At 35.8% G+C, this 90288-nt stretch carries 76 protein-coding genes (1 of these 76 cut by a window edge); 51 read left to right on the top strand and 25 right to left on the bottom strand.

Going from position 1 to position 90288, the window contains the following annotated elements:
- Together MYP_RS23115 and MYP_RS23110 are read right to left on the bottom strand one after the other, a co-directional pair.
- Positions 1–2255 (bottom strand): SprB repeat-containing protein (locus tag MYP_RS23115; protein WP_197060173.1); only part of this gene is annotated, 2255 nt, incomplete at its 3' end.
- 8 nt (positions 2256–2263) lie between these two features.
- The gene (locus MYP_RS23110) at positions 2264–2611 is read right to left on the bottom strand and encodes a hypothetical protein (RefSeq protein WP_156140804.1); all 348 of its coding nucleotides are present in this window, start codon (positions 2609–2611) and stop codon (positions 2264–2266) included.
- 375 nt (positions 2612–2986) lie between these two features.
- Between MYP_RS23110 and MYP_RS23105 the strand changes: the two genes are divergently transcribed.
- Positions 2987–5758: a bifunctional aconitate hydratase 2/2-methylisocitrate dehydratase gene (locus MYP_RS23105; RefSeq protein WP_045469172.1), complete on the top strand. Its 2772-nt coding sequence runs from the start codon at positions 2987–2989 to the stop codon at positions 5756–5758.
- A 184-nt stretch (positions 5759–5942) separates the two neighbouring features.
- Complete coding sequence (locus MYP_RS23100) at positions 5943–8216, top strand: aconitate hydratase (protein ID WP_045469104.1); 2274 nt, start codon at positions 5943–5945, stop codon at positions 8214–8216.
- Between the two features lie 94 nt (positions 8217–8310).
- Here the strand turns inward: MYP_RS23100 and MYP_RS23095 are convergent, their stop codons facing one another.
- Positions 8311–9216, bottom strand: coding sequence for a DUF58 domain-containing protein (locus MYP_RS23095; RefSeq protein ID WP_045469101.1), 906 nt, complete (start codon positions 9214–9216; stop codon positions 8311–8313).
- Positions 9217–9219: 3 nt separating this feature from the next.
- Entirely contained in the window at positions 9220–9924 is a 705-nt protein-coding gene (locus MYP_RS23090) for a septal ring lytic transglycosylase RlpA family protein (protein ID WP_045469098.1), read from the bottom strand.
- Between the two features lie 143 nt (positions 9925–10067).
- On the opposite strand from MYP_RS23090, the gene MYP_RS23085 reads away from it, so the two are divergent.
- The 3 genes from MYP_RS23085 to cas6 all read left to right on the top strand — a co-directional run bounded on the left by MYP_RS23085 (position 10068) and on the right by cas6 (position 12514).
- Positions 10068–10418: a DUF3276 family protein gene (locus tag MYP_RS23085; RefSeq protein WP_045469169.1), complete on the top strand. Its 351-nt coding sequence runs from the start codon at positions 10068–10070 to the stop codon at positions 10416–10418.
- A 117-nt stretch (positions 10419–10535) separates the two neighbouring features.
- Positions 10536–11636 carry a redox-regulated ATPase YchF gene (gene ychF / locus MYP_RS23080; protein ID WP_045469095.1) on the top strand — a complete coding sequence of 367 codons (1101 nt, stop codon included), beginning with the start codon at positions 10536–10538 and terminating at the stop codon, positions 11634–11636.
- Between the two features lie 80 nt (positions 11637–11716).
- Positions 11717–12514, top strand: a complete 798-nt coding sequence (gene cas6 / locus MYP_RS23075) for a CRISPR-associated endoribonuclease Cas6 (protein ID WP_045469092.1) — start codon at positions 11717–11719, stop codon at positions 12512–12514.
- Between the two features lie 20 nt (positions 12515–12534).
- Here the strand turns inward: cas6 and MYP_RS23070 are convergent, their stop codons facing one another.
- Positions 12535–13848: a DUF5103 domain-containing protein gene (locus MYP_RS23070; protein WP_197060172.1), complete on the bottom strand. Its 1314-nt coding sequence runs from the start codon at positions 13846–13848 to the stop codon at positions 12535–12537.
- 1 nt (position 13849) lies between these two features.
- Positions 13850–15778, bottom strand: coding sequence for an ATP-binding cassette domain-containing protein (locus MYP_RS23065; protein WP_045469089.1), 1929 nt, complete (start codon positions 15776–15778; stop codon positions 13850–13852).
- A gap of 248 nt (positions 15779–16026) precedes the next feature.
- Here MYP_RS23065 and MYP_RS23060 point away from each other — a divergent pair, with 248 nt between their 5' ends.
- On the top strand, positions 16027–16521 hold the full coding sequence (locus tag MYP_RS23060; protein ID WP_045469086.1) for a deoxycytidylate deaminase: 495 nt from the start codon (positions 16027–16029) through the stop codon (positions 16519–16521).
- A gap of 2 nt (positions 16522–16523) precedes the next feature.
- On the opposite strand, the gene murB is transcribed toward MYP_RS23060, so the two are convergent.
- The gene (gene murB / locus MYP_RS23055; protein ID WP_045469083.1) at positions 16524–17540 is read right to left on the bottom strand and encodes a UDP-N-acetylmuramate dehydrogenase; all 1017 of its coding nucleotides are present in this window, start codon (positions 17538–17540) and stop codon (positions 16524–16526) included.
- A gap of 519 nt (positions 17541–18059) precedes the next feature.
- On the opposite strand from murB, the gene MYP_RS23050 reads away from it, so the two are divergent.
- The 18 genes from MYP_RS23050 (at position 18060) to MYP_RS22965 (ending at position 42015) form a co-directional block, all read left to right on the top strand.
- Complete coding sequence (locus tag MYP_RS23050) at positions 18060–19316, top strand: c-type cytochrome (protein WP_045469080.1); 1257 nt, start codon at positions 18060–18062, stop codon at positions 19314–19316.
- A 37-nt stretch (positions 19317–19353) separates the two neighbouring features.
- Positions 19354–22440, top strand: coding sequence for a TAT-variant-translocated molybdopterin oxidoreductase (locus tag MYP_RS23045; protein ID WP_045469077.1), 3087 nt, complete (start codon positions 19354–19356; stop codon positions 22438–22440).
- 35 nt (positions 22441–22475) lie between these two features.
- Positions 22476–23843, top strand: coding sequence for an NrfD/PsrC family molybdoenzyme membrane anchor subunit (gene nrfD / locus MYP_RS23040; RefSeq protein WP_045469074.1), 1368 nt, complete (start codon positions 22476–22478; stop codon positions 23841–23843).
- Positions 23844–23848: 5 nt separating this feature from the next.
- Complete coding sequence (locus MYP_RS23035; RefSeq protein ID WP_045469071.1) at positions 23849–24385, top strand: DUF3341 domain-containing protein; 537 nt, start codon at positions 23849–23851, stop codon at positions 24383–24385.
- A gap of 14 nt (positions 24386–24399) precedes the next feature.
- Complete coding sequence (locus MYP_RS23030; RefSeq protein ID WP_081990645.1) at positions 24400–25062, top strand: c-type cytochrome; 663 nt, start codon at positions 24400–24402, stop codon at positions 25060–25062.
- A 21-nt stretch (positions 25063–25083) separates the two neighbouring features.
- A complete protein-coding gene (locus MYP_RS23025; RefSeq protein ID WP_045469069.1) occupies positions 25084–26487 on the top strand; it encodes a hypothetical protein in 1404 nt (467 codons plus the stop codon).
- A 36-nt stretch (positions 26488–26523) separates the two neighbouring features.
- Positions 26524–27639 carry a cytochrome c oxidase subunit II gene (locus MYP_RS23020; protein ID WP_045469066.1) on the top strand — a complete coding sequence of 372 codons (1116 nt, stop codon included), beginning with the start codon at positions 26524–26526 and terminating at the stop codon, positions 27637–27639.
- A 24-nt stretch (positions 27640–27663) separates the two neighbouring features.
- Positions 27664–29511, top strand: a complete 1848-nt coding sequence (locus MYP_RS23015; protein ID WP_045469063.1) for a cytochrome c oxidase subunit I — start codon at positions 27664–27666, stop codon at positions 29509–29511.
- Positions 29501–30487, top strand: coding sequence for a COX15/CtaA family protein (locus MYP_RS23010; protein ID WP_045469060.1), 987 nt, complete (start codon positions 29501–29503; stop codon positions 30485–30487). The genes MYP_RS23015 and MYP_RS23010 overlap by 11 nt, the downstream gene beginning before the upstream one ends.
- A gap of 2 nt (positions 30488–30489) precedes the next feature.
- On the top strand, positions 30490–31383 hold the full coding sequence (cyoE, locus tag MYP_RS23005) for a heme o synthase (RefSeq protein ID WP_045469056.1): 894 nt from the start codon (positions 30490–30492) through the stop codon (positions 31381–31383).
- 8 nt (positions 31384–31391) lie between these two features.
- The gene (locus tag MYP_RS23000; protein WP_045469053.1) at positions 31392–31988 is read left to right on the top strand and encodes a cytochrome c oxidase subunit 3; all 597 of its coding nucleotides are present in this window, start codon (positions 31392–31394) and stop codon (positions 31986–31988) included.
- Between the two features lie 20 nt (positions 31989–32008).
- Positions 32009–32752, top strand: a complete 744-nt coding sequence (locus MYP_RS22995) for a cytochrome c oxidase subunit 3 (RefSeq protein ID WP_045469050.1) — start codon at positions 32009–32011, stop codon at positions 32750–32752.
- Positions 32753–32778: 26 nt separating this feature from the next.
- On the top strand, positions 32779–33144 hold the full coding sequence (locus MYP_RS22990) for a cytochrome C oxidase subunit IV family protein (protein WP_045469047.1): 366 nt from the start codon (positions 32779–32781) through the stop codon (positions 33142–33144).
- A gap of 7 nt (positions 33145–33151) precedes the next feature.
- The gene (locus MYP_RS22985; RefSeq protein WP_045469044.1) at positions 33152–33814 is read left to right on the top strand and encodes an SCO family protein; all 663 of its coding nucleotides are present in this window, start codon (positions 33152–33154) and stop codon (positions 33812–33814) included.
- Entirely contained in the window at positions 33798–34400 is a 603-nt protein-coding gene (locus MYP_RS22980; RefSeq protein ID WP_045469041.1) for a DUF420 domain-containing protein, read from the top strand. Before MYP_RS22985 ends, MYP_RS22980 begins: the two co-directional genes overlap by 17 nt.
- 13 nt (positions 34401–34413) lie before the next feature.
- Positions 34414–34692: a hypothetical protein gene (locus MYP_RS22975; protein ID WP_045469160.1), complete on the top strand. Its 279-nt coding sequence runs from the start codon at positions 34414–34416 to the stop codon at positions 34690–34692.
- A gap of 40 nt (positions 34693–34732) precedes the next feature.
- Complete coding sequence (locus tag MYP_RS22970; RefSeq protein WP_045469038.1) at positions 34733–38449, top strand: sensor histidine kinase; 3717 nt, start codon at positions 34733–34735, stop codon at positions 38447–38449.
- Between the two features lie 110 nt (positions 38450–38559).
- Positions 38560–42015 carry a hypothetical protein gene (locus MYP_RS22965; protein WP_045469035.1) on the top strand — a complete coding sequence of 1152 codons (3456 nt, stop codon included), beginning with the start codon at positions 38560–38562 and terminating at the stop codon, positions 42013–42015.
- 7 nt (positions 42016–42022) lie between these two features.
- Here the strand turns inward: MYP_RS22965 and MYP_RS22960 are convergent, their stop codons facing one another.
- A complete protein-coding gene (locus MYP_RS22960) occupies positions 42023–42781 on the bottom strand; it encodes an ABC transporter ATP-binding protein (RefSeq protein WP_045469032.1) in 759 nt (252 codons plus the stop codon).
- 3 nt (positions 42782–42784) lie between these two features.
- Positions 42785–43513, bottom strand: coding sequence for an MlaE family ABC transporter permease (locus MYP_RS22955; RefSeq protein ID WP_045469029.1), 729 nt, complete (start codon positions 43511–43513; stop codon positions 42785–42787).
- An 82-nt stretch (positions 43514–43595) separates the two neighbouring features.
- Between MYP_RS22955 and MYP_RS22950 the strand changes: the two genes are divergently transcribed.
- The 6 genes from MYP_RS22950 to MYP_RS22925 all read left to right on the top strand — a co-directional run bounded on the left by MYP_RS22950 (position 43596) and on the right by MYP_RS22925 (position 49712).
- Positions 43596–44306 carry an SDR family oxidoreductase gene (locus MYP_RS22950; protein ID WP_045469027.1) on the top strand — a complete coding sequence of 237 codons (711 nt, stop codon included), beginning with the start codon at positions 43596–43598 and terminating at the stop codon, positions 44304–44306.
- A gap of 1019 nt (positions 44307–45325) precedes the next feature.
- A complete protein-coding gene (ispG, locus tag MYP_RS22940) occupies positions 45326–47335 on the top strand; it encodes a (E)-4-hydroxy-3-methylbut-2-enyl-diphosphate synthase (RefSeq protein ID WP_045469021.1) in 2010 nt (669 codons plus the stop codon).
- Positions 47336–47339: 4 nt separating this feature from the next.
- Positions 47340–47516 (top strand): DUF6728 family protein, encoded by a 177-nt coding sequence (locus tag MYP_RS26475; RefSeq protein WP_197060171.1) that lies wholly within the window; start codon positions 47340–47342, stop codon positions 47514–47516.
- A 4-nt stretch (positions 47517–47520) separates the two neighbouring features.
- Positions 47521–47874 carry an MmcQ/YjbR family DNA-binding protein gene (locus MYP_RS22935; RefSeq protein ID WP_045469017.1) on the top strand — a complete coding sequence of 118 codons (354 nt, stop codon included), beginning with the start codon at positions 47521–47523 and terminating at the stop codon, positions 47872–47874.
- A gap of 14 nt (positions 47875–47888) precedes the next feature.
- Entirely contained in the window at positions 47889–49049 is a 1161-nt protein-coding gene (locus MYP_RS22930) for a WG repeat-containing protein (RefSeq protein ID WP_045469015.1), read from the top strand.
- A 213-nt stretch (positions 49050–49262) separates the two neighbouring features.
- Positions 49263–49712, top strand: coding sequence for an REP-associated tyrosine transposase (locus tag MYP_RS22925; RefSeq protein ID WP_081990644.1), 450 nt, complete (start codon positions 49263–49265; stop codon positions 49710–49712).
- A gap of 1157 nt (positions 49713–50869) precedes the next feature.
- Here the strand turns inward: MYP_RS22925 and MYP_RS22915 are convergent.
- Positions 50870–51262 carry a hypothetical protein gene (locus tag MYP_RS22915; protein WP_045469006.1) on the bottom strand — a complete coding sequence of 131 codons (393 nt, stop codon included), beginning with the start codon at positions 51260–51262 and terminating at the stop codon, positions 50870–50872.
- 225 nt (positions 51263–51487) lie between these two features.
- On the opposite strand from MYP_RS22915, the gene MYP_RS22910 reads away from it, so the two are divergent.
- The 6 genes from MYP_RS22910 (at position 51488) to MYP_RS22880 (ending at position 57754) form a co-directional block, all read left to right on the top strand.
- On the top strand, positions 51488–51880 hold the full coding sequence (locus MYP_RS22910; protein WP_045469004.1) for an Imm7 family immunity protein: 393 nt from the start codon (positions 51488–51490) through the stop codon (positions 51878–51880).
- A 520-nt stretch (positions 51881–52400) separates the two neighbouring features.
- Positions 52401–52706: a hypothetical protein gene (locus MYP_RS22900; protein ID WP_045468998.1), complete on the top strand. Its 306-nt coding sequence runs from the start codon at positions 52401–52403 to the stop codon at positions 52704–52706.
- 242 nt (positions 52707–52948) lie between these two features.
- Positions 52949–53812 carry a HEPN domain-containing protein gene (locus tag MYP_RS22895; protein ID WP_052430452.1) on the top strand — a complete coding sequence of 288 codons (864 nt, stop codon included), beginning with the start codon at positions 52949–52951 and terminating at the stop codon, positions 53810–53812.
- A gap of 271 nt (positions 53813–54083) precedes the next feature.
- Complete coding sequence (locus MYP_RS25885) at positions 54084–55976, top strand: eCIS core domain-containing protein (RefSeq protein ID WP_081990643.1); 1893 nt, start codon at positions 54084–54086, stop codon at positions 55974–55976.
- A gap of 288 nt (positions 55977–56264) precedes the next feature.
- Positions 56265–56828: a cupin domain-containing protein gene (locus tag MYP_RS22885; RefSeq protein WP_197060170.1), complete on the top strand. Its 564-nt coding sequence runs from the start codon at positions 56265–56267 to the stop codon at positions 56826–56828.
- 224 nt (positions 56829–57052) lie between these two features.
- Complete coding sequence (locus MYP_RS22880) at positions 57053–57754, top strand: hypothetical protein (RefSeq protein ID WP_052430451.1); 702 nt, start codon at positions 57053–57055, stop codon at positions 57752–57754.
- Positions 57755–57827: 73 nt separating this feature from the next.
- Here the strand turns inward: MYP_RS22880 and MYP_RS22875 are convergent, their stop codons facing one another.
- Positions 57828–59579: a hypothetical protein gene (locus tag MYP_RS22875; protein WP_045468996.1), complete on the bottom strand. Its 1752-nt coding sequence runs from the start codon at positions 59577–59579 to the stop codon at positions 57828–57830.
- 581 nt (positions 59580–60160) lie between these two features.
- Between MYP_RS22875 and MYP_RS22870 the strand changes: the two genes are divergently transcribed.
- From MYP_RS22870 to MYP_RS22855, 4 genes are all read left to right on the top strand, one after another.
- Positions 60161–60700 (top strand): hypothetical protein, encoded by a 540-nt coding sequence (locus MYP_RS22870; protein WP_045468992.1) that lies wholly within the window; start codon positions 60161–60163, stop codon positions 60698–60700.
- Positions 60684–61025, top strand: a complete 342-nt coding sequence (locus tag MYP_RS22865; protein ID WP_197060169.1) for a T9SS type A sorting domain-containing protein — start codon at positions 60684–60686, stop codon at positions 61023–61025. The genes MYP_RS22870 and MYP_RS22865 overlap by 17 nt, the downstream gene beginning before the upstream one ends.
- A gap of 256 nt (positions 61026–61281) precedes the next feature.
- The gene (locus tag MYP_RS22860; protein ID WP_045468986.1) at positions 61282–61626 is read left to right on the top strand and encodes an MmcQ/YjbR family DNA-binding protein; all 345 of its coding nucleotides are present in this window, start codon (positions 61282–61284) and stop codon (positions 61624–61626) included.
- 262 nt (positions 61627–61888) lie between these two features.
- On the top strand, positions 61889–63424 hold the full coding sequence (locus MYP_RS22855) for a hypothetical protein (protein WP_045468983.1): 1536 nt from the start codon (positions 61889–61891) through the stop codon (positions 63422–63424).
- Between the two features lie 248 nt (positions 63425–63672).
- On the opposite strand, the gene MYP_RS22850 is transcribed toward MYP_RS22855, so the two are convergent.
- Positions 63673–63954 carry a hypothetical protein gene (locus tag MYP_RS22850; protein WP_045468981.1) on the bottom strand — a complete coding sequence of 94 codons (282 nt, stop codon included), beginning with the start codon at positions 63952–63954 and terminating at the stop codon, positions 63673–63675.
- 289 nt (positions 63955–64243) lie between these two features.
- Here MYP_RS22850 and MYP_RS22845 point away from each other — a divergent pair, with 289 nt between their 5' ends.
- The 3 genes from MYP_RS22845 to MYP_RS22835 all read left to right on the top strand — a co-directional run bounded on the left by MYP_RS22845 (position 64244) and on the right by MYP_RS22835 (position 68798).
- On the top strand, positions 64244–65173 hold the full coding sequence (locus tag MYP_RS22845) for an RluA family pseudouridine synthase (protein WP_045468979.1): 930 nt from the start codon (positions 64244–64246) through the stop codon (positions 65171–65173).
- A 381-nt stretch (positions 65174–65554) separates the two neighbouring features.
- The gene (locus MYP_RS22840) at positions 65555–66652 is read left to right on the top strand and encodes a fatty acid desaturase family protein (RefSeq protein WP_081990642.1); all 1098 of its coding nucleotides are present in this window, start codon (positions 65555–65557) and stop codon (positions 66650–66652) included.
- Between the two features lie 268 nt (positions 66653–66920).
- A complete protein-coding gene (locus MYP_RS22835; protein ID WP_197060168.1) occupies positions 66921–68798 on the top strand; it encodes a T9SS type A sorting domain-containing protein in 1878 nt (625 codons plus the stop codon).
- A 177-nt stretch (positions 68799–68975) separates the two neighbouring features.
- On the opposite strand, the gene MYP_RS22830 is transcribed toward MYP_RS22835, so the two are convergent.
- Positions 68976–69602 (bottom strand): DUF4272 domain-containing protein, encoded by a 627-nt coding sequence (locus MYP_RS22830; RefSeq protein ID WP_045468976.1) that lies wholly within the window; start codon positions 69600–69602, stop codon positions 68976–68978.
- Between the two features lie 139 nt (positions 69603–69741).
- Between MYP_RS22830 and MYP_RS22825 the strand changes: the two genes are divergently transcribed.
- On the top strand, positions 69742–70398 hold the full coding sequence (locus MYP_RS22825) for a DUF4291 domain-containing protein (RefSeq protein ID WP_045468974.1): 657 nt from the start codon (positions 69742–69744) through the stop codon (positions 70396–70398).
- A 52-nt stretch (positions 70399–70450) separates the two neighbouring features.
- Positions 70451–70801 carry a TfoX/Sxy family protein gene (locus tag MYP_RS22820; protein ID WP_045468971.1) on the top strand — a complete coding sequence of 117 codons (351 nt, stop codon included), beginning with the start codon at positions 70451–70453 and terminating at the stop codon, positions 70799–70801.
- Positions 70802–70881: 80 nt separating this feature from the next.
- On the opposite strand, the gene MYP_RS22815 is transcribed toward MYP_RS22820, so the two are convergent.
- Genes MYP_RS22815 through MYP_RS22805 form a run of 3 tightly spaced genes read right to left on the bottom strand, consistent with a single transcriptional unit; the run spans position 70882 to position 74536 of the window.
- Positions 70882–71514, bottom strand: a complete 633-nt coding sequence (locus MYP_RS22815) for a hypothetical protein (RefSeq protein WP_045468969.1) — start codon at positions 71512–71514, stop codon at positions 70882–70884.
- 58 nt (positions 71515–71572) lie between these two features.
- On the bottom strand, positions 71573–72166 hold the full coding sequence (locus MYP_RS22810; protein WP_045468967.1) for a Crp/Fnr family transcriptional regulator: 594 nt from the start codon (positions 72164–72166) through the stop codon (positions 71573–71575).
- 60 nt (positions 72167–72226) lie between these two features.
- On the bottom strand, positions 72227–74536 hold the full coding sequence (locus tag MYP_RS22805) for a choice-of-anchor Q domain-containing protein (RefSeq protein WP_081990641.1): 2310 nt from the start codon (positions 74534–74536) through the stop codon (positions 72227–72229).
- A 599-nt stretch (positions 74537–75135) separates the two neighbouring features.
- Here MYP_RS22805 and MYP_RS25540 point away from each other — a divergent pair.
- Entirely contained in the window at positions 75136–75813 is a 678-nt protein-coding gene (locus MYP_RS25540) for a porin family protein (protein WP_197060167.1), read from the top strand.
- 72 nt (positions 75814–75885) lie between these two features.
- Here the strand turns inward: MYP_RS25540 and leuS are convergent, their stop codons facing one another.
- Positions 75886–78654: a leucine--tRNA ligase gene (gene leuS / locus MYP_RS22790; RefSeq protein ID WP_045468961.1), complete on the bottom strand. Its 2769-nt coding sequence runs from the start codon at positions 78652–78654 to the stop codon at positions 75886–75888.
- Positions 78655–78935: 281 nt separating this feature from the next.
- On the opposite strand from leuS, the gene MYP_RS22785 reads away from it, so the two are divergent.
- Both MYP_RS22785 and MYP_RS22780 read left to right on the top strand, forming a co-directional pair.
- Positions 78936–79175: a hypothetical protein gene (locus tag MYP_RS22785; protein ID WP_045468958.1), complete on the top strand. Its 240-nt coding sequence runs from the start codon at positions 78936–78938 to the stop codon at positions 79173–79175.
- A gap of 87 nt (positions 79176–79262) precedes the next feature.
- Entirely contained in the window at positions 79263–80057 is a 795-nt protein-coding gene (locus MYP_RS22780) for a thymidylate synthase (protein WP_045468955.1), read from the top strand.
- Positions 80058–80136: 79 nt separating this feature from the next.
- Here the strand turns inward: MYP_RS22780 and MYP_RS22775 are convergent, their stop codons facing one another.
- Positions 80137–80973, bottom strand: a complete 837-nt coding sequence (locus MYP_RS22775) for an aminotransferase class IV (protein ID WP_052430449.1) — start codon at positions 80971–80973, stop codon at positions 80137–80139.
- A 69-nt stretch (positions 80974–81042) separates the two neighbouring features.
- On the opposite strand from MYP_RS22775, the gene MYP_RS22770 reads away from it, so the two are divergent.
- Positions 81043–82044 (top strand): NAD(P)H-dependent glycerol-3-phosphate dehydrogenase, encoded by a 1002-nt coding sequence (locus MYP_RS22770; RefSeq protein ID WP_045468952.1) that lies wholly within the window; start codon positions 81043–81045, stop codon positions 82042–82044.
- On the opposite strand, the gene MYP_RS22765 is transcribed toward MYP_RS22770, so the two are convergent.
- From MYP_RS22765 to accC, 4 genes are read right to left on the bottom strand one after another with little or no spacing between them, the layout of a single operon-like run.
- The gene (locus MYP_RS22765; RefSeq protein WP_045468950.1) at positions 82037–82609 is read right to left on the bottom strand and encodes a Maf family nucleotide pyrophosphatase; all 573 of its coding nucleotides are present in this window, start codon (positions 82607–82609) and stop codon (positions 82037–82039) included. The two genes, MYP_RS22770 and MYP_RS22765, sit on opposite strands and share 8 nt — an antisense overlap.
- A 16-nt stretch (positions 82610–82625) precedes the next feature.
- Positions 82626–83792 (bottom strand): tetratricopeptide repeat protein, encoded by a 1167-nt coding sequence (locus tag MYP_RS22760; RefSeq protein WP_197060166.1) that lies wholly within the window; start codon positions 83790–83792, stop codon positions 82626–82628.
- A 37-nt stretch (positions 83793–83829) separates the two neighbouring features.
- A complete protein-coding gene (locus tag MYP_RS22755; protein WP_045468948.1) occupies positions 83830–85050 on the bottom strand; it encodes a DUF1015 family protein in 1221 nt (406 codons plus the stop codon).
- A 6-nt stretch (positions 85051–85056) separates the two neighbouring features.
- Positions 85057–86553: an acetyl-CoA carboxylase biotin carboxylase subunit gene (gene accC / locus MYP_RS22750; RefSeq protein ID WP_045468946.1), complete on the bottom strand. Its 1497-nt coding sequence runs from the start codon at positions 86551–86553 to the stop codon at positions 85057–85059.
- A gap of 194 nt (positions 86554–86747) precedes the next feature.
- Between accC and MYP_RS22745 the strand changes: the two genes are divergently transcribed.
- The gene (locus MYP_RS22745; protein ID WP_045468944.1) at positions 86748–87992 is read left to right on the top strand and encodes an aminotransferase class I/II-fold pyridoxal phosphate-dependent enzyme; all 1245 of its coding nucleotides are present in this window, start codon (positions 86748–86750) and stop codon (positions 87990–87992) included.
- 120 nt (positions 87993–88112) lie between these two features.
- A complete protein-coding gene (locus tag MYP_RS22740) occupies positions 88113–88295 on the top strand; it encodes a hypothetical protein (protein ID WP_045468942.1) in 183 nt (60 codons plus the stop codon).
- Positions 88296–88331: 36 nt separating this feature from the next.
- On the opposite strand, the gene dapA is transcribed toward MYP_RS22740, so the two are convergent.
- The 3 genes in view from dapA to ligA are tightly spaced (at most 6 nt apart) and all read right to left on the bottom strand, a layout consistent with a single transcriptional unit that may run on beyond the window.
- The gene (gene dapA, locus MYP_RS22735) at positions 88332–89207 is read right to left on the bottom strand and encodes a 4-hydroxy-tetrahydrodipicolinate synthase (protein ID WP_045468940.1); all 876 of its coding nucleotides are present in this window, start codon (positions 89205–89207) and stop codon (positions 88332–88334) included.
- Between the two features lie 3 nt (positions 89208–89210).
- Entirely contained in the window at positions 89211–89729 is a 519-nt protein-coding gene (locus MYP_RS22730) for a DUF6913 domain-containing protein (RefSeq protein ID WP_045468938.1), read from the bottom strand.
- 6 nt (positions 89730–89735) lie between these two features.
- Positions 89736–90288 carry the end of an NAD-dependent DNA ligase LigA gene (gene ligA / locus MYP_RS22725; protein ID WP_045468936.1) on the bottom strand. 1454 nt of this gene lie beyond the right edge of the window, so the window shows 553 of its 2007 coding nt (coding positions 1455–2007); its start codon lies beyond the right edge, outside the window; the stop codon is at positions 89736–89738.

Here is a 90288-nt window from a genome sequence, read left to right as displayed (position 1 = left end):
CCGCCAGTAACAGAAGTAATGTTGATCGCTCCGTTCGCAGCCCCATTACAGTTCGGATTAGTTACTGCAGCGGTCAGCACCATTGGAGCCGGCTGAGTAAGAGTAAATGCAGAGTCTTTAAAGCATCCGTTTGTATCAGTTACTCTGATGGTATAAGTGCCAGCAGCAAGGTTAATATTGTTCTGAGCAGCAGGAGCGCCGTTTCTTGTATAAGTATAAGGAGCAGTTCCACCAGTAACAGCAGTAATGTTGATAGCTCCGTTCGCAGCCCCATTACAGTTCGGATTAGTTACTGCAGCAGTCATTGACATTGGAGCAGGGATAATGATATTGAAAGATGTATCTTTTTCACATCCGCTAGCATCAGTAATTTTTACCAGATAACTTCCTCCTCCAAGTGCTGTTCTGTTCTGAGAAGTTGATCCATTGTCAGACCATAAGAAGTTATAGGGAGTGGTTCCTCCGCTAACATTCAAATTAATGGATCCATCGTTGGTCGAACAAATTGGATTTGTAACTATTCCGGTAACAGAAAAAGGAATTGGCTTAATAATAGTGAAAACTGTATCTTTTTCACATCCACTTGCATCCTTAATTTTAACTGAATATGTACCAGCTGCCAAACCTGTACGGTTTTGAGTAGTGTTCAAATCATTCCAAAGAAAAGTATATGGAGTTGTGCCACCTGAAATATTTAGGGTTATAGCGCCATTGTTAACAGTACAGGATGTATTGGTTATAATAGCGGAAACTGAATATGCAGCGGGATTGGTGATATTAAATGAAGTATCTATTTCGCATCCATTAATATCTGTTATTTTAAGGCTATAATTTCCTGTTGCCAAATCAGTACGGTTTTGAGTAGTGATTCCGTCGCCCCATACAAATGTATAAGGAGCAGTGCCACCGGAAACGGTATTAATATTAATTACACCGTTAGCTAAACCACAGCTTGCATTGGTTAAAGTGGCTGCCAATGACATAGCAACAGGAGAAGATATCGTGAAGCTGGAATCTATGAGACATCCATTGGCATCTGTTATTTCCAAAGTATAGGTTCCGGCTGTCAGTCCGGTACGATCTTGAGTGTTGGGACCGCTTACCCATGAATAGGAGTAAGGAGCTGTACCACCGGTTACTGAGGTGATATCTATGCTTCCATTCGGCATTCCACAGGTTGAATTTGTAACAACAGCAGTTAATGCTAAAGGTGTTGGTTGTGTTAGGGTAAAGAAAGTATCTAGTTCACAACTGTTATTGTCATTGATTTTAACATTGTAGATTCCTGGGCCAAGGTTAGTTCTATTTTGACTTGTTGATCCATTATCTGCCCAATTGAATGCATATGGCCCCGTTCCTCCCGAAACTGATAAATCAACAGAACCGTCTGATCCTCCGTTACAATTGGCATTGTTTAAAACAGCTGTAACCGACAACGGTGTCGGTTCAGTTATATTAAATGTAGTGTCTTTGTTACAACTATTTGCGTCTGTAATATGGACCGTGTATGTGCCGGCTTTTAAATTTGTCCGATTGGAACTCGTTATAGAACCATCATCGTCCCAATGAAAGCTATATGGTGGTGTGGCTCCTGAAACTGAGAGGTTTATGTTGCCACTATTGCCTCCGTTACAAGTAGGATTTGTGGAAGATCCAGTTAGTGCAAAATTACTTGGCTCCGTAACAGTAAATGAGGCTGATTGTTCGCAATTTTTGCTATCGGTAACTTTTACATTGTAAGTACCGATGCCAACGCCAGTAAGGTTTTGTGATGTAGATCCATTATTCCATAAATAGGAATATGGAGGTGTACCTCCTGTTATGTTTAAATTGATACCACCGTCATTTCCACCTGAACATTTCGGGGGTAAGTGAGTGCCAGATAAAGTTAGAGGTTGTGGTTGTGTAATTGTTATTGGAGGAGCCATACAAAATGCAAATCCCGCTGGGTCAACACCTGCCTGTATTGTAATATTATAAGTCCCAGGTGGCAAATCGGAAAAAGTGTGTGTATTTGAAAAGGACGATATAGCTTGTGGAGCTGCAACATCACTAACATATATATATGTATATGGTATTTTTGCTCCATTAACGGTAATTGTAATACTTCCGTTATTATTCCCGTTACAATCCACATTTGTTTGGGTTGTAATAAGTGATACTGCAGGGTTAAAGCATTGAGAAAATACTTCAATGTTTAAAAAAAGAAGTAAAAGAAATGTACAGCGCCCGGTTATTTTTAAAAATAGCTCCATAGTTGTTCTCAATTTTCAGAAGAAATTGTAACTGATTGCTGTAGGATTTTTTTATTATTATCCTGAATAATGATCCCGAAATGTCCCGGAGGCAAGTTTTCTAGATTTAAATTTTTTTTTCCTTCAATTCTTTGATGATTAATTACAGTACTCACTATGAATATTGAATATGGTTCTACTCCTCCCGTTATATCTAATCGGATGTAACCATCTTTTGATTCTTTGCTGGAAGCGTCCTTTGTTTTTACCGAGACAGAAAGCTCTGTTGTGCTTTTAGAAACATCCTGTGCATTAGCCTGATTTTGGCAGACGGCAAATGTTAATAAAGTGAGCATGTAAAAATAAAAGCGTAACATGTTTTCAGTATGTCTTAGATTTAATGTGTTTATTTCTTGCTTTTACGCTTTCGATTAATATAGGGTTTGCCTTTTTTGCACTTTTGCCGGGATTGTTTGTAACTTTTAATTTTAAGGAGAGAATATAAAACTGGATAATAACTCGTTAATGGGAGGTTAAAATTTAAAGGATTTTTCAATAATTAATTACTCTATAAATTTATATATGAGTTTTTTGGTATTATTCTTTTTGTAAATTTGTCTTAACAGGGTGGTATGCAAGGAGCATCTTCCTAAAATAAATTAATTATAATTCATACAGGCTGGTAAAGAATTAAGGTGGTTTACCAGCAACTGTTTTATAAATCTGCCTTAAATATTGAAAATACTTCTGTTATGAACACTTATAAGGATTATCTCAAGGAGATCGAAGAACGAAAAGGTCAGGGACTTCATCCTAAGCCGATTGATGGTGCTGAATTACTTAGCGAAATCATTGCACAGATTAAAGATTCAGAAAATGAATATCGAGAAGATTCTCTTAAGTTCTTTATTTACAATGTTTTGCCTGGAACTACGAGTGCTGCCGGTGTGAAAGCTAAGTTTTTAAAGGAGATTATTCTGGGTGAATCCGTAGTAAAAGAAATCACTCCTGCTTTTGCTTTTGAGTTGTTGTCTCACATGAAGGGTGGACCTTCAATTAAGGTTCTGCTTGATCTTGCCTTGAGTAATGAGGCCGCTATAGCAAAAGAAGCTGCAAATGTTCTTAAGACACAGGTATTTCTTTATGAGGCGGACACAGACCGTCTAAAGGAGGCATTCAAAAATGGTAACAAAATCGCTAAAGAGATTATTGAAAGTTATGCTAAGGCTGAATTCTTCACTAAATTACCCGAAGTACCTGAAGAAATTAAGGTAGTTACTTATATTGCTGGAGAAGGTGATATTTCGACTGATTTACTTTCTCCTGGTAACCAGGCGCACTCACGCTCAGACCGTGAACTTCATGGTAAATGTATGATTTCTCCTCAGGCACAAGAGGAAATCAAGGCGTTGCAAGCAAAGCATCCGGATAAAAGTGTGATGTTGATTGCTGAAAAGGGTACCATGGGAGTAGGTTCATCTAGAATGTCAGGTGTAAACAACGTGGCTCTCTGGACTGGTAAACAAGCAAGTCCATATGTTCCGTTTGTTAATATTGCTCCAATTGTTGGAGGTACAAACGGTATTTCTCCGATTTTCCTTACAACTGTTGACGTTACCGGTGGTATTGGAATTGACCTCAAGAATTGGGTGAAAAAGCTGGATGCAAACGGTAAACCTGTTCTCAATGAAAATGGTGAACCTGTTCTCGAGCAGGCATACTCAGTTGCTACTGGTACTGTTCTGACGATCAACACTAAGAAAAAGAAGCTTTACAATGGCGAAAAAGAGTTGATAGATATCTCTAAGGCATTCACTCCTCAGAAAGTAGAATTCATCAAAGCCGGAGGGTCTTATGCAATTGTTTTCGGTAAAAAACTTCAGACATTCGCTTCTAAGGTTTTAGGTATAGATATTTTACCTGTTTTTGCTCCATCCAAGGAAATATCCAATGAAGGGCAAGGTCTTACAGCTGTTGAGAAAATATTCAATAGAAACGCTGTTGGGACGACTCCGGGGAAAGTGTTGCATGCCGGATCTGATGTTCGTGTAACTGTCAATATCGTAGGTTCGCAAGACACGACAGGTCTTATGACTGCTCAGGAATTGGAGTCTATGGCTGCTACGGTGATTTCGCCAGTCGTTGATGGTGCTTACCAGTCAGGATGCCACACAGCTTCAGTTTGGGATAAAAAAGCTCAGGCAAACATTCCAAAACTTATGAAATTCATGAATGACTTCGGTCTTATTACTGCTCGTGATCCGAAAGGCGTTTATCACTCAATGACTGATGTAATTCATAAGGTTCTAAATGATATTACTGTAGACGACTGGGCAATCATTATTGGTGGTGACTCTCATACAAGAATGTCTAAAGGTGTTGCTTTTGGTGCTGACTCAGGAACGGTTGCTCTTGCACTTGCTACTGGTGAAGCTTCAATGCCAATTCCTGAATCAGTGAAGGTAACATTCAAAGGCAACATGAAGGGGTACATGGATTTCCGTGATGTGGTACATGCTACTCAAGCGCAGATGCTTCAGAAGTTTTCCGGAGAGAACGTATTCCAAGGTAGAGTAATTGAGGTTCATATCGGAACTCTTACTGCTGACCAGGCATTTACGTTTACCGATTGGACCGCAGAGATGAAAGCAAAAGCTTCTATCTGTATTTCTGAGGATGCTACCTTGATTGAATCTCTTGAGATTGCAAAGAGTAGAATTCAAATTATGATCGACAAGGGCATGGATAATAAAAACCAGGTTCTGCAGGGATTGATTGATAAAGCTAATAAGAGAATTGCTGAAATTAAATCTGGAGAGAAACCAGCTTTGGCTCCGGATGCAACTGCTAAGTATTACGCTGAAGTTGTTGTTGATCTTGATCTGATCTCTGAGCCTATGATTGCTGACCCGGATGTTAACAATGCTGATGTTTCTAAGCGATATACTCATGACACTATCAGACCATTATCTTTCTATGGGGGAGATAAAAAAGTGGACCTTGGGTTTATTGGTTCTTGCATGGTTCATAAGGGTGATATGAAAATCCTTGCTCAAATGCTTAAGAACATTGAAGCTCAAAAAGGAAAAGTTGAGTTCCAGGCACCACTGGTAGTAGCCCCACCTACTTATAATATTGTGGATGAATTGAAAGCTGAAGGTGATTGGGAAGTATTACAGAAATATTCAGGCTTTGAATTTGATGATAATGCCCCTAAATCTGCCGCACGTACTAAATATGAGAATATGTTGTATCTGGAGCGGCCAGGATGTAACCTTTGTATGGGTAACCAGGAAAAAGCAGAAAAAGGAGATACGGTGATGGCAACTTCTACTCGTCTTTTCCAAGGAAGAGTTGTAGAAGATGCTGAAGGTAAAAAAGGAGAGTCCTTGCTTTCATCAACTCCGGTTGTAGTGCTATCAACAGTCCTTGGAAGAACTCCTACAATCGATGAATATAAAGCTGCAGTGCAGGGTATAAATCTTACTAAGTTTGCGCCTTCTAATAAGCAGTTAGTAAAGTAGTCCTTAGTAAATAAACTATAATAAATAATTGAGACCCATCCTGCAAAACAGGATGGGTTTTTGTTTATATACCTATCCTGGTTTCAAAAAAATGGGATAAGAATGTTGTTTTTAATTACCCTATTTTACTATTTTAACTTTTAGTGTGTTCAATTGTTAACCCTTTAGAAATACTGAAGTAATTATGGCTTTCGATTTAGAAATGATTAAAGCTGTCTACGCTCGTTTTGAAGAACGTATTGAAGCTGCAAAAAAGGTTGTCGGCAGACCACTCACATTAACAGAGAAAATTCTTTATTCTCATCTTTTTGATGGTAAAGCAAGTCAACCTTATGAAAGAGGAAAATCTTACGTAGATTTTGCTCCGGATCGCGTAGCAATGCAGGATGCTACAGCTCAGATGGCTTTGCTTCAATTTATGTCTGCGGGTAAAAAGAAAGTTGCAGTTCCTTCAACTGTTCATTGTGATCACTTAATTCAGGCTGAAATAGGAGCTAAGAAAGATCTTGAAACTGCTAATAAAGTAAATAAGGAAGTTTATGATTTCCTCGCATCTGTTTCTAATAAATACGGTATCGGATTTTGGAAACCAGGCGCTGGTATCATTCATCAGGTGGTGATTGAAAATTACGCTTTCCCAGGTGGAATGATGATAGGTACAGACTCTCATACTCCAAATGCAGGTGGTCTAGGTATGATAGCTATCGGAGTTGGTGGAGCAGATGCTGTGGATGTGATGGCTGGTATGCCATGGGAACTGAAATTTCCTAAATTAATAGGAGTGAAGCTTACGGGAAAACTTAACGGTTGGACTTCTGCAAAAGATGTAATTCTTAAAGTTGCCGGTATTCTTACTGTAAGTGGTGGAACAGGTGCAATTCTTGAATATTTTGGAGAAGGTGCTGAAAGTTTAAGCTGTACAGGGAAAGGTACTATCTGTAATATGGGGGCTGAAATAGGAGCTACAACTTCTCTTTTTGCTTATGATCAAAAAATGAAGGCTTATTTGGAAGCAACCGGAAGAAAAGATATTGCATCAGAAGCTGATAAAGTTGCAAAGCATTTAAGATCGGATGAAGAAGTTTATCAAAATCCTTCAAAATTCTTTGACCAGTTAATTGAAATAAATTTATCAGAGTTGGAACCCCATGTAAACGGTCCATTCACTCCGGATTTGGCATGGCCAATTTCTAAATTTGCTGAAGCTGTTAAAGAGAAAGGATGGCCTGCTAAATTGGAGGTGGGTTTAATCGGTAGCTGCACAAACTCCTCTTATGAAGATATTACAAGAGCAGCTTCTATTGCAAAACAGGCTGTTACTAAAAAATTAAAAACTAAATCTGAGTATACTGTGACCCCTGGTTCTGAGTTGGTCAGATTTACCACTGAAAGAGACGGCCTGCTTAAAGTATTTGAAGATATTGGAGGTGTTGTGCTTGCAAATGCTTGCGGTCCTTGCATTGGACAATGGGCAAGACATACCAATGATCCAAATAAGAAAAACTCTATTATAACTTCTTTCAACAGAAACTTTGCAAAGAGAAATGACGGAAACCCCAATACTCATGCATTTGTAGCTTCTCCAGAAATCGTTACCGCATTTGCAATAGCTGGTGATCTTACCTTTAATCCTATAAAAGATAAGTTGAAGAATGAAAATGGTGAGGATGTTATGCTTGATGAGCCACAGGGTATTGAACTTCCAATTAAAGGTTTTGCAGTTGAAGATGCGGGTTACATTGCTCCTGCAATTGATGGTGATAAAGTTCAGGTAATTGTTGATCCAAAATCCGACCGTTTACAACTACTGGAACCATTCCCGGCATGGGAAGGAACTGATCTTAAAGGTTTGAAACTTCTGATAAAAGCAAAAGGGAAATGTACCACTGACCATATCTCAATGGCAGGTCCCTGGCTGAAATACAGAGGTCACTTGGATAATATTTCCAATAATATGCTTATTGGAGCAGTTAACTTTTACAATGAGGCAACCAATAAAGTTAAAAACCAATTAACAGGAGCATTTGGCGAAGTTCCTGCAACTGCAAGAGCTTACAAAGCTAAAGGGATCGGGTCCATTGTAATTGGAGATAATAATTATGGAGAAGGTTCTTCCAGAGAGCACGCTGCAATGGAGCCTCGTTTCCTAGGCGTTCGTGCAATCCTTGTAAAATCATTTGCAAGAATTCACGAAACAAACCTTAAAAAACAAGGAATGCTGGCTTTGACTTTTGTAAATCCTGCCGATTATGATAAAGTTAGAGAGGATGATAGTGTAGATATTCTTGGTTTACAATCCTTCACTCCAGGAGTGCCATTAACAGTCGTATTGAATCACTCTGACGGTTCAAAAGACGAATTTAAAGTGAACCATACTTATAATGAGCCTCAAATTGAATGGTTTAAAGCTGGTTCAGCTTTAAATTTAATTGGTTTGAAAGAAAAAAGCAGTAAATAATTCTGAATGAACATAAATGAAAAGAGGCCCTTCTGAATGAATGGCCTCTTTTTTTATTAGATTAAATATCTTAGTCGGGTATCTGGAAAAACTATCATTTCATTTTATTTCGCTTGATCAGGTAGTTCAGTAAGATCTGATCAAATCCATTATTTATATCCGCTTTTATAAAATCAATTTTATACTGCCCTGCTTTTAATTTGATATCTTCAAAATATTGCCTTGTCGCAGAGAGGTAAGCATCCTTAACTTGTGAAGGATTGATTTTTACCTTTTGTCCTTTTTCAATGTCAATAAACTCATAAGGTCTTTCTTCAAAATTGAATTCCTCTTCTGTTTTTGAATCGATTACATGAAAAAGTAAAACCTCATGGTTGTTATGTTTTAAATGTTGCAGAGCAGGGAAGATGCTATCTTTATCACCTCTGTTTTCAAGCATATCGCTGAATATAATTACTAAAGACCTTTTGTTAATTTTATCCGCGATCTGATGAATTACACTAGCCACTCCTGATTTTTTTTCGTTGTGCTTTTCCTTCAAAAGGTTTTCCAATTGAAGAAAAACAGAATGAAGATGACTAGGGGTTGATTTTATTGGGGTAAGAATCTCAATATCTTCAGAAAAAGTACAAAGTCCTACAGCATCCCTTTGATTTTGAAGTAAGTATGCAAGAGAGGCAGCCGCCATTGTACCAAAAGTAATTTTGCCCAGGTTTTTTTCAGGGTAAAACATAGATGAAGATGTATCAATCAATAGAAGACATCTTAGGTTAGTCTCCTCCTCATATCTTTTAGTATATAAGCGATCTGTTTTTCCATAGACTTTCCAGTCTATATGTCGGGTGCTTTCTCCTGTATTGTATAATCTGTGCTCGGCAAATTCAACTGAAAAACCATGATATGGAGATTTGTGCAAGCCAGTAATAAAACCTTCCACCATTTGTTTGGCCAGGAACTCAATATTCCCAAATTGCCTTATCGCATTTAAATCTAAATTCATTAATTAATAGCTTTTTAAAAATCCGGAAATTCCTTTTTTCTGAAGCACTGCTATTTCGGCATCTCCGTTCTTTTTTTCGAAAGGACCTACAAGTAGTCTGTTTATAATAGTGTTCTTGATTTTGATCACTTCAATATAAATATTATTTGAATCAATTTTTTTCTGAAGCCTGTTAATTTCTTCCGATAAAATATCGGAATCTTTGTAAGCTCCTGTTTGAATATAATACCCACTTAATTCAGTTTCTTTGAAGTTAAAATCATATGTTCCAGGATAAGAAGGGATAGGAGGTTCAGTTTTTTTCTCATTTGCTGAACTAGCTATGGAAATTGTATCGTTGGTATTTAAACTGTCGCTTAATATTTCAATTCTAACCTTAGTTATACCTTTTTTGATAAAATTCAGCTCCTTAGCAGCGTAATAAGAAAGGTCAATTATTTTCCCTTTTGCAAAAGGGCCTCTGTCATTGATTGTCACAATTACAGAACTGTCATTGGATAGGTTTGTTACTTTAACTTTGGTATCGAAGGGAAGAGTTTTATGAGCTGCTGTAAGTTTATTTTTATGGTATCTGTTTCCGGAAGCTGTTCTTCGTCCATGAAATTTGTCAGCATAGTAGCTGGCAAATCCTTCTTCCGAAGCATTAGTTTGGGCAAACAACACTATATTCCAAGTGAAAAACAGAAAAAAGAAGATTCGTTTTTTCATACAGCGATTATAACGATCTGTTAAGTTAAAAATATACAAAAAAATAATAATGTAATTTTTTTTGTATATTTTCACTTTTTTTTTTGAAAGAAAAGGAAAGTTTTATATTTTTACTTGTAAGTAAACAAAATTATCCAAGGACTGTGGAAGAGAATAAGGATCAAGAAAAAGTAGAAATTTACTCTCAGAGAGTAAGAGCAGGGAAAAGAACGTATTTCTTTGACATTAAGTCAACACGTTCAAACGATTATTATCTTACGATCACTGAGAGTAAGAGGAGGTTTAAAGATGATGGGTATTTTTATGAGAAGCACAAAATTTTCCTTTATAAAGAGGATTTTGACAAGTTTCTCGAAGCCTTAAAAGGTACCATTGACCATGTAAAAACGGAATTAATGCCTGATGTTGATTTTTCTAAATTTGAAGATAACGGAGAAAGAGACAGGGATGAGGAAGGTAATGCTTCATCAAGTGATGAATTAACCTGGGATTAGTTTTAAAAGCTAAAACAATATTTTAGCTCCTTAATTATAAATTAAGGAGCTTTTTTTGTTTTTGAAACCTTCAAAAATGCATTTTGTTTATATATTTGCAATAAAATAAAATTAAAGATGGGACTTCAGTGTGGTATTGTAGGATTACCCAATGTAGGGAAATCAACTTTGTTCAATGCACTTTCGAATGCTAAAGCAGAAGCGGCTAATTATCCTTTTTGTACAATAGAACCAAATGTAGGGGTGATTACTGTTCCTGACGAACGTTTAATTACGCTAGAACAGTTAGTCAATCCCGAAAAGGTATTGCCAACGGTAATAGAATTTGTTGATATTGCAGGCCTTGTAAAAGGCGCAAGTAAAGGAGAGGGGTTGGGAAATAAATTTCTTGCTAATATCAGAGAGGTGGATGCTATAATTCATGTCGTTAGATGTTTTGAAGATGAAAACATAGTTCACGTGGGTGGTAAAGTGGATCCAATTTCTGATAAGGAAATTATTGATACGGAACTTCAACTTAAAGATCTTGAATCTGTAGATAAAAAAATTCTTAAGGTTGAAAAAATAGCCAAAGCAGGTGATGCTAAAGCTAAAAAGGAGTTAGCTATTCTAAACCAGTTTAAGCAAACTCTGGAGAGTGGAAAAAATGCAAGAAGTCTGCAGTTGAATAGTGAAGATGAACTGGAAGCTGTAGCGGACTTACATTTATTAACTATTAAGCCCGTTATTTATGTTGCAAATGTAGATGAGGCTTCGGTGATTAAAGGAAATAAATTTGTAGATACATTGAAAAATGCTGTAGCGGAGGAAAATGCTCAGGTAATTATCGTATGTGCTGCAATTGAATCTCAAATCGCTGAATTACAGGAAGCTGAAGAAAAACAGATGTTTCTTCAGGAATATGGCCTTGATGAGTCTGGTTTGAATAAACTAATTAAAGCTTCTTATAAATTACTTAATTTGATTACTTATTTTACAGCTGGTGTGAAAGAAGTGAGGGCTTGGACAATAAAAAGCGGATGGAAGGCTCCTCAGGCAGCCGGTGTTATCCATTCTGATTTTGAAAAAGGATTTATTAAAGCTGAAGTAATTAAAATATCTGATTACGAGAAGTTTAAAACGGAGTTGGCATGTAAAGAAGCAGGTAAAATTTCAATTGAAGGAAAAGAATATGTAGTCGAAGATGGTGATATTATGCACTTCCGATTTAATGTTTAAAACAATTTTCCTTAACTTAGTGTTGTATCCAGGTAAAATAAAAAGTTTTTTATTAAACGATTTTTTAAAATTATTAAGATTTGAGAGTAAGAATAGTTTTCGGCTTAACAAACAAAGGGGCTTCGGTACCCTTTCACCATCAGTTTTTACTATCCGGGTTAGTAAATTCTGTTATGGACAGACACAGGATTGAGTTTCCTGATTTTGACTTATATAATTTCTCGGGTTTAAAAGGACAGACCAAAGTTGGAAAAGAAGGCTTGCACTTCTATTCTAATAAGGTAACTCTAGTCTTTTCAAGTCCAAATGAACATTATATAGAAGTTTTCGTCAGGGCATTATTTAAAATGCCTCAGGTTGAAATCGGTAAGTTATTACTCGTTCCTCTCACGGTAGAAAGAGAAGCAGAACCTCAACTTGGAAACGAGGTGAAGTTTATCTGTATTTCTCCTTTGGTGATTATAAATCCAGAGGAAAAGGGAAGCGATCCTAAGAAGTTCATTAGTCCTTCTACAGATATGTTTTCGGATATGCTTTATGAAAGTACGATGAGCAGAATGGAAAAATCAAAAAGATTTACCCCTGAGGAAATTGCGTCTTTCTATAAATTCCAGATTGTTCCGGATAAAGACTATCTGACTAAAATTAGAGAGGAAGAAAAGAAATTTGCACGAATTTTCCCTGTTTTTCATAAAGCTGAAAAATACGAGGTAAGAGGATATACTTTCCCTTTTACATTATATGCGGATCCTAAAGTTCAGCAATTTGTATTTGATTGCGGTCTTGGATTTTACGCCTTTAAGGGCTTTGGAATGTTGGATATTGCAAATGCAGATCCAAACCAAAGAACTACTCCATTTATTGTTAACAATGATTAGGAATATGTAAACGGAAGAATTTAGTTTCTTCCGTTTATATTTATTGACTTGTAGCCTACCACAATATCTGATCTCGCTCCCGGAGGTCTGTAATAAACAATAAAATCGTATAAATTCTGGGTTGCAAAGTGAGAACCTTCAAAAAATACTTCATCACTGACTCTGCTTCCTTTCGGTACGAAAGCATATCTGTAATTATAGTAACCTTGTTTTAATAAGGTTTTCAATTGATATGTATTTGTTTCACTATTGAATAACAATTCCGATCCTGGCCCTAATTCATAATTGTTGAATGATCCAATTACAAATACCTTTCCAGGCACAGGTCCTTTAGTGTCAAGAGAAAAATTGGTAAATACATAATCTGGCTCAATCTCTTTTGTCTTAGTTTCATATAACTCTACAACAAATCGGCCATCAATATCTGGATAGAGAGCATAGGCTTGATTATTGGTACTCAAATCTCTCTTTAAAAACGCTTCTGCAAAATCCGGTTGAATAAATATTTTATCAACATTAATATCATTAAACTTAACACTCCTGGTACTAAAGGTCCTGAATTCATTACCTCCCGGAAAATTGTTCTCAAGATTAAAATAGTTATATTCCAGTTTACGGAGATCTTCCTGTACATACAAAGGCTGCAGATTGTCAATAATCTTATCCCACCTGTTGTTCTGTCGAATCACAACCTTTATAGATCCTCTGGGATTTATAATTTCCATATTGGGATACAAAATATTAAAATCCAATTGTTGATGAGTGAAGCGCTGGCTGACCCCGGTAGAAGGCTTTTGCTCTACTGCAATAGCTACCTTGCTATCAAAAACAATAAATCTTTTGGTTAAAATAATATCAGATTCATCTCCACTTCTGTATATAACAGCAAGATAATTTCCTGTTACTCTTACCTTAGGTAAGGTTGTTTTGTAATGTGTGTACGGAATTCGGGTTCCTATTGAGGACTTTCGATCCTCTATAAAATATTCGTTATATCCGTCAAGGTATTGAACTGTGCTAAGGCTAGAAATAGTCCAGTCTGCATTGCAATGGATGATTTTAAGATATAAGCTAGATGCTCCTTCTCCTAATTCATCAAATTCCAGAACCAGTGGCACACTTTGAATTAAAGGGACAATGGGAGTATTTAACTCATCATTGTTTCCTGAATTAGCAGGATATAGCAACACTGTTTTAAACGCTTCTTCATATACAAAATCCTGGGTAATTAAAGTCTTATCCTGAGATTGTAAATTATTATTAAAGGCAAATTGAATAATGCTGGAAATAAATAGGAGACTAAAAAGTCTCCTTAAAAATTCAGTTCTGATCATACTATTTTTGGTCTTCAAGCTCTTGTATTTTTTCTGCATATTCATCCCATTTCTGCTGTTCTTGTTCGAGTTGCTGACGAAGCAATTCATATTTAGAATTAGTATCTGCAAGTTTTTGAACATTACTATAAACGTCCGGCTTAGCCAGTTCTTCTTCTACTTTTGCTTTTTTATTTTCCAGTTCTGTAATCCTTGTTTCCGTTTTTTCCAGCTGATTTTGCAAACTCTTTAGTTCTTTTTGTATTTCCTTTCCTGGTTCAGTAATATTTTTTATAAGCTTTTCTTCTGACTTTTTTGGAACGGAAGAACTTACAGGCGCAGTTACCGAATTCTTAACTCTTTGTTCTTGCCAGTAACAGTATTCTTCGTATGTACCAGGATACTCTTTTATTTCATTATCTTCAATAAACCAGATTTTATTTGCTACCTGTGAAACAAAATGTCGGTCGTGTGAAATGACAATATAGGTGCCTTCATATTGTTGAAGCGCCTGTATCAGAATATTTACAGAGACAATATCCAGATGGTTGGTTGGCTCATCCAGCAAAAGAAAATTTGCTTCTGAAATAAGAGTTTTGGCAAGTGCTACTCTTGATTTTTCCCCTCCTGATAAGACTTTGATTTTTTTGAAAACATCATCATTGGAAAAAAGAAAACATCCGAGTATCGTACGGAGCTCTAACTCTGATTTGTCACTGCCAGCTTCTTTAAGCTCATCCAGCATAGAGTTATTAACGTTTAGAGCCTCAAGCTGGTGCTGCGCAAAAAATCCCTGAAGGACGTTGTGTCCTTCTGTTCTTTCTCCTTCTATATTTTCAGTACCTGCGATGATTCTTAAAAGTGTGGATTTCCCTTTTCCATTTGCGCCTATTAATGCTATTTTATCCCCTCTTTCAATAATAGCATGTGTGTTCTTCAATATATTAAGGTCTCCATAAGACTTTGAAATATTTTTTAAAGAAAGAATTGTTCTTCCTGGATTTTTGCTGAATTTAAATCGGAAATTTACTCTCGCATTTTCCTCCACAACATCCTCAATTAAATCCATTCGTTCCAGAGATTTAACACGAGACTGCACTTGACGAGCTTTGGATGCTTTCGCTTTGAATCGGTCTATAAAGCGCTCCGTCTGGCGGATTTTGGATTGTTGATTTTCAAATGCACCTTTCTGAATCTCGGCCCTTAGAGCTTTTTCTTCAAGGTAAAATTGATAATTGCCGGCATAAATATGAAGGTTTTGCTGGGCTACTTCCACCACCGTTTTTACTGTATTGTCAAGGAAGTATCTGTCGTGAGACACCACAATAATAGCACCTTCATAATTTTCAAGATATTTCTCTATCCATTGAATAGATGGAAGATCAAGGTGGTTGGTAGGCTCATCAAGAAGAAGGAGAGAAGGTTTTGCCAAAAGTAGTTTAGCTAACATAACACGCATTCTCCAGCCTCCTGAAAATGTTTTTAAAGGCTTTTCAAGATCTTTAGTAGAAAAACCAAGTCCCTCTAGTATTTCTTCAGCCTTGGATTGAATTGAATAGCCATCCAAAGCTTCAAATCTTTCCTGAAGTTTAGTTAGTTTGTCAACTAGGGAATCCTTGTAATCGACCTCCATTTCTTTCAATACTTCATCAATTTTCTTTTGAAGGGCCATAGCTTCTTCAAATGCCTGCATGGCTACGTGAAGTATACTCTCCTGGGAATCATAAGATAGAAGATCCTGGTTAAGAAAACCAATAGTACATTCTCCACTCCTGGAAATATCCCCTTTGTCAGGCTTGTACTCCCCGGTAATAAGACGAAGCAATGTAGATTTTCCCGTTCCATTGGCGCCTATGAGTCCAATTCTGTCTTTAGGCTTTATGTGTAGAGAAACATCTTCATAAAGTGGTCGACTACCTATATAGAAAGACAGATTGTTTATTGAGAGCATAATTTATAATAATGAAATAAAAGGCAAAGTTAACCAAATAAGAGGAGTATGGAAAGTTTTATCAAATAATGAAGGCTGGTCTGTAAAAGTTCAATGGTAATTAATTAATTTTGTGGTAAAGCCTAATTAATCGTTAGCTATTGAAAAATCCTGTTTATTACTGAATCAATTGTCTTTCTATAAATTTCAATCTTTTGATTTATATTGAAAGATTTTTTTAATATTTAATCCCTGTTTAAAATACTCTGATGGAAAAACCTGCTTTTGATGATATTTACATGGAATTGGCTGTAAATCTTTCCAAAAGATCTCACTGTGTAAAACGGCAAGTAGGAGCGGTGCTGACCAAAGATACAAGAATTATATCCATTGGTTATAATGGTCCGCCTGCCGGCACACATAATTGTGATGAAGAATGGCCGGTAGAAGGTTGTCCCCGGGATTCTAAAGGGAGCTGTTCTCTAGCTTTGCATGCAGAGCAAAATGCAATTATTTATGCGATAGAAAATGGCGCAAAAATTAAAGGATCAACAATTTATGTAACATTATCCCCTTGTATTGCATGTGCCAGAGTTATCTTCAGTCTTGGAATTTCCAAAGTCATTTTCCTTCATTCATATGCTGAATATAAAGGTATAGCGAGTGATGAAGGCGTAGACTTTTTAAGGAAGTTTGGTGTAGAGGTCGAAAAATATAAAGGAGAGTTGCCTCATTTCACTCCTGACGATGTCAGCCGAGGTTAATATTATAAAATATTAACCTCAGTTTCCAATTCAATGCCAAATTTTTCGGATACTGATTTTTTAATTTCTAACGAAAGATTTTTGATTTCCTCTCCACTAGCATTTCCGCAATTTATAAGAACCAGTGCTTGATTTTTATGAACGCCTGCATTTCCAATAACTTTTCCTTTCCAGCCACATTGCTCATTCAGCCAACCTGCCGGAACTTTTACTTTTCCAGGTTCGCATGGAAAAAAAGGTATGTTGGGATATTGAAGCTTGAGATTTTCAAATTGCTTTTCAGGAATTTCAGGATTTTTAAAAAAACTTCCTGCATTTCCAATTATTCCTGGATCTGGAAGTTTTGATTTTCTTATATGGATAACTGCATCACTAACATCTTTAACAGTGGGCTTAAATACATTCATTTCTTTTAATGTATCTGTAATAGCTCCATAAGAAATATTCAGGTGGGGATTTTTTTCCAGTTTAAAAATCACATTGGTGATGATAAATTTCCCTTTAAAATGTTGCTTAAAGATGCTGTCTCTGTAACCAAATAAACAATCCTGATTGGTAAAGATTGCTTTATCTCCGGTTGTTATATGGATAGCTTCCAGACTTTCCATGCAGTCTTTAAGTTCTACTCCATATGCCCCTATATTCTGGATAGGAGCAGCACCGACACTGCCAGGAATCAGCGATAAGTTTTCCAATCCTCCAAAACCTCGTGCTACTGTAAATAATACAAGATCATGCCAAAGCTCTCCAGCTCCTGCCTTAATATAAACAGAAGTGTCATTTTGTCCAATTATTTCGATACCCTTTATCAGGTTATGCAATACCAGTCCGTCAAAATCTTTTGTAAAAAGAATATTGCTTCCTCCGCCAAGTACTAATTTGGGTAGCGTTTTATATTCTTCATTTTCCAAAATTTCTAATAACTCACTCTCATTTTTGAATTGAGTATAACCTTTTGTTATGACATCTATCCCAAAAGTGTTGTATTTCTTTAAATTAAAGTCTGATTTTATTTCCATTTAAAATAAAAATTCTCCTATAAAAACCCCAAGTTTTTTAATTCTGTTCAAAGTTAACTTTTCAAAAAAACAAAATGATGATGTAGGTCACATTTTACATTTTGAGGTAAAAAAACTTATACACATTTTTTTTGAATCATGTAAGAAATAGGTAAGTTTTTGAAGATGTTATTTTCTGAAGTTGAAAATCATAATGGGTTGAAATCATGAGGTTTAGTCATTAAAAATTGTTGTTTTGGGTTAATTATTTGATTTATAAACTTTTAAAAGGAGTTGTCCACAAAGTTTAGTATTTTTTGTGGAAAAATGTTATTTAAAATCATTCTAAATTATGGCCATTTTTTGAGTTTTTAAAATATAATCATTTGATATTCAGGTGTAATTTATCGGAAGGTTCCCTAAGGTTATATTTTCATTAAAATTGCTCTGAAAACATTTTTGATAAATTCAATTCCCATACTAGATTTGTGCGACTTTATAAAGAGTATGCCCAAATTAACGGATAAAACTAATTTTAACATGTCCTTAACCAATACCATCAATCGCTCGGCGATTACTTTGTTATTACTTTTTCTTTCACTTTTTGTCAGTTTACCATCGAATGGTCAGGAGAAACCTGCAGCAGCAGGAGCTGATCCAGAAAAGGTGGCTGAAGGTGCAAAGTTATTTGAAGCAAATTGTAAGGCTTGTCACGCCGTCCATGACGTAGTTGTTGGGCCCGCGCTGAAAGGTATAACCAAAAGAAGACAAATTGGCTGGATAGTCAATTTCGTTCACAATTCACAGAAAGTAATTGCAAGCGGCGATCCGTATGCTGTTGAGCTTTACAACAAATTTGGTAAAGCTGAAATGAAATCTTTCCCTGAACTTTCAGAAGACCAGATTAAAAATATTGTAGCATATGTAGTAGAGGAAGAAGGGAAAGGACCTGCCAAAAAAGCGACAGCTGGAGAAGAAACTACTACTACAACCGAAGCTTCTAATGACGAAGGTGGATATTCAGGTATCATACTAATTCTGATCATCATCGTTCTTGTATTGGTTCTTGTAATGTTAGTTGTATTCCTGTCAGTATTGAAAAGATACCTGAAGGATAAAGAAGAAAAACTGACAGAAGCAGATCAGGAAATAGTAAATCAAAAATTTGATGTTATTAAAGTAATAAAAAGCAAAGGATTCCTTTCTATAGTAGGTATCATCTTTGTTGCATTAGCCCTTAGAGCTTGCTGGAATAACATGTTATATGTGGGTGTTGATCAGGGATATGCTCCAATCCAGCCAATTCCATTCTCTCATAAACTTCATGCAGGTCAGTACAAAATCGATTGTAACTATTGCCACACGGGAGTAACTAAAGGAAAACAAGCAAACATACCATCTTTGAATATCTGTATGAACTGCCACACTCATATCAAGAGTGGCCCAAGATTCGGTCAGGATGGAATTGCAAAGGTTGTTGATGCTTACAATTCAAATAAGCCGGTTAAATGGGTAAGAGTACATAACCTTCCTGATCTTGCTTACTTCAACCACGCTCAGCACGTGCAAGTAGGTGGTATAGAATGTAAAACATGCCACGGTCAGATCGACACAATGGAAGTAGTAAGACAACACTCACCTTTAACTATGGGATGGTGTATCAATTGCCACAGAGAGACTGCGGTGAACGGAAAAGACAATGCTTATTATGACAAGCTGATGGAACTTCATTCTAAGAAAGGTCCATTAAAAGTTGCAGAAATCGGAGGTCTTGAGTGTTCAAAATGTCACTATTAATCAATTTAGAAGCCTAATTCATTTTATATAGATTCTTATGAAAGATAACAATAAAAAATACTGGAAAGGAATTGAGGAGTTATCCAACGATCCAGAATTTTTAAAGCATGCGCATAATGAGTTCCCTGAATTTTTATCTGTAAAGGAAAAAGGAAGCAATGATGCTTCTGATGCTCCAGACAGAAGAGATTTTTTGAAACTATTAGGCTTTAGTGTTGCTGCAGTTTCCCTTGCTGCTTGCGAGGCTCCTGTGAAAAAAGTTATTCCATATGTAAACAAACCTGATGATGTTGATCCGGGAATTGCAAACTGGTATGCATCTACTTATCAGGAGGGTGGCGAATATTGCAGCATCTTGGTAAAAACAAGAGAAGGAAGGCCTATTAAAATTGAAGGAAATAAACTTTCTCCAATTACAATGGGAGGAACAAGTGCAAGGGTGCAGGCTTCTGTTCTAAGTTTATATGATACTGAAAGATTAGAGTTTTTTGTTGAGGAAGGTAAGGCGGTAAAAGTGAAGTCGGTTGCTGAGTATGCTTCCCTTGATAAAAAAATCATTGATAAGTTAACTGCAGCTCAGGCTTCAGGGAAATCTATTAAAATAGTTTCTCAGACAATTTTAAGTCCTACTACTAAAAAGGTAATTGAAGAATTTAAGGCGAAATACCCAGCTACAGAACATGTAGTCTATGATGTTTTATCAGCAGATGGTATCCTTAAAGCAAATGAACTGTCTTTTGGACAGAGAGTGATTCCTTCCTATAACTTTAGTGCAGCAGATGTCATCGTGAGCTTTGGTGCTGATTTTTTAGGAACATGGATTTCTCCGATAGAATATGCAAAACAATATTCTAAAACGAGAAAATTAAGTGTTAATAAGAAAACAATGAGTAAGCATTATCAGATCGAAAGCAATTTGTCGCTTACCGGTTGTAATGCTGATACAAGATTACCTATCAAACCTTCTGAAGAAGGACTTTACGTTGCAGCTTTATACAATGCTCTTGTTGGAGGATTAAATGTTAAATCACCTAACCATGATGTAATTAAAAAGGCAGCAGCAGATTTATTACAAGCAAAAGGAAAATCATTAGTTATAAGTGGATCAAATGATCCTTACGTACAGCTTCTAGTAAATAAAATCAATAGTGAATTAGGCAATTACGGTAAAACTATTGAATTAAGTACGCCTTCTTTCCAAAAACAGGGAAGAGATGAGGCTATCCTTAAATTTATTGATGAAGCTAAAGCTGGTCAGGTTGGTGCTGTTATATTTTACGGAGCAAACCCTGTTTACGATCATCCAAAAGGGGCTGAGCTGAAAGAAGCATTAAAGAAAATCTCACTAAAAATTTCCTTTAGTGATCGTATGGACGAAACTGCATCTGAAGTAGATTATGTATGTCCGGATCTTCACTTTCTTGAATCTTGGAATGATGCTGAACCTAAAAAAGGATATTTCAGCTTAACACAGCCTACTATTACTCCAATATTTAAAGGTAACAGAGTTGCTCAGGAGTCACTTCTGATCTGGTCAGGTAACAAAACAGATTACTACACATACCTGCAGAATAACTGGAAGTCAAGATTGACTGGTGGTAATTTCCAGGAATTATGGGATAAAACCCTTCGCGATGGAGTATATCAAATTCAGTCTTCAAGTTCAGCAGAAGCAGCAAGTGCTGTAAATGTTAACTTAGGTGAAGTTGAAGAGAATATCAATAAAAATTATAAAGCTACATCTGGTATAGAGTTAAGTCTATACTATAAAGTAGGTTTGGGATCCGGTTCGCTTTCAGCTGGAAATAACCCATGGTTACATGAATTACCTGATCCTGTTTCTAAAGCTACTTGGGATAACTATCTTGCTATTCCTAAAAAAATGGCTAATGAAATGGATATCAGCCAAGGGGATGTTGTAGCTCTTACAGTTGATGGAAAGAATACAGGCATTGAAGTTCCAGTGTTAATTCAACCAGGACAGGCAAATAATACTGCTTCATTGGCTCTTGGATATGGAAGAACTAAAGCTGGTAAATGTGGAAACGAGGTAGGAAAGAATGCATATCCTTTAATCAAAGTTAAAGGAAACAGAATTGATTTGAATGCTGGTGTTGTAACATTTGCTAAAACTGGTGATGAGAGGAAAATAGCTCAGACTCAAACGCATCATACAGTAATGGCTCGTCCAATTATTCAGGATGCTTCTCTGGCAGAATATCAAAAAGATGCTGGGGCAGGAAGGTATAAGCCAATGATTCATACTAACCTCTATGGAGAAAAGAAGCCAACTGAGATAACAGTTTGGTATGAGCATGAGAAGCCAAACCACTTATGGGGAATGAGCATAGATCTTAACTCTTGTATTGGTTGTGGAGCATGCGTAGTAGCTTGTCAGTCTGAAAATAACGTTCCTGTAGTTGGTAGAAAAGAGGTGCTGAACAGAAGAGAGATGCACTGGATCCGTATCGATCGTTATTATAGCAGTGATGCTGAGACAGATAAGACAGGTGAATATTTTGAGAGTGAATCAGGAGTTAAAGACCTTGAAATAGCTGCAGAGAATCCGACAGTAACATTCCAGCCAATGTTATGTCAGCAGTGTAATCACGCACCTTGCGAATCAGTTTGTCCGGTTGCCGCTACTACTCATAGCAGCGAAGGTCTGAACCAAATGACCTACAACAGATGTATCGGAACAAGATACTGTGCAAATAACTGTCCATATAAAGTAAGAAGATTTAACTGGTTTAAATATTTCGAAAACGAGGAGTTTGACAAGAACGTCAGCATGAACAACTTCCTTGGTAGAATGGTGTTGAATCCTGATGTAACTGTAAGATCAAGAGGAGTTATGGAAAAATGCTCTTTCTGTGTACAGAGAATTCAGGAAGGAAAGCTTAAAGCTAAGATGGAGAAGAGAAGACCAGTTGATGGTGAAATCGTTACCGCTTGTGCTTCAGCATGTCCTACAGATGCAATTATATTCGGTGACAGAAATGATACTGAAAGCAGACTACACAAAGATAATGCTGTTGAAAATGCAGAAAGATCATATGCAGTCCTTGAAGAGCTTAATGTTCAACCAAACATTTTGTATCTAACTAAAATCAGAAATTCTTAATTTAGAACCTATTACAGATTTTTAATATAAAAAATATGCAAGTTACTTCGCCCGTAAGACCGCCTCTGGTAACAGGGGGCAAAACTGTCTCTGATGTTACTCAGGATATAAGCAGGCACGTAGAGAATAAACCTACTAAATTGTGGATCATGGCATTCACACTTTCTTTAATCACCCTAGGTTATGGTTCATATTGTTTATGGATGACCTGGTGGAAAGGAATCGGAATGTGGGGATTGAATAAAACAGTGGGTTGGGCTTGGGATATTACCAACTTCGTTTGGTGGGTTGGTATTGGTCACGCAGGTACGCTGATCTCTGCAATCCTTTTGCTCTTCAGACAAAAATGGAGAACATCAATTAACAGAGCTGCTGAAGCGATGACAATCTTTGCGGTTATTTGTGCTGCAAGTTTTATCGTGGCTCACATGGGTAGACCATGGCTTGCATATTGGGCACTTCCATTGCCTAATGCATTTGGATCTCTTTGGGTTAACTTTAACTCTCCTCTTGTATGGGACGTATTTGCGATCAGTACTTACTTTACTGTTTCGCTGGTATTCTGGTACATTGGTCTGGTTCCAGATTTTGCGACAATCAGAGAAAGAGCAACCGGAGTTAGAAGAATTGTATATGGTGCTTTGAGTTTAGGTTGGGACGGTTCTGCTAAAGCATGGCAAAGATACGAGGCGGTTAGCTTAGTACTTGCTGGCTGTTCTACACCACTTGTACTGTCAGTTCACACAATTGTTAGTATGGACTTTGCAACTTCAGTAATCCCTGGCTGGCACGCTACAATATTCCCTCCTTACTTCGTTGCAGGTGCGATCTTCTCCGGTTTTGCGATGGTGTTGACGCTAATGCTTATTACAAGAGTAGTATTCAGACTTGAAGATTATATTACTGTAGAGCATATGGAGTCGATGAATAAAATTATCGTACTAACAGGTTCTATCGTTGGTATTGCTTATTTATCAGAATTCTTTATCGCATGGTACTCTCATGTTCCATATGAAAGTTATACATTCATTAACAGAGCGTTCGGAGATGACTATTGGTGGGCATACTGGTCTATGATGACTTGTAACGTAATCTCTCCTCAGTTATTCTGGTTCAGAACTGTAAGAAGAAGTATTGCATGGACATTCCTTCTTTCGATAGTTGTAAATATTGGAATGTGGTTCGAGCGTTTTGTAATCATCGCTACTTCGCTTTCAAGAGACTTCATACCTTCTAGCTGGGCATATTTTTCACCTACACTTTATGATATCGGTGATTATCTGTTCACTTTCGGTTTGTTCTTTACTCTCTTTCTTTTATTTGCTAAATTCTTCCCTGTAGTAAATATGGCTGAGGTAAAAGCAATTATTAAATCATCATCTGCAAAAAAAGATACTAAATAAGGAATATGTCAAAAGGCACAAACTATATAATAGGAGTATTTAACGACGAGGATGTACTGATGGATGCGGTTGGCACATTAAGATCATCCGGAGTTAAAATTCAGGAGGCTTATACACCATTTCCTGTACACGGTTTAGATGATGCTTTAGGTTATAAACCATCAAACCTTCCAATTGCAGCGTTTCTATTTGGATTAACCGGGACAATCTGCGCATTATTATTAACTATTGGTACTATGGGCTATGACTGGCCTATGGATATCGGAGGTAAGCCATATATTCCGCTTCCTCATTTTATACCAGTAACTTTTGAGCTTACAATATTATTAGCTTCATTAGGTATGGTCGCAACCTTCTTGGTTATCAGCAATCTTAAGCCGTGGGGACATGACCCGTTCATGTTCGATGGAAGAAGTACGGATGATAAATTTCTTCTTGTTATTGATCTGGATAAAAATAAAATGGATAAAGATGCTCTTACCAATTTATTCAAACAGACAGGAGCTTCAGAAGTAAACTCTAAAATTGTTGAAAATCATTAATATTATTTTCGGACATGAGAAACGCTTATAAATACACATATATATTTTTAGTCCTTAGTGTTATCTTTTCTTCTTGTGTTGATCAGAAGAAATTTGAGAACATAGGAACACATGAAAAACCAAATGTAGAATTTGCTCCAAACATGTACTACTCAGTGGCTTATGAACCACTAAGTCAGATTACTGATACAGATGCGGGGTTGTGGTTAAATTCAAACGATAGTGATACTGGAGAGTTTTATAACTCAAATCCTTACAATCCTCATAGAATGAATATGAGAGAACCTGCTGCTAATACGGTTAGGTTTAATGATGGTGGTTTTTTGCCATATCGTCTTCCTAAAGATTGCCTTGATTATGCATCAAAGACTCTTCTAAACCCATTGAAGGTTAATGATAAAACTATAGAAGAGGGAAAAATTCTTTATGTTAAGTTTTGCGCTCACTGCCATGGAGAAACAGGACTAGGCGATGGACCTGTAAACGATGCTTTAAAAGGTGTGGCTAATTTAACTACTGGTTCCATAAAGGATGCGACTCCTGGACACATATTCCACGTGATCACTTGGGGTAAAGGAAGAATGGGAGCTCATGGTAGCCTGTTAAATCAGGAAGAACGTTGGAAGATTGTTTCTTACGTAAAAGAAAATTTACAAAAAGCTGAAGCGCAACAATAAAACACATTAAATTTTTAACTCATGGTAGTCGAAGAAAAATTTGAATTTACAAGCGGGGCTAAAAAGAAAATTATAACAACCTTTGTGGTCGGTCTTGTATTGGCCTTAATAGGAATATTTGTAATAGGCTCAAGAAGTCACGGGCATGAAGAAGCTCATGGAGCCAGTCATTCTAAAGAAACAGTTGCTGCTTCAGCTCAACATCATGGTGGTCATGATGCACACGCTCAAGAGCATTCCGCAGCTGATCATCATGGGGGAGGAGAGCATGCTGAAGGTGGACATCATGGTGCAACCGGTATTGCTTTAAGAGTAATTAAAAACCTTTGGCACAACAGTATATTCTTTACTGGTATCGCTGTTATAGGTGTATTCTTTATTGCCTTTAATTACATCGCACAGGCGGGTTGGTCTGCTGCTATAAAAAGAGTTCCAGAGGCTTTCGGATATTACATTCCGTTTGCTGCCATATCTACGATTGCTCTTTTCTTTTTGTTCAAGCAGGATTTATTTCACTGGTATCATGATGGTTTGTACAATCCGTTTTTAGCAGACGGTAAAACTCCTAATCCGGAATATGATCCTATTATCGCTAGTAAAACCTGGTATTTAGGAAAAGGATTCTATATATTCAGATTATTTGCATACTTCATCCTGTGGTTCTTAGTATGGTTTAAATTAAGGACAAATTCTTTAAATGAGGATTTAAATGGAGATTTGAAATATCACGACAGCAGTATATTCTGGTCAGCAATTTTCCTTATTATCTGGGGAATAACTTCTTCTACTTCTGCATGGGATTGGGTTATGTCAGCGGATCCTCACTTCTTCAGTACAATGTTTGGTTGGTATGTTCTGGCAAGTTGGTTTGTAACTGGTCTTGCATTTATTACCTACATCACTGTAGCGCTTAAGGAAGCAGGTTACCTTTCTTTTGTAAATGAAAATCACTTCCATGATCTAGGTAAATTCATGTTTGCATTCAGTATATTCTGGACATATATATGGTTTGCACAATTTTTACTTATTTATTACGCTAATATTCCAGAGGAATCGTACTATTATGTTGAAAGATTAAAGAATGATATATATAGTCCTATATTCTTTCTCAATCTGATAATTAATTTCCTTTTCCCTTTCTTGATTTTAATGACTAGAGATGCTAAGAGACAAAGGATAATTCTAAAGGTAGTTGCTGTAGCTATTATTATTGGTCACTGGTTGGATTTCTATATCATGTTAACTCCTCCGATTTTGAAACATGAAGGTGGTTTGGATGCTAATTTCTTGTTTATCGAATTAGGATTGGCATTAGTATTCGGAAGTATATTTGTTTTCTTTATAATGACTGGATTGTCAAAAGCATCGTTAGTTGCTAAAAACCATCCAATGCTTGAAGAAAGTATCCACCATCACGTAGTTTAATTAGGAATTTAACTTTAATTAATAAATTAAGATAAAATGTTAGGATTATATATAAGCATAGCTGCGGTTCTTATCCTTGCTATTCTTTTCCTGGTATTCAGGATTCAGACCTTCATTGATATTGTCAGGGGAGCTAGTACCAGGAGAGTAGGAACGAGCAATAAAGTTAATGCATTTTTACTGCTTGCTTTCTTCGTTGTTTCTACAGCATTGTTTATTTGGTATTCAGTACCTGCGTCAAAGTTTTTCCTTCCAAAGGCAGTTTCTGAACATGGAGTAAGAACTGACCAAATGTTTTGGATTACAATGACTATTTTGATAATTGCATTTATTGGTACAAATATCTTCTTGTTTTCTTTTGTATTTAAATATCAATTCAAAGAAGAAAGAAAAGCATATTTCTATCCTGATAATCACAAATTAGAAATCATCTGGACAGTAATTCCTGCTATTGTAATGGCTATCCTGGTTTATTTTGGCTGGAAAGAGTGGTCTGCAATTACAAGACCAGCACCAGAAAATGCAGAGGTAGTTGAAATAATGGGAAAACAATTTGCATGGCAGGTAAGATATCCAGGTAAGGATAAAAAGTTTGGTGGTTATAATTATAAATTAATAGATGCCACCAACGAAATGGGTATGAATTTAAATGATCCTAATTCTAAGGACGATTTTTTACCTAGTGAAATTCACATTCCTAAAGGCCATCCTGTATTATTTAAAATAAGAGCAAGAGATGTTATTCACAGTGTTTTTGCTCCTCATTTCAGACTAAAAATGGATGCAGTTCCTGGACTTCCAACTAAGTTTTGGTTTACACCAACCAAAACAACTCAGGAAATGAGGGATGAGCTTGGCAATCCAAAATTCAATTATGAAATCGCTTGTACTGAAGTATGCGGAAGAGGACATTTTGCAATGAGATATGTTATCGTTGTAGAAGAGCCTGAAGAATATGAAGCTTGGTATGCAGCACAAAAACCATGGTCAGAATCTAACCTTGAGTATATTTTATCCAAGGTTGATGAAAAGAGCAAAGGTCTATATCCTGCCCCTCCAGCATCATCAGCACCTAAAAAAGATACTACATCTACCTCAGCACCGGCAGATACTGTATCTAACAATACTAGCGTTTCATTAAATTCTCACTAAAATCGATAAATATTTTCTAATAATATGTCTGTAGCCGAAAGTCATTTGCACGACCATCATGATGATCATGAACATGATCACCATGATTTACCTTGGATTAAAAAGTATGTATTTAGCGAAGATCACAAGGTTATTGCCAAACAATATCTGATTTCAGGTATTATCTGGGCAATTATCGGAGGCGGTTTATCATTACTTTTCAGACTTCAGTTAGCTTATCCGGATGCTAATTTTGATTGGCTGAAGCCTATATTGGGTGGATGGATCCAGAATGGAAAATTAGATCCAGAATTTTATCTGGCACTTGTTACAATGCACGGAACAATCATGGTATTCTTTGTATTGACTGCTGGGTTGAGTGGTACTTTCAGTAATTTCCTAATTCCTTTACAAATAGGAGCAAGAGATATGGCTTCAGGATTCCTGAACATGTTATCTTACTGGTTCTTCTTTGTATCAGGAGTTATAATGTTGATCAGTTTATTTATTGAAACAGGTCCTGCAGGTGGTGGATGGACAGTATATCCTCCGTTAAGTGCATTACCTCAGGCAATTTCTGGTTCTGGACTTGGTATGACATTGTGGCTGATCAGTATGGCTTTGTTCATAATTTCTACCTTATTAGGTGGTTTGAACTATATTACAACTGTTATCAACTTAAGAACTAATGGTATGTCATTTTTAAGAATGCCACTTACAATTTGGGCATTTTTCATTACTGCAATCATTGGTCTATTATCATTCCCAGTATTATTTTCTGCTGCACTATTATTAATATTCGATAGAACTTTCGGTACAAGCTTTTTCCTTTCTGATATTTATATCGCTGGTCAGGCTTTATCATTTGAAGGTGGTAGCCCTGTCTTGTTCCAGCATTTATTCTGGTTCTTAGGTCACCCTGAAGTATATATCGTATTACTTCCTGCATTGGGAATCACTTCTGAGATTGTCGCTACAAATTCCAGAAAGCCTATTTTCGGGTATAAAGCCATGATTGGTTCTATGTTAGCTATAGCTTTCTTATCGTTTATAGTTTGGGCACACCACATGTTTATTTCAGGTATGAATCCATTCCTGGGATCAATCTTTATGTTCCTAACTTTGATTATTGCAGTTCCATCTGCTGTTAAGGCATTTAACTATATTACAACTCTTTGGAGAGGAAATATCATTTTCACTCCTGCAATGTTATTCTCTATAGGTCTTGTATCATTCTTTATATCTGGAGGTTTAACTGGTATTGTTCTAGGTAACTCTGCTGCTGACATTCAGTTGCACGATACTTATTTCGTAGTTGCTCACTTCCACATAGTAATGGGTAGTGCTTCATTCTTTGGTATGCTTGCAGGTGTTTACCATTGGTTCCCTAAAATGTTCGGAAGAATGATGGATGAAAAACTGGGATATTTACATTTCTGGATAACATTCATTGGTGTATACATGGTATTTTTCCCAATGCATTATATTGGAATTGCAGGTTTTCCTAGAAGATACTATTCATTCACCGGATTTGATTTTACACAGAGCTATACAGACTTGTCTCAGATTATTACAATAGCTGCTATTGTAACTTTTGCTGCACAGTTTATATTCTTATTCAATTTCTTCTTTAGCATATTCAAAGGTAGAAGAGCTACTGAGAATCCTTGGAGATCTAACACTCTTGAGTGGACTACACCAATTGAGCCGGGTCATGGCAACTGGCCTGGGGCTATACCTACAGTTTACAGATGGGCATATGACTATAGTAAGCCTGGAGCTGAAGATGATTTCATACCTCAGAACGTTCCGTTCTCTGAAACAAAGGGATCTAATTTCCCTCATGAGAATGAACAAATGGTAGCTGAGGCTGAGAGTATTCATGGAAAATAATTCAGACTATAAAAGATTCGGTAAAGTAACTTTAGTTACTTTAATAGCAGTCTATTTATTGATATTGGCTGGAGGAATAGTAAGAAGTACTGGCTCAGGTATGGGATGTCCCGACTGGCCAAAATGTTTCGGCAACTATATTCCTCCAACCCATATCAGTGAACTCCCCTTAGATTATAAGGAGCGTTATAAAGTTCACGGTTTTGAAGCAGAATTTAATCCAGTCAAAACATGGATTGAATATATTAACAGATTAATGGGAGCTTTAGTAGGATTCTTGATGTTGTTGGTTGTAAGTTTCTCTGTTCCATTAATAAAAAAAGATTGGAGCCTGTTTGCGTTAAGTTTGCTGACACTTTTCCTGATTGGTTTTGAAGCCTGGCTTGGGAAATTGGTTGTTTCTTCAAACTTAGCACCTATGATGGTTACAATACATATGGGCGGTTCTTTAGTTATTGTAGGTTTGCTGATCTGGATTTTAATCAAAACATTTCCTCAGAACTTTACATACTTGAATGGACCAGCTCATTCTAAATTTAATTTCCTGGTTATATTTCTTTTGTTTTTAACCTTTCTACAGATTACCATAGGAACTCAGGTTAGAGAAGAAATTGATATAATCATAGTAAAAAGTAACAATTCTAATAGGGAACTTTGGATTGATAGTTTAGGAGATTCTTTTTTGTTCCATAGGATTATCGGTTATGCATTGTTGTTCTTATCAGGGTATTTGTTCTTTGGATTTAGAAATATCATACATAATAAAGTAATAATTAAGTCTGTCTCAGCTGTTTTCTACTGTTTAGTAGTTGAAACATTAGCAGGTATAGCATTAGCTGTCTTCAGCTTGCCACCATATCTTCAACCATTACATTTGTTATTAGCGACAATAGTTTTCGGTATACTGTTTTTCGTTTTTACAATAATAAATGTTAATCTTGAGGGTTTTAAGATGAAAGCTAAATTGAATTATTAAAAATGCAGTCAGTAAGTAGATTAAATATTCTTCACCTGGTGGGATTTAAATCTAAGGAGTATTTTAGATTATTAAAGTTCCGTCTTTCCCTTACAGTGGTTTTTTCTGCGGTTATGGGATATATTTTAGGTGGAGGAAAATCCATGGATTGGACTTTATTTGGAATATTTGCTCTTGGCGGGATGTGTCTTACAGGAGCAAGCAATATTCTGAATCAGGTTTATGAAAAAGATTCGGACAAATTAATGGATCGCACCAAAAAACGTCCGGTTCCTACTGGTAGTGTAAGTGTACCTGAAGCTATATTTCTCGCCTCTGTTTTAGGAGCTTTGTCAATATTCCTATTTGCCGAATACTTCAATTTTAAAACTGCTATTTTAGGTTTTGCATCATTAGTATTGTATGCCTTTGCCTATACTCCTTTAAAAACTAAAACACCATTAGCAGTTTTTGTAGGGGCTATTCCTGGGGCATTACCTCCAATGATTGGATGGATAGCAGCTACAGACAAATTTGGTTGGGAACCAGGTATATTGTTTGGAATTCAATTTTTCTGGCAGCTTCCTCATTACTGGGCTATTGCCTGGGTATTGGATGAGGATTATCAGAAAGCAGGTATAAGATTATTGCCGAATGCAGGAGGAAGAACTTCGGAGACAGCTTTTCAAATAATGATTTATACTTTATTCTTAATCCCATTAGGGTTTATGCCTTATTTTTTAGGTATGACCGGAATAACTTCTGCTATTGTAACTTTAATTGCGGGAATCTTATTTCTGGCTCAAACCTTTTATCTAATGAAGGAGTGTTCCAAAAGAGCAGCATTGCTGATTATGTTTGGATCTTTCCTTTATTTACCAATAGTACAAATTGCTTTTGTTTTGGATAAGGTATAGTTAAAAATATGAATCAACACGAATTAAATTTACAATCAAGCGAGCCTCAGAAGCCGCTGTCAATGCATCCGAAAAAGTTCGCTTTCTGGCTTTTTCTTGTGACAATCTTGATGATTTTCGCTGCATTAACTAGTGCGTATATTGTGAGAAGGGCAGACGGAGGATGGTTGGAGTTTGAACTCCCTTCAATTTTCTGGCTTAACTCTGTTATAATCGTTTTAAGTTCAGTGACAATGCAGCTTGCCTATTTTGCTGCTAAAAATGATAGCCTCGAGAAAACTAAATTATACTTGTTAATTACCAGTGTTTTAGGTTTAGCCTTTTTAGTGGGGCAATTTTATGCTTGGGGAGATCTTGTAGAAATTAATGTTTTCTTTGGAGGAAAGGGGAGCAATCCTTCTGGTTCATTTCTGTATGTATTGACGGGTTTGCATGGTTTGCACCTGGTTTCTGCAGTAATCTTACTTTGGGTAGTATTTGCTCAAAGTTTCAAATATAAAGTTCATTCAAAGAGCATGCTTGTAATAGAATGCTGTACAACGTATTGGCATTTCCTTGGTGGACTTTGGATATATTTGTTTGGATTTTTATTACTTAACCATTAATTTTTCATAAAAATAACAACATGGCAACAACAGCAGTCATTGACGAAAAAGAAAAAAGAAGTTTGTGGGGTGGAGGTGCTGAACCCCTTAAGGCAAGTTACGGAAAGCTGATGATGTGGTTTTTCCTGCTTTCTGATGCTTTAAGCTTTTCCGGTTTATTAATTACTTACGGTTTAAGCAGATTTGCACATAATGCATATACAGGGAAAATAGCTGATTTTGTACCTTCAGCGGATTATTGGCCCGTGCCTGAAAAAGTGTTTACACACATTCCTTTTACTCATGATCCGTATCCTCTTGTATTTGTTGGAATTATGACATTTATCCTTATTATGAGTAGTGTTACAATGGTTCTTGCTGTTGAAGCGGGTCATAGAATGGATAAAGAAGAAGTATTGAAGTGGATGCTTTGGACAATTATTGGGGGGGCTGCCTTTTTAGGTTGTCAGGCTTGGGAGTGGACAATTTTCATAATAGGAGACAAAGGAAGAATGTTGGCTGACGGAACTATGTTCTACGGTGCTAATCTTCATCAAAATGAATATGGTCCTGTTTTATTTGCAGATTTGTTTTTCTTCATCACAGGTTTCCATGGCACGCACGTATTAAGTGGAGTTATCATTAATATGATAGTATTCTACAACGTAGCTATCGGTACTTATGAAAGACTCGGACATTATGAAATGGTTGAGAAAGTTGGTCTTTACTGGCACTTTGTAGATCTTGTATGGGTGTTTGTATTTACTTTCTTCTATCTGGTTTAATTTAAATATTTAAGTGATATAAAATTATGGGACACGGTCATCATACAACAGCACATGCTCCTCAGGTGCTTCCAAAGGATAAAGAGAAAATTAAAAAAATCTGGATGACAGCTCTTATCCTTGCGGTTGTAACTGCAATAGAATTCTTATTAGCATTTACAATGGAAAGAGGTGTATTACTTACATCTATATTTGTTCTTTTAACGTTCGTAAAATCTTTCTACATAGTAGCAGAATTTATGCACCTTAAATATGAGACGAAAACTTTAATCTGGTCGATTGTAATACCAACGCTTTTTATCGTTTGGTTAGTAGTGGCACTATTAGTTGAAGGAGATGCGATATTGCACTTCAGAAATCTTTGGCAATGGTATACTGGCTTAGGTAAATAATCAGATAATGAATAAAATTATTAAAACCGGTATACTAGCTTTACTTCTGGTAATACCGGTTTTTCTATTTCAGTATTTTAAGTTCTTTGGGAAAAATCATTATAAACTTCCTGTTTTCTTCGCAACAGATTCAGTTTTAAATGATAAAGGACAATATACTATCACAGAAGCGCACGTAATCCCTGATTTTTCATTTAAAAATCAGGAAGGGATAGTAATTAAAGGGAAGGAAATCAAAGGAAAAATTCTGGTTGTGGATTTTTTCTTTTCTCGTTGCCCGGGAATTTGTCCTCAAATGACAAATCAGCTTATCAGGGTACAGGAAAAATTTAAAGAGGATCCTCAATTTCAGATTCTTTCATTTACTGTAGATCCTGAATATGATACTGTTGCGGTATTAAAATCTTATGCCCGCAAATATGGGGCTATTCCCGAAAAATGGAATTTTCTGACCGGAACTAAAGATTCTATCTATACTCTCGCCCAGAAAGGATTTTTCATTACAGCTATGGAGGATAGAGAGAGACCTCTTGATTTTATTCACAGTGAGAAACTCGTTCTAGTAGACAAAGAAGGGAGAATCAGAGGATATTACAATGGAACAGATTCTGAAGAAGTTGATCGCTTAATCACTGAAATACAAGTTCTGCAATATGAATACGCAAATTAATCCGGTTATTGAAAAAAGGGATAATCTCTATCTGATTATCATTGGTATACTGTCTGTGGCAGTACCAGTATTGGTTTCTGTGCTATTTTACCTACCACAAACAGGAAAGCTAGGAGATTTAGATGTTTCCTTTTTACCTCATCTCAATGCAGTATTAAACACTTGTACCTCTCTTGCTCTTTTGGCAGGGTTTTACTTTATAAAATTTAAAAAAGATGCAAGACTACATAGAACCGCAATGCTGGTTGCTTTTTGTCTTTCAAGTCTTTTTCTTATTTCATATGTAATTTATCATTATCAAGGACCGCAAACCAAATACGGAGATATTGATGATAATCTTGTATTGGATGCGGCTGAATTAGCTGCTGTTGGTTTTACCAGAACTATTTATATGTTTATTCTTGTTACGCATATTATATTGGCAGCAGTCGTTGTGCCCTTTGTTTTATTTGCTATTTACTTTGGAATATCTAATCAGTTCGCAAAACACGTGAAAATTGTAAAATGGACTTTCCCGATCTGGTTGTATGTAGCGATTACAGGGGTTATAGTATATTTAATGATTAGTCCTTATTATGGAGCTTAAAATTTCTGTCAGTATGAAAAAGGTGATCTTTGTTTTGATGCTTGTTTTTGTAGTAATGGTAGTCGGGTCAAGTGATCTGCTGGCCCAATGTGCTATGTGTAAAGCTACAATAAAGGATAATGTTGAATCCGGACAAGGTATAGGACAGGGTTTGAATAAAGGTATTTTATACCTCATGAGTGTCCCATATATTATCGGTAGCTTTATCGCTTTTTTCTGGTATAAAAGCAGTAAAAAGAATAATGAAAAGCAGCAGTTCCTGGATAAAATCAAATCAAAATTTGCCAAATAAATCTTCGTTATATTAATGTATACCTCTTACGATTGATACTTTGAAAAATCTTTTAAGAAAGAACGTATTTCTATTTTTATCCCTCCTGTTTTTTCTATTATCATTAGTAACCTGGAATTTTTTTAATAACAGCAGCGAAACAATCAATAAAAAGAAGATTGTTAATACTATTTCCGGTCAAATTGAACTTTTTCTGCAAAAAAATGAAAAGTCTTCAGAGCTTCTGTTTAAAACCCTTGAAAATAAATCCAGATATTCATTTTCGAGTTTAAATATACCATCTGATTATCCTTATTACATATTCAAGAATAAGCAACTTATTTATTGGTCTGACTTCAGGTATGTTCCTCTTTATGATCATGTAAAAGGGGAGTATTCCGAAAAAGTTCTATTTCAGAAGACAGGGAAATACCTTGTATCTCAAAAGAAATTGGTCACTGAAAAGGATGTTTTCGAAGTTTATTTTTTAACACCTGTTAGGGCATATATCAATCAGCCGGCGACATTCAATGATATGGTTGCTTTCAAGCCAATCATAAATGATAATAACGTACGTGTTCTGGCTAATCCGGCCAGTGACCCTGATCTAAATATATATTCTCCTCAGAAGGAATTTCTGTTTTCTATTGAGTTTTTTGAAATCAATAAAATTAAGAGTAGCTCTCTGCTATTCACCTATATTGTCCTGAGCTTCCTTGCTTTGGCTTCGCTTGTTACCGCACTTTACAGAGTAGCATTAAAAATTTCTGAAAAGAATTTTGATCTTGCTACTGTAATTCTTGTGTTCAACCTTCTGGTGATAAGAATTGCGATGTTATTTTTAAATTATCCTTCATTTTTGTCGGATTTTGGCCTCTTCAATCCAAAGTATTTTGCTTCATCTGTTTTGTCTCCTTCGTTAGGTGACTTATTGCTAAATTTTATCTTCCTTTTTCTGACTGGACTTTTTGTATTTATGAACTTCCACCGTTCAAGATTATTACAAAAGGCGAATAACCTTTCCGATATTTTCAGAAAGGCATTTTCAGTAGTTTTAATCGTTATAGCTTTACTGATTCAACATCAATTTTTCTTTATCTTAAGAGCGATTTCGCTTAATTCCACATGGTCAATTGATATAACAACGGATATTAGTTTCGGCTTTTTCCGTACCTCGTCAATTGTTGCTTTTGTTTTTGCTTCTATAAACCTGTTTTTATTACTGCATTTGATTGTAAGGGTGTTGCAGTTTTTCTGTGATAACCAGATTTTAAAAATAATCTGGGCTAGCATCATTGCCTGGTCTATATTTTCAGTATTCTTTTATTTTACTCTTGATGAAATTTCTATATCAGTAAGTCTGGCCTGCCTGGTTTATATATTGGTTATTTCATTCCTTAAGCTTCCAAGGCAGTTTATCAGATTCCGTTATGGAACTTATATCTATCTGATATTTTCCGGATTGCTGTCGGCCTTTACTGCTGCAGTTTCTATCTATGTGACCCAGGAAGAAAAAGAGGTAATAAGGAAACAGAAATTTGCCTCTCAGTTAGTAATAGATAATGACGTATTAGGTGAATATCTTTTGTCGGATGCTTCTAAGAAAATAAAAGAAGATATCTTTATTAAAAGCAGACTTGTCACACCCTTTTCTTCAAAAGATATTATAGAACAAAAGATCAAGAAGATTTATCTTTCTAACTATTTTGATAAATATGATGTAGCTGTTTCTGTATTTGATGCCTCAGGGGACGTCTTTGAAAAGAAATCATATTATGCAAACTACTTTGAGTTGTTGTCAGAGCTAAAGAAAGGTCAGCACAGAACGGAGTATAAGAATATTTACTTTCAAAGGGAAAATCTGAAGGATGGTTTCAGAAGATATATCTGTTTTAACGAAATTGAGAAAAATAATGTCATTATTGGGTATATCATTATTGAATTGAAGCATAGAAAGATCATTCCCAATAGTGTATATCCTGAGTTATTCCTTGATAAAAAAGTCTTTGAAAACTTTGATAACAAGAATTATCATTATGCTGTATTTTCTGACAGTGCTTTATTATATAGTTCGGGTAATTTTAATTATGATAAAAACCTTCCTGTTATTGACCTTTCCAATAAAAGGATTTATAACGAAGGGGTCAAACTGAAAGGCTTTCACCACCTTGCTTTCAGACCGGGAAATGGAAAGATCATAGTAGTCTCTTCTCCTGAATATGCTTATGCAGATATATTTTCCAATTTTTCATTTCTGTTTCTTATCCTTATAGTCAGTATACTATTATTCATAGTGGGATATGCTGTTCTGTTCAGGTTTAAAAAAGACACCATGAGTTTATCGGCAAAAATTCAGATTTACCTGAATATTGCCTTTTTCCTGCCTCTGTTCATAGTAAGCGTTATTACACTGAGTATTATCAGTAATACTTACAGAGAAAATCTTTATAAAGCATTTATCAAAAAAGCAGAAAGCATTAGCGGTAATATATCAGTTTACCTTGAGGGGTATAAAAAGGATATTTCGAAAAAGGAAAAACTGGAAAATACAGTGCTACAGGTGTCACAGTTTACTGAGTCTGATATTAATATTTTTAATAATGGAGGAAAACTACTGATCTCCAGTCAGCCTGCTATTTATAATGCCGGAATTGTATCTGAGATGATGAATCCCAAGGCATATTCAGGTATCATTGAAACCAGAAAAAATGTAGTGATGCTTACCGAATCTGTTGGAAAACTTAACTATAAAAATGTCTATGTAGCTATACGTTCCTTTGAAACAGGGAATTTGCTGGGGATTCTGAGTATACCTTTTTTTGAATCGAAAGCAGAGCTTGAAAAGCAGGTAATTGAAGTATTGACGACCATTATCAATATTTTTGTCACAATCTTTATTGTCTTTATTGCATTGTCTTATTTTGTAAGTCACCTTCTGACCAATCCTTTGAAAATTATTACGCACAGGATTCGTCGTACCTCCTTCGGTGAGGAAAATGAACCTCTTGAATGGAAATCGAAGGATGAAATAGGGCTACTTGTCGGAGAGTATAATGAAATGCTTGTCAAGCTGGAAGAGAGTAAACGCGCACTTTCCAGAAGTGAAAAAGAGTCGGCCTGGAGGGAAATGGCAAAGCAGGTTGCTCATGAAATTAAAAATCCGCTTACTCCAATGAAACTGACAATTCAGCACCTTCAAAGAATGTTGAAAGATGAAGCGGACAATGGAAAGGCTGTCACCCAGAAAAGTCTGAATACTCTTCTGGATCAGATTAATAATCTGAATGAAATCGCTACTTCATTTTCTTCATTTGCCAAAATGCCTAATCCTAAATCTGAAAGGATTGAAGTGTCCGGAATTGCGGAAAGTGTGGTAAACCTGTACAACAATAGCAAAGATGCCATCGTTGAGATTTTTAAGGAACCTGGGAAATATTATGTCATAGGTGATGAACAAGCTATGAATAGTATTTTTACTAACTTGATTCTGAATGGAATCCAGTCTGTGCCTTATGAGCGTAAACCTCATGTCAAAGTCATTTTCAGTGAGGAAGATTCTAAAAATCTTTTGATTGAAATCCGTGACAATGGCTCCGGAATTCCTGAATCTGTGAGAAGTAAAGTATTTATACCTAACTTCAGCACTAAATTCAGTGGATCGGGTATCGGTCTTGCGGTTGCCAAAAAAGGGGTAGAACATGCAGGGGGCAAAATCTGGTTTACAACTGAGGACGGAATCGGGACTTCATTTTTTATTGAATTGCCATTAATTCATTGATCTGAAATTTTCAAGAGCATAGGTCGCATGTTAATCAGTTTGGTTACTTGGGTTAACTTTACATGCAGGTTATTCATTTGTCTAAAACATCATTTGAATAACCAGGTGGAATGAATTATCAATACAGGATACTTGTACTTTATTTTTTTTTACTGTCAACTTCTGCTTTTAGTCAAATAGATAACAAAAGGTGCAAGTGGGTTAAGTTCACGTCTGATCCATTTGTTCTGGATTCAGCAGCAATTTTTCCGGGATCTCTGAGGGTCGTTTATCCGGCTACGGGAACCGTCATAAGTCTGGAAGGAGAAACGGTAAAACTAAAATCGGATAATGCCCCGGACTCTGTGTTTGTATGTTATCAGATTTTTCCTTTCAATATTACTAAGCCTGCATTTAAAAGAGATCGCAAAACATACGATTCGGGATCTTATTACCGTGAAGATTTTACCTATAGGTATGGCGCACCCCAGACCAAGGAAGAATTGTTTTCATCACCGGGTCTGAATAAATCAGGTAATATCAGTAGAGGAATATCTTTCGGAAACAACCAGAGCGTTTTTGTAAATTCGGTTTTGAACCTTCAGCTCGAAGGAAAACTTTCTGAAGATGTCTCTATCACAGCTGTAATATCGGATCAGAATATCCCTTTTCAGCCTGAAGGTAATACTCAGCAGATTCAGGAGTTTGACAAGGTATATGTTCAGCTTCAAAGCAAAAATGCCTCTCTCATTGCCGGTGATGTGGTAATGAAAAATAAAAATTCAAATTTCCTTCGCTATTACAGAAATGTACAGGGTGTTCAGGGTGATTATTTTTTTAAAAAGGATTCTACAATTTCTTCTGTTACTTCAGTGGGGGCTGCCCTTTCTAAAGGAAAGTTCTCCAGTATGCAATTTGGATATGGTATGCCTAATGAACTTCTGGAAGGAGTGCAGGGGCCTTATAGGTTAAGGGGACCCAATGGGGAAAGGTTTATTATAATCATGGCCAACTCTGAAAGAATTTATCTTGATGGAAGATTACTCACCAGAGGATTTGATTTTGACTATATCATAGATTACAATCAGGCTGAAATTACTTTTACCAATAACATTCTTATTACAAAGTTTTCCCGTATCAGGGTTGATTTTGAATATTCTGACAGAAACTATTCGAGGAGTATTATAAATGCTAGTCATCATCAGACTTACAAGAAGGCTGATGTTTACTTTAACTTTTATCAGGAAAAAGATAATCCTCAAAAACCAATCAACTATGAACTTTCCAATCAGGATAAATATTTTTTAAGTCTGATTGGTGATTCGATCAATAAATCCTTTATTCCCGGTGTGGATACTGTCTCTGAGTTCAGCACTACCAAGGTGCTTTATAAGAATATAGGTACACAGACTAATCCTGTATATGCCTATAGCACCAACCCGGACAGTGCATTGTATCAGTTGAGCTTTACGCAGGTGGCCATTGGTACTGGAAGTTATGTGCAGGACATCAATACGGTAAATGGAAGAGTCTATAAATATGTAGGACCTGGCAATGGTAGTTATTTACCTGTGTTGCTTGTGGTAACTCCAAAGATGAAAAATATGGCTACTATTGGAGGTGGTTATGCTTTAACCAAAACAGACTACGTCTTTGGCGAGATTGGATTTTCCAAAAGTGATCTGAATTTGTATTCATCATTAGATAGTGAGGATGATAAAGGAAAGGCTTATAAAATTGGTTATATCAATAAAGGCAGGACTTTTACCGGAATACCTTCCTACAAACTATCTGGAACAATAGATTACGAATATGATGAACAGGACTTTGCTTTCATAGACAGAATCAGATCTACAGATTTTGACAGGGATTGGAATGCGAATACCGATCTCAAATCTTCGGATCATATATTTAACACTTTCTGGTCTTTTGCCAAAGATCCTGCAAATGCATTCACCTATAAATTCAGTCGCAGAGACAGGGGAAATGATGTAAAAGGAAGTCAGCACGCAGCTTCGGCGAACAAATCATTCGGTAATCTGCATCTAATGTCCAATATCTTTTATATGAATAACAATACGGCTTCCAAAGAAGCTAATTGGAAAAGATTTAACCTGAATACTTTCTATACTACAAAATATCTTGTTCCGGGAATTTCTTATACGGAAGACAAGAATATTATAAAAGATTCTTCAGGGAAAATCATTGCTTCCAATATGTATTACGATGAACTGAAAATGTATGTTAAAAGCAGTGATACAACTCAGATTACTTACTTTGTCGACTATAGTCTCAGGAATAATGAACGGAACTCAGACGGGGGGCTTTACAAGGATAGTAAGTCTCAGACAACCAATGCTGGCCTTTCAGCAAGAATTAATGATAACAATCAGGTAAATCTGATTTCAACATACAGGTATCTGAATAACTACATGATTGGAGGTATCCGGCTGCCTAATGAAGAAACTGTAATGGGCAGACTGGACTGGAACTCTGATATATTGCAAAGGCATATTCGCTCCGAGCTGACGATTACAACAGGCACAGGACGGGAATTAAAAAGAGAGATTGCCTTTATTCCTGTTGTGACAGGGCAAGGTACGCATGTCTGGGTAGACTTGAACAGTGATAAAATTCAGGATCTGAATGAGTTCTTTGAAAAAAAATATGATGATCCGAATGGAGAGTTCATCAAGACATTTGTTCCTACAGATGAGTATATTAAAGCTTATACAAATACCTTCAACTATCGCCTTGATGCAAGTGCTCCCAGAAAGTGGGCTTCTAATCCCAAAAGAGTAAAACAGTTTTTCTCAAGGTTCTCAAGCTTTTCCTCCTGGACTGTCAATAAAAAAATAACTGACGGTGATTTGATGAGAAGGTTTGTCCCTGTAAGCAATAATATAGAAGATCAGAATATATTGAGTATCCAGGAAGCCATCCGTTCTACATTGTTTTACAACAGATCGAATCCGAAATATGGTTTGGATCTTAGTTATCTGGTGAATGATAACAAACAGTTTTTAGTACAAGGTTTTGAACGAAAGCAAAACTATGAATTGAAGTTTAATTCAAGAGTAAATATCAACAGCTTCTCAAGCTTTAAAATGCAGGCAGGGTATGGTTTAAAGAAAAACAATTCAGATTTTCTTGCCAATAGAAATTATGAAATTCAGTCTTACAAAATTAGTCCTGAAGCAGCATATCAGCCCAAAAATAACCTAAGGGTGACTGCACTTTTGGGATATACCAATAAAACAAATATATTCTCAGGATCGGAAGGGGAAACAGTACTGATTTATGAATCAGGTCTGGATGTCAGGTTTAACAAAGTATCCAAAAGGACTATCAATGCAGTGGTGAAATATTTGAATATAAAAAGTGATTTTAAATCCACAAGGCTGAATTCTCCATTGGGGTATGAAATGCTGGAAGCATTGCAGCCTGGTAATAATTTTACCTGGACTTTCAACTGGCAGGAGCGACTGGCAAATGGATTGCAGCTTTCTTTTAACTATGAGGGAAGAAAAGCGGGAGAGAATAAGATGATACATATAGGCAGAATGCAGATTTCTGCCTTATTTTAAAGAAAGACTATTTGTCTTTCTTCGTTTTCATATCTCTGATCAGTTTGTTAGCAAAAATAAAATCCTGTAGCTCTTTTACCTCAGTATCCAATAGATCTTTGTTGCTCCCTTCCCATACTTTCCGGCCTTTGTAGATGAACATAATATGTTCGCCTATCTCAAGCACAGAGTTCATATCATGAGTAACTACAACTGTAGTAGTATTATACTCTTCCGTAATATCCTTGATCAGATTGTCAATCTTAATGGCTGTCTGAGGATCAAGACCGGAGTTTGGTTCATCGCAAAAGAGGTATCTGGAGTTCATCACAATAGCTCTCGCTATCCCAACTCTTTTCTGCATTCCTCCACTGATTTCTGAAGGAAATAGCTTGTTTGCATTTTCAAGGCCAACTCTTTTAAGGCACTCGTTTGCCCTGTCCAGCTTTTCATCACGCTTCATAGTAGTAAGCATGTCGAGGGGAAACATAACATTTTCTTCCACTGTTTTAGAATCAAACAACGCGCTGCCTTGAAAAAGCATCCCGATTTCTCTTCGGATTGATTGTTTTAATTCAGAGTCCGCATTTGTAAAATCACGTCCGTCAAAAGTAATACTTCCTTCATCCGGTTTTATCAAACCAACTATACATTTAAGCAAAACGCTTTTACCCGTACCACTGGCCCCGATAATAAGATTGGTTTTACCCTTAACAAATTGACCGTTGACGTCAATAAGAACTTGTTTGTTATTAAAAGACTTGGATATATTTTTTATTTCAATCATGACTTAAAGTAAAAGTTGAGCAAGAAGATAATCAGCACAAAGTACAGCTATACAGCTGTTTGTTACAGCTTCCGTGCTGGATTGTCCTACTTCCAGAGCTCCGCCTTTGGTAAAGAATCCCTGATAAGATGAAATTGATGAGATCAGAAATGCAAAAACCAAAGATTTGATAATTGCAAAGGTGATATTGTATCCGGAAAACTGATAACGAATTCCGTAGATATATTCTTTTTCTGTAATTACTCCTGTAAGCACACCTGCAAGGTATCCTCCATATATTGATAGGAAAGCTGCAATTATTACAAGCAAAGGAAAGGTCAATATAGCTGCAATGATTTTTGGAAGGATTAGGTAAGAAGCTGAATTAATGCCCATTACCTCCAAAGCATCCACTTGTTCGGTGATTCTCATAGTTCCCAGTCCTCCTGCGATATTAGATCCGACTTTTCCGGCCAAAACCACACAGGTAATGGTAGGGGCCAGTTCAAGAACTGTCATATCTCTAACAATAGTTCCGATAATGTATAATGGAATAAGCGGGCTGACAAGATTGTAAGCAGTCTGAACCGCAGTTACTGCACCTATGAAAGTGGAGACAATTACGACTATAAATACAGAATCAATACCGATGAGAATCGCCTCATCTACAATTCTTTTAACATAAACATTAAAGCGCTCCCGGTTTACTAAAAGAGTGCTCAATAAAATCAGGTATTTGCCGAAGCTTTTCATTAGAAGCTTAATTTAGCTACGAAATTAATTATATTTCAAAAAAATAGTATAAAAAGCATAATTATAATATAAGTTGGATAATATGAAAAAGGTTATTGTGGTCTCTGGTGGAACCCGGGGAATAGGTAAAGCGATCGTTTTCAAATTTGCAGAAGAGGGGTTTGACGTCATCACATGTTCGCGTAACGCAGATCAGCTTCAAAAACTTGAAGATGAGTTCGTCAAGAAATTCCCTGGTAATAAATTGAATTGTTTTCAGGCCGATTTATCCAAAAAGGAGGAGGTAACTTCTTTTGTCAGAAAGATTAACGAAGTAGCTAAAAGAATTGATATACTGGTCAATAACACGGGTGTATTTCTTCCGGGGCAAATACACAAGGAAGCAGAGGGAGTTCTTGAGGTTCAGATTGAAACAAATCTTTACAGTGCCTATAACCTGACACGTGGTCTTGTTCAGGGAATGATCAATGAAAAAAGCGGGTATATTTTTAATATTTGCTCTACTGCAAGTATTACAGCTTATACAAACGGAGGTTCCTATTGTATTTCAAAATATGCCATGTACGGAATGACAAAAGTGCTGAGGGAGGAAATGAAACCTTATGGTATTAAAGTTACAGCAGTTCTTCCGGGAGCGACATTAACTTCCAGTTGGGAAGGAGCTGGATTGCCGGATGAACGTTTTATGAAACCTGAAGATGTGGCGGATGTCATCTTTTCCACCTATAGTTTGTCGAAAAATACGGTTGTGGAAGAAATTCTTTTGCGTCCTCAAGAAGGGGATATCAGTTAATAATTTACGATTGTAAATCTTTCTTTTATCTTAATATGGGGAAATAATGATCTGAAAACCGGATACTTATTTCCCTTTATTTTTTTAGTTTAGAATTGTAAATCAGTTAAAGTTGAGGGAAGGAATATATTTTTAAAAAATTGATAGACAGTTTAGATGCTTAAACTTTTCAGACTACTTAAAAATGGAAATTTACAATTTTAACCAAGTGACAATTGTAAATCATTACAATTGTAAATCGTTGTAGTATTTAAAATATACAATTATTAATTTTGAACAGGGATTCATGGGATTAATGGATAGACAGGATTTTGTTGACATAATTTTGCTGTCATCCTAAGAAATCCTGATTCAAACTATTTCTCTGGAGGATAATCCTAAAGGTTAGGGAACTATTATTTATATTTGTTTAAGCTGAAAGCGAAATGCTTAAAGTAAATGGTATAAAAAGAAGAGCTTCTTGAGTGAAATTAGGAGAATTTTATCCTGAGCTTGCGAAGGATAAATTGGAGTTCTTAGCTCGAAAATTGGAGTTCTTAGCTCGAAAATTGGAGTTCTTAGCTCGAAAATTGGAGTTCTTAGCTCGAAAATTGGAGTTCTTAGCTCGAAAATTGGAGTTCTTAGCTCGAAAATTGGAGTTCTTAGCTCGAAAATTGGAGTTCTTAGCTCGAAAATTGGAGTTCTTAGGATGAAATTGAAGATCGTGCTTTCAAAAAGAACAAAATTGTAATATCTGGCAAATTGAATATTTAAATTGCAAATTATTTTGTGACTATCAGATCCTCCGCAGGCTCTGGATGACAAAGAAAGCGGATGGAAGTATTAACAGTTTTCCTGGATCTCGATTGGAATTATTTCCCGCTCCCGTCCTGTTTCTCACAGGACGGAATCTTTCCAAGAGAAGGAAATAAAATTGCGAGATCAAAAATTAAATAAAAACAATACATGTAAAAGTACTTCTCCATCAGGAGAAGGATTTAGGATAAGATTAAAATTATTAATAAAAATACACGCTCTCAATGGGATCAATTGCTCCTTTAATTAAAGCCGGTTCTTACAAATACAACGACAATCTGACTCAGTATTCGCGTCGAAAAACCATCGAGGTGAATATTGGGGATGTACCTATGGGGGGAAACAACCCCATCAGAATCCAGTCCATGACGACAGTCGATACGATGGACACAATGGGTTCAGTAGAACAGGCCATCCGTATGATCAATTCAGGATGTGAATATATCCGGATTACCGCCCCAAGCGTGAAGGAAGCTCAGAACCTGGAAAACATCAAAAAGGAACTTAACCGCAGAGGTTTTTTTGCTCCAATTGTTGCCGACATCCACTTTACTCCGAATGCTGCAGAGTTAGCTGCTCGCCTTGTAGAAAAGGTCAGGATCAATCCGGGAAATTATGCGGATAAAAAGAAGTTTGAAACAATTGAGTATAGCGAATCTTCTTATCAGGCCGAACTGGAGAGAATCAGAGATAAATTCATTCCGCTTATAAATATCTGCAAGGAATATGGTACTGCTATGAGAATAGGTACCAATCACGGCTCTCTTTCAGACAGGATATTAAGCCGTTACGGAGATACACCTCTTGGAATGGTGGAATCTGCTCTTGAGTTTGTGAGAATTTGCGAAGAGCTGAACTATTATAATATCGTCCTGTCCATGAAGGCCAGCAACACTCAGGTAATGGTGCAGGCTTACCGCCTTCTGGTACAAAAGCTGAACGAAGAAGGTCTGAAACCTTATCCGTTGCACCTTGGCGTTACAGAAGCTGGAGAAGGAGAAGACGGAAGAATAAAATCTGCAGTGGGAATCGGTACTTTACTGGAAGACGGTTTAGGAGATACAGTAAGGGTTTCTCTTACTGAAGACCCTGAATTTGAGGCACCAGTTGCCAAAATGCTTGTAGACAGATACAATATCAGAGCTGGCCACAATTCAATAAAACCGATTGCTCATGACGAAAGTCCTGTCAATCCATACATGTATCAGAGAAGAGATACAAGAGAAGTGATGAACATCGGTGGTGGCAATGTGCCGAGGGTGATCATTGACTTCAGCAAAGTCTCTGATAAGAAAATGGATGATCTTAAATCTATCGGTCATTTTTATATGCCTTTGCTGGATAAATGGAATATGAACGATCAGGGGGCTGACTTCATTTATACAGGAAACAACAAAGTACCTTTCATGCTGCCTAACGGTCTGAAGGAAATTCTGAACCACTCTGTATGGTTGAGAATGGACGACAGAATGAATATATTTCCATTGATTACGCTGAAGGATTACTTCTCAGCAAAGCCAAAACATAAGACGCTCAATTTTATTCAGCTTACCATAGAAGACCTTGATGATGAGGTGATGGATAAACTGAGAGATGATCTTACTGCAGTCCTGATCATAGATACATTTAACCTCCATGCCCTTCCAGAACAAAGAAGAGCCATATTCGAACTGATGATCAATGAGGTACCGGTACCTGTGATCCTTATGAGAAAATATCCGTCAATGGAAGATGAGCAATTGCAGCTTTATGCAGCAACAGACTGTGGCGGTTTATTAATTGATGGTCTTGGAGATGGAATTTTACTCAGTACAGAACTTGTTAATGTTAAGAGCAAGGACCTGCATCTGAAGCTTCTAAAAACCCTTAATACAACCTCTTTCGGAATCCTTCAGGCTGCCAGAACAAGAATGTCGAAGACGGAATACATATCCTGTCCTTCATGCGGCAGAACGCTTTTTGATCTTCAGGAGACAACTGCCATGATCCGTAAAAGAACAGATCATTTGAAAGGTATCAAAATTGGAATCATGGGCTGTATCGTAAATGGTCCTGGTGAAATGGCAGATGCTGATTACGGTTATGTTGGAGTGGGGAAAGGCAAGATTGCTTTATACCGAGGACAAAACGTGATCAAGAAATCTGTCCCTTCTGAAAATGCAGTAGACGAGCTCATAGAGTTGATCAGAGAAGATGGAAAGTGGCTTGAACCAAATTCAACAATATTAGAGTAGAACCATGAAATTTAAAGACTATTTTGCATTAGGATCATTGTTCGGATATTTCTTCAGAAAAAAAGATCCGAACCGTCCGAAGAACTTCAACCTGAAAGCAATGCATGCAATTAACAAGCTGGCAATGCTGATGTTCCTCATATGTGTGATTATAATTATCTTCAGAGCTTTATTCAGGTAGTCCATTGAATATTGAAGATTTCAGATCGTACTGTCTGGCCAAGAAAGGCGTTACAGAAGAGTTTCCTTTCGGAGAGGAAACTATGGTGTATAAAGTGATGGGCAAAATGTTTGCTCTGGCCGACGTAGATCTTTTTCAAAGTGTGAATCTGAAATGCGACCCTGAAGAAGCGGCGCTCCTCAGAGAATCTTATCCTGCCATTCAGCCCGGTTATCATATGAATAAGAAACACTGGAATACTGTAGAGATGGATGGATCTCTGGATGATAAATTTATACGAAGACTGATAGATACATCATACGACCTGGTGGTAAAGGGCCTTACCAAAACTCAGAAAGAATTATTAACTAAGCTTTGATTAAAATTTAAGAAATGAAGAGAGGTGCTCTTTTTTTAGCTGTTGGACTGCTTTTTTCTCTTGCCGGCAACGCTCAACCGATTCCATTTAAACAAGGGGATAAATACGGATATAAAAATAAAACTACCGGTCAGGTAGTGATCAATCCGATTTACGACAGAGTGGTTCCGTTTTCGGAAGACAGGGCATTGGTCAGAAGACAAACAAAGAACTACTTTATAGATCAGGAAGGAAAAATCAAAATCGTTCTGGATTATGATTCTGTGCTTTCATTTTCGGAAGGTTTTGCAGCTGTAAAGAAAAATGGTACCTGGGGATATATTGATAAACTGGGTTTAGTAAAAATCAAACCACAGTTTCCGGAAGCATCTTCTTTCAGTCAGGGAATGGCTGTTGTGAAAAAGGAAGGTAGTTATGGATATATTGATAAAACCGGGAAAGTTGTCATTGCACCTGAATATGGCAATGCATTTGAATTCTCCAATGACCTTGCTGCAGTGAGCAAAGATGGAAAGTTCGGCTACATCAACCAGAAAGGAAAAGTAGTAATACCATTTACTTATCAGGAAGCTGGTAACTTTATGGAAGGAGCTGCCATTGTAAAGAAAGGTGATGCTTATGGAATGATTGATAAGACAGGTAAAGCTATATTACCGGTAGAGTATGAGTGGGCCTCAATGTTCTCTGACGGACTGGTAAGAGTTCAGAAAAACAAGAAGTGGGGCTTTGCAGATAAGACAGGATCAGTAGTAATACCATTGAGCTTTGACTGGGCTTCGGACTTCAAAGATGGACTTGCCAAAATAAAAGTCGGTAATAAATACGGCTTCATTAACAAAAGCGGAGCAGAAGTAATCAAGCCAATCTATGACTGGGCTGAAGACTTTGATGGTGATGTGGTGATGGTTGTAAAGAACGGAACCTGGGGGGCATTAAACAGAACAGGAGAGACCGTAGCTCCATTCAAATACAAAATAGTAAGACCATTCTCTGAAGAAAGAGCCATCGTTATAGAAGGTGGTAAATATGGTTATATAGACAATAAAGGAAAGCTTGTAATTCCTACTGAGTATGACTATGCTTATGACTTCGTAAATGGATGGGCAGAGGTGGTGAAAGATGGTAAGTCAACTTTCATTGATTTGAAAGGGACTTGCGTGAAGTATTGTAAGTAGTTTTGAGTTGAAAGTTAAAAGCTCAAAGTTTTTTCTTGAAGGGGAAAAGGCTTTGGGCTTTTTTTGTATTCCAGTGGAATCAGATCTTCCCGTGGTGTCAGGTCTTTCGACCTGACACTCTATCTCCCTTGTTATCATTTTTGATATACAAAAAGATAAATTTCCATTTCATTTTCTAAATTTGGTAAATCATTTTTTAAAACGACCAAAGCTATGGGATTGCGAAACCGCTATTTATATAAAGAGCACAATTGCTTTTTTGTAACAACAACTTGTGTTAATTGGTATCATTTGATTAGGTTTTCAAACAGCTATGCTCTGATTGAAGATAGTATGACATTTGTGTGCGATAAATACAAGTGTTTAATGTTAGGATATGTAATTATGCCAAATCATGTTCATTTTATATTACATTTTAATGAGAACAATAATTTGTCAAATTTAATTAGGGATTTTAAGAAATACACGTCTGTTAAAATAAGGCAGGCACTGGAAACAAAGGAGCTTAACTTATTAAATGATTTAAGAATTGTAAAAGAGGGGAGAGTATTTCAAATATGGAAAGATAGATTTGATGATGTATATCTTGCTGATAAAAACCTTCTAGAAACAAAGTTAGATTATATTCATCTCAATCCATTACAAGAAAATGGAGTCTTGTAAAATTACCGGAAGAGTATCCTTACTCAAGTGCTATGTATTATAACTGCAATAAACAACCAGGACTAAAAGTTTCCGATTATAGAAATTATTTCTAATCAAGTGGTAATTTAAAATGTGTCGGGTCGAAAGACCCGACACCACATAAAATGGTATGATTTTACATTTGGAAATCGAACAAAAGAAATTGAAGTAATACTAAAAGATATTAATGAAAATGATTTAGTTGAAAAGTGTATGGCTTTAACACGATTTGTTAAGGATATTGATGCGTATTCTGTATATTATGAAAATTAAAATTTAAATTGTGTCGGATGAAAGAGCAGACACCACAAGAAGTATATTGCAGAGGGAAACTTTACAGAAGCGCTCCAGCAGAGTTAGGCATAAAATAATAGAAGAATGAAAAAAGTAAGTCAAAGTAAGTGTTTTGCTATAATTCTATCAACATTGGCATTCAATACTTTTTTGTTCGGAATAAATTATATTAAGACCTATATTCCCTTTAGCCTGGTCCTTATTTTACTATTTATTATTTTCTTAATTTCATTAGGATATGGTTTGCTGTTCATTTATTTAGTACTAGTCAATTGGAAGCAGTCATACTTTTGTGCCAAATTATTTGCTTTAGTTAAATTAATAGTAATACTCCTAATTGTGTTTATAAATTTCATATCATTTAATGGTGCTTTAGCCATGGTTTTAGGTATTACAATATTTTGATGAGATATAAATTCTCTTCCGTGACCTGTTCTGCGGCAGGGTACTAACTAAATAGAAGCTTTCAATAAAAGATAATTTAAAATAGAGAAAAGATCCAACAGAGATCATAAAATATTTCCTCCATAGATCCATTCATCAAGGCTGGACGCGATTGTATCACATGAAATCTATGATAGAGGGATATTTTTAGAATGTAAAGATGCATATTTATAAAGCGAATTCACATTTGTAATGCGAGAGCTTGAGAAAAGATTTAGAACTTGGCAGCTTTTCGAGCTGGGAGTTTTTTTTATTTTGAAATAATGAGTGCTGTTGTAGAGTATAGTACAGTAGGGCATGCCATACAAAAGTGCGCCAGGTTAGTCCCCCGACCTATTGGCAACTTAGAAGTATTCTTAATACTTATCTAATTCTAAAACCTCATAGCTTTGGAGAGATCAATCCAAGCTATCGAGCCAGGTTTCTGCTTCCTCTGCTGTTTTGAAGCTTCTTTTGGGGAAGTTGGTAGACTGCGCCAGGGAATCAAGTTGAAACTCGGTGATGTCATTTTGGATGATCTCAGCTACTTTGGTTAAGCCAGCAGCCAGTGTAAGCTTTTGGGCTTCGGCATGGAGCATTTTTACGTCTTGTGGGTGGGTTTTCATCTCTGAGGCATCGGTGAGGATGCTGAAGCCAGGCTTTAAATCTTCCAAGGCCTTTTTCCAGTCGTTGAGGTACTCAGGCACAGCGTCTGTATTGCGCCAAAAGCCTATGAGTTTGAGGTAGGCTCTGTTTTTGGACGTAGATACTGATAAACTATATGCTTTGTTGTCCGCAATGATTTTTTTCATTATATAAAAAATTTGTTAAAGATTTTACGGAATGGGGAAGGCTAGAGTTTAGAAAATAGGCATTTAGAGTATTATTACGGATTAAAAATCCAATGATAGGAGCTAAAATTACAAATTTCGAAGAGCGGTTCAGAGACCTTAAATTGTTTCTTGAAGCATAACTGGGATAACAAATGACATTACTATAACTTATAGGTCCTTTTCATAATACGATACAAATTCAATATGGTAAATTATCACGGATGGATTAAAATTGCTTATAGCACTGATGGTGAGAATGAAGATAAACTTAGGGGAAATGTGATTAATACAATCAGTTCTAGGGTCAGAGAGATAGATGCAGATAATCGAATATTAGTTCTAAAAGTTCTAAATGGTTATTTTCAGGTAACTTTGGCTGGCTATACCAATCATTGCTCTATTGATGTGGATGAAGCTATCGGGTTGTTTGAATTAATAAGGGATCTAGCAGAAGGCTCTTATGGATTATTATATGTATGGAATGATGAGGATGACAATTATTATAATCAATATAGAGTACTAAGATTAGCAAGAGTGGAACTTAAATGGTTTGATGATCCATTTCTCTCTCCTTGTAATCCTGTAATCGAGGAATAGAAGGCCACTTCTCTGGTTTGAGGCTTCTGAGGAGAACGATATCGGCAATAGCTAAGAGGTTTTTTTTAATTAAATAATTGATTTAAGGTTTATATTAACCATTGCAAAACAGAGAAAAGAGGACCAGTCCTATTGACTTACGTATTATAATGAAAATAATATTAAATTAAGCTTCTTAAATGAATTATCTAGTCTAATGGTAAAAGTAAACAAATACCTGATTTGGATAGGATTAGTTGTCCTAGCTATTGGTGTTATTTATGAAATATTTTTTGCTGGAATACCATATCAAGATGCACCCGACTATTTAGTTGCAGAGTATAATCGGCATAGTATTATTGCGGAGAGAATTTTGATAACGGGCTTGTTGATGACAATCTTAGGTCTAGCTATCCGGATAGTGACAAGATTTAACCGGGGATAACGAATGTTTTCCTGTTGTGTTACGCCTTTCAAGTGAAAAGAAATAAAATAATGAGTGTTGTTACAACTTTAATACTAGTTTGTTCTTATTCTGAAGATGAGGAGTGGATCTTTAAAGCAAATTAATCAGTATGAATATTATGGAAAAAAGTTCAGAATTATTTCTATTAATGATTCAAGCTTGCCCAAAGCTTGGTATGGAGGCGATAAGTATGCTGAAGCCAGAATTTTTATTGGGGCTTATAATAGTTTAGATTTAGCAGATTTTCTTAGCTATTTAAAGAGAAATGTAAAGTGGGAGTTTCCAGATTGGGTTCAGTTAATTGTAAAAGAAGAAATAGATTTTATGTTTAAAATAATTACGTTTAATGACGATAGTTTAATTGGTATCCCAGTGGAATAAATGTCCAGCTGGCCTATATTTATTTCCTTTACAGGTTGTCGTGCGATTGTATTTGTTGAAATTTTATGGTGTAGAGGCATGAATATTAGTATTCGCATTTTTATTGCAAATGGTTTTAAATTGAATTGGACTTGCAAGTTTTTTGCACCCCGCTATTAAAACCTCCCTCCATTTACCCCATTTTCTTATCAATCTCAAAGTTTTTTTTTATAAATTCATGTTTATTAATTGAATTCAGTATTTTGAAAACCAGCCTAGAACTCCTGCCGGAGCACAAAAGAGAAGAGTTAAAGCTCATCACTGATCATATTGTAGAGCAAATGCAGCCAGATTATGTTTTGCTTTTTGGCTCGTATGCCCGTGGTAACTGGGTGGAGGATGAGTATACCGAAGACGGTATTCTTTATGGATATAAAAGCGACTATGATATTCTCGTAGTTACAGAGACCAAGCTCGATAATGCCTTATCCAATAAGTGGAGAGAGCTTGAGAAATATGTTAGTCAGTTACATACTACGGCTCCGGTAAATCTTATCCATCATAGTTGGGGATATCTGAAAAGAGAACTTGCTCATGGAAGCTATTTTTTTATAGATGTTGTGAAAGAAGGTATTATTCTTTATGACAATGGAAGAAACATTGATTCTCCTATTGCAGTTCCGGAGTTTATAGATCCTGAAAAAGTAAAGGCAAGAGCTAAGGAAGAATATGATTTGTGGTTTGAAAGTGCGGGAGAATTTTTAATAGATTTTAATAATGCTTTTCAACGGGAAAGCTACAAGAAAGCAGCTTTTGAACTCCATCAGGCGACAGAAAGATATTATACTGCCTTGTTATTGGTCTTCACAGGATATAAAGAAAAGATCCACGATATAGAGGAGCTCGGAAGCCAGGTTGAAGCCATCAGTGCTGATTTTAAAAATGTTTTTCCACGTCTAACCCCTGAACAAGACGAACGATTTAAGCTGCTCAAGAAAGCTTACATTGACGCCAGATACAAAAAGTCATACTCCATAAGCAAAGAAGATCTTGAGTATCTGAGTGAGAGAGTAGAGGTGCTGCGGGATTTGGTAAAAACAAAATGTGAAGAGAGGATTAGGAAGTAAAGAATCAATAGCATTTAGGTGGCATAATGAATATCTGTAATAAACTACCTGGATTAACAATTTCTGATCATAGAATTTCCTTCAATAAAGCAATAATTTAAAATGTGTTTGGGTGAAAGACCGGAAATTACAGGAAACCACGGAGCCCGAAGAATAATTTCTTCGGGCTTTTTAATTCCGGTAAACAAATCGGTTAATTTCTGTAACTGAATTTGTTTTATATTGCTGGTAAGAATTCTGTTGATTTTCAGAGAAATAAATTCGATTCGTTATGCCATCAGAGAAATCTTATAAAGAAAACGCTCCTCATCGCGGTCTTAGTCATTCTTCCAGATCTGCTTCAAATGCAGTTAATGCGATGGCATATGGAAAGATAACAGGTACAGGTCCTGATCATATTCAGAATAATGGCTATGGTAATGCTGTCATGCAGTCAATGAGCGCTTCTCCGGGTATTCAGTTGAAAAAAGAAGAAGATGAAAATATCCAGCTCAAAGAAAACGAGGCTAAAGAGAATAATACAGGTTTGCCCGATGATCTGAAGTCAGGCGTAGAAAACCTTTCAGGAATCTCCATGAACGATGTAAAGGTGCATTACAACTCTGACAAGCCGGAGCAGCTGCAGGCACAGGCTTATGCTCAGGGAACGGATATTCATGTAGCATCCGGGCAGGAAAAGCATTTGCCACATGAAGCCTGGCATGTTGTACAGCAGAAGCAGGGAAGAGTGCAACCCACCTTACAGATGAAGGAAAAGGTGAGCATTAATGATGATGAAGGATTAGAGCATGAAGCAGATGTAATGGGAGAGAAAGCCCTTAAAGTTTCAGGCAGCGCTCAGCCTCCTGTTCAGAAGAAAGAAGCTAGGTCCAATGTAGCACAAAGGAATAAAAAATCTACCAAGGTTCTTGAAGATGAAAATATGGCAGAACCCAAAGTAGGTAAGCAAGATATTGAACTGGCAAAGAATATTCATGAAGACCTTGAGGCAATCTTTGAGGATGTGATGGAGATTGATAAAAAGAATATGATGGAGAAGACCCAATATAATTCCGGTGTGTGTCTGGGGGGAATTATATTGCCTCCGTTGCAAAGATTTAAAAGTTTAAAACATCTTATAAGCTGCTGTCGACTTGAGAACCTTGGTAACGGATCAGTAAGAAGAGGTATATATGAGTTGTTAAACAATGATCTGAAGAAGAAAATAATAGTCAATACCTTGACTACAATGGATCAGGCAAATCAGCTGGAATATCTGAAGGAAAGTAATTTTGGGAGTAAAGCAAAATATGGATGGAAGGTTGTGGTAGAGGTTCAATATTACAGGACAAGAACATCTACCAATAATTATTTTCATAAAGATACTCTAGGCACTACTTTGTTTGTGAATCTCAATTATATGAATAAAAAGAAAATGATCGGTCCGGAATATTTGGTTAATCCGATGGAAAGTAAAGAGCACCTTGCAAATATTGCTAAAAGCTTGCCTAAAGAGTTTCTTAAGGATAAGAAAACAGTAATGAGTCAATTGGCCCAACCTCAGATAATAGAAGTTGTGGAAATACCAGAATATGGATTTGTTGCATTTGTTGACGAAATGATCAATCATTCTTCACCAACAACAGAGCATAGAAAAGTAAAAGGAAGTGCTATCCATGCGTTTCTTAGAGATAGAGATGTAGATAAATACAGAGAGTATAAAACAGCATATGACAAATGGAGTAAACGTTGGATAAACTGGAGTTATGAAAGTTATCTGCCAGATGGCGAAGGGTTTGATGGGCAGGATTGGTTGAGTGTACTTAAAAAAATCGAAAACCCCAATGCTAAGTATGATAGAAATGAACTACGTTCCATGGATCCGGAAGGAAGAGTATTAAGTGATGAAGAAATCGAGAAGTTGATCCATATTGCTGGACATGATAATTTCGGTATTGTTTCAATTCCCAAGAACATGGAGGAAACTAAAATGACATCAAATGATCGACCGTTGAAACGAAGGATGAGTATGAAATTAGATCAAGAAAAGGATAAAGACCATTCTTCAGAGAAAGAGGTCGATGGAAAGCGATCCTTTTTAAGGACATGGGTAAGAGCTGAGAAGGTTGATAATGATGTCCTAAAGTCTGATTGGAAATGGACTCAGCAAGGAGGAATAGGTTAGGCTTCACCAGAACAAGCTTGTATCATAATACTCCGCCGGTGAGTTATATTTCGTTATTTGACGGAGAAGTATTAGTAATTTTTTATAAATCCACACACCTCTGCTGCTGCCTCACCAAAAAAAGAGTTTTTCCCTTGGAGAAAGTTTCAAGGTGAAAGCCCAAATACTACAGAATTACATATGATTGATGGTGATGAAAGCAGAGATTAAACAATCCAAAGATATGAAAGTTAGATTCCTGTTTTCAATCCTTAATTCATGGAATAATATTACTTAAATAAATACTTTATGAGGATTTTACAAATCAATATACTAGGTATTGGAATATTTTCCTTACCCTTATTAGTGCTTGGAACGACTAGTATTACGAGCTGTTCTGACAGTGAAGGTAACAACCTGAAAAGATTAAAAGAATCAGATTCTATGATAACCGAAGAATCAAAAAAAGTCAAAGGATTTAAGATAAATATTGAAAAAAATACTTTGGAGAACAAAGATTTTCGCAAGGTATTATATACTTCAACGCATTCCCAACTTGTTCTAATGAGTTTAAAACCTAAAGAAGAAATCGGAGAAGAAATACATCCGGATATAGATCAATTTTTCCGCTTTGAAGGTGGAAAGGGAAAGTGTATTATAGACGGAACAGAATATGAAGTAAAGGATGGCGATGCAATTATAATTCCTGCAGGCGCTAAGCATAATGTAATAAATACAGATGCTTCTAAAGAATTAAAAATGTACACTATTTATTCCCCACCACATCATAAAGATGGGACTGTACAAAAAACAAAAAAAGATGCGGAAACAAGTAAAGAAGAATATGATGGAGTAACTTCTGAGAGGAATTGATATTAAAAATAAAATTAATAAGAATTAAAATTTTTCCAATGAGAGCCAGTTTAGAGCTGTATAAAACGATGTAATAATAATAAAAGCAGCTCAACTGGCCACATTTTCCTAAGCTAACTTCCTTTTTCCCTAAGGCAAACACCTTCTTCCCTAAATCATCCTTTTTCCGTCTGTATCTTTTTTCAATATTGGCATTATGATATTATATTATTATAAGGCTTCATATGAATAAATTCTTTATTCTCGCTATACCGTTTCTTTTATGTTCCTTTGCTGGTAATGAAAATGCTCCTATTGATAAAGAGAGGTATGAAACTGTTAAAACTAATGTTCAGTCTCAAAGACAGAAGTATAAAGTAGTGTATCAAGCTGCTACCTTAACAGGAAAAAAAGTAGTCCTTTCCGAAGCAGGTAAATACCTGCATAAGAGCTTAACGGATACCATTTTTTCCTATTGGTATGGCACCAAATGGGACTTCAATGGCTACTCAGATAAACCCGGAGAGGGCATTATTGCCTGTGGCTATTTTGTTTCTACTACCCTTAAGCACTGTGGCTTTAATTTAAACCGGTATAAGCTTGCTCAAGAATATTCATTAGAGATTGTAAAGAGAATAAGCAGCGGCGATTCTGTTCTGACTTATAGAGGAATAAATGCGCAACAATTCCTTCAGAAAACCAAAGGAAAAATACAAGACGGATTATATGTCATAGGCCTCGACAACCATGTTGGATTTTTGTTGTATGAAGGTCCGGAAGTTTATTTTATTCATTCCAGCTATTTTGACCCTGTTGCAGTGGTGCGCGAAAAAGCCTCTGAATCCAAAGCCTTTGCAACCTCCCGAACATTTGTGATGTGTAATATCAGCAGCAATGAAAAGCTTATCAAAAAATGGATATTAGGAGAGGAGATAAGTACCCGTTAAAAATGAAACCTTCAGGAAAATAACATGAAGGCTTCTTTTTAATTAACTATTGTATCACGCTGCTATCAATTCATTACGGACAGTTGGGGGGAGGTGTACAAGAGTAGCATGTATTAAAGCTATTGGTAAATTTTAAATTACCCTTGCTCTCATAGTCCGCATATATTTGCCAGCCTCTATTAGGCAAGTTTAATAGTAAATAACAATGGCCACCTTTTTGAATAGTCCATGTAAAATGATACGTAGGACTACATTCTTTATTTTCATACGGTGTACCGCTTCCATCCACTCCTGAATGGATAATGCCGCTGTGGTCATCGTAAAATGTCATATGATATTTTTCCAGAGAAGAAGTCCCAAAATTCATAGTCCATTCGCCTTTCATTTCAGCAAAATCAGGACATGGGTTTGGGAAAATGGTAAACTCTACATTGTTAAGGACTACATATTCATCAGATTTTACTATCTCTGCTGTTACTTTATAAGGCTCATGATCAGCTACGATAAGATTATTTTTAGTGATGCCTGTAATATCAGTGATAGATGAAGAAGGAAAAGAAAACCCATTTCCTATAGGGTCAGACCACTTTACTGTATAACCAACACCATAAGTGCCATCATCAACGGTGATCATAACACCTAAAGGCTTCTTCAGGAACTGTTTTATTTCTCCGGTTTGATTATCGGTTTCTTCAAATTTGATAAGACTCAGACGAGGTCTTTTCTTTAAGTTGATAGTAAAAGTTGTTTTTTTATTCAGCAATCCTCCTTTGTAAAAGGTTACATCAATATGATCAATTCCGGAATCTTCATCAGATATTTTAGTACTAAGATTTTCAAAGGTAATCTGGCCAAATTCATCCGAAGTTGTTATTATTTCTTTTACTACAGATCCGGCTTCAAGCTTTATAACCACAGTCACATTAGCTGCCGGCTCTCCGTCAAATTGTATCGCTCCAACCAATGGCTCTTTCAGTGATTTACCAAAGACTATAGTCTGGTTATCTCCGGAAGTTGAGTAAAGCTCATACTTATCAAGTATTTTCCACGCCTTGTAAATATCAGGAGTCAATTTGTCTTTAAGGTCTGATCTTAGGTTTTTAATGAATGCACTTAGTTTATCCCAATAACTTTCTTCCGTTGCTGATGCACTCTTGATTCTTGATAGCATGCCTTCAATTTCAGGTCCAAGATTAGTTTTAATACTGCCGTTCTTAATGCTTTTATCAAGTTCGCTCAGCATGCCAACTATACCATACTGATGCGTGCTGTTCATTGCAGCAATTTGGAGGTCCTGAATTTCTTTTACCAATTCATCATCTTCTTCTGATCTGGCAATTTTTTGGGAAGAAGGCTCTTTCTTTCTCAAATATTGAAACAGAATTTTTCGCTCAGAGGTTTGGTGCAAAATTTCATAAGCGGTTGCTTCAACTAACGTATCGTCTAGTGGCTTTAACTCCAGATAAACTTTCTGAAGGCTATTATCATCAGCCGATTCGGAGATTGAGATCGTATTAGTCGTTTTATCAACTGCAATTTTAGATGTGATTTTGGTGATCGGGTTATATAGAAAATAACCGTTAACGGATTTCATCTTACCGTTTTCATTGGTTGATCCGAAGTAGTAAATCGTATCACTGCCGGAGATGACCTTCGCTAAAGTAACGCCATCTGATGAAGGTTTATAGGAGCTTTGATAAATGATTTCTCCAGATCCGTTTGCTTTTGAAGGATTTACGTGATCTTCATTCTTGGTTTTGCAATGAATAAGACTTAGGAACAGGATAGGTAAAAAATACCCTGCTTTTGTGAAAAAGTACTTCATGAATTTCAAATAATAAGATTAAATGGCTTTGAATTCTTTCTATTGATATAGATTATTTACGAATTCTAATTTCTAAAAGACATACAATATACAATATTCTTTTCGACAATTTTTTTTAGATATTTTGATTACAATTGATGTTTTGGTATCCTGCGATTGGCAGGAGTTGTAACGGTGGTTATTTTGATGAGGATTTTATTTTTAAACATCTTCAAAATGAGTAAAATAGTGATGGGGAGTCTACTTTTAATTTAAATAATGTAAAGGAAAAAGGAGGTGTCTATTTTTACCATAAAGGAGAAGATGGTATTTGGTACGAGGAGCAGATAACCTCATCTCCGGAAGATGCTACTTATAATTATTATGGAGGTAAAAATCTTAATGTTTATAATGGCAAGGCTACTATATCGCACAATAATGGCTATCCAAGATTTGTACATATCTATCAAAGACAAGAAAATGGCAGCTGGATAATTCATGACACCATTACCGATCCTGAAATTTTAGGGATAGATGGTCAATCGTCTCATAACAGAGATAGTCTGTTTGTTACAAGTGTATACAACTACCTAAACCAGAGAGTGAAAGAATATAAGTTAAAGCCCAATGGCGAGTGGGTAAATACACAGACATTTACAGACAGCATCACCAATAAAGATATGTATTATGGCAATGTGTTGTCAATAGACGGAGATTGGATGGCATTAGGTTATAATTATTATAGTTCAATCAATGAAGAAGATAAAGTATTAAACAATGCGGGGGCTGTTCATTTGTATCAAAAGTTAAATAGCCAATGGCTTTTAAAGCAGATTTTATCAGAAGAAAATCCTGTGGCATATAATAATTTTGGAAACTACGTAGGCCTCAAGGACGATATATTGGTAGTTGGTATTCCTGGTTATAAAAAACCGGAGGACAAAAGTATGGGTGCTATTTCTATTTTCAAAAGAATAGGAAATATATGGACAAAAATACAGACTATATATGCGGATGCCGCTATTAACTCGTTAAATTTTGGTTCAGGAATAGTTATTGAGGGAGAACAAATTATTGTAACTGATTCAAAAGGAATACATATCATTGAAAATAAAAAAGATTGTAATGGTAATTGGAGGTAGTGCTCTGCAAAATAACAGCGGAATATGTTTTGGTGGCAACACAGGAATTGACTTACTTGAAAGTCTTGAATTATGCCCAATCTCTGCCAATACTAAGCTTCAGAATAATAAGATCATTAACGCCAACCGCAATCCTTTTGATAGGGAAATATCGGTAAACTTACCTTTAAATGCTCATGGATACATTTCTGATGCAACTGGAAATATCGTGATCCAAGCTGTTACGAATGAAAGTACCAATACCACTCATTTACCTCCGGGTTTATACTTTTTGATAATAACTACGGAACATGAACGACATGTCATAAAGATGATGAAACAGTAATACTTTTCAAAAGTCAGTTAAGACTAAGAAATATTGGGTTTCTTTGTGTAGAGGAAGAATTCTTTAAACCTTTTTCGTGATATCAGGAAAAGATCTGATATCACAAAAATTAACAGGAAGAACGGGAAGTAAGTTGTTAGGATTTAAATAATAATGTTACAATAGATTTATATTGCAAGTCTATCCGCATAGATTTTTTCGGAATCATGGAAAAAATGAATGTAGAATTTTAAAGACAATTTTAACACCATCTTAAATGGTAACAATTAATATTTTAAGAAAATTAGCCCTTTCATTTCCGGAGGTTACAGAGGAGCCACACTTTGAAAAAATCTCTTTCAGAGTTAAAAAGAAAATTTTTGCAACGTTTGATGGGAAAAATAAAAGAGCAATTATCAAACTTTCTGAAATTGATCAGGATCTCTTTTCTTTCGCTGCTAAAATGTTTATATATCCGGTCGAGAATAAATGGGGCAAACAAGGCTGGACTATAATAGAAATGAAAGGTGTAAATAGGAGAGTATTTGAAGACGCATTGAAGGTAGCTTATTGTTCGGTAGCTCCTCCGAAACTTGCTAAATTAGTAAGACCAAACAAATAGAATTCAATTAACACATGCCTTGAAATTCATTACAAACTTATCTTTAATAAAGCAGGAAGAAATAATTTGAGGAGTTTTTATGATTCCTTTTAAATTCCTAAAACCTTATACTATCCGGGAATAATAATATTTTTGAATTTTAACATTTAAACTCTGTTTTTAAGAATCAATATACCCCGATTGTAAAAGTTTCGTAAAATCACAAATACTTCATAGGAGTATGTAAAATAAAGTTTAACACATATTTTGGTAAATAATTATAATGAATTCACTATTTTTTAAAACACTACTAGTTTTTTTTATAGCTCTTTGGTTGGTTTTTCCTTTGTATGGACAAATAGATATTTCCTTAACTCAAGGCAATTCGGTGGCAATGGACAGAACTGCAAAGTATAAAGGCATTCTGGGTGCAGATGATGACTTATTTTATGTTTTAAAAATAAAAACGCTTGGAAAGGGTACTAAATATTATGTTGAAGCATATAATAAAAATAATTTTGCTCAGAAATTTTCTGTAAACCTTGAGCTTGATGGAATAGATGGTGCAGAAACCGATCCTGCTCATTTCCAGGTAAACTCTTATGCCATGAATGGAAAAGTTTATGTTTTTTTTGGGGCATATTACGGAAAAGAAAAGGAAAAAATGCTATTAAGTATTTCGGTAGATAAAAATGGTGTTTTGAGCAAAGAAAAAGAAATTATGAGAACTTTTGTTGAAGATCCGGAAACAAGTTTTTTTCACCTTTCTTTGTCTCCTGATAGAAAAAAAGTAGCTCTTATAAATGAGATAAGGTTAAGAAAAGCCCCACAGCATGTTTCTGTACTAATATGTGATGCAAATACTTTAGAACCATTAAATAATTTTACCTTGCCCAAAGAATATGGAAGAGGTGGTATATATAGCGGGAATTATGTAATAGATAATTCTGGAAACTTTTACTTCTCTTTTAATTATTTAACATCTTCGGACAAAGTAGGGTTAGCCTTAGGCTCTATTCCATTTAAATCCAAAGGAATGAAGGCTATTGAGCTGAACCTAAGTTCTCAAAAAGAGATGCACAATGGGGTTTTAAAGATTAATTCTTTTGACAATACCATTTCTATTAATGGGATGTTTAAGGATGAAGTAATTAAAGAAAAAAAACCAAAGCAATTAGTAGAAAGAAAAGTTGGAATTTTTACCTATAAAATAGATATGGAAAAGTTTGCTATAATCAGCTCCTTTGAAACATATTTATCAAAGGAAGTTTATATAAGTTTAAGTTATATGAATATAGTCACTCCGTTTCTTCCAGGTGATAAATTGTATACAGCAGATGATATTCTGTTTACTGAAAATGCAAGTTATTTTATTGCTTCCGTATCATATACAGTTAAATCCAATACCACATATAATGTAAGCGATGAAATCATAGTTACTAAAATCAATCCTGAAGGCAAAATCGAGTGGATGAAAACTATTCCCAAATCAACAAGCGATAAGGCTATCTCCTATAACAGTGTCGTGTTTAATGATGATGTTTACTTCCTGTTTCTTGAGCATCCCAAAAATGCTAAATTTGACTATAAAGAATATGTGGGAGGAACTTATGAACCTATAAGAAAATTAGACGGAGCTAATGTAGTATGCTATTCATTAAGTAAATCGGGCCAATTGAATAAAACCTTTTTGTATGAGAATAAAGACTTTTCATTTTATCCCCATAGTCAAAATTTCTTTCTGGATAAAAATAATGGATTGCTAATGCATTTTGTAAAAGGAGGATCAGAGAAGTTTGGTAAGGTAACCATTAAATAGGCATTAATTAAAAGAAAGTCAATTAAAATCTTTCTCATTGAAGTCTGAACCGGCAAGTTCATTAATTAAAAAAAATAATCTTTAAAATTAGTTTTTAAAGCTAAGCATGTGCACATGGATAGTGCTGTGAGCTCTACTTCACTATACTCTATAGAAGAATATTAATAATTGTAAAACTAAGCAAAATTGCAGTTACAAAACTGGCTATTTTGCTTAGTTTTAATAAGAATAAAGGTTCGCCTTTAACTTTATGCTAAACCTGGTATCGACGGGTTTAAGTATTTTCTTAGTTCCTCTTCTATTTTACCACATGGAACAAAAAAAGGTTTGTCGGTAATTTCAAAAACTACTGCCCCTATAATTACTTTATAGCTGCCCTCTATTGATCCTAACTGAGTCTGAATAGCATAATTTCCATTTAATGTATCGCCTTCAAATTTTCCTCCTTTAGCAGTAATGCCTGTCTTTGCTTTTTCTATAAGGCCGTCTATAGGTTCATTAAATTCAATGCTGAAATTACACTTTGCCATTTTATATTTTGAAGTTTTTATTTATTAGTTATGAAAACAATTATAAACATGTCGATTGTTTGTACAAATTTAAATATCTCTTTCTTTTTTGTATGGTTTCTATTCATAAAAATCGGACTTCTTTATTTAAATGCTTGCCGATGTAAGTATATCTAATCTAAATCAATAAATAAAGGGAAGCTAAGATTTACTATAGCTTTTCAAAATTATTAATTTAGGAGAAAAAAATGACTGTCGAGAGAGACAGGCAGAGGACAAATCAATAGAACTTCCTTTATTAAATCTGCAAATGAAGAATAAAAAAAGTACCGGCTTTCAGACTAAATCATCTAAACCATTGATCTTTAAAGTAGCTGCGGATACAGATCTTATGAAATTCCTCATGGAAATGTTGCCACATAAAAGCAGGACGCATATCAAATCTTTATTAACACATAAGCAGATTTATGTGGATGGTAAGCCTGTAAGTCAATATAATACTCCTCTTGCTAAAGGACAGGAAGTATCAATTGACAAGGGAAACAACAGGGCAGAGATTAATATTCCTGGAATAAAAATTATATACGAAGATAAGGATTTAATAGTCATCAATAAAGCAGAAGGCCTTTTGTCAATAGCTACGGAATATGGGACTGATGAAACTGCATATAGTTTGTTAAGCAAATATCTGAAGACACAGCATTATAGCAATCGAATTTTCATAGTCCATCGCCTTGATCGTGATACTTCAGGTGTAATGATGTATGCTAAAAGTCAGCATATACAAGAACTATTACAGAAAGATTGGAATAATAATGTAACAGAACGTACTTATCTTGCTATTGTACAAGGTGTTCCAGAAAAGGATAAGGATACAATTAGCTCTTATTTGAAAGAAAGCAAAACTTATAAAGTTCATTCAGGTAAAAGTCCTGTTCCAGGTTCTGAAAAGGCAATTACCAAATATGAAATACTCATGAGTAAAGACAATTACAGTCTCGTGAAAGTAAATATAGAAACAGGCAAAAAGAATCAGATCAGAGTTCATATGCAGGATATTGGTCATCCTATAATAGGGGATAAAAAATATGGGTCTACAGTAAACCCCATCAAGCGCCTTGGACTTCATGCATGGGTATTGGCTTTTACACATCCCGTCACAAACAAGGAAATGAGATTTCAGACAGAGCTTCCTGGAAAGTTTAGAAAAATTTTTCCAAATGCATTGAATGAACAATAGTATCCTAATGTTTAAGTTTTTCTTCAATACCTGCCGGGTTGAGACAATTTTATTCTACTTTATTTTCTGTTTTTAATAACTTGAAATATGAATATTTTTTGAAACAAATATTGAAAAACTCTTCCGAGGATTGGAGGAAGATAATCGTAAAAGTGATTGAACTTGCAAGCTTATATCCATTTAGTTACAGAGATATAATCTATAAAAAGTAAAAGTATTTTTTTGAACGGTTGTAGGATTTAGAAAAAGTTTAAGGGAATTAAGTTATTTATAGCTATAAAATGCACTATTTACCAAATACAAGAGTTATATTGTGGTAATTTTGCAAAAATCCAAAGACCAAGAGGGTAAATTTTTTCAAGGTCTTTTAAAAAACTATTCATGGTAAATTTAGAATCTCCAAAAGTTGTCAGCAAGGAGAAGTTGTGTTTTAGTAATATTTCACGACCGGTTTTATTGGAGCTCAGAAAACAAACAAAGAGCTATTTTGATGAAACAGGTAAGGAAGCAACAGGTAATTCCGGCTTATATTTAAAAGCCCTTACCTTCATTTCAATCTTTTTCATTTGTTATTTCACGATACTTTTTGGTGCCATTTCATTGGGAGTTGCTTTATGTCTCTATGCGATAATGGGTTTTGCAGCCGCAGCTCTGGGATTTAATCTGATGCATGATGGAGCTCATGGAAGTTTTTCAAAAAAGAAATGGTTGAATAATCTTGCAGCTTACAGCATCAATCTTCTGGGAGGAGATGCCATATTATGGAAAAATAAGCATAATATGATTCATCATACCTATACGAATATTGAAGGATATGATCAGGATATTGCTCAGATGCCGGTTTTCAGGCTGAATACTATGCAGAAAAAATCTTACATGCATAAATACCAGCATCTTTATAGTTTCTTCATTTATGGGCTATCTTCATTACTTTGGGTATTTCTTCTTGATTATATAAAATACTTTAGTGGGAAAATCGGGAATCTGAAGATGACCAGGTTTAAAACTTCTGACCATATTGTTTTTTGGTTTACCAAAGTTGGATATATAGCAGCATATTTGATTATACCTGCCATTTTCAATGGTTGGTTCGTTACTTTAACAGGTTTTTTGGTATTTCATTTTGTCCTTGGGCTGGTGCTTTCAGTAGTTTTTCAGCTAGCGCATGTTGTTGAAAATACAGAATTCTCTGAGCCTCCTGCAGAAGGAAAAGTGGAGGATGAATGGGCGGTTCACCAATTAAAAACAACTTCTAATTTTGCGACAAATAATCCTTTAGTCACATGGTATACCGGAGGATTGAATTTTCAGGTTGAACATCACCTTTTTCCAAATATTAGTCATGTTCACTATCCGGAATTAAATAAGATTGTGAAACGTGTCTGTATGGAACTAAATGTGCAGTACAATGAATATCCAACCTTCTCTGCAGCACTGGGATCACACCTCAGTCATCTTAAAGAAACCGGCAGGGCTTAAGGAGGATATTACTGCAAATCAGAAAAATCATTAGAAATAAATAAAGCTTTAAGCCCGGAGGAATGTAATCTTCGGGCTTTTTATTTCCACAACTTTTTAACCTGGTCAAGATTTTATCCCTCAGTGAAGTCAAATCTATAGTAAAACATTGTATTTATCCTTAAGTTATTTAAGCACATTTTGTACTTAAATAAAAAAGGTCATGGAGAAATGTTACAATTGTAAATACTTGTTTGTTTTAAGTTCTACTGTTTTATTTTTTTTGTTTTTGACTGATAGTAAGGCCCAGGCACCAATAAATGATAACTGTTCAGGTGCAATTGACCTTACCGTTGATGCCTCTTATGTAAGCGGGAATGTTAAGGGCGCAACCAGGTCTATGGGAGGTTGCGCTGCTACTGCCGGACAAGCTGGAGGAAATTCAGATGATGATGTATGGTATAAGTTTCAGGCAACTTCACCATACCTTATCATAGCTGCGCAAGGATCAGAACAATTCAACGCAGTTCTGGAGGTTTTTTCAGGTGAATGTTCAAGTCTGACATCTATGGATTGTGCCAGTGAAGGGAAAATAGGGAAAGTAGAGAAACTTCCCCTAAATTATTATATCCCTGGAAACACTTACTATGTGAGGGTATATGATATTGGTAATGGTATGCCAGCTACTACAGACTTTCAAATAAGGGTTTATACGGCCATACCACCGCCTAATGATAATTGTGCTCAGGCTAAACCGGTAACAGTCACTGATTATTGTATGAATAAAACAGAAAGCCAGGAAGGTGCTACTGGATCTGGTCTTACTCCAAGTTGCGCAAATGGAGCTGCAGATAATGATGACATCTGGTATTCATTTGTTCCTAAGAGCTCCAATGTTATTCTTAACGCTCATGCTTCACATAATTACCGGGCTGTTATGGAGGTGTTCGATGGATGTGGTGGAAAAGCTATAGGTTGTACCACAACACTTAAACATAATATGGCTCTTAAACTGGCTTTTCATGATTTAAATCCAGACCAGACATATTATTTCAGGGTTTTCAATTATTATCAACCTTTATCCAAAAGCCAGACATTTCAGCTTTGCGTATATGATCCTCCGGCTCCTTCAAACGATGAATGCAGTGGAGCTATTGAAATTATTGGGAACGATACATTATCAGGGACAGTGGATGCTGCTACTGCATCATCAGGTTATGCGGCTCCTTGCTCAGGTACTCCGGATGACGATGTCTGGTATAAATTTACTGCAAGTTCAGCTCAGGAAGCATTTAGCCTCTTTCCAACACCTTATTTTGATGGGGTAATACAAGCCTTTGATGCTTGTAATGGTCAGGTTATCGGATGTGTTAATGCGGGAGGAAGAAATAAAGTTGAAGTTCTATCATTAAATAATCTTACACCAGGTAGAGAGTATCTAATTCGGGTATTTACAGCTGAAAATGTGGCATCAGTGACAGCGGGCTTCCAAATTTCGAGAACTTCAGGGCCAGTTGCAATTTCAAACGACGATTGTGCATTTGCAATCGTCATTCCTGTTACTGAAGACATAAACAGTATTACAGGTTCACTTGAAAACGCATCTCAATCTAAGGGACCTTGTAACGGATCTGGAGAAGCCAATGATGTCTGGTATAAATTTACTGCTGCTTCAAAAGCTGCAACAATAAAATTAAATCCTTTGGATGGAAATGATCTGGTTTTAAATATCGTTTCCGATTGTGCTGGTAATAATATTGCCTGCGTTGATAATAATGGTGAAGGTGGAGAGGAAATTTGGCAAAGTGATAATCTGACAATACATCAAACATATTTTATCAGAGTTTATGATCCTAATGGGGGGAACTATAATTCTAATTTCATCCTTAGCCTGACTGGAAAACTGGAAGTTCTGTCTATTCCAGATATAAATGTTGAACGAATCTTGACGGTCTTCCCGATTCCTGTAGAAAATGTTTTAAATATTCATGATTATAAAATCCAAAAGGGAAATCTAAGCTTGTTTGATTTGCAAGGAAATGTTTTACTGAATGAAAGTGGTGATTTGAAAAATACCTATGATTTGTCAGCCATTAAGCCAGGAGCATATATTCTGAAAATTGTTTCTGAAGATAGAGTAGATGCAATCAAGATCATCAAAAAATAATAGCTAGATAAGAAGTACTTTAACTCATTAGTAAAATCAAGAGCCGGTGACTATCCGGCTTTTTTTGTTGATAGCGATGGGAAAAAGCTTTATGTTCTGTTAAATTTTACTTCCTTTGTTCTGTTCATTTTTCCCATATAACTCTGAATCCATGGAATGTGGAAAGTTATTAGACAGTCATTCATCCCATGTTTTTCGAAAGTTTATAACCCAGTTTATTGCAAAATATCTTTCAAATACAATCCCCTGGTTTAGTTCAGGGATATCTAAATTATTAGTATGAGCCTGGTAGAAAGTCCAGTTAAGTCTGAAAAGCAGGTCAGCCTGGTCTAATATTTCGGTTGCATGCCTGAGAGTTGCAGAAGTTATAAAGTCTTCAGCATTATTCAAAAATGGAGGAAGGTGCTCGAATATCGTATTGAAATTCACCTCCTCAGGTGGAAAATTCAGTTGATTGGATTTGTTTATTGACCACAGCAATATCCATATTGACTCTGCACGCCAGGCTATGATCGCTATTTCATCATCATTAAATTCTGACTTTTCAAAGAGTAATTTTTCCTGTAGAGATATCTTATCCCAAAGCCCTTCTTCATGCAGAAAGCCAATTATCTTATTTCTCAGCCCTGGATCAAAGGCTGTACAATTCAAATAGGAGAGAATCAGGATGCGTTCTGCAATTTCCTGGGGTGTTTTTAAGGTTATATCATTTTCTTCCTCTAAAGGCGGCCAATTGTCAAAAACAGGAAGCCCATGACTGCTAAGGAAATTTTCTGTAAGTTTTTTTCTTTCTGATGCTGTCATTTTGGATGCTTGAGACCATTGTATTGGAACGGGAATTTTATAATCGAAGTTTTTTCATATTAAGGCTTTTTGATAATTTCAGGAAGATTAATCGTATTTTGAGATCGACCTGGATAGCTGCCAGATGTTTTAAATTATAATGAACCTAAATATTATACCATATATCAATTACGAAAATGATCTACCTCAGGAAGGTAATTACATACTTGGTCAAGTAAGAGATTCTTCTATTATTGTGTACCAGGCATTCAATGATAGAATTGCAGATTATGCAATAGCCAATCAGAAGTTCGGTGGTGCAGATTACAGCTTTTCAAGAATGACCTGGATTAAACCTAATTTTCTCTGGATGATGTACCGAAGCAGTTGGGCTGAAAAAGAAAATCAAAACAGAATATTGGCAATTGAAATATCTATAAATGGATTCTTAGAATTGCTGGAGCTTGGTGTTTTGACAAGTTATGATAGTCGATTTGGAAGTCTACAAGAATGGAGGACTCAGTTAAATACAAGTGAAGTGAGAATTCAGTGGGATCCTGATCATGGTCCCACTGGGGATAAACTTAAACGCAGGGCTGTGCAGATTGGCATCAAAGGAACTGCACTTGTAAAATTTAATAATAGTTTTATCAAATCTGTTACTGATATCACTGATTTTGTAAAGGAACAAAAAGCTAACCTTGATCAGGATAAAGAAAATTTTTGTGTCATTCATGAAAACATTGTAGAGGTAATTGATTCATTAAAACAGAAGTATTCAATACCGGAGCTTTTACAAAGAGGGGATTATAATTAAATTACCGATAACAGGAGACTTCAGTTTTTTGTAAAAATTAATAGTATCCAATATGTCTTTTGATCTAAAACTTGCAGACAGAGTAAGGAACTATCTGTCTGAAATACCAGGCCTAAAAATTGAAGAAAAAAAAATGTTCAGAGGACTGGCATTCATGGTCAATGATAAGATGTGTGTAAATGTAAGCGGAGAAAACCTGATGTGCCGGTTTGATCCCGAAAAACAACAGGAAATTAAAAGGAAACCTGGTTATTTACCAATGACCATGAAAGATAAAGAGATTAAAGGGTATTGCTATGTTAACCCAGATGGCATCCAGAAGAAAAAAGATCTTGAATACTGGATTGAGCTGTGTCTGGAATTTAATAGCAAGGCTAAGGCATCTAAAAGGAAGAAAAAGTAACCAACTCTGTTTTATTTTTTTTAAATCATATTTAATCTGAAAGATGATCAATCTGTATTTTTATTAAAATGAAGTAGTGTTTATTTTCCTAAAAGAATCCCATATTTTCCGATAAGGACGTCATAGGCCTGAGGAATTTTTACACCTTTAAAGTAATCAGTCATCGCACAAAAAATCAGCATGGTAACCAAAAATCCTGTGCCGATCATAATCTTAGCCTGGCTCTTTGGATCAAGACCCAGAAAATTCCTATTCATTCTTTTGCTGTGTGTTGCAGCAATATGTCCGAAAAATGAAAGTATTGCCAGCGCATAATAAGGCAGAAAGAATAAATTAAAAGGAAAGATATTCAAGCCAGCTGCTCCAAAGTAATAGTTGGTTTCAAGGTGTAGAAGATATCTTCCAAAGACAACAGCAAAGATATGGAAAGAGAAGAATACTGCGAGATAAAGCCCTGACCAGACCTGAATTTTTTCAAATGAAGAATTAGCTGTTTTTATTTTGGTCCGAAAAAGACTTAAGCCCGAAAAAATCTGAAAAATAATAGCTCCCAACAAGATCAATTCAATGAAAATATTTCGGTAATAAACCCTTAATTTTTCCATAAATTCAATATGTTCTTTTATTCCCCCCAAACCTATCAGGTGGTTCAATAAATGTATGCCAACAAAAACGGCTATAAATATTCCTGAAAAGTAATGTCCTTTTTTCATCTCAATGTTAATTTTTATCAAAGGTCAAACTTCTTTTCTGGAATTCATTTGATATAAATCAAATTCGGTTTTTAGGGTTTCGGATTCTGCTCAATGTCTCTAATGTAATACCCAGATAAGATGCTATGTGAGTAAGTGGGACCCTGTTGGTGATGTCCGGGGTAATTTTTAAGAGGTTCTCAAACTTTTGATGAGCCGTTTCAAACTGAATGGATGCAATGCGCTGCTGTAATTGGAGCATCGTTTTAACAACTACTTTATTGAGAAGTTTCTCAAAGTCATGATATTGATCAGAAAAGGATTGGATGTGCTCTCTTGAAAGTTCCAGCAACACAGAAGGTTCAAGGGTTTCTATTGCATGTGGACTTGGAATATTTAAAAAGAAACTGTTGATAGAACAAATAAAATCACCTTCAAAAGCAAACCAGTCAGAAACATCCTTTCCGTCTTTAAGATAAAAGGCTCTTGCACATCCTTTAATAAGGAAATAAGCCTTGTCTGCATATTGTCCTTCTTTAACAATAACATCAGGATTTTCCAGTATTAAAATTTTTGTTTTGTTCTGAATGTCCGATTTACAAGAGTCGGTGAGGGGGGAGTAGTTTTCGCTGATAGTGTTGACGATCCGAGCGATATCTGAATGTGTATACATAAAGAATAATAGGCAAGTAAAGAGCTGCAAATAGCACCCCTTTACTTCCCGAATTTAGCACTATATTTTTACAAGTTTCATAACTTTATTGATCTGTTTTTTCTGATCCTCAATTTTTAAAAAATAAACGCCCGGACTTAAAGATGAAAGATCGATTTCTCTTCCATCAATATGTTCATAATTTCCTTGGTGCGAAATAGTACCATTCATATCCGTAATCAAAATCTCAGCATTATTGTATTCGGAAGAGAGTGTAATTTTGCCTGAAACGGGGTTAGGGTAAAAAGAAAAACCTGAACTATTCAAGATCCCTGAACGGCTGTTTGTCACATAATATTGCTCTTCAACTTTTATTTGAACAGGAATGGATGATATAGTATCCCCGAAATCAGAGAATGCTATAGCAGTAAGGTTATATTCCCCTTCCTCTGCATCTGCCCAGGTGATTGAATAAGGAGCAGTATAGTCTTCTCCCAATTTATCCGTTCCTTTGTAAAATTCTACCTTGCTGATATATTCAGGGGAGGTAGCTGGTAAGATATATGCATAAAGATCCCCTCCGGTGCCAGTTCCGGTAAAGTTGTTGTTAATTTGAGACCCTCCAAACCATAAAAATGGAGTTGCCCCTCCTGTAAATTCAATCTTTTTTATTCCGATTTTATAAGGCTTTGCATTATTACTGTATGGAAGTTCAAGCAAGGTAAGTTTGGTGAAATCAATCCCTTTAAAATCTGATAAAGGTATAGTGATGGTAGTAAATTCATTTCCTATACCTCCGATCGGGATGTACTTTGAAAGTGGTATTTGATTGATGCCATTACCATTAGGGCGTATTTGCAGCTTGTTCCATTCAGTATTGCCATTAAAATCTTTGAGCGTAATTTCCAGTTTTGTATTTCCTCCTGCAAGAACATTACGACTACCTTGATAAAGTCCGGTGGAGTCAAATCCAATTTTCAGTTTTTTGTAACCTGAAGTATTGTTGATTATAAGAAGAGGAGCTTCCTCAATAAATTCAGCCTTTATAAGTATGTCTGATTGTGTTGTAAACGTAGCTCCATTTAATGGATTAGTAATGGAGATTGCAGGAAGGTTTATAAATTCATAAGCTCCGATGTCCGGACGGGTTCTTTGAACTCCACGCTGGTCAAAGGTTACTGCACCGGAGTTAAGTCCGCCATTAATGCAAGGGCTACCTTCGAGAAGGGCGTGAGTCTCTGTTGATCCCCCATTGTTTTTAAATGGTCCAATAAGAGGATCTAAGGGAAAAAATCTGTTTCCCATTTTATTGGTAGTAGCAGTAAAGTTTTGATCATCATTAATGCCAATAAAGTTGTACCCCAGATCTATAATGGTGGCTGAGGGAAAGTTATTTACATCCAGGTGTAATGTTTCATAGATATTTTGATATGATCCATCATTAAACTCAAGATAAATTTTCATTACATCATAATTCCATTGAGGGCCGTTTTTGGCTATAATACATCCTTTAACACTTAAAACATCGTAATTCATTATGCCACTACCAGAATTACCTCCCTGATGACTTGCAATATTGTGGGCTATTGTACAATATTCCATATTTAAGATACCATCATTTACAATACCTCCTCCACTTATCCCTTTGCCAGATCTAAGATTATTGCTGACGGTACTGTTTTTTAAATCTAGTGTGCCACTGTTACCTATTCCACCATTGTTTCTACTTATGGTACTATTAGTTATCTTCATTGTACCTGAATTCCCTATACCACCGAACCCGTCACCTATAAAATAATTGTAGCCATCATTGCTGTCAAAAGTACATTCGTCAATAGTTGCTGTACCTGTATTGGATAAACTAGCTGAACCTCCAGGATACATATCACTGACGACATAATTATCTATAATTTTAGATTTTAAAAGAGTTAATGTACCAAGGTTAAATAGAGCTCCAGCTTCATTTTTAGTAATCAGAATTTGACGAGCTGAAAGTACTCCCTGATTATAAATTGATCCACCTGGTTCACCTTCAAACCGTTTATTACTGCATTCAGTTATTGTGACTCCTGAAAGGTTAAGATTTCCGTTGGGGGTTATTTTAAAAATAGCAAATTGTCTATTTCCACTTAGTCTAAGATTATTTTCTCCGGGACCAACAATTACCAGAGCTTTGTTAATCACAAGAGCTCCTTTTGTAAGTGTAATTTTGCCACCTGCTAATTCTGAGGAGAAAATAATGGTATCTCCGGATTGCGCATGGTCTATAGCAAATCGTAGAGAACCCGGTATCGAATCCTGCTCAGAAGTTACTGTTATTTTAGTGGCTTTGCTGTGCAATGCAAACATGCTACAGATTAAAAATAGAAGTAAAGTGTGTCTTTTTTTCATAGTTTAATTGGTTAAAGATTTAATAAAAATTCTGAAATAGGAGTAGTGAAATACATTACCCTTTAAGTAAAAATGTGACTCAATGTAATAAAAAATATTTTTATGTATTATAATTTATTTTTCTATTTGAGAAAATAATTTGTTTTAAATGTTTGTTTATAGGGTGTTTTTTGGTGAAGTGTTCGTCTTTTGTGAGTTAAAAGCCTATTTTTTTTGTATGTATGATAAATTATATTTTTTTTGTTTTAGTAATATTAAAATTTTATTTGTTCTTGCAAAACATGGTCTTATAGTACCAGGATTTAAGCCTATATGTGCTAATTGTTATAATGTCCTTAAATTCGTAAGTCTGAGCGATCGTTAATTGGCAAAAGCTGATAAACATTTAAAGGGCATTAGATAATCCTGATTTGTTCATGACTATCTTTTCGGGCTTAAGGATATAATGAATTATAAGCTTTCATCTCTATCTTTTAAACCCCTTATTTTTTAATTCATTTCTTTCTGTTTTTGACTTTCATGCTTTGCGCTTTTAAACAATATTTTTTCTCTACCTGTTAGTCTAATAAATGATTTACTAACTAATCGAAATGAATAAAATGGAAAAGGTAGTACAGAGAAGGGGATTACTTTCAAATCTAAAAGGAGTAGTAAAGTCACTTGTGTTTTCAGGTCTGGTATTTCTAGGTCTGCAAAATGCGAATGCGCAGGTTACTTTTTCTTTAGGTCCTAAAGGAGGAGCAACGTTCTCGCATTTGTCAAAGGATAAAAGTAATCAGAATTCCAGAAATGGATTCGTAGCAGGAGGATTCGCAAATATCGGTCTTGCACGAGTGATTGCTATTCAACCAGAGGTACTTTATAATCAAATGGGTACTAAAGGGGAGTTTGGAGGTACAAACACTAAACTGAAAAACAATTATATCCAGGTTCCGGTGTTGCTTAAGTTAAGATTACCTCTTGGAGCAGTTTATCCTAATATTTTTGCAGGTCCTTCTTGGGGATTTAGAAATAAAGCCAGCTATACTGTTACTAATAATGAAACAGGTGAGTCTATTGAATACGGTACAACAGCGGTTAAAAAGCATGATTTTGGTGGAGTAGTAGGTGCAGGTATTGATATCAATGCGGGTCCTGTATTCTTCACTGTGGACGGTAGATATGGGTTTGGGTTTGATGAAGTCAACAACGATATCTATAGACTTAATGCGAAGAACCGTCAATGGGCTGTATCAGCAGGTGTTGGCTTCTTGCTTGGTCAGAATAAAAAATATTAAGACCTGAAGATTTATAAAGCAAAAAAGGCTGCCCGGTAAGACAGCCTTTTTCCTTTTATAATTATGCAGTTTTTAAATCACAAGATTGACAATCTTGTTTGGTACCACGATTACTTTTTTAGGAGCCTTTCCTTCAAGCCACTTTTGCACCTGGTCATTTGAAAGTACAGTTTCCTCTATCTGCTGATTTGTAAGACTAAGAGGAAGATCAAGTTTAACTCTCATTTTTCCATTAATGGAAATAGGATATTCAAAACTCTCTTCGGTCAGATATTCTTGTCTGAAGGCTGGATAGGTTGCTTTAAGTATACTTTCCTTATTTCCGAACTCCGACCATAACTCTTCTGCAATATGTGGTGCATATGGGGAGAGGACGATAAGTAGGTCACTAAGGATTTTCTTTTTATTACACTTCAAAGAACTAAGCTCATTTACACATATCATAAAAGTACTTACAGAAGTATTGAATGAGAATCGCTCAATATCTTCTTCTACTTTTTTTATTGTTTTATGAAGTGCTTTATATTCTTCTTTGGTTGGTTCAGTATCGGAAATATTTAGCTTTCCATTCTCGTCATGACAAAGATTCCAGAGCTTTCTCAGGAATTTATATACTCCTTCGATACCATTAGTGTTCCATGGTTTGAATTGCTCAAGTGGCCCCAAGAACATTTCATATAAGCGAAGTGTATCAGCTCCATATTTAGCAACTATATCATCAGGATTAACAACGTTATATAATGACTTAGACATTTTTTCTACTTCGCTTCCGCAGATGTATTTACCATCTTCAAGAATAAATTCAGCTTCGGCAAAGTCAGGTCTCCATGCTTTGAATGCTTCAGTGTCGAGTACGTCATTATTGACAATATTTACATCCACATGCAAAGGTGTTGTATCGTATTGCTTTCTTAGATTATAGGATGCATACTTTTGAGTCCCTTTAATTCTATATACAAAGTTTGATCTTCCCTGAATCATTCCCTGGTTGATAAGCTTTGCAAATGGTTCTTCACTGGAAACATATCCGATATCCTTTAAGAATTTGTTCCAGAACCTTGAATATAACAAGTGACCTGTTGCATGTTCTGCTCCTCCAATATATAAATCTACCTGATTCCAGTATTTTTCTGCTTCCTTTCCTACCAGCCTGTCGGAATTCTTAGGATCCATATAGCGCAAATAATACCAGCTCGATCCTGCCCATCCAGGCATTGTGCTGAGCTCGATATTCTTGGCAACAAAGTCTTTGTTTCTTCCCAATGGAGGGTCTCCTGCCTCGGTAGGCCTGTATTCGTCAATAGGAGGGAGTATTAAAGGTAACTCTGAATCTTTGAAGATTACAGGCATTCCATCATTGTCGTAAGACACGGGAATAGGCTCCCCCCAGTATCTTTGTCTTCCGAATATGGAATCCCTCATTTTAAAATTAATCTTGGCTTTACCAATACCCTTTTGTTCAATGAATTCAATAGCTTTCTTAATTGCTTCAGGTACCGTAAGGCCATTAAGGAATGCGCTGTTGATCATTGTCCCTTTTTTCGGATCAAAATCATCTTTGGTAATATCCGATCCTTCACCTTCCTGAACAGGTATAATTGGCAGGTTAAAATGTTTGGCAAATGCATAATCTCTAGTGTCCGAAGATGGAACAGCCATTACAACTCCAGTGCCATATCCGGAAAGTACATAATCAGCTATATAAATTGGAATGCGCTCTTCATTAAACGGATTAATTACATAGCTTCCTGTAAATTGCCCTGAAACAGTTTTTACATCGCTCATACGATCTCTTTCAGACCTGTTCTTAGCGGTCTCAACATATTTTTCAACTTCCGCTTTTAAATTCGGAGTGGTAAGTTCTGAGATCAGTTCATGTTCTGGAGCTATAGAAACAAAGGTTACTCCGAATGTAGTATCTATTCTTGTCGTGAAAACTTTTAATTCAAGATCCTTGCCTTCTACTTTAAATGTAAGTTCAGCGCCCAAAGATTTTCCTATCCAGTTGCGCTGCATTTCTTTCATAGGCTCAGGCCAGTCAATCGTATCAAGGCCGGCAAGCAGTCGTTCTGCATAAGCAGTGATGCGCATGCTCCACTGAAGCATTTTTTTCCTGATCACAGGATATCCTCCGCGCTCAGAAACGCCATCCTTCACTTCTTCATTGGCAAGTACAGTTCCAAGTTCAGGACACCAGTTTACCATAGTCTCGGAGAGGAAAGTAAGACGATACTTCAAAAGCATTTCCTGCTTTGCTCTTTCTGAGAGTTTTTTCCAGTCTTCAGCAGAAAAAACAGGAGTGTCTTCATCTCGAACAGCATTAACAGATTTATTTCCTGAAGTTTCAAAGATCTTAATCAAATCTACAATAGGCTCTGCTTTTTCCTTGTCTTTATTATACCAATGTTTGAAAAGTTGTGTAAATATCCATTGTGTCCATTTGTAATAATCAGCATTGCTGGTTCTTACTTCTCTGGACCAATCGTAGGAAAATCCAATCTTTTTTAGCTGTTCTTTATATCTCGTAATATTTTGTTCAGTTGTAATGGCCGGATGTTGACCAGTTTGCATGGCATATTGTTCAGCGGGAAGCCCGAATGAGTCAAATCCCATTGGATGCAATACGTTATACCCTTTGATTCTTTTATAGCGTGCAACAATATCAGTGGCAATATATCCCAGCGGATGGCCTACATGAAGGCCAGCACCTGATGGATAAGGGAACATGTCTAGGGCATAGTATTTGGGTTTACTTTGGTTCGTGTCCGCTTCGAAGATTTTGGAAGCTTCCCACTTATCCTGCCACTTTTTTTCAATCTCCTGAAAATTATAATCTGCCATGATAGTTTTAATATTATTTTTTGGACTGCAAAAATAGTTTTTTTAAACAGTTTTTTTCAATAACAGCTTAATGAAGTTTAAAATTCTATCAGAGAATGACATAGGATTTTCTCAGGAAGAGAAATGCAGTAACAAAGATGTATTTGGCAACTTATACGAATGAATGGCCGTATAAAGCAAGTGATATTCAAAATCCTTAAAATTTGGAATTGAATTAATATTTTTTTATATTTAATTAATATCTCTAGTTTAAAACTTTAAATAATTGAAATTTTAATCTTATGAAAAAAGTAATTTTCAGTGTAATCTTCTCAGTTCTTGTTGCTTTCGGTACTTCATTCGCAGCAGTTGTGTCAGATTCAAATATCTCTGTTGTAGTAAAGGATAAAGACAAGGATAAAAAGAAAAAGAAGAAAGAATGCGCTACTAAATCAAACTGTTCAACTTCTAAAAAGTCATGCTGTGCTTCTAAAGGAGCAGAAAACAGTGCAGCCCCTGCTGAACAGAAAGCAGCCGAGTAGTTTTGAAAATAAAAGATATTTAAGTTTAAAAATGGTCCCCAAAGGACCATTTTTTTTTGTAATTTCGGGTAGCGATAAATTTAAGTTATGAAGCAGTATCATGAATTGATGACGCACATTCTTGAAAAAGGTGTGAAAAAGGAAGACAGAACAGGAACAGGAACAATAAGTGTGTTTGGATATCAGATGAGATTTGATTTATCTGAAGGGTTTCCTGTTGTGACGACTAAAAAGCTTCATTTAAAATCGATTATTCATGAGTTACTTTGGTTTCTGAAAGGAGATACCAATATTAGATACCTGAAAGAAAATGGAGTAAGTATCTGGGATGAATGGGCAGACGAAAAAGGGAATCTTGGTCCTGTATACGGATACCAGTGGCGAAGCTGGCCAACTCCTGAAGGAGACCACATTGACCAGATTTCTAAAGTAATTGAACAAATCAAAAAAACACCGGATTCAAGAAGGCTTATCGTAAGTGCCTGGAATGTGGCAGATGTAGATAAAATGAAGTTGCCTCCTTGCCATGCATTTTTCCAGTTTTATGTAGCTGAAGGCAAGCTTTCATGTCAATTGTATCAGCGTAGTGCCGATGTTTTTCTAGGTGTGCCTTTTAATATTGCTTCTTATGCATTACTGACTATGATGGTTGCTCAGGTTTGTGGTTTGAAACCAGGAGATTTTGTACATACTTTAGGTGATGCACATTTGTATTCAAATCATCTTGAGCAGACAAGACTTCAGCTTTCAAGGGAACAGAGACCTCTTCCTCAAATGAAAATAAACCCGGATGTAAAATCAATTTTTGATTTTAAATATGAAGATTTTACTCTGGAGAACTATAATCCACATCCGGCAATTAAGGCAGATGTGGCGGTTTAAGATTGGTAGAGACGCTATGCTGGCGTCTCCTTTTCCATCAGGCATCAAATAGTTTTTACTGCAATAGGGATTTTTTATCTTAAGAGTTATTCAGTATGTCTTTGGGATAATCATTTTTGAGCAGTTCAAACAAAGCATGATTTTCTTTATAATGCTTTCCTTCAATACAAGCCAATTGACTTATTCCAGCAGTGTTCGTGCTGAATACAAAATCAGCATGTAGGAGTTCTTCTTTAAAGAATTGGCCCTCCACAACTTTTATATGATGCTGTTTTGCATAAGACAAAATCTGTTTTCTTATAATCCCTTCAATACAACCAGTTTCAAGGGATGGGGTGCATAGGGTGTCACCTTTCAGCCAGAATATGTTAGAGGATGTACATTCAGATACAAATCCATCCGTGTTAAACAAAATCATTTCGTCTGCCTCCAGTTCCTTTCTTTTAATACTTGCAAGAATGTAAGGAAGCGCGTTACATGTTTTGTATCTGGAAATAGAAGAATAGGTCAAGGGTACTTCTTCAAAGAAAAAGCAAGATCTTTTTAATGAAGGAGCCGTAGTGAATTCTGTAGCATTAATTAAATACTGAACAGAATTATCAGCAGGTGTAAACAGTCCTCCAGGTGAGCGCCATAATTGTATTCGGACCCTGGCTGTTAATAGTGAGTTCTGTTCTGCAAGTTTAATAATGGAAGCTTTTAGGTCATCCTTAGATATTTTTGAACAATCCAGGGATAAAGCTCTGGCACCGTTAATCATCCGATTGTAATGGTCTTCCCAGAATAACAAAATATTATTCTGTAGCTTAATTGTTTCAAAAATTCCATCACCATACAAAAAAGCTCTATTGGTGGTGGATAAGAGCTGGTTGCCTTCAACTGGGTAATATTCTCCGTTTAGAATGAGTTGGCTCATGGTAAGATTTTAATCAGTCAATAAAAATTATTTTGCTAATTTAGCAGGAATTTAAATTTAAAAAACTACATGGAAAAGCAGTTATCGGTTGCTGTAATAGGAGGGGGAAGCTGGGCGACAGCACTTGTGAAGATTCTGTCAGAGCAAAATATACTGATTCATTGGTGGGTAAGAAAGGAAGAGGATGTAGAACATATTCTCACATATGAATCAAATCCAAGATATGCAAGTGATATTCATATTAATCTTACAAAAGTAAAGCCTATTTCAGATCTTAAAAGAGCAGTTGAATTATCTTCTGTCTTAATCCTCGCCGTTCCATCAGCTTTTGTAAAAGAAATACTTTTATCGTTGGATAAAGAAAGCTATCAGAATAAAATAATTGTATCAGGAATAAAGGGAATGATCCCTCATGAGAATAAGCTTATCACTGATTTTCTTTCTTTTGAGTTTGGAGTTAAATCAGAACATCTTTGCATCATTGCTGGTCCATGTCATTCCGAAGAAGTTGCTATGGAAAAGAAATCTTACCTTACTATTGGGGCTTCAGATCTGGAAACAGGAAAAAAAGTTGCGGGATTATTATCATGTCGATTTGTAAAAACATCTGTTTCTCTTGATTTATATGGAATAGAGTATGCTGCAATTATGAAAAATATAATAGCAATTGCATGTGGCATCACCCATGGCTTAAATTATGGGGATAATTTTCAGGCTGTCCTGGTTTCAAATGCACTGCAGGAAATCTCCAGATTTGTAAATGCTTTACATCCTTCCGACCATAGAGTAGTTTGTTCTTCTGCATTTTTAGGAGATTTGCTGGTAACTTCCTATTCTCAGTTTAGCAGGAATCGTACCTTTGGAAATATGATAGGAAGAGGTTATTCCGTTAAATCAGCTCAGATAGAAATGAATATGATTGCTGAAGGATATTACGCCGTGAAGGGAATCAACGAGATTAACAAAGAGTTATCTATTGATATGCCTATTATAAAAGCTGTTTATAATATTCTTTATGAAAAAATGTCTCCAGCAACTGAAATAAAAATAATGGAAAGTAAACTCACTTAAAAAATTCTTTAAGACATTCATAAACTCTGTGAATCGGAAGGCCCATAACATTGAAATAAGAGCCTTCGATTCCCGTAATTCCAACAAGCCCTATCCATTCCTGAATACCATAGCTCCCGGCTTTGTCAAAGGGTTTATAAGTTTCTACATAATGTTCAATTTCAGCATCTGAAAGATCTCTGAAATAGACTTTGGTAGTATCAGAAAAAGATATTTTCTTGTCTTTATGTAATAGACAGACGCCGGTAATTACTTCGTGATATTTTCCTGACAACTCTTTAAGCATCCTTCTTGCGTCGAGAGAGTCAACTGGCTTTTCAAGTATCTTTCCTTCAACTAAAACTGTTGTATCAGCTGCTATTATGAGATTGCTTTGAGATTCTTCACAAAAAGATTCTGCTTTTTTTTCAGCGAGAAATTCAGAGATATTCCTTTTGGGTAGATCAGAGGGGTAATCTTCCGGAATATTTTTACTTTTTACCAAAAAAATAATCCCTGCTTCCTTTAGTATCTGTTGCCTTCTGGGCGAGTTGGAAGCAAGGATTATATTTAAATTCTTATTCAAATCTTACTGATATTTACTATTTGATCAAGTTAGGTGTGTTTCTACCACAAACGCTTTTAATCATTTCTGAAGCTCTTATATCTCCAAATTGTTCTGCTTGTTTCAGGTCAAGGCAGGCCTCGGAGTTTTTATTCAATTGAGCATAAGCAACCCCTCTGAAGTAATAAGCTTCTCTATCTTTTGGATTTAACTCTATTGCTTTTGTTAAATCGACTATAGCTTCTTTGCTTTTGTCAATTTCAGTCAGATAAGCACCTCTGTTGAAATATGCATCTTTATGGTTAGGGAACAGTTCTACCGCTTTATTAAATTTCTCCATTGCGGCTTTTGTATTTCCGCTTGTTGCAAATACTTCTGCCCATTGATAGTATGCTTCTTCAAATTTAGGGTCAATTTCTGTTGCTTTTTGATAATCTTTATCCGCACCATCGAAGTCCATCAATTGAAGTTTAGAATAACCTCTGTTGTAATAAGAAAATTTATCATTTGGGTCTAGTTCAATTACTTTTGTATAATCTTCGATGGCACCTTTAAAATCATCAATATGGTTTTTGGCAAAACCTCTGTAAAAGTATGCATAGTTGTATTTAGGATACAATTCTATCACTCTTGTAAAGTCAGCGATTGCTTCTTTAAATCTGCCATATTCATTGCGAGCAAGACCTCTTTTGTAAAGAGCTTCAAAATTATTTGGCTGAGCAAGTTCTATCAGGGTTGTGTAATCTTTTATAGATCCGGCATAGTCGCTCAGAAGATATCTTATATTAGCTCTGTGAGCCAAAGCTTCAGGATCCTTAGGAGAGTGAACCAAGGCTTTTGAAAAATCGTCTATTGCTCCTTTCTGGTCTCCAACCTGCTCTTTGGCAATGCCTCTTTTTATGAATGCTTTATAATGGTTATGGTTAAGTTCAAGTACATGGTTGAAGTCTTCTATTGCTGACTCATTATCTCCAATCTCTGTCCTGCATATTCCCCTGTTGAAATATGCTTCTACATTTTTAGGGTCTTTTGCCAATACTTTATCAAACTCTTCAATTGCACCCAGGAAATCACCTTTTTTGTATTTTACATTTCCTTTTTCGAAGAAAGAGGTGTCAGCCACAATTTCAGCAGAGGCGTTTCCTAAGATGGAAACCCATGCCATCAGTAATAGCAATGATTTGAGAATAATATAGTTTTTCATATGACCTGATTGTATCGTAAAGATTTGTAAGTGTTTTTCAATTTTGATCAGTAAGGTCATAAAAGACCAAACCTGCAAGCATTTTAGGGTAAAAGAATGTCGATTTCTCAGGTAATATTGAGTTATCTAGAACTGTTCTCCCAAGAGTTTTCATGCTTATTCCTTTTAATATTAATCCAAAATCAGCCTCACCGGACCGCACTTTTCTCGTTAATTTAGTAAAGTTATAAGAAAATTTTAGATTAAACCAGTTTTTGGCCTGTTCTTTTTTAAAATCTTCTAAGTATTTTAATACTAAATAGTCAATTAATGCCATTTTTTGTCCGGCCTCATTATAAGCTTTATTATTAATAAAATGTTTAACTTTTTCATTAATCGGTTTAAGAATAAATGATTGAGACTTCATGATTAATCCCCACTCACCTCCGTCTTCCTGTACGGTGAATGCCTCTACGTTTTCCGAAGAAATAGGTTGCACCTGAAAAAATTTCTTCAAGATATGAAGTAATTTTTCTTCCTTAAATTCACTTAATTTTACTAACCTGTGGAACGGTAATATTCGCGGAGGTTCATTCTCTATCAAACTGATATATGCAGGAATAAGGGTATTTTTGCTATATTTTCTATTAAATAGAATCATAGTCTGATACCTGTGATGCCCGTCTGCCAGAAATAGTGGATTGCTTTTAAACAGTTTGTAAATATCCTTATAGGTTCTTTCTTCAAATTTTTCAAGTTTATGAATGGTACCTAAACTATCAGTAAACATTGAAATTAACTCAGTTGGGTTTTCCAGGTAGTTTCGAAGCCTTTGCTCAGGATCAGAGTAAAGCAAATGAATAGGAGAAGAATTAACTTGGTAATTTTCAAGGAATTGTATTCCCTGTTCAACTACTTCTGAATTAATCCCTTCATGGGGTAATACACTTTCTGGTCCCCAGTCATCAACTTTTAACCCAGCCATAATACCAACACGCTTAAAGAGCTTTCCACTTACCGGATGTTTGTATTCCTGCGTGTACTTATAGATTGCAGCTCCTTCTTTTTTCAATACCCCCTTTTTCTTCCATTCCTCAAAAGAAGAATCTTTTCCTTCTGAGGTTTTGGGATAGGTGAGTAAAATACTATGGAATGGTATTTTATATAGAGATTCCAAATCATTGCTGAACTCTTCTTTAGGCATTAATGGAAAAGAAAGTTTAGGGAGTGACTGTAAATCACTATACATATATACTTCCAAAGGAAAAACCTGGGCCATAAAAAATTAACTGTATCTTCTTTTCCAGATTGAGTTTCCGGAAGCGTTGTGAATTTCCCCTGCGTACGGATTATTATTTTTCTCAGTAAAAAAATTTCCTGCAAATGCCATTGCAATTTCTTCTGTTTCTTTATCCAAATTGACTTTTAAATTTTCCGGAGAAAAATATTTTTTTACAAAATGGGTATCAAATCTTCCTGAAATAAACTCTTCATGATCCATCACATAGGAACCAAAAGGCAGAGTAGTCATGATTCCTGAAATTTTGTATTCGGATATTGCCCTTTTCATTCTTTGAATGGCTTCGGTCCTTGTACTTCCATAAGTAATCAGTTTTGCAATCATAGGATCATAGAACACAGGTATATCCATAGATTCTTCGAATCCATCATCAACCCTTATTCCCGGTCCCTGCGGTCTTTTGTATGTTACGAGCTTTCCTATATCCGGAAGAAAGTTATTTGCAGGGTCTTCAGCATAAACCCTTAATTCAATAGCATGACCCCTTATAGAAATATCTTCTTGTTTGAATGATAAAGTATTACCCTCGGCAATATTAATTTGTTCCTTTACCAGGTCAATTCCTGTTATCATTTCAGTTACAGGATGTTCAACCTGGAGTCTGGTATTCATTTCAAGAAAATAAAAGTTAAGCTTTTCATCTACAATGAATTCAACAGTTCCTGCTCCATAATAATTACAGGATTTAGCCACATTAACTGCAGCTTCTCCTATTGCCATCCTTTTTTCATGGTTTAAAACAGGTGAGGGGGCTTCTTCAACTACTTTCTGATAACGTCTCTGAATAGAGCATTCCCTTTCAAAGAGATGAATTACATTGCCATGCTGATCTCCAAGAATTTGTACTTCAATATGTTTAGGAGATGCAATGTATTTTTCGATAAAAACAGACCCATCTCCGAATGCAGATTTAGCTTCGCTTGAAGCCCTTTCCAGCTGCTCAGCAAATTCTTCTGGCTTTTCCACAATACGCATTCCTTTTCCTCCACCTCCGGCACTTGCTTTAATAAGGACTGGATAACCGATTTCAGAAGTTACTCTGAGAGCTTCATTAATATCGGTTACCGGTTTGTTTGTTCCTGGTACCATAGGAATATTATAGGCAGATGCGGCATCTTTGGCTGCTAATTTACTACCCATTATTTTTATGGAATTGGCAGATGGTCCTATAAATATCAAACCTGATTCTTCTACCTGACGCGCAAAGTTTTCATTTTCACTTAGAAAGCCATATCCCGGGTGTATTGCATCAGCATGGAGCTTAAGGGCTGTCTCGATTATTTTCGAACTATTTAAATAAGAAGAGGAAGAAGGGGCAGGACCAATGCAAACTGCTTCATCAGCATATTGAACATGAGGGGATTGTCGATCAGCCTCACTAAAAACAGCGACAGTTTTTATCCCCATTTCTTTTAGTGATCTCATGATTCTTAAAGCAATTTCACCTCTGTTAGCAATCAATACCTTTTTAATTTTTTGCATATTTCTGGTACTTAGTAGGTGTCAATAATAAATAATTAAATCCATTAATTTTATTCTTTTTTTAAGAATATAGGAGGTATTTTATCGAAAACCATATTTAGGATCTGATTTTAATGCTTACATTTGTACGATTTTTGGATCTGGAATATGATCAGAATAAGGTTTTGATTTGACTATAATAAAAATTTACTACCTTGGATTTATTTGATAAATTAACAAATGACAAAGGGCCGTTAGGAAAACACTCTTCGGTCGCACATGGATATTTTGCATTCCCAAAACTAGAAGGCGAAATTGGCCCCAGAATGAAGTTCAGAGGAAAAGAAGTTTTGAACTGGAGCTTAAATAATTACATTGGTCTTGCAAATCACCCTGAAGTTCGTAAAGCAGATGCTGAAGGAGCTGCAAAATATGGTTTGGCTTTTCCAATGGGCGCAAGGATGATGTCTGGAAATTCAAACCTAATTGAAGAGTTTGAAGCTCAGATCTCTGATTTTGTAAAAAAGGAAGATACTATGCTTCTTAACTTCGGATATCAAGGAATGGTGTCCGTTATAGATGCCGTACTTTCCCGTCATGATGTAGTAATTTATGATAGTGAATCTCATGCTTGTATAGTTGATGGTGTAAGACTGCACCAGGGAAAAAGATTTGTATTTCCTCACAACGATATTGAGAATCTTAAAAAACAACTTGAAAGAGCAACAAAAATAGTTCAGGAAACTAAGGGGGGAATACTTGTGATTACTGAAGGTGTTTTCGGTATGGCAGGTGACCTTGGTAAATTAAGGGAAATAGTAGAGCTGAAAAAACAATATCAATTCAGGCTATTTGTTGACGATGCACACGGCTTCGGTACAATGGGACCTACTGGTGCAGGATCAGGTGAGCATCTTGGAGTGCAGGATGGTATTGATATTTACTTCTCAACTTTTGCTAAATCAATGGCAAGCATCGGTGCATTTGTTTCCAGCACTGAACAAGTAATAGGTTTTTTAAGATATAACACCAGATCTCAGATTTTTGCTAAAACATTGCCAATGGCTTTGGTAGTGGGAGGAATGAAAAGATTAGAGTTATTGAGATCTCAACCTCAGCTTAGAGAAAACCTTTGGAATGTTGTTCGTAATCTACAGCAAGGTTTGAAAGATGCGGGATTTGATATTGGTAAAACAGAATCTCCTGTAACTCCTGTTTATCTGAAAGGTGATGAGAGTGAAGCCGCTCAGCTGATAATAGATTTAAGAGAAAACTATAGCATTTTCTGTTCTATTGTTATTTATCCGGTGGTGCCGAAAGGGGTTCTTGAACTTAGAATAATCCCTACTGCAATGCATACTCTTGATGATGTTAAGCAGACTATCAAGGCTTTCCAGGAAGTTTCTTATAAACTTCAGAATAAGCTTTATACACAATCGCTTTCAAACATTTCAATTTAATAATAGCATATTGAAAGTAAGGTTTTCTACTGGTAAAGAAAGAAAATCTTACTTTTCTTTTGAGTAGTATTTTTTAATTTCTTAATTTAGAACGTTTTAATAACCTAAATTTTTATAATAATGAACAGATTCGAACAACTGAAAAATCTTGTAATGTCGCTGGAAGGTGATTTTGCAAAATTTTATGAAAAAGAAAATGCAGCAGCAGGAACCCGTGTAAGGAAAGGTATGCAGGATCTTAAAAATTTAGCTCAGGAGATTAGAGTTGAAGTTCAGGATAAAAAGAATAACGAAGAACAATAACAACAAAAAAGAGGCTAAAATTAGCCTCTTTTTTGTTTAGTTAACTTCGTTAATTGCTTGTAAGATCCGTTCTCTAAGATTTTGAGAAGCTTTCACTAATGGTAGTCTTACATTACTTTTACAAATGCCCTTACATTCAAGTACTTCTTTAATTCCGACCGGATTTCCTTCTTCATACATTAAAGGATTAATTTTCCCAAGCTTAGAAATTACAGCCTCTGCTTCAGCATGTTTTCCTTCAGAAGTATACTGAATTGATCTTTTGAAATGTGCCGGATACGCATTTGCAAGTACTGAAATAACACCAACACCTCCAAGAGCTCCAAAACTTGCTGTCGTCATATCATCTCCGCTGATTAGCAGGAAGCCTTTAAGACTTTTATTAGCTATTTCTTCAGCTTGTTTCAAATCGCTGTTGGCTTCTTTGATACCAATTACATTTTTAACATTGGAAAGTCTGATGGTGGTTTCCGCAGTCATGTTGATTCCCGTTCTGCCTGGAACATTGTACAAAATTACCGGCACTGGAGACGCTTCTGCTATTTTCTTATAATGCTGGTATATTCCTTCCTGAGAAGGTTTATTGTAGTAGGGACAAACTGAAAGAATGGCACTGATGCCCTCAAAGTTCGTATTCTTAATACGCTCAAGGACCTCTTTTGTATTATTACCACCGATACCGAAGACAACTGGAAGCTTACCTTTGTTTTCTTTGAGTACAAAATCTAAGATTTGTTTTTTTTCTTCCTGACTAGTAGTAGGTGATTCACCTGTGGTTCCATTTACAACTAAATAGTCTACTCCATTCTGACTTACGTGATCCAGTAGTTTTTTTAATCCGTTAAAATCTATACTATCGTCATCACTAAACGGCGTTACAAGTGCTACTCCGGTCCCCGAAAAAATACTCATTTTTTAACTCCTGAATTTTTTTGTACAAATTTCCATTAATCCGATCAACGCTTCAATGCCTTCTCCTTTTTTTAATTCGGCCATTACTTCCAGAATATTTTTATTGTTTTCTGAAAAGATTCCGAGCCGACATTTCGCTTTGCTCGCTGATAAAATATTTTCGAAAGGCAAAAATGGTGAAATATTAATAGAATATAAATAGTCGAATTCGGTTTTTATAAAATTATTTATTTTTTCGTCCCGATAAGTACCATTCCATTTTATATCGCTAAAAGAAATTCTGGTAAAGGGGAAATCAAAAGCGCAATTATTAGTCATTGAATTACATATTATTACTACTTTTTTCCCTTCTTTAATCAGACTTTTCACAAATTGAGAGATCATTTCATTGCCTTTGGGGTTTTCATTGCTGATAAGAATACCTACTGTTGACGATTCTTCATAACTCAGGCTTTTCCTTTTGGCTTTATTATTTTTTCTGTAGTAATAAGTTCTAAGTCTTAAAAAAAGCTTTTTAATCATCTTTTACTATTTTAACATGTCTGTAAATTCATCTTCGGAGATCATATGAATACCAAGTTTTTGCGCTTTCTCAAGCTTGGAAGGTCCCATATTTTCTCCTGCAATCAAAAAATTTAATTTGGCTGAAATACTTGAAACAACCTTGCCTCCATTTTTCTCTACTTTTTCCTTAATGCTGTCCCTACTGAAATTTTGGAAGACCCCCGAAATAACAAATGTCTTTCCTTCAAAAATATTGCTTTCAAATTCAATTACTTTCTTTTGTGCTTCCATCTGAAGCCCGGCTTTTTTTAGTCTTTCAATAAAAACTCTGTGCTCTTCCTGGGCAAAATACTCAACTACTCCTTGTGCAATTTTTTCTCCTATTTCCGGAACTTCTCTCAATTCTTCAAAAGAGGCTTTTGCAAGTGCATCAATATTATTAAAGTGATCTGCAAGTTTTTCAGCAACTGTATTTCCTACATACCTGATCCCGATGCCAAATAAGACATTTTTGAAAGGAACAGTTTTGGATGTTTCTAGGCCTTTTAAAATATTATTAGCTGACTTTTCTCCAAAT

The organism is Sporocytophaga myxococcoides, from assembly GCF_000775915.1.
GTDB lineage: Bacteria > Bacteroidota > Bacteroidia > Cytophagales > Cytophagaceae > Sporocytophaga > Sporocytophaga myxococcoides_A.
Note: the sequence above shows the minus strand (reverse complement) of the source record. Positions and strands in the feature narration are given on the sequence as shown.

Coding starts and splice junctions, on each gene's coding strand:
- MYP_RS22820 (WP_045468971.1), top strand. CDS start 70,451: ATGTCTTTTGATCTAAAACTTGCAGACAGAGTAAGGAACTATCTGTCT.
- MYP_RS22810 (WP_045468967.1), bottom strand. CDS start 72,166: ATGTATACACATTCAGATATCGCTCGGATCGTCAACACTATCAGCGAA.
- MYP_RS23045 (WP_045469077.1), top strand. CDS start 19,354: ATGAAAGATAACAATAAAAAATACTGGAAAGGAATTGAGGAGTTATCC.
- MYP_RS22785 (WP_045468958.1), top strand. CDS start 78,936: ATGAAAAAAGTAATTTTCAGTGTAATCTTCTCAGTTCTTGTTGCTTTC.
- MYP_RS22780 (WP_045468955.1), top strand. CDS start 79,263: ATGAAGCAGTATCATGAATTGATGACGCACATTCTTGAAAAAGGTGTG.
- MYP_RS22850 (WP_045468981.1), bottom strand. CDS start 63,954: ATGGCAAAGTGTAATTTCAGCATTGAATTTAATGAACCTATAGACGGC.
- MYP_RS26475 (WP_197060171.1), top strand. CDS start 47,340: ATGAAATTTAAAGACTATTTTGCATTAGGATCATTGTTCGGATATTTC.
- ychF (WP_045469095.1), top strand. CDS start 10,536: ATGGGACTTCAGTGTGGTATTGTAGGATTACCCAATGTAGGGAAATCA.
- MYP_RS23070 (WP_197060172.1), bottom strand. CDS start 13,848: ATGATCAGAACTGAATTTTTAAGGAGACTTTTTAGTCTCCTATTTATT.
- MYP_RS22740 (WP_045468942.1), top strand. CDS start 88,113: ATGAACAGATTCGAACAACTGAAAAATCTTGTAATGTCGCTGGAAGGT.
- MYP_RS23095 (WP_045469101.1), bottom strand. CDS start 9,216: ATGAATTTAGATTTAAATGCGATAAGGCAATTTGGGAATATTGAGTTC.
- MYP_RS22950 (WP_045469027.1), top strand. CDS start 43,596: ATGAAAAAGGTTATTGTGGTCTCTGGTGGAACCCGGGGAATAGGTAAA.
- MYP_RS22915 (WP_045469006.1), bottom strand. CDS start 51,262: ATGAAAAAAATCATTGCGGACAACAAAGCATATAGTTTATCAGTATCT.
- MYP_RS22880 (WP_052430451.1), top strand. CDS start 57,053: ATGAATAAATTCTTTATTCTCGCTATACCGTTTCTTTTATGTTCCTTT.
- accC (WP_045468946.1), bottom strand. CDS start 86,553: ATGCAAAAAATTAAAAAGGTATTGATTGCTAACAGAGGTGAAATTGCT.
- MYP_RS22860 (WP_045468986.1), top strand. CDS start 61,282: ATGGTAACAATTAATATTTTAAGAAAATTAGCCCTTTCATTTCCGGAG.
- MYP_RS23100 (WP_045469104.1), top strand. CDS start 5,943: ATGGCTTTCGATTTAGAAATGATTAAAGCTGTCTACGCTCGTTTTGAA.
- MYP_RS22930 (WP_045469015.1), top strand. CDS start 47,889: ATGAAGAGAGGTGCTCTTTTTTTAGCTGTTGGACTGCTTTTTTCTCTT.
- MYP_RS22965 (WP_045469035.1), top strand. CDS start 38,560: ATGAATTATCAATACAGGATACTTGTACTTTATTTTTTTTTACTGTCA.
- MYP_RS23020 (WP_045469066.1), top strand. CDS start 26,524: ATGTTAGGATTATATATAAGCATAGCTGCGGTTCTTATCCTTGCTATT.
- dapA (WP_045468940.1), bottom strand. CDS start 89,207: ATGAGTATTTTTTCGGGGACCGGAGTAGCACTTGTAACGCCGTTTAGT.
- MYP_RS22815 (WP_045468969.1), bottom strand. CDS start 71,514: ATGAAAAAAGGACATTACTTTTCAGGAATATTTATAGCCGTTTTTGTT.
- MYP_RS22830 (WP_045468976.1), bottom strand. CDS start 69,602: ATGACAGCATCAGAAAGAAAAAAACTTACAGAAAATTTCCTTAGCAGT.
- MYP_RS22865 (WP_197060169.1), top strand. CDS start 60,684: ATGGTAATTGGAGGTAGTGCTCTGCAAAATAACAGCGGAATATGTTTT.
- MYP_RS22825 (WP_045468974.1), top strand. CDS start 69,742: ATGAACCTAAATATTATACCATATATCAATTACGAAAATGATCTACCT.
- MYP_RS22990 (WP_045469047.1), top strand. CDS start 32,779: ATGGGACACGGTCATCATACAACAGCACATGCTCCTCAGGTGCTTCCA.
- MYP_RS22760 (WP_197060166.1), bottom strand. CDS start 83,792: ATGAAAAACTATATTATTCTCAAATCATTGCTATTACTGATGGCATGG.
- leuS (WP_045468961.1), bottom strand. CDS start 78,654: ATGGCAGATTATAATTTTCAGGAGATTGAAAAAAAGTGGCAGGATAAG.
- MYP_RS23105 (WP_045469172.1), top strand. CDS start 2,987: ATGAACACTTATAAGGATTATCTCAAGGAGATCGAAGAACGAAAAGGT.
- MYP_RS22980 (WP_045469041.1), top strand. CDS start 33,798: ATGAATACGCAAATTAATCCGGTTATTGAAAAAAGGGATAATCTCTAT.
- MYP_RS22975 (WP_045469160.1), top strand. CDS start 34,414: ATGAAAAAGGTGATCTTTGTTTTGATGCTTGTTTTTGTAGTAATGGTA.
- MYP_RS23015 (WP_045469063.1), top strand. CDS start 27,664: ATGTCTGTAGCCGAAAGTCATTTGCACGACCATCATGATGATCATGAA.
- MYP_RS25885 (WP_081990643.1), top strand. CDS start 54,084: ATGCCATCAGAGAAATCTTATAAAGAAAACGCTCCTCATCGCGGTCTT.
- MYP_RS22900 (WP_045468998.1), top strand. CDS start 52,401: ATGAGGAGTGGATCTTTAAAGCAAATTAATCAGTATGAATATTATGGA.
- MYP_RS22885 (WP_197060170.1), top strand. CDS start 56,265: ATGAGGATTTTACAAATCAATATACTAGGTATTGGAATATTTTCCTTA.
- MYP_RS23090 (WP_045469098.1), bottom strand. CDS start 9,924: ATGAAAAAACGAATCTTCTTTTTTCTGTTTTTCACTTGGAATATAGTG.
- MYP_RS22775 (WP_052430449.1), bottom strand. CDS start 80,973: ATGAGCCAACTCATTCTAAACGGAGAATATTACCCAGTTGAAGGCAAC.
- MYP_RS22855 (WP_045468983.1), top strand. CDS start 61,889: ATGAATTCACTATTTTTTAAAACACTACTAGTTTTTTTTATAGCTCTT.
- MYP_RS22845 (WP_045468979.1), top strand. CDS start 64,244: ATGAAGAATAAAAAAAGTACCGGCTTTCAGACTAAATCATCTAAACCA.
- MYP_RS25540 (WP_197060167.1), top strand. CDS start 75,136: ATGGAAAAGGTAGTACAGAGAAGGGGATTACTTTCAAATCTAAAAGGA.
- MYP_RS22770 (WP_045468952.1), top strand. CDS start 81,043: ATGGAAAAGCAGTTATCGGTTGCTGTAATAGGAGGGGGAAGCTGGGCG.
- MYP_RS22755 (WP_045468948.1), bottom strand. CDS start 85,050: ATGGCCCAGGTTTTTCCTTTGGAAGTATATATGTATAGTGATTTACAG.
- MYP_RS22730 (WP_045468938.1), bottom strand. CDS start 89,729: ATGATTAAAAAGCTTTTTTTAAGACTTAGAACTTATTACTACAGAAAA.
- MYP_RS22995 (WP_045469050.1), top strand. CDS start 32,009: ATGGCAACAACAGCAGTCATTGACGAAAAAGAAAAAAGAAGTTTGTGG.
- ispG (WP_045469021.1), top strand. CDS start 45,326: ATGGGATCAATTGCTCCTTTAATTAAAGCCGGTTCTTACAAATACAAC.
- MYP_RS23065 (WP_045469089.1), bottom strand. CDS start 15,778: ATGCTCTCAATAAACAATCTGTCTTTCTATATAGGTAGTCGACCACTT.
- MYP_RS22955 (WP_045469029.1), bottom strand. CDS start 43,513: ATGAAAAGCTTCGGCAAATACCTGATTTTATTGAGCACTCTTTTAGTA.
- MYP_RS22925 (WP_081990644.1), top strand. CDS start 49,263: ATGGGATTGCGAAACCGCTATTTATATAAAGAGCACAATTGCTTTTTT.
- MYP_RS23030 (WP_081990645.1), top strand. CDS start 24,400: ATGAGAAACGCTTATAAATACACATATATATTTTTAGTCCTTAGTGTT.
- nrfD (WP_045469074.1), top strand. CDS start 22,476: ATGCAAGTTACTTCGCCCGTAAGACCGCCTCTGGTAACAGGGGGCAAA.
- MYP_RS23050 (WP_045469080.1), top strand. CDS start 18,060: ATGTCCTTAACCAATACCATCAATCGCTCGGCGATTACTTTGTTATTA.
- MYP_RS22840 (WP_081990642.1), top strand. CDS start 65,555: ATGGTAAATTTAGAATCTCCAAAAGTTGTCAGCAAGGAGAAGTTGTGT.
- cyoE (WP_045469056.1), top strand. CDS start 30,490: ATGCAGTCAGTAAGTAGATTAAATATTCTTCACCTGGTGGGATTTAAA.
- MYP_RS23025 (WP_045469069.1), top strand. CDS start 25,084: ATGGTAGTCGAAGAAAAATTTGAATTTACAAGCGGGGCTAAAAAGAAA.
- MYP_RS23060 (WP_045469086.1), top strand. CDS start 16,027: ATGGAAAAACCTGCTTTTGATGATATTTACATGGAATTGGCTGTAAAT.
- MYP_RS23110 (WP_156140804.1), bottom strand. CDS start 2,611: ATGTTACGCTTTTATTTTTACATGCTCACTTTATTAACATTTGCCGTC.
- MYP_RS23035 (WP_045469071.1), top strand. CDS start 23,849: ATGTCAAAAGGCACAAACTATATAATAGGAGTATTTAACGACGAGGAT.
- MYP_RS22985 (WP_045469044.1), top strand. CDS start 33,152: ATGAATAAAATTATTAAAACCGGTATACTAGCTTTACTTCTGGTAATA.
- MYP_RS22875 (WP_045468996.1), bottom strand. CDS start 59,579: ATGAAGTACTTTTTCACAAAAGCAGGGTATTTTTTACCTATCCTGTTC.
- MYP_RS22805 (WP_081990641.1), bottom strand. CDS start 74,536: ATGAAAAAAAGACACACTTTACTTCTATTTTTAATCTGTAGCATGTTT.
- MYP_RS23010 (WP_045469060.1), top strand. CDS start 29,501: ATGGAAAATAATTCAGACTATAAAAGATTCGGTAAAGTAACTTTAGTT.
- MYP_RS22910 (WP_045469004.1), top strand. CDS start 51,488: ATGGTAAATTATCACGGATGGATTAAAATTGCTTATAGCACTGATGGT.
- MYP_RS23000 (WP_045469053.1), top strand. CDS start 31,392: ATGAATCAACACGAATTAAATTTACAATCAAGCGAGCCTCAGAAGCCG.
- MYP_RS22960 (WP_045469032.1), bottom strand. CDS start 42,781: ATGATTGAAATAAAAAATATATCCAAGTCTTTTAATAACAAACAAGTT.
- murB (WP_045469083.1), bottom strand. CDS start 17,540: ATGGAAATAAAATCAGACTTTAATTTAAAGAAATACAACACTTTTGGG.